A 111947-nucleotide genomic window follows, 5' to 3' on the forward strand; every position below is an offset into this window, starting at 1 on the left:
CGAGGGTGTCGTTGTCGTTGCCGAGGTGGTGGACCCGGTTGCCGGCGAGCGACACGTGCGCGGACGCGCCATGGACGTAGATGCCGATCGGCATCGCTCGCGTCGAGGTCGTGCGATAGCCGCGGATGTCCAGCCCACGCACCGCGACCCGTGAGCTGTCGACGACCGTGACCATCGCCGACCGGCCTGGAGACGGCGTGAGCGGGCGGCCGTCCAAGACCACGCGCTCGTCGCGGAACGGCCGCACGGTGACGCCGTGCACGTCACGGAGCGTGACGCGCTGGGCGTAGGTGCCGCCGCGCAGCAGCACGGTGCCGGGGCCGGCAAGGCTCGCGACGGCCTGGTCCACGGAGGCCAGGGGATCCTCGCGGGTGCCGGCCGCGCCCGCGTGTCCGGCCGGGCTGACGAACACCCGGTGGGGAGCCGCGGCGTCGGCGCCGGGCGTACTCGCCTGCGCCGGCGGGCCCGTCGCCAGGCAGGTCGCCGCGATCGACGCCGCCGCCACGATCAGCGTCCGAGCCGCACCCGACCAGCCAGCCATGCTCCGGAGCCTGCCACCACCTTGTGCGCACGTCAATCACGATCGCTCATCTTCGACGCGCGAACGCGCAAGACCCGCGACCTGTCATCCTCGACGGGTGCCGCGGACCGCCTCCCCCCTCGCCGCCGTCCTCGCCCTGCTGGCGGTCGTCGCGGCGGGGTGCTCTGACGACGGGTCATCGGAGCCGGTCGCACCGCCGTCGTCCTCCAGCGCCGGAGCCGCACCCTCGGCAGCCGCCCCGCCGTCGGACGCCCCAGACGGTCCGGACCACGCCGGCGCGCCGCGGCCGTTCGCGGCGGCGGCGCAGACCGCGCCGTCCGGCTACACCGGAGCTCGCTGCTCAGACCTGCGCGGCCGGGGCAACAGCGGGCTGGCGGTCGGCCTGGCGGTGCCGCCCGACTACCAGGCCGTGAGCCGCGACGACACCAGCTGCGGCTTCGCCGCGGGCTTCGGGCGCGAGTTCTCCGTGTCGTTCGGAGTGCGCGGGACGCTGCTGCGCGAGAAGGAGCGCGACGTCGACCCGTTCGTGGACACCGGGGGCGACGACTCGGTGAGCGACGTCCGGTACGCCGCCGACGTCCCGGTGTTCGGCGCGCACCACGGCGAGCTGCTGGAGTACTACTGCTTCTGCGACGGCCAGGACCTCGACCTGCGGATCGTGCAGGCGCGCGGGGTTCGCCTGAGCTGGACCACGCCGCACGACCGCAGCCGGCACGAGACGGCGTACCGTGCGGTCACCGCGAGCACGGCGCTGGTCCGCAGCCGCACCAGCACCTGCACCTCGCACGGCCGGACGCTGGCGTTCCGGCCCCCGCTGCCGCAGACCGAGTCGATCGACTTCGGCGGCGGCGTCTGCCACCTCTACCTGCGACCCGGGCGCGCCTCGCTGCTGCGCTACGCCGAGATCGCCGTACGGTCCCGAGCGACGCTGCCCGAGCTCGCCGCACGGCTGCGCGACCGCGCCGGCGTGACCTCGGTGCGGCTCCAGCCCGGTGCGGCCACCTTGGTCGGGCACGTCGCCGACCGGCTCGCCTGGACGGTGACCCGGCGGCACCCCACGCAGGACTACCAGCCCGCCGGCACCTGGCGCTCGGTCGCGCTCGACGCCGGCGGGGTGCGGGTCACGTGGTCGGCGACGCCACGGCAGTGGCGCACCGAGCGGAAGGTCGCGGCGGCGTTCTTCCGCTCGGTGCACTGACCTCGCACGGCGAGGTCAGGCGGTCCGGACCGCGGCCATCGACGGGATCACCGTGGCACCGGAGGCCGGCGTGACCCAGACCCGGGCGCCGGACTCCAGGCCCAGCTGGCGCGCATGGGTGCGGGTCAGCACGACCGTGACCTCGTCGCCGTCGTCGGTCAGCACCGTGGCCCGCACCTCGAACCCGACCCGCAGCAGCCGCGACACCGAGCCCTCGGCCGCGCCGGAGAGCTGCGGGGTGAGCGAGATGTGGACGTCGTGCGGGCGCAGCATCACGCCGTTGAGCTTGGTGATGTCGCCGAGGAAGCCCATCACGAAGTCGTTGGCGGGCTCGTCGTAAAGCTGGTCGGGGGTGCCGACCTGCTCGACGCGGCCCTCGTTGATCACCACGATCTCGTCGGCGACCTCCATGGCCTCCTCCTGGTCGTGGGTGACGAAGACCGTCGTCACGTGCACCTCGTCGTGCAGCCGGCGCAGCCACTCGCGCAGCTCCTTGCGGACCTTGGCGTCGAGCGCGCCGAACGGCTCGTCGAGGAGCAGCACGGACGGCTCCACCGCCAGCGCCCGTGCCAGCGCCATCCGCTGCCGCTGGCCTCCCGAGAGCTGGGACGGCAGCCGGTGCGCGAACTGCGAGAGGTGCACCAGACGGAGCAGCTCGTCGACCTTGGCGGCGATCTCCTCCTTGGGGCGGTGCCGGATCTCGAGGCCGAACGCGACGTTCTTGGCGACCGTCATGTGCTTGAAGACGGCGTAGTGCTGGAAGACGAAGCCGACGTTGCGCTTCTGCGGGGGCAGCCTGGTGGCGTCCACCCCCTCGATGCTGACCGTGCCGGCGTCGGCGGAGTCGAGTCCCGCGATGATCCGCAGCAGCGTGGACTTGCCGCCGCCGGATGGGCCGAGCAGTGCGGTCAGCTGCCCGGTGGGCAGCGAGACGTTGACGTCGTCGAGCGCGACGAAGTCACCGAACCGCTTGGTGACTCCTGAGACTTCGATGCTCATGGGTTGCTGTTCTCCTTCAGGGCAAGGGGTCAGTGGTCGCGCTCGGGGCGCAGAACGGCCACCACGACCAGGCAGGCGATGCAGACCAGGGCCAGCAGGAACGCGATGGAGTAGGCCTCCGGCTGCTGGAAGTTCTGGTACTTCGCCTCGACGGCGAGCGTCGCGGTCTGGGTGCGGCCGGTGATGTTGCCGGACACGATCTTCACGGCGCCGAACTCGCCGATCGACCGGGCCAGCGCGAGGACGACGCCGTACACGACGGCCCACTTGATGCTCGGCAGGGTGATCCGCAGGAACGTCTGGCGACCGCTGGCACCGAGGCTGCGCGCCGCCTGCTCCTGGTCGTCGCCGATCTCGGTCAGCACGGGGACCACCTCGCGGATCACCAGCGGCAGCGCGACGAAGCAGGTCGCCATGATCATGCCGGGGCTGTTGAAGATCACCTGGAGCCCGTTGTCCTCCAGAGTGGGTCCGAACCAGCCGTCCCGGCCGTTGTAGACCAGCACCAGCGCGAGGCCGACGACCACCGGGGAGACCGACAGCGGCAGGTCGATCAGCGCCGAGAGCAGGCGCTTGCCCGGGAACTGGTAGCGGACCAGCAGGATCGAGATCGTCACCCCGAAGACCAGGTTGATCACGACCGCCCACAGCGCCACCACCGCGGTCAGCTGGAGGGCCGCCACCGCACGGTCGTCGGCGAGCGTGTCGCTCAGGTTCGTCAGACCCCCGTCGAAGGTACGACGGACCAGCAGGCCGACCGGCCAGGCCACGAGGAAGAACACGTAGCCGACGGCCAGCAGGCGGAAGGCCCAGCGCGTGGGCACGGAGACGTCAACCACGGCGTGACACCCTCCGCTGGACGAGGTCGAGGGCCACGATCACGACCAACGCAACGGCCAGCATCACCGAGGCGACCGCGGCCGCCGAGGTGTTGCTGCCGTTCTCGATGAACGTGAGCACCCGGACCGACACGACCTCGGTCTGGAACGGACGGTTGCCGCTGAGCAGCACCAGGGAGCCGTACTCCGAGATGGCGCGCGCGAACGACAGGGCCGCGCCGGCCGCGATCGCGGGCGCCAGGCTGGGCAGGATGATCCGCCGGATGATCGTGGCCCGGGTGGCACCGAGGGAGGCCGCGGCCTCCTCGACGTCCGCGTCCAACTCCTCGAGCACCGGCTGCACGGTCCGCACGATGAACGGCAGCGTGACGAACGCGAGCGCCAGCGTCACCGCCCGCTCGGTGTTGGCCCAGTGCAGACCGATCGGGCTGCTCGGCCCGTACAGCGAGAGCAGCAGCAGGCCGGCCACGACGGTCGGCATGGCGAACGGGACGTCGATGATGACATTGAGCACCGACTTGCCCCAGAACCGGTCGCGGACCAGCACCCAGGCGATCACCGTGCCCATCACGATGTTGATCGCCGTGACGACCAGCGACTGGGTCACGGTCAGGCGGATCGCGGCCCAGGTCTGGTCGTTCTGCAGGACGCGGAGGTAGCCGTCCCAGCCGCCGGAGGACGCCGCGGCGACCACCGCGGAGAGGGGGATCAGGACCAGCAGGCTGAACCAGATCATGGAGATGCCGAGGCCGAGGCCGGCGCCGGGCGTCAGGGTGTTGCGCGGGGTCGAGCGACGTGCGCGCCGACGCCGGCGTCCCTCCGGGGACGCCGGCTCGGCGGTGTCGCTCGACCCTACGAGGAGGGCAGCGGTCATGACTCCTCGCCCACCTTGCCGGTCTGCTGCTGCAGCCCGGTGATGATGCCGAGGGGGTTGCCCTCCTCGCCGTCGCCGAAGTACTTGCCGGCGGCCTCGCCCCACCCGCCGAAGTCGCCGTCGACGGTGAACAGCTTGTCGGGCGCCGGGAACGGGTCGGCCGGGTCGTTGGCGCCCTCGACCTCGCCGACGTCGACGCCGTCGACGACCGGACGGAAGCCCGACTGCGCGTAGTCGGCCTGGGCATCCGGGGACGTCATGAAGTCCAGGAACGCCTGGGCGGTCTTGTCGGCGTCGACCGTCACCGCGGCCGGGTTCTCGATGAGCAGGGTGTCGGGCGGGAGGACGTAGTCGATGTCCGCACCACTCTGCTTGGCGAGGATCGCCTCGTTCTCGTAGGACAGCAGCACGTCGCCGGACCCGTCGGTGAACGCGGTGGTCGCCTCCCGCGCCGACCCGGGCAGCGCGATCGTGTTGCCCAGCAGCTCGGTGAGGAACGTCTTGGCCTCGGCCCCGCTGCCGCCGTTGCCGGTGATGTGCGCCCAGGCGGCCAGGATGTTCCACCGCGCCCCTCCCGAGGAGCCCGGGTTGGGCGTGACGATCTCCACGCCCGGCTTGACCAGGTCGTCCCAGGTCTGGATGTTCTCCGGGTTGCCCTTGCGGACGACGAAGACCACGACCGACGAGGTGGCGATGCCCTTGGTGGGGTTGTCCTTCCAGTCGTCTGCGACCAGGCCCTCGTCGACCAGGCGGGTCACGTCGGTCTCGAGGGAGAAGTGCACGACGTCCGCCGCGGCGCCGGCCACGACGGCCCGGCTCTGGTCGCCGGAGGCGCCGTACGACGTCTCGAACTGGACGCCCTTGCCGGCGTCGGTCTCCTGGAAGTCCGCGAAGACGGGCTCGTTGGCCGCCTCCATGACCGAGAACGCGTTGATGTTGAGGGTCTCGCCGTCGTCACCGCCCGCGGAGCTGGAGCAGGCGGTCAAGGCAAGCACCCCGGCGACCAGCGACGCCGCAGCCTTGATCGAAGTCTTCATCTCGTCTCTTTCCCGCCCCCGGAACGAGGCGTTTCTCTGTATTAACCATCAGCCTACTCGACTTAGGCGATCTGATGTACAAGGTGGTCCATAACGCCGGCTGTGCCACGACTCACAGACCGACCCGACGTCCATCGGCAGAGACGAGTCGGGCCCCGCGCGGCGCCGGACTATCGTGGGAAGCCGTGCCGGCAGGTCGATCCGCAAAACTGGAACGTGTTCCAGTTCTAGGCGTGTCGCGAGTAGGATCGGCAGGTGCCGGAGAGAGCCGGCTCTCGGGCACGCAGGCGTGACGCAACGACGGGAAGTGGGCGCAAGCCGTGTCTATGCAGCAGGGCAAGCAGGTCAAGCAGCTCGACCGGGTGATCATCCGGTTCGCAGGGGACTCCGGCGACGGCATGCAGCTCACCGGCGACCGGTTCACGCAGGAGTCCGCGGTCTTCGGCAACGACCTCGTGACGCTGCCGAACTTCCCCGCCGAGATCCGCGCTCCCCAGGGCACGCTGCCCGGGGTCTCGTCGTTCCAGGTCCACTTCGCCGACCACGACATCCTCACCGCGGGTGATGCACCCGACGTCCTGGTCGCGATGAACCCCGCGGCGCTGCGAGCCAACCTCGGCGACCTGCCCAAGGGCGCCACGATCATCGTGGACACCCACGACTTCACGGCCCGCAACCTGGCCAAGGCCGGCTACGACGCCAACCCGCTCGACGCCCTCGGCGACGCCGCCCCCGGCGCTCCCGGCGGCCTCTCCGAGTTCGCGGTGCACCCGGTCGACCTGACCGGCATGACCGTCGAGGCGGTCAAGGAGTTCGGCCTCTCCCGCAAGGACGCCGCCCGTGCCAAGAACATGTTCGCGCTCGGGCTCCTCTCCTGGCTCTACGGCCGGCCGACCGAGTCGACGATCGCGTTCCTCGAGAAGCGGTTCGCGAAGGTCGCCGACATCCGCGACGCCAACATCGCCGCCTTCAAGGCCGGCTGGAACTTCGGCGAGACGACCGAGACCTTCGCGGTCCAGTACGAGGTGAAGCCCGCGCCGATGGCGCCGGGCACCTACCGCAACATCACCGGCAACCTGGCGCTGGCCTACGGCCTGATCGCGGGCGGGGTGCAGTCGGGGCTCCCGGTGTTCCTGGGCTCCTACCCGATCACCCCCGCCTCCGACATCCTCCACGAACTCTCGAAGCACAAGTCGTTCGGCGTGACGACGTTCCAGGCCGAGGACGAGATCGCCGGCGTCGGCGCCGCGATCGGCGCCTCGTTCGCCGGCGCCCTGGGCGTCACCACCACCTCCGGGCCCGGCATCGCCCTGAAGTCCGAGGCGATCGGCCTGGCCGTGATGACCGAGCTGCCGCTGTTGGTCGTCGACGTGCAGCGCGGCGGCCCGTCGACCGGGCTGCCGACCAAGACCGAGCAGGCGGACCTGCTCCAGGCGATGTTCGGCCGCAACGGCGAGGCGCCCGTGCCGATCGTGGCGCCGCAGTCCCCCGGTGACTGCTTCGACGCGGCGCTCGAGGCGGCCCGGATCGCGGTCACGTACCGGACCCCGGTCATGCTGCTCTCGGACGGCTACCTCGCCAACGGCTCCGAGCCGTGGCGGATCCCCGAGCTCGCCGACCTGCCGACGATCGACCCGGCGTTCGCGACCGAGCTCAACCATCGCCCCGAAACTGGGGACAGCGGTGACGACGCCGAGTTCTGGCCCTACCTCCGCGACGAGGAGACGCTGGCCCGGCCGTGGGCGGTCCCCGGCACCCCCGGGCTCGAGCACCGCATCGGCGGGCTCGAGAAGGCCGACGGCCACGGCAACATCTCCTATGACCCGGCCAACCACGACCTGATGGTCCGCACCCGCCAGGCGAAGGTGGACCGGATCGCCGAGTCGCTCCCGCCGCTGGTGGTCGACGACCCCTCGGGCGAGGCCCGGGTGCTCGTGATCGGCTGGGGTTCGACGTACGGCCCGATCGGCGCCGGCGTACGCCGGGTCCGCAAGGCCGGCTACCACGTGGCCCAGGTCCACCTGCGCCACCTCAACCCGTTCCCGAAGGACCTCGGCGACATCCTGGCCCGCTACGACAAGGTGCTGGTGCCCGAGATGAACCTCGGCCAGCTGTCGATGCTGCTGCGAGCGAGGTACCTCGTCGACGCGATCGGCTACAACCAGGTGCGCGGCCTGCCCCTCAAGGCCGTCGAGGTCGCCGAGGCGATCGGCGAGCTCGTCTCCCAGGCCGAGGGCATCCAGGTCGACCTGAGCACCGAGAGCACCCCGAGCACGGAGAAGGCACTCTGATGACCACCGACCTCAACTTCCCCGGCCTGCGCTCCGGCGTGGAGCTCGTGCCGGCCACCGACCAGCCGCAGACCGGCAAGGACTTCACGTCCGACCAGGAGGTCCGCTGGTGCCCCGGCTGCGGCGACTACGCCGTGCTCAAGGCCGTGCAGGGGTTCCTTCCCGACCTCGGCCTGCGCCGCGAGAACATCGTGTTCGTCTCCGGCATCGGCTGCTCGTCGCGCTTCCCCTACTACCTCGACACCTACGGCATGCACTCGATCCACGGCCGCGCGCCGTCGATCGCGACCGGCATCGCCACGGCGCGTGAGGACCTGTCGGTGTGGGTCGTCACCGGCGACGGCGACGCGCTCTCGATCGGGGGCAACCACCTGATCCACGCGCTGCGCCGCAACGTCAACATGACGATCCTGCTGTTCAACAACCGCATCTACGGCCTCACCAAGGGGCAGTACTCCCCCACGTCCGAGACCGGCAAGATCACCAAGTCGACGCCGATGGGCTCACTCGACCACCCGTTCAACCCGGTCTCGCTCGCGCTCGGTGCCGAGGGGTCCTTCGTGGCCCGCACGATCGACTCCGACCGCAAGCACCTCACCTCGGTGCTCTCCGCGGCCGCCGCGCACCGCGGCACGTCGTTCGTCGAGATCTACCAGAACTGCCCGATCTTCAACGACGGCGCGTTCGACGCGATCAAGAACAACGACACCAAGGCCGACGCGATCATCCCGCTGGTCCAGGGCGAGCCGATCCGGTTCGGTGTCGAGGGCGCCAAGGGCCTGGTCCGCGACACCGAGGGTGGCGGGGTCAAGATCGTCGAGGTCGGCACCGGACCGGGCCAGGTGGCCGAGGACGCGCTGCTCGTGCACGACGCCCGCAACCCCGACCCCAGCACCGCGTTCGCGATCTCCCGGCTGACCGACTCCGGCTACCTCAACCAGTCGCCGATCGGGATCTTCCGGCAGGTCGACCGGCCGACGTACGACGACCAGGCCCGCGGCCAGGTCGCCGAGGCCCGCGAGGCGGCTCCGGGCGACCGCTCCGAGCGGCTCGCCGCGCTCATCGGCGGCGGCGACACCTGGACGATCATCTGAGAGACCGCTCTCGCGACCGCGCCTCGGCGTACGCCCTCCTATGCTGAGCGCGTGCCGGAACCACGACGTGGCCTGTTGTTCGGGTTCGCGGCCTACGGCATGTGGGGTGCGTTCCCGCTCTACTGGCCCTTGCTCGAGCCCGCCGGGGCGACCGAGATCCTGGCGCACCGGGTGCTCTGGTCGAGCATCACCATGGGGTTGCTCATGGTGCTGCTGCGGCGGACGACGCAGCTGCGGGCCGTCGCCCGCGACCGCAGGGTGCGGCTGCTGCTGACGGTCGCGGCCGCGGTGATCAGCGTCAACTGGGTGACCTACATCTGGGGCGTCACCAACGACCGGGTGGTCGAGACCTCGCTCGGCTACTTCATCAACCCGCTCGTAACGGTGCTGATGGGCGTGGTCGTCCTCGGGGAGCGGCTGCGCCCGCTGCAGTGGCTGGCGCTCGGGCTGGCGTGCGGTGCGGTCGTGGTGCTCGCCGTCGACTACGGCCACGCGCCGTGGGTGGCCCTGATCCTGGCGTTCTCGTTCGGCAGCTACGGCCTGTGCAAGAAGACCGCCAACGTCGGCGCCACCGAGAGCCTCGCCTTCGAGACCGCCGTGATCACGCCGTTCGCCGCCGGCTACCTGGTCTGGCTCGGGCTCACCGGCGGGTCCAACTTCGCCAGCCATGGAGTCGGGCACGCGCTGCTCTTCACGACCACGGGTGTGGTCACCGCGGTGCCGCTGATCTGCTTCGGCGCGGCCGCTACCCGGGTCTCGATGGTGAGCCTGGGCCTGCTGCAGTACCTCGCCCCGATCCTCCAGTTCGCCCTCGGCGTCCTGTGGTTCCACGAGGACATGCCCGCCGGCCGCTGGGTCGGCTTCGTGCTCGTCTGGATCGCGCTCGCGGTGTTCACCGCCGAGGCCGTGAACCACCGCCGGCGCCAGCTCCGCCTCACCGTCGAGGCCACCACGGCGAGCTAGCAGCGACGCCCGAGGGACGAGGGCGGCACGTGGGCTGGCGAAGGTCGAGCAAGCCGCGCGGCTGAGGAACGAAGCCGCGACCGGCGGGTCGAGACCCAGTAGCTAAGAGGATCGAACAGCCACCAGGTCGGCGAACGCCTCGAGAGCGTCGCGGACCGGCCCGGGAGGTACGACGGCCAGGTGGGCCTTGGCCTCGTGCGCCCGGGCGACCACGTAGTCGCGGGCCTCGCCCAGGGCGGGGTGTGCGCGCAGCAGCCGGAGCGCCTCCGCGTGCCGGTCGTCGTCGGTCAGGTCGCCGGCGAGCAGCTCGTGCAGGCGCGCGTCGGAGGCGTCGCCGGATGCGAGCGCCATCAGCACCGGTAGCGTGGGCACGCCCTCGCGCAGGTCGGTGCCGGGGATCTTGCCGGACTCGCCCGAGTCGGACGCGATGTCGAGGATGTCGTCGGATAGCTGGAACGCCGAGCCGACGATCTCGCCGTACGCCGTGAGCGCCTCCTCGACCTCGGCCGGGGCACCTCCGAAGCGCGCGCCGTAGCGCGCGGAGGTCGCGATCAGCGAGCCGGTCTTGCCGGCGACCACGTCGAGGTAGTGGGCCAGCGGGTCCTCGCCCGGGCCCGGCTGCACGGTCTCGAGGATCTGTCCCTCGACCAGCCGGGTGAAGGTCTGCGCCTGGATCCGCACGGCGTCGGGGCCGAGGTCGGCGGTCAGCTCGGAGGACTTCGAGAACAGGAAGTCGCCGGTGAGGATCGCGACGTGGTTGTCCCAGCGGGCGTTCGCGGAGACCGCGCCGCGGCGCAGCTCGGCCTCGTCCATGACGTCGTCGTGGTAGAGCGAGGCCAGGTGGGTCAGCTCCACGACGCAGGCCGCGGTGATGACCTCGTCGGACTCGGGACGGTCACCCGTCTCGGCGGCCAACAGCACCAGCAGCGGCCGGAACCGCTTGCCGCCCGCGGACATCAGGTGGCTGGCGGTCTCGCTGACGAAGCCGGCCCTGCTGACCACGTGGCCGGCCAGGGCGACCTCGACCGCGGCCATGCGGTCGCGGAGCCGGGAGGCGAGGGCCTCGTCGGTGACGGGGAGCGCCAGGCCGGAGGGAGCGGGGGTCACCTGACGAATTGTCCCGCATTGGCCGCGAGATCGAGCACCGGCCCGGGTACGACGCCCAGCACGAGCGTCGCGGCCACGCCGACGAGGATCGTCGCCGAGGTCAGCACCGACGGCTTCGTGACGCTGGCGACCTCCCCCGGAGCGGTCACGTCGTCGTCATCGAAGAACATCAGCAGGATCACGCGGACGTAGAAGAACACGGCGATGATGCTGCAGAGGACCGCCGCGATCACCACCGGCCAGGCCCCCGCGGCCAGCGCGACCGTGAAGACCGCCCACTTGCCCACGAACCCGGCGGTCAGCGGGATGCCGGCCATCGAGAGCAGGAAGAAGGCGAACAGGCCCGCGACCAGCGGGGACCGTCGTCCCAGTCCTCGCCAGCTCCGGAACTGGGTGGCCTCGCCACCGGCGTCGCGCACCAGCGTGACGATCGCGAACGCGCCGATGATCGAGAAGCCGTACGTCGTCAGGTAGAACAGCACCGCCTGCAGCGAGGTGACCTCGCCGTCGGCGAGCTCGGACGCCGCCTGGACCCCGAGGACGCCGGTGAGCAGGAAGCCGGTGTGCGCCACCGAGGAGTAGGCGAGCATCCGCTTCATGTCGGTCTGCACGATCGCGAGGACCGCGCCGACGAGCATGGTGAGGATCGCGATGATCCAGAGCATCGGCTGCCAGGTCCATCGGTCCGAGCCGAAGGCCACGTAGAAGATGCGCAGCATCGCGCCGAACGCCGCGATCTTGGTGCCGGCCGCCATGAACGCGGTGACCGGGGTCGGAGCGCCCTGGTAGACGTCGGGCGTCCAGGAGTGGAACGGCGCGGCGCCGACCTTGAACAGCAGCCCGACGGAGATCATGCCGATGCCCATGAGCAGCAGGGTCTGGTTGCCGATGTCGTTGCGGACCGCCTCGTTGATCTCGGCGAAGCCCATCGCGCCGGAGAAGCCGTAGACGAGCGCGACGCCGTAGAGGAAGAACGCCGAGGAGAACGCGCCGAGGAGGAAGTACTTCAGCGCCGCCTCCTGGCTCAGCAGCCGGCGGCGACGCGCGAGCCCGCAGAGCAGGTAGAGCGGCAGCGACAGCACCTCGAGCGCGACGAACAGCGTCAGGAGGTCGTTGGCGGCCGAGAACAGCATCATGCCGCCCAGCGCGAACATCATCAGCGGGTAGACCTCGGTGTGCTCGAGGCCCCGGGTCGACGCCTGACGCTCGGCCTCGGTGCCCGGGAGCGCGGCGGCCTGGCCGGCGAACGCCGAGACGCCGCCCTCGAGCCGGCGCTCCGCGAACAGCAGCGCACCGCCGAGGGCGAAGACGAGCAGGATCCCCCAGAAGAACAACGCGGGGCCGTCGACCGCGATCGTGCCCTCGGCGTCGATGGCGCCGCGGGCGACGCCGTCTCCCAGCACGTCGAGGTCACGCGCGACGATCACGGTGCCGGCCAGGGCGACCAGGATGCCGGCGACCGCGAGCGCGGTCTGGATGATGAAGCGCAGGGCCCGCGGCACGAACGCCTCGACGACGACGCCGGCGCAGGCCACGCCGAAGACCACGAGGAGCGGCCACAGGTCGGCGTACTCGATCGTGGGCTTGGTGAAGTCCATCAGTGAGCACCTTCCTCGGCGTGGTCGGCGACCGTCGGAGCCTCGTCGGACACACCGACGTGCTGCAGCAGGGAGTCGACCGTGGGGTTGCTGACGTCGAGCAGCGGCGTCGGGTAGAAGCCGAACAGCACCAGCGCGAGCATCAGGGGGACGACCGCGACCAGCTCACGCCGGTTCAGGTCGACCAGGGCCTCGTCGCCGGGCGCCGAGGGGCCGGTCATCGTGCGCTGGTAGAGCCAGAGCACGTAGACCGCGGCGAGCACGATGCCCGTCACTGCGATGGCACCCACCCACCAGTGGTAGTCGAACGCCGAGATCAGCACCAGGATCTCCGAGACGAACTGGCTCAGGCCCGGCAGGCCGAGCGTGGCCAGTCCGGCCACCAGGAACAGCCCGGCGAGCACCGGGGCCTTGGCCTCGACGCCGGTGATCTGGCTGATCAGCGAGGTGCCCTTGCGCTTGATCAGGTACCCGGCGATGAGGAACAGGGCGGCGGTGCCGACCCCGTGGTTGACCATGTAGAGGATCGAGCCCGACCCGCCCTGGCTGCTGAAGGCGAAGATGCCCAGGGTGATGAACCCGAAGTGGCTCAGCGAGGTGAGACCGATCAGCCGCAGGATGTCGTCCTGGCCGATCGCGACCAGCGCGCCGTACACGATGGAGACGAGCGCGATCGCGACGACGACCGGGGTGGCCCACTGCGAGGCCTCCGGGAACAGACCGAGGCAGAACCGGAGCATCCCGAACGTGCCGATCTTGTCGAGGATGCAGACCAGCAGCACGCTCGTGCCCGGCGTGGCCTTCTCGGTGGTGTCGGCCAGCCAGGTGTGCAGCGGGAACAGCGGCGCCTTGATCGCGAACGCGATCATGAAGCCGACGAACAGCCACCGCTCGGTGTTGGTGCCGATGTCGAGCTTCGCGAGGTCGCCGAGGAGGTACGACGGGGTCCCGGCGTCGGCCGAGACGACGTAGAGCCCGATCACGGCGGCGAGCAGGATCAGCCCGCCACCGAGCTGGTACATGAGGAACTTCAGCGCGGCGGAGCCGCGACCCGCGCGGCCGAAGCGGCCGATGAGGAAGTACGCCGGGATCAGCGTGGCCTCGAACACGACGTAGAACAGGAACACGTCGGTCGCGGCGAACACCACCAGCGCGAACGACTCGAGCGCGAGCGCCCAGGCGAAGAACGCGGCCGGGGACCGGTCGTCGGCCTCGTGCCAGGACGCGACCAGCACGATCGGCACGAGCGCGGCGGTCATCAAGATGAGCAGCAGCCCGAGCCCGTCGACGCCGAGCGCGTAGTGGACGCCGAACGCCTCGATCCAGGTGTGCGTCTCGGTGAGCTGCATCCCGTCGCCGGTGTCGTACTGGGCGGCGATCGCGATGCCGACGGCGAGCGTCAGCAGCGAGAAGACCAGACCCACCTGCTTGGGCAGGGCCGAGCCCGGGGCCTTGGGCACGAACGCCGTGACCAGGGCGCCGACCAGTGGCACCGCCCAGAGGAGGGTCAGCCAGGGGAGGTCGCTCATGCGAGATTCACCGCCAGGAGTGCGAGGACGACGAGGAGCGCGCCGCCGAGGAGGGAGAGGGCGTAGGTGCGGACGAAGCCGTTCTGCGCGCGGCGGGCGAGCCCACCGAGCGCACCGACTCCGGTCGCGCCTCCGGTCAGGGTGCCGTCGACACCACGCTTGTCGAGCACCAGGAGGCCACCGACCAGGTGCCGGGTCGGGGTCACCACGAGACCGTCGTTGATCTGGTTGCCGTAGAGCTCGGCGCGGGCGGCCCGGGTCGCGAACGACACGTCCTGGGGCGCGGTGCGCGGGACGGCTTGCCTGCCGAAGAGCATCCAGGCGAGCGCGACGCCGGCGGCGACCACGAGGACGGCGATCGTGGTGACTGCGAGGGCGGGCAGCGGCGGGTCGTCGTGCGCCTCGCTGCCGACCACCGGTGCCAGGAAGTCCTGGATCCAGTCGCCGGCGAGCATGATGCCGCCGAGCACGGACAGCGCCGCGAGCGCGACCAGCGGTCCGGTCATCACCGACGGCGACTCGTGCGGGTGCACGTCCTTCTCCCAGCGCTTCTCGCCGAAGAAGGTCATCAGCATCATCCGGGTCATGTAGAAGCCGGTCACGCCCGCGCCGAGCAGCGCACAGATGCCGACCAGCCAGCTGTCGGCCAGCGCGGTCTCGATGATCTTGTCCTTAGACCAGAAGCCCGAGAAGCCCGGGAACCCGATGATCGCGAGGTAGCCCATCGCGAACGTCAGGAACGTCACCGGCATCATCTTGCGCAGCGCGCCGTAGTGGCGCATGTCGACGTCGTCGTCCATGCCGTGCATGACCGAGCCGGCGCCGAGGAACATGTTCGCCTTGAAGAAGCCGTGCGTCATCAGGTGGAAGATCGCGAACGCGTAGCCGGCCGCACCGAGCCCGGCCCCGAGCATCATGTAGCCGATCTGGCTCATCGTGGAGCCGGCCAGGCCCTTCTTGATGTCGTCCTTCGCGCAACCGATCGCGGCACCCCAGAAGATCGAGATCAGTGCGACGACCACGACCGCGGTCTGCGCGTGGGGCGCGAGCTCGAAGATGAAGTTGGAGCGGACGATCAGGTAGACGCCCGCGGTCACCATGGTCGCGGCGTGGATGAGCGCCGACACCGGGGTCGGGCCCTCCATCGCGTCCAGCAGCCAGGCCTGCAGGGGGAACTGGGCGGACTTCGCGCAGGCGCCGAGCAGGAGCAGCAGTCCGAGGATCGTGAGCTGGGTGTCGGAGGCGTCGCCGGCCTTCTCGCTGATCACGGTGAAGCTCGTGGACCCGAAGGTCACGAAGAGCATCATGATCGCGGTCGACATGCCCATGTCGCCGACGCGGTTGATCACGAATGCCTTCTTCGCGGCGGCCGCGGCCGAGGGCTTGTGCTGCCAGAAGCCGATGAGCAGGTACGACGCCAGGCCGACGCCCTCCCAGCCGAGGAACAGCCCGAGGTAGTTCTCGGCCAGCACCAGCGTGAGCATCGCGGCCACGAACAGGTTGAGGTAGCCGAAGAACCGGCGGCGCCGGGGGTCGTGAGCCATGTAGCCGATCGAGTAGACGTGGATCAGCGACCCGACGCCCGTGATCAGCAGCAGGAACAGCGCCGACAGCGGGTCGTAGAGCAGGTCCGCGCCGACGTCGAGGCCGCCGACCTGGATCCAGGTGTAGAGATGCTGGCTGACCTGCCGGTCGGCCTCGTCACGCCCGACCAGGTCCAGGAACAGGGCCAGCGAGAGCCCGAAGGACCCGATCGGCAGCAGCGTGCCGAGCAGGTGGCCCCACTTGTCGGTGAACCTCCCGCCCACCAGCAGGATCGCGGCGCCGGCGAGCGGCAGCGCGATGATCAGCCACAGCAGCGAGTAGATCCCGTCCGCGCTCGTCGGGTCGACGACCGGGATGGCTCCCTCGTTGAATGCGTACATAGACCCAGTCACCTCAGTACTTCAGCAGGCTGGCGTCGTCGACCGAGGCCGAGCGACGGGTCCGGAAGATGGTCATGATGATCGCCAGGCCGACGACCACCTCGGCGGCCGCGACGACCATCACGAAGAACGCGGCGATCTGGCCGTCGAGGTTGCCGTGCTGGCGGGCGAAGGCGACCAGGGCGAGGTTCGATGCGTTGAGCATCAGCTCGACGCACATGAACACCACGATCGCGTTGCGTCGGGTCAGCACGCCGACGCACCCGATCGTGAACAGGATCCCCGAGAGGACCACGTAGGCGGTCACGTTCACTTGGGGCCCCCGACGAAGGGCGATCGGAGGGAGCGGAGCGACCGGAGTGAGCCGTTCGGTGGGGTGTAGTTCACTTGGGGTCCTCCTCACCGGTGGCGGGGGCCACCTCGGTGGTGGTGGCCGGCGCGACGGCGTCGCGCCCGGCGTGCGGTGCGCCACCGATCTGGCCCTGGATCGGCTCGATGTCCTCGGCGCGGGCGGGCGCGGAGCGCACGGTGCCGCGAGCGGCGAGCACCCGGGAGACCGAGGACTCGGCCGCGGTCCCGTCCGGCAGCAGCGCCGGGGTGTCGACGGCGTTGTGCCGCGCGTAGACGCCCGGTGGCGGCAGCGGCCCGAGGTGGGTGCCGTGCTCGGCGTAGTCCTTCATCCGCTGGGCGGTGAGCGTGGCCTGCGTCGACCTCGGGGTGAGGCGCTCGCGGTGGGCGAGCACCATCGCACCGACGGCGGCCGTGATCAGCAGCGCGCTGGTGGTCTCGAAGGCGAACACGTAGCGGGAGAACAGGATGTTCGCGAGCGCCTCGATGTTGCCGCCCTTGTTGGCGCCGTCGAGGCCCACGGCCGTGCCGAGCGAGATCTGGCTGAGACCGAGCACCATCACCAGGCCGAGCGCCAGGCCCGCGACCACCGCGAGCACGCGCTGCCCGCGGATCGTCTCCACGACCGAGTCGGAGGCGTCGACGCCGACGAGCATGACGACGAACAAGAACAGCATCAGGATCGCGCCGGTGTAGACGATGATCTGCACGGCGAACAGGAACGGCGCCTCGAGGGCGGCGTAGAGCACCGCGAGCGACATCATCACGATCGCCAGGAGCATGGCGGCGTGGACGGCCTTGCGGACGAACAGGATGCCGAGGGCTGCGATCACCATGACCGGGGCCAGGATCCAGAACGCGATCATGCTCCCGCCTCCGTGCTGCTCTGGGTGGAGCCCGAGGTGCCGGCCGGTGTGCTGGACGGCGCCGGCGCCGCGAACTCGCCGCGGTAGTAGGCGCCCTCATCCGATCCCAGGCGCATCGGGTGCGGCGGCTGCTCCATGCCGGGCAGCAGCGGGGCCAGCAGGTCGGACTTCTCGTAGATCAGGTCGGCGCGGTTGTCGTCGGCCAGCTCGTACTCGTTGGTCATCGTCAGCGCGCGCGTCGGGCAGGCCTCGATGCACAGGCCGCACAGGATGCAGCGCAGGTAGTTGATCTGGTAGACGCGGCCGTAGCGCTCACCGGGACTGAAGCGGCCCTCGCCGTCGGGGTCGTCGCTGTTGGACGCACCCTCGACGTAGATCGCGTCGGCCGGGCAGGCCCACGCGCACAGCTCGCAGCCGACGCACTTCTCGAGACCGTCGGGCCAGCGGTTGAGCTGGTGACGACCGTGGAAGCGCGGCGCGGTCGGGACCTTCTCGAAGGGGTACTGCTCGGTGACGACCTTCTTGAACATCGTCCGGAACGTCACCCCGAACCCCGCGATGGGGTCCCAGAACTGCTCTCGCATGCTCTTGGACTCGGATGGGCCGGCCATCAGATCTCCTCCCCCGCGCCGCTGGTGGCAGCGCTGGGCTGTGACGTGGACGCTGAAGGTGACGCCGACGCGGTGACGGGTGAGCGACGGTCGAACGTCAGGGGCTGGGCCGCGCCGCGGACCGGGCCGCCGGTCGGCATCGGCGGCACCGGGTAGCCGCCCGCCGGAGCGGCCACCGGGGCCGGAGTCTCCTCCTCCTCGGTCCCGCCGACGAAGAACAGGACCAGGAAGAGAGCGGCGAGGACGCCGATGCCGATCAGGAGGTACTGCCGGTCGATGCCGCCGTCGAGCGAGATCGCGCGGATCGTGGCGACCGCGACGATCCACACCAGGGAGATGGGGATCAACCGCTTCCAGCCGAATGCCATGAACTGGTCGTAGCGCAGGCGGGGCAGGGTGCCGCGCAGCCAGATGAAGATGAAGACGAAGAACAGGACCTTGCCGAGGAACCACAGCACCGGCCAGTAGCCCTCGTTGGCGCCGGCCCACGCGTGGTCGAGCCAGAACGGCGCGTGCCAACCACCGAGGAAGAGCGTGGTGGCAACCGCGGAGACCGTGGCCATGTTGATGTACTCGGCGAGGAAGAACAGGGCGAACGTCATCGAGGAGTACTCGGTGTGGAAGCCGCCGACCAGCTCGCCCTCGGCCTCGGGAAGGTCGAACGGCGCGCGGTTGGTCTCACCGACCATCGAGATCATGTAGATCACGAACGACGGCATCAGGACCAGGCCGAACCACAGGTTGTCCTGGGCAGCCACGATCTCCGAGGTCGACATCGAGCCGGCGTACAGGAACACCGCGACCAGCGCGAGGCCCATCGCGACCTCGTAGGAGATCATCTGGGCGCTTGAGCGGAGACCGCCGAGCAGGGAGTACGTCGAGCCGCTCGACCAACCGCCGAGCACGATGCCGTAGATGCCGATCGAGGCGATCGCCATGATGAACAGCACCGCGACCGGCATGTCCGTGAGCTGCAGCGGGGTGCGGGTGTCGGTGAACGGGATCTTGACCTCGGGCCCGAAGGGGATCACCGAGAACGTCACGAACGACGGGATCACCGCGATCACCGGCGCCACCAGGTAGACGACCTTGTCGGCCGCCTTGGGGATGATGCCCTCCTTGAAGATCAGCTTGAGGGCATCGGCCAGCGACTGGAGCAGGCCGAAGGGGCCGTTGACGTTGGGGCCGGGGCGGTGCTGCATGCGTCCGACCACCCGGCGCTCGAACCAGATGTTGAACAGCGTCAGCAGCAGGAGGAGCACCAGGATCGTCACGGCCTTGAGCCCGATCACCCACCAGGCGTCGTGGCCGAACATCGAGAGGTCGTCGGCCTCCATCGGGAGGACGGTCAAGGGGTTCACGAGTCAGATCCCTTCGCGACGGTCACACGGCTGCCGGGTGAGGCCAGGTCGGCCAGCACGCCGTTGCCGAAGGAGTTGGCCGGCACCCAGACCACGCCGTCGTCGAGGTCGGCCGGCTCGGCCGGCAGCGTCACCGAGCCGCGGTCGCCGGTCAGCGTGACGGTCGGGCCCACGGCGTCGTACGTCGCTCGGCTCAGCCGCGCGACGGGCGCTCGGCCGGTGGCGCGGTAGGCCTTGTCGCCGTCCTGCATCGAGCCGTTGTCGACCAGCAGCTTCCAGGTCGCCAGCGCGAGCCCCTCGGTCGAGCCGGCAGCCGGGGCAGCGACCGCGTCGAGCGCGGCGCGCTCGCCGTCCCAGGGCCCCATCTCCTCCATCTGGGAGCGGGCCTCCTCGACGGTGCGGAACCCGAGCGGGCTGCCCATCTCCTCGGCGATCCCGGAGAGGATCCGCAGGTCGGGCAGCGAGGTCGGCTTGGCGAACACCGCCGGGAACGGCCGCGGGCGACCCTCCCAGGTGACGAACGTGCCGGCCTTGTCGGAGGCCGGCGCCACCGGGAACACGACGTCCGCGAGCCGGGTCACCTCGGTCTCGCGCAGCTCGAGTGCGACCACGAACGATGCGGCCTCGAGGGCGGCGCGGGTCGCGGCCGGGTCGGCCGTGTCGTCGGGGTCGACGCCGCCGACGACCAGGCCGCCGAGCTCACCGGAGCGCAGCGCGGCGACGATCGCGTCGGCGTCGCGGCCGGGTGCCTCGGGCAGCCCCTCGACGCCCCAGGTGGCAGCGGCGTCGACGCGGGCGGCCGGGTCGGCGACCGGGCGGCCACCGGGCAGCAGGTTGGGCAGGCAGCCGGTCTCGACCGCGCCCCGGTCGCCGGCTCGGCGCGGCACCCAGGCGAGCCGGGCGCCGGTGCGGGCGGCGAGGGCGGCCGCGGCGCTCAGGGCGCCCGGCGACGTGGCGAGGCGCTCGCCGACCAGGATCACCGCGGTGGCATCGATCTCGACGGTTCCTGAGGAGGCGAGGGACGAGCCGTCTCGAAGGGCGGCGTGCGAGGTCAGGCCCTCGAGGGCCGCGGCCTCGGCGCCGGGGGCGGTGCGCACCAGCTGGCCGCTCATCTTGGTGAGCCCGCGCGAGGCGTACGGCGCGATCGAGACGACCCGCGTGCCCTTCGTGGACGCCTTGCGCAGGCGCAGGAAGATCATGCCGGCCTCGTCCTCGGGCTCGAGGCCCGCGAGCACCACGGTCTTGGCGGCCTCGAGGTCGGCGTACGTCACGGTGCTGCGGAGCACGACCTCGGAGGCGAGGAACGACGTCTCCTCCGCGGAGAGCGGACGGGACCGGAAGTCGACGTCGTTGGTGCCGAGCGCGACCCGGGCGAACTTGCTGTAGGCGAACGCGTCCTCGGCCGTCACCCGGCCGCCGGTGAGCACCGCGCTGCTGCCTGCGGCGCGCAGGCCGCGGGCCGCGACCGCGAAGGCCTCGGTCCACGAGGCGGGGCGGAGCGAGCCGTCCTCATCGCGGACCTGGGGGTAGGTCAGCCGGTCCGGCTCGGTGGCGTAGTGGAACCCGAAGCGGTCCTTGTCGGTGATCCACTCCTCGTTGACCTCGGGGTCGTTGCCGGCGAGGCGGCGCATGACCTTGCCGCGCCTGTGGTCGACGCGGATCGCCGAGCCGCACGCATCGTGCTCGGCCACGCTCGGCGTCGACACGAGGTCGAAGGGGCGCGAGCGGAACCGGTAGTCGGCGCTGGTGAGCGCGCCGACCGGGCAGATCTGGATGGTGTTGCCCGAGAAGTACGACTCGAAGGGCTCGCGCTCGTAGATGCCGACCTGCTGGAGGGCGCCGCGCTCGATCAGCGCGATGAACGGGTCGCCGGCGATCTGCTCGGAGAAGCGGGTGCACCGCGCGCAGAGGATGCACCGCTCGCGGTCGAGCAGCACCTGCGCCGAGATGTTGATCGGCTTGGGGTAGGTGCGCTTGTAGCCGGTGAACCGCGACTCGCCGCGGCCGTTGGACATCGCCTGGTTCTGCAGGGGGCACTCGCCGCCCTTGTCGCACACCGGGCAGTCCAGCGGGTGGTTGATCAGCAGGAACTCCATGATCCCCTGCTGGGCCTTGTCCGCGACCGGGCTGGTGGCCTGGGTGTTGACGACCATGCCCTCGGCGACCGGCAGCGTGCAGGAGGCCTGGGGCTTGGGGAAGCCGCGGCCGTTGCCGGCGTCGGGGATGTCGACCAGGCATTGGCGGCAGGCGCCGACCGGGGCGAGCAGCGGGTGGTCGCAGAAGCGCGGGATCTGGACCCCGACCTGCTCGGCGGCCCGGATCACCAGCATCCCCTTGGGGACGCTGGTCTGGATGCCGTCGATGGTGACGGTGACCAGGTCGTCGGTCTTCTCGGGTGTGGTGCTCATGCGGGGTCCTCGCGAAGTTGTTCGATGGAGGAGCGGAGCGGGGGAATCGAAGAACTTCGTGGGGTGTTCATGCTGTGGCTCCGGCAGGTGCGAAGACGGTGGCCGCCGCCGGGTCGAACGGACAGCCGCCATGGGTGAGGTGGGCGACGTACTCGTCGCGGAAGAACTGGATCGAGCTCGCGACCGGGCTGACGGCGCCGTCGGCCAGGGCGCAGAACGACCGGCCGAGGATGTTGTCGCACTGGTCGAGAAGCAGGTCGAGGTCGGCCTCGGTGCCCTGGCCCTTCTCGAGCGCGGCGAGCACCTGGACCAGCCACCACGTGCCCTCGCGGCACGGCGTGCACTTGCCGCAGGACTCGTGCTTGTAGAACTCCGTCCACCGCAGCGTCGCCCGCACCACGCACGTGGTGTCGTCGAAGATCTGCAGCGCGCGGGTGCCGAGCATGGAGCCGGCCGCGCCGACGCCCTCGAAGTCGAGGGGTACGTCGAGGTGCTCGGCGGTCAGCAGCGGCGTGCTGGAACCGCCGGGGGTCCAGAACTTCAGCTCGTGGCCCTCGCGGATGCCGCCCGCAAGGTCGATGAGCGTGCGCAGCGTGATGCCGAGGGGGGCTTCGTACTGGCCGGGCCGCTTGACGTGCCCGGAGAGCGAGAAGATGCCGACGCCCTTGGACTTCTCGGTGCCCATGGAGGCGAACCAGGAGTGCCCGTTGGCGATGATGCTCGGCACGGACGCGATCGACTCGACGTTGTTGATGACCGTCGGGCTGGCGTAGAGGCCGGCGACCGCGGGGAACGGCGGGCGCAGCCGCGGCTGGCCGCGACGGCCCTCGAGGCCCTCGAGCAGCGCGGTCTCCTCGCCGCAGATGTAGGCGCCGGCACCGGCGTGCACCACGATGTCGAGGTCGTAGCCGGAGCCGTGGATGTTCGTGCCGAGGTGGCCGGCAAGGTAGGCCTCCTGGACCGCGCGCTGCACGCGCCGGATCACGTGGAGGACCTCACCGCGGATGTAGATGAACGCCTTGGTCGCGCGGATGGCGTAGGAGCTGATGATCACGCCCTCGACGAGGGTGTGCGGGCTGGCCATCATCAGCGGGATGTCCTTGCAGGTGCCCGGCTCGGACTCGTCCGCGTTGACCACGAGGTACTTCGGCTTGGGGTTGTCCTGCGGGATGAAGCCCCACTTCATGCCCGTCGGGAAGCCCGCACCGCCACGGCCGCGAAGGCCGGACTCCTTGACCGCGTCGATGATCGCGTCGGGCGCCATGCCGAACGCCTTGTCGAGGGCGGCGTAGCCGCCGCGGGACTCGTAGGAGGCCAGCGTCCAGCTGCGCTCGGCGTCCCAGTTGTCGGTGAGGACGGGCGTCAGTACGTCGGTCACTTGTCGCTCCCGGTTCCGTCGTCCACTTGCTTGGTCTCGCTCTCCGCGCGCGAGGTGTCCGCCTGCTCGACGGCCTCCTCCTTGGTGTCCGCCGTGCGGCCACTGCCACCCGACTGCTCCGACGCGGGCGCCGTCCAGCCGCGTTCGCGGGCGATGCCGAGGCCGACGAGCGACGCCGGGCCGGCGCTCGGGCCCTCGTCGGCGAGGTCGTCGGGGAAGCCGGCCAGCACCCGCTCGGCCTCGCGCCAGGTCACGACCCGCGGGCCGCGCGTGGAGCGGACCTCCTTGCCGGTGCGGAGGTCGTCGATGATCTGCATGGCGGTCTCAGGGGTCATGTTGTCCATGAACTCCCAGTTGACCATCATCACCGGCGCGTAGTCGCAGGCCGCGTTGCACTCGACGTGCTCGAGGGTGATCTTGCCGTCCTCGGTGGTCTCGTCGTTGCCGACGCCGAGGTGGTCCTTGAGCCGCTCGAAGATCGCGTCGCCGCCCATGACCGCGCACAGCGTGTTGGTGCAGACGCCGACGTGGTAGTCGCCGACCGGGCGGCGCTTGTACATCGTGTAGAACGTCGCGACCCCGCTGACCTCGGCCGCGGTGATGCCGAGCAGCTCGGCGCAGGCCTCGATGCCCTCGGGCGTGATCCGGCCCTCGACCGACTGCACGAGGTGGAGCATCGGCAGCAGCCCGCTGCGCGGCTCCGGGTAGCGCGCGGCGATCTCCTGGAGCTCGCCGTACGTCTCGGTGGACAGCGTCATCTGTCGACGCCTCCCATCACAGGGTCGATGGACGCGATCGCGACGATGACGTCGGCGACCATGCCGCCCTCCGCCATCACGCTGGTCGCCTGCAGGTTGGTGAACGACGGGTCGCGGAAGTGCGCCCGGAACGGGCGGGTGCCGCCGTCGGACACCACGTGCGCGCCGAGCTCGCCACGCGGGGACTCCACCGGCACGTAGGCCTGGCCGGCCGGGACCCGGAAGCCCTCCGTCACCAGCTTGAAGTGGTGGATCAGCGCCTCCATCGACTCGCCCATGATGTGGCGGATGTGGTCGAGGCTGTTGCCCATGCCGTCGCTGCCGATCGCGAGCTGGCTGGGCCAGCCGATCTTCTTGTCGTCGATCATCACCGGTGCGCCGTCGAGGTCGGCCAGCCGGTCGGCCGCCTGCTCGATGATGCGCAGCGACTCCCACATCTCGTTGAGGCGGACCCGGAACCTGCCGTAGGAGTCGGAGGTGTCCCAGGTCTGGACGTCGAAGTCGTAGGTCTCGTATCCGCAGTACGGCTGGGTCTTGCGCAGGTCCCACGGGTAGCCGGTGCTGCGCAGCACCGGGCCGGTGATGCCGAGCGCCAGGCAGCCCTCGAGGTCGAGGTGGCCGATGCCCTCCAGGCGGCCCTTGAAGATCGGGTTGGCGTTGCAGAACGCGGCGTACTCCGGCAGCCGCTTCTTCATCAGGGCCACGAAGCCGCGGATCTCGTCCAGGGCGCCCGGGGGCAGGTCCTGGGCGACGCCGCCGGGCCGGAAGAACGCGTGGTTCATCCGCAGGCCGGTGATCAGCTCGAACAGGTCCAGGCAGAGCTCGCGCTCGCGGAACCCGATCGTCATCACGGTCAGGGCGCCGAGCTCCATGCCGCCGGTCGCGATGGCCACCAGGTGGGAGGAGATCCGGTTGATCTCCATGAGCAGGACCCGCATCACCGAGGCCTTCTCGGGGATGCGGTCCTCGATGTCGAGGAGCCGCTCGACGCCGAGCACGTACGTCGCCTCGTTGAAGAAGGGGCTGAGGTAGTCCATCCGGGTGCAGAACGTGACGCCCTGCGTCCAGGTGCGGTACTCCATGTTCTTCTCGATGCCGGTGTGCAGGTAGCCGATGCCCGCGCGGGCCTCGGTGACCGTCTCGCCGTCGAGCTCGAGGATCAGCCGCAGCACGCCGTGGGTCGAGGGGTGCTGGGGGCCCATGTTGACGACGATGCGCTCCTGGCCCTCCTCCTCGGCGAGGCCGTCGGCGATCTGGTCCCAGTCCTGCCCGGTGACCGTGAAGACCCGGCCCTCGCTGGTGTCGCTGGAGCCGGAGTAGAGGTCCTGATCAGTCATCAGTTGTAGCTCCTGCGCTGGTCGGGCGGCGGGATGGTGCCGCCCTTGTACTCCACGGGGATGCCGCCCAACGGGTAGTCCTTGCGCTGGGGGTGGCCCGGCCAGTCGTCGGGCATCAGGATGCGGGTGAGGGCCGGGTGGCCGTCGAAGACGATGCCGAACATGTCGAACGTCTCCCGCTCGTGCCAGTCGGCCGTGGGGTAGACCGCGACGACCGACGGGACGTGCGGGTCGCCGTCGGGGGCGGTGACCTCGAGCCGGATCCGGCGGTTGTGGGTCATCGAGAGCAGGTGGTAGACCGCGTGCAGCTCGCGCCCGGCGTCGTCGGGGTAGTTGACGCCGCTGACGCCCACGAGCAGCTCGAAGCGCAGCCGCTCGTCGTCACGCAGCACCTGCGCCACGGGGAGCAGGTCCTCGCGGCGCAGGTGGAAGGTGATCTCACCGCGGTGGATCACCACCCGCGGGGCCGCGATCTCGAGTCCGGCGTCGCGGGTCGCCGCCGCCAACCCGTCCGCGACCTCGTCGAACCAACCGCCGTAGGGGCGCTGTGCGTCGCCGGGGAGCACGATGGCCTGCTGGAGGCCGCCGTACCCGCTGGTGTCGCCGGTGCCGCGCACGCCGAACATGCCGTGCCGCTCACCGACCTGGTGCACCTCGCCCGCCGGGGCGGGGACGTTCTCGGGCGACTGCTCGGTCGCCGGCTGCTCGGGGCCCTTCGGCTCCGGCTTGACGTCGCTGGAGTCCTCGCTCACCGCAGCTGGCCCTTCATCTCGGAGGTCGGGAGCGCCCGCAGCGCCGCGGTCTCGAGCTCCTCGATCTCGGCGACGCGGTGGGCACCGAGCTTGGTGTGCTGGACCTTGTCGTGGAGCTTGAGGATCGCGTCGATGAGCATCTGCGGCCGCGGCGGACAGCCGGGGAGGTACATGTCGACGGGGACGATGTGGTCGACGCCCTGCACGATCGCGTAGTTGTTGAACATTCCGCCGCTGCTGGCGCACACACCCATGGCGAGCACCCACTTGGGCTCGGGCATCTGGTCGTAGATCTGGCGGACCACGGGGGCCATCTTCTGGCTCACCCGGCCGGCGACGATCATCACGTCGGCCTGGCGCGGGCTGGCGCGGAAGACCTCCATGCCGAAGCGGCCGAGGTCGTGCTTGGGGCCACCGCTGGTCATCATCTCGATCGCGCAGCAGGCGAGGCCGAACGAGGCCGGCCAGAACGACGCCTTGCGCATGTAGCCGGCGAGGCCCTCGACGGTCGAGAGCAGCACTCCCGCCGGGAGCTTTTCTTCAATTCCCATGGACAACTCCTCCAGCTGAGGGTCGTGAGGTTCGTGCCATGCCAAGGCGGACGAGGGAAGGCGGCCTGGGTGCGGAGCGGCGCTGCGCGGCCACCGACCTCGGCAGGAGCAGGCAGGGTGCGGACATCGCGAGCCTCAGTCCCAGTCCAGGCCGCCGCGGCGCCAAACGTAGGCGTAGGCGACGAAGACGGTGGCGATGAACAGGACCATCTCGACCAGCCCGAAGAACTTCAGCTCGTCGAACTGCACGGCCCACGGGTAAAGGAAGACGATCTCGATGTCGAACACGATGAAGAGCATCGCGGTGATGTAGTACTTCACCGGGAACCGCCCGCCGCCCACCGGCTGCGGCGTCGGCTCGATGCCGCACTCGTAGGAGTCGAGCTTGACCCGGTTGTACCGGGACGGACCGACCACGAACGCCATCGCCGCCCCGCCGAGCCCGAAGAGCGTCGCGAGGACGACCAGGACGACCACAGGCGTGTAGAGATCCATGCCGCGCCTTTCTAGAGCTGTGCCGCTGCGCCGGTTCGGCCCTCATCGGCGGGCCGGTTTGTGACTTTGTGAATGCGATCACGAGGAGGCGCGCCACACAGTTAACCATCCCGTTCGACGGACCGCACGCGAGGGTCGGCAAAGCAGGAGGCGGTCTCCGATATGGCCGCTGACCTGGTCATTTTGCCAACGCGCACGTGCGCTAATTGCCTCGACAATGGCCGAAAATGCTACCCGCCGGTACCCCTCGGCGGCACCCACCGAGGGGCTCGGCCAGGACCGGCGACTACCGGGTCGCGCGGTGCAGGGCGACGATCCCGCCGGACAGGTTGCGCCACTGCGGAGCCCGCCAGCCGGCGTCGCCGATCATCGCCGCGAGGCCCTCCTGGTCGGGCCAGGCCCGGATCGACTCGGCGAGGTAGACGTAGGCGTCCGGCGCCGAGGAGACGGCCCGCGCGATCGGTGGCAGCGCCCGCATCAGATACTCGAGGTAGACGGTGCGGAACGGCCCGAACGTCGGGTGGCTGAACTCGCACACGACGAGCCGCCCGCCCGGCCGGGTGACCCGCCGCAGCTCGCGCAGCCCCGCGACGGGGTCGACGATGTTGCGCAGCCCGAATGAGATCGTGGCGGCGTCGAACGTGCCGTCGGCGAACGGCAGCCTGGTCCCGTCCCCGGCCGTGAACGGCAGGTGCGGCAGCGCCTGCTTGCCGACGCGGAGCATGCCGAGGGAGAAGTCGCAGGGGACCACGGTCGCGCCGCGGTCGGCGAACGGCTGGCTCGACGTACCGGTCCCGGCCGCGAGGTCGAGGACCCGCTCCCCGGGCTGTGGGTCGACCGCCGCGATGACCTCCTTGCGCCACCGCCGGTCCTGGCCGAGCGACAGGACGTCGTTGGTGACGTCGTAGCGCCGGGCGACCGCGTCGAACATGCGGCGGACGTCTGACGGCTGCTTGTCTAGCTCTGCGCGGACCACGCGCAGAGACTACGGCCCCCGCGGCGACGCCCGCCCGGCGCCCGGCCGGCCGCGCCGCGGGTCACAGGTTGGTCACGTCCGCCGGAACTCGCCGTTCGGGTGCAACCGAACGGCCCCGCCGGGAGTCACCCTCATGTCGGACTCGTTCTACTTCCCCAGGAGAGCTCCATGCTTCTCGCGCGTCGTCTGTTCCTCGTGGTCGCGGTCGCGGCACTGCTGTGCGCAGCCGCCTTCGTGGCCGGCTACGCCCTCGACGACCAGCCCTCCGCCCGGCCCTCCGCGTCCGGCACCGGGACGGTGGCCACGACCGACCCGACTCCGACTCCCACGGCGTCCCCGACGGCGACCCCCACGGGGACCCCGACCGCGACCCCGACCACGGACGCCCCGACCCCGACGTCCGCGCCGACGCCGACGCGGACGCCGAAGCCCGAGCCTGAGCCGACCCTCGAGCCCGGCCCGCGCCTGCTCGGCCCCGGCGACCAGGGCGACGAGGTGCGTGACCTCCAGGCACGGCTCAAGCAGATCTACTGGTTCAACGCCGATGTCACCGGCGTCTACGGCGACATCACCACCACGGCGGTCCGCGGGTTCCAGGCCAAGCGCGAGATCCCGGTGACCGGCGAGGTCGACCGGCGCACGCTGGACCGCCTGTACTCGATGACCGCCACCCCGACGGACGCGGAGCTGCACAACCGCGGCACTCTGCCCCACAACGGCCCCGGCGCTCTCGACCCGCGCTGCCGCACCGGACGCGTGCTCTGCATCGACAAGACCAGCTCGACGCTGCGGTGGGTGGTCGACGGCGCCGTGCAGCAGACGCTCGACGTGCGGTTCGGGGCGTCGAGCACCCCGACGCGCGAGGGGCTGTTCCACGTCTACCTCAAGGACGCCGACCACGTGTCCCGCCTCTACGGCAGCTCGATGCCATACTCGATGTTCTTCTCCGGAGGCCAGGCCGTGCACTACTCCTCGGACTTCGCGACGGTCGGGTACGCCGGGGCGTCCCACGGCTGCGTCAACGTCCGCGACTACGACGGGCTGGCCCACCTGTTCGCGCAGGTGCGCGAGGGCGACGCGGTCGTCGTGTACCGGTCCTGAGGCACGGTCCGGGCCCGGCGGGTCAGGCGGGTCAGGCGGCGAGGTCGTCGAGCAGGCCGTCGGCCGTGTCGACCAGGTCCTGCGCGTCCACCTCGGACGCGCCGATCTGGACGGTGAGGCCCTCGCGGGTCACCTGGCACTGGCTGAACACCGGCTCCGCCGGCTCGTCGCCGGTGGAGCCCTGGCCGTAGCTGAGGATGCAGACCCCGTCGCCCACGCCGGTGATCTCGGTCGGGGGCGCGCCGCCGGAGGCCTTGGGGTCGGGCACGCTGTTGGGTGCGAACGCGCCGCCCTCGGCGGCGAAGGCCTGGACGAACACGGCCTTCGTGCCGTCGAGCACGTAGGTGCGCGTGGCCGCGGCGTGGCCGAGCACGTCGGGCAGCACGCGGTTGCCGTAGTCGGTGTTGGACCGCTCCTGCTCGGCGATCGAGTCGGCCTGGTCGGCGTAGTCGCCGTCCGCGAACGAGCCCGGGTCGTCGGCCGCGGCGTACCCGCCCGGCAGGGTGTCCGGCAGCGACAGCTCCGCCGGCTGCTCGTCGCCATCGCCCACGGCCTCGGGCAGGCCGATGGCGAAGGCGGCGACGACGCCGAGGAGGAGGGCGCCGAGCGCGAGGCCCACCCAGGTCGGGGTCCGGTCGGAGGACGTGCGGCTGCTCACGTCCGGCGACGCTACCCGGGCCGTGGGTGCGGGCGGTCGCGGGGTCCGTGAGTACCCTCGCAGGGTGACGAGCAGCCCCACGCCCGGCCCCACGCCCGACCAGGCGTCGCCGGCCCCGGCGGACGCGCTCGTCGTCCGCACCGTCGCCCTCGACCTCGACCGGGCCGCGAGCCTGCTGGCACTGGTGCCCGCCGACCGCCCGGTCACCTGGCTGCGCCGCGGCGACGGCCTCGTGGGCTGGGGCGCGGCGGCCGAGGTCCGCACCCGCGGCGCGACCCGGTTCGCCGATGCCGGGAAGTGGTGGAGCGAGACCATCGCACGCGCCTCCGTCGTGGACGAGGTCGGCGAGCCCGGCACCGGCCTGGTCTCCTTCGGCACGTTCGCCTTCGCCGACGAGCCGGGCGACTCGATCCTGGTCGTCCCCCGGGTGGTCGTGGGCCGGCGCGGTGACGTGGCGTGGCTGACGACCGTCGGCGAGGTCGCCGACCCGGCCCGACTGCTCGTCGCGGCCCCGCCCGCCTCCGCCCCGGAGGAGGTCAGCTTCGCCGACGGCGCCCTGAACGGCGAGCAGTGGATGTCGGTCGTCGCCGACGCCGTCGCCCGGATCAGCGCCGGCGACCTGGAGAAGGTCGTGCTCGCACGCGACCTGGTCGCCACCGCGACCGAGCCGATCGACGTGCGCGCCCCGCTGGGCCGGCTCGCCGAGACCTACCCGATGTGCTGGACGTTCCACGTCGACGGCATGTTCGGCGCCACCCCCGAGATGCTCGTGCGCCGCGAGCGCGGCCTGGTCACCTCCCGGGTGCTGGCCGGCACCATCCGGCGGACCGGCGACGACGACCGCGACCTCGCGCTCGCCGCGACGCTGGCCCGCTCGTCGAAGGACCTCGAGGAGCACGAGTACGCCGTGCGCTCGGTCGCCGACGCCCTCGAGCCGCACTGCTCGTCGATGAACGTCCCCGAGGCGCCGTTCGTGCTGCACCTGCCCAACGTCATGCACCTGGCCACCGACGTCGCGGGTGTCGTCCACGACGCCGCCACGGTCTCCTCGCTCCAGCTCGCGGAGGCGCTGCACCCCTCGGCCGCGGTCGGCGGGACGCCCACGACGGTCGCGACCGCGCTGATCGCCGAGATCGAGGGCATGGACCGCGACCGCTACGCCGGCCCGGTGGGCTGGATGGACTCCTCCGGCGACGGCGAGTGGGGCATCGCGCTGCGCTCGGCCCGCGTCGAGGGCAACACCGTGCGGCTCTTCGCCGGCTGCGGCATCGTCGCCGACTCCGACCCCGAGGCGGAGCTCGCCGAGGCACAGGCCAAGTTCGTCCCAGTCCGGGACGCGCTCACTGCCGACTGAGCCGGGTGATGACTTCCCCGGTTCACCGGGGAAGTCGTGGCTTCCCCGGCCGAAACTTCCCCCGAGAAGCTCCCCGGCGCTTGCCCACGTGACCGCTCCCGGCGGGCGACGGGTCCCGCACCGCTCCGGGGTCAGAGGTCCTCGCCGTCAGCCCGGCGGACGTACTCGAGGCCGTCCTTCGGCAGGAACGCGTTCATGTGCGTGTCGACGATCCCCAGGCCGGCGTCGCTGTAGACCCGGTCGTGGATCGCCAGGTTGCGCGGCGCCTTCACGGCCCGGGCGAACTCGATGGCCTCGGACGCGCGCATCCACGGCGCCGACACCGGCACGAGCAGCACGTCGACGTCCTCGCCGGGCTCGGTGAGCGCGTCGCCGGGGTGGTAGACCTTCTGTCCCCCCAGCGTGAGGACATAGCCGCTGTTGGTGATCCGCGGGTACTCCGGGTGGATCACGGCGTGCAGCTCCCCGACCGCGCGCACGGGCAGGCCCACGTCGAAGCGATCCCCCGGCGCCACGACGGTCAGCCGCTCGGCGACAGCCGGGGCGTCCGCGCGGATCAACGCCGCGACGGCCTCGATGGTGAACACCGGAGCCTCGGTCGCCAGCAGGTGGTCGGGCAGGTAGTGGTCGGGGTGCTCGTGGGTGATCAGCACCGCATCGGCGCCGTCGAGCGCCGCGACGTCCGTGAAGACGCCCGGGTCGAGGACGACCGCCGTACCGTCGTGCTCCACCCGGACGCAGGCGTGTCCGAACTTGGTAATCCGCATGCGCTGCACGGTAGCCCGCTGGGACGATCGGCCGCGTGTTCGAGGTGGTCCTGTCCGGTCTCGTCACCGGCTGGGCGATCGCGATCCCGATCGGCGCGGTCGGGGCGTTCCTCGTCACGCTCTCGGCGCGTACGTCGTTCGCGGTCGGCGCCGCCGGGGCGCTGGGCGTCGCCACCGTCGACGGCGGCTACGCGCTGCTGGCCGTGGTCGCCGGCGCCGCGGTCGCGGACGCGCTCGAGCCCGTGGCCGAGGGACTGCAGGTGGCGTCGGGCCTCGTCCTGCTCGTGATCGCGGTCCTCACCGCGGCGCACGCGGTCGCCAGGACCGGTCGCGTCCGGCAGGCGTCGACGATGCGGCCGGCGGCGGCGTACGCACTGTTCCTCGGCATCACGGCGGTGAACCCGACGACCGTGGTCTACTTCGCGGCCGTGGTGCTCGGCAACCAGCACCTGACGTCGGGAGCCGCCCAGGGTGCGGTGTTCGTGACCGCGGCGTTCGCCGCCAGCGCGTCCTGGCAGCTGGTGCTCGCCGGCGGCGGGGCCGCGCTCGGCCGCATCGCGACCGGGCACCGCGCCCACCTGGTCACCGGCCTGGTCTCGGCCGTGGTCGTCGCCGGCCTCGCCCTCCATACGATGCTCGGGTGACTCCCCTGCTCCGGACGGCGGTGGCCGCCGACGCCGAGGCCGGTGCCGCCATGCACCGGGAGTGCTGGCGCGAGGCCTACGGCCCGTACGCAGACCCCACGCGGCTGGCGGAGCGGCTGGCCGACGTGCGGCGCTGGTCGGACGCGTGGGCACGGCAGCTCGTCGCGGGCCCGCCGCGCGTGCTGGCCGAGGCCGACGGCGAGCTGGTCGGGTTCGCGGTGGCCGGACCGAGCCGCGACGAGGAGCCGGTCACACCGTCGGAGCTGTACGCGATCTACGTGCGCGCGGCGTGGTGGGGCACCGGTCTCGCCCAGCGGCTCTGGGAGTCGGTGCGTCCGGACGAGCCGTGCTCGCTGTGGGTGCTGGAGGCCAACGCCCGGGCGCAGTCGTTCTACGCGCGCCAGGGCTTCGTCGCCGACGGCACCCGCGAGCTCTACACGGACCTGGGCGCCTGGGAGATCCGGATGGTCCGCCGAGAGGGCTTCCCAGAAAAGCACGATCGTTCTATCGTGGTCCCGTGAGCAAGGGCCAGGAGACCAAGACCGCGATCCTCGACGAGGCGCTCGCGGTCGCGTCCCAGGTCGGCTTCACGGGCCTGTCCATCGGCCACCTGGCCGAGCGGACCGGCATGAGCAAGAGCGGGCTGTTCGCCCACTTCCAGTCCAAGGAGCAGCTCCAGCTCCAGACGCTCGACCACGCCAAGCGCCGGTTCATCGACACCACGGTGCGGCCGGCCCTGATCGTCCCGCGCGGCGAGGAGCGGGTCCGCGAGCTCTTCGAGCGCTGGCTCGTCTGGGAGGCCGAGCTGCCGGGCGGCTGCATCTTCGTCACCGGGTCCATCGAGTTCGACGACCAGCCCGGGCCGATGCACGACGCCCTGGTCGCCGACCAGCGGGACTGGCTGGACACGATCGCGACCGTCGTCGAGGCGGCCGTGTCCGAGGGCGACTTCCACGACGGGGTCGACCCGCGCCAGGTCGCCTTCGAGCTCCAGGCCCTCACGCTCGGCTTCCACCACGTCGCCCGCCTGCTCGGCGACGAGCACGCCGTCGACCACGTCCGGGCGGCGTTCGAGGCGATCCTCGAGCGCGCCCGCGCGCACTGACCCCTCCCCCGAAAGGCAGACCCATGGCATCTCTATCCCCTCAGAAAAGCACGATCGTTCGTCTTAAGAATGGCGCCTTTCGCACCGGCTTCCGGCTCGGCGACCTGGTCGCGCCGGGGTTCACCGGACGGCGGGCCTGCGACCTGTGGTTCACGGTGCCGGCCACGATGGCGGCCACCCCGCTGCCGCTCGGGGGCGAGCCCTTCACCGTGACCGCCCAGGGTGCCGCCGTCCGCGGCCACGTGTGGGGCTCGGGGCCCGTGGTCTACCTCGTGCACGGCTGGGGCGGGCGCGGCAGCCAGCTCGCCGGTTTCGTCGAGCCGCTCGTGGCGACCGGGCACCGCGTGGTGCTGTTCGACGGTCCCGCGCACGGCGACTCCGACCCCGGTCCGGCCGGCGCCCGCCGGACCCACGGCGTCGAGCTCGGCAAGGCTCTGGACGCGGTCGCGGCGCGCTTCGGCCCGGCCGAGGCCGTGGTCGCCCATTCGCTGGGCACCATCGCGACCTACCTGGCGCTGCGCTTCGGCTGGCTCGGCACCCGACGCCTGGTCCTGCTCGCGCCGATGGTGGAGGCGGCCAGCCTGTTCGACGGGTTCCAGGCCGCGCTCGGCTTCGGCGATCGCACCCGGCGCGCCTTCGACCGCGCGGTCGACGAGCTCGTCGGGGTGCCGGTGGCGGACTTCGACGCCCGCGTGCAGGCGACGTACGCCGGCCCGCTGCCGACCCTGGTCGTGCACGACGTGGGCGACCGGCAGACGCCGTACGCCGACGCCCGTGGGCTGGCCGAGAGCCTGCCCGACGCCCGGCTCGTGACCACCGAGGGGCTCGGTCACCGCCGCATCCTGCGCGACCCGGACGTGGTCGCGAGGGTCACGGCGTTCATCCGCGGCGAGGACCGCGTCGAGGCGGCCTGAGCTGAGCTTTGACCGTCCGCGCCACGAGGCTCAGGCGGTGAGGTGGTGCACGTAGCACCAGCGCCAGTCCTCGCCGGGCTCGGCGGACTGCATCACTGGGTGCTGCGAGTCGTGGAAGTGGCGGGTGGCGTGCTGGCGCGGCGAGGAGTCGCAGCAGGCGACGTTGCCGCACTCCAGGCAGCGGCGCAGCGCCACCCAGCGCGTGCCCTCGTCGAGGCACGCCTGGCAGGAGGTCGCCGGCTCGGCGTCGACGACCGGGAAGCGGGCGAGGTCGTCACACGTGTCGCCGGTCGTCCACCGCCGGCGCGCGTAGTGCTGGGCCTCGTCGCGGTCCTGCTCGGCCCTGTCGAGCATCGACTCCTCGACGTCGAGCATCGCGAGCACCTCGGCGATCACCTCCGACGCGATCGTCCCCGAGCGGCGGATCTCGAGGATCCGCCGGCGCTCGGCGTCGATCATCGCCATCCGCACCCGGTAGTAGAGCGCGGCCGGCGACTCCTCGTCGGCGGTCGTGCCCAGGCGCTCCCAGGCGGCGAAGTTGCGCTGGTCCAGCCGCTGCCGGATCAGGTCGCAGACGCCCGTCTGGTCGTCGTACTCGATCCGCTCGAGCTCCTCGACCGCGGCCTTCGAAGCCTGCTGGAGCAGGGTCGCCCGGGCCAGGGCGTCGTCCAGCGGGTCGGGGGCGGGGACCCGCAGCCGGCGGGTCATCCACGGCAGGGTGAGCCCCTGGATGAGCAGGGTGCCGGCCACCACCGTGAACGCGATGACGAGCAGCACCTCGCGATGCTCGGTCGTGCCCGGGATGAGGAACGCGGCCGCGAGCGTCACCACGCCGCGCATCCCGGCCCAGCCCAGCAGCAGCGTGAACGACCAGGGCGGCACCTGCCCGGTGACCGGGTCGGCGCGCGGCCGGACCAGCACGTAGCGGGCGACGAAGACCCAGACGACCCGGAGCACGATGACCGCGACGAGGGTGGCCACCGAGACGCTGGCGATGCGCGCCACCGAGAGCGAGCTGTCGCCGAGGTCCTGGAACAGCCACTGGGCCTGCAGGCCGATCAGCGCGAACACGGTGTTCTCGAGGAGGAACGCGATCGTGCGCCAGTTGATCCGCTCCGCGATCCGCGACTGGGCGGTCTGCAGGATCGGCGCCTTGTGCCCGAGCAGCAGGCCCGCGGTCACGACCGCGACCACCCCGGACGCGTGGATCTCCTCGGCGGCCAGGAACGCCGCGAACGGGATCACGAACGACATGCCGACGTCGAGGACGGGGTCGGTGGTGCGCCTGCGAAGCGCCGCGACGATCAGGTAGGCGAGCAGGCCGAGCAGGATCCCGCCCCCGGCCGCGACCACGAAGTCGTAGCCCACGCGCCACATCTCGACGCCCACGCCGGTGGCGGCGAGGGCTGTCTGCAGGGAGACGAGGGCGGTCGCGTCGTTGAAGAGCGACTCGCCCTCGAGGATCGTGACGACTCTCCGCGGGAGGCCGATGTGCCGGCCTATCGAGGTGGCGGCGACGGCGTCCGGCGGCGCGACCACCGCGCCGAGGGCGAACGCAATCGGCCAGGACAGCCCCGGCACCAGCGCGTGGACCAGCCACCCCACCCCGAGCGTCGTGAAGACCACCAGGCCGACCGACAGGAGCAGGATCGCGCGCCGGTTGGCGTTGAAGTCCACCAGCGACGAGGTGATCGCGGTCGAGTAGAGCAGCGGTGGCAGCAGCCCGAACAGCACCACGTCCGGCTCGAGGTGCACCTGCGGCACGAACGGGAGGAACGACGCGGCGACGCCGGCGACCACCAGCAGCAGCGGGGCCGGGATGCCCATCCGGCCGGCGACGACGACGCCGGCGAGCACACCGACGGCCAGGGCGACCAGGAAGAGGGCGATGTCCACGCGGACATTGTCCCGGACCGGTGTGTCAGGCGGGTTGCGCCACCCAGAGCATGGGGTCGCCCCAGCCCAGCTCGGTCACGCCGTGCCGGCCGAGCGCGAGCGCCACGAGCGTGCGGCGGTGCGCGGCGAACGTCAGCACGTGGGCGATCATCCCGCCGTACGTGAAGACCTCCGCGGGCTCGCAGAGCGCGTCGACGAAGGTGTCGTCGAGGCGGCCGGCCTCGACCACCTCACGGACGTGGGCGAGGTACGTCGGGGCCTCGACGGCGAGCCGCTCCCTCATGGAGGCGAGCGGCTCGTGCTCCTCGACCGACCAGTCGTAGTCGCGGGTGGCGAGCGCGGCGTTCCACATCCCCAGCTGGCCGACCAGCCGGGAGAGCAGCGACCGGATCGTCTGCCGGTCGTCGTCGACGTCGAGCTCGATCACCTGGTCGAGCTGCTCGTCGGTCAGGCGGCCGGCGACGCGGATCATCTCGCCGGTCAGCCACACGTGGTGCTCGACCATCTTCGTCAGCAGGTCCATCGAGGTCACCGTCTCTCGTGCGGGCAGCCGGAGGCTGCCGGGTGGGTGGAAGTGAACACCGCTGGGCGCGGCGATCCGGATCTGACCGGGCCGGCGGCGCCAGGTCGCCGGCGGGACGCCGTACGCCCGCGCGAACGCCCGGGTGAACGCCTCGTGCGAGCCGTAGCCGGCCTCGACGGCGATGTCGATCAGCGGCGCGGTGGTCGTGACCATCCGGTAGGCCGCCCGCTCGAGCAGCACCCGCCGCCGCAGCGCCTGGGGCGGCTCGCCCGCCACCGACCGGATCATCCGGTCGAGGTGGTAGCGCGAGAAGTGCAGCCGGGCGGCCCGCTCGTCGGCGGTCAGCTCGTGGTCGTCGAGCGCCTCGGCGAGCTGGTCGACGAAGCCCGCGAAGGTGTCGGCTGCGGCCATGTCCCGATCATGTCCGGTCCGCCGGGCGAGGCGCTTGATCCGGCTTGCGCGCCGTTCGGTCGTGGCATCCCGTTCGGCTGCCTCCGCGCCCACCGCGACCACCACGTCGGAACACCGACCCCCAGAGCGACCACCGTGGCCGGCGGGGCGGCGGAGCCGACACGCCAGACGCGGTCAGGGACGCAGGGCGCGGATCCGGGCGTCGAGGTCGCGGCGGTTGTCGCGGCGTACGACGGCCTCGACGACCTCGATGCCGCCAGCGGGCGAGGCGAGGGCGTGCTCGAGCTCGGGCAGCGAGTCGACCCGCCAGTGAGGGGTGCGGGTGGCGGCGCAGAGGCTGGCGAGGTCGACGTGGTGGGGCGTGCCGAAGAGCCGGTCGTACTGGTCGGCGTACTCCTCCGCGCCCTGCTCGAGCATGGCGAAGATCGAGCCCCCGTCGTCGTTGACGACCACGATCGTCAGGTCGGGGACGGCCTCGCCCGGACCGAGCACGAGGCCGCCGGAGTCGTGGAGGAACGTCACGTCGCCCATCAGCGCCAGCGCCCGGGAGCTGCGCGGCCGGCCGAGCGCGGCACCGATCGCCGTCGAGATCGTGCCGTCGATGCCGGAGAGGCCGCGGTTGGCGACCACCTTGCGGCGGGCTCCGACGTCGTAGCGCGGCACCATCAGGTCGAGGTCGCGGATCGGGCTCGAGGCCCCGACGACCAGCAGCCCCTCGGCGGGCACGGCCCGGGCGACCGCCCCGGCGACCTCGTGGGGGGTGAGCTCGGGCTCGGCCGCCAGCAGCGCGTCGAGCCGGGCTCCCACGGAGGCGTCGGCGGCACGCCACTCCTCCAGCCAGGCGGGGTCGTCGGCGGCGTCCACCCCGACCCCGCCGGAGACCCGCGAGGCGACCGGGAACGGTCGCTCGCTCCAGACCCCCCAGGCTCCGAGGTCGACGACCTCGACGTCGTCGCGGGACAGCAGCCGGGTCACCGGGCGGGACAGCGTCGGGTGGCCGCCGACCACGACCCGCTGCACCCGGCCGCCGAGCTCGCCGTCGAGCAGCAGCCGGTAGGTGCGGATCGCGTTGTCGCCGGTGCGCGAGCCGCTGGACGGCTCCGCCAGCAGCGGCCAGCCGGCCTGCTCGGCGAGCACCCGGACCCGAGGCCCGGCGTCGTCGCCGGCGACCACGACCGTGCGGGGACCCTGCGGCAGCACGGTGAGCGAGGCGGTGACCGCCCGGTGCACCGGCTCGCCGGGCACGGCGTCGGGGTGCCACCGCTCCGCGGGGACCAGCGGCTCCTCGAGCGGCACGTTGAGGTGCACCGGCCCGGCGACCAGGAGGTCGACCGGCGCGGTGGCGTCCTGGGTCGCGACCAGCGCGCCGAAGATGCCGACCTGGTCGGTGGTCTGGTTGGCGCCGGTGCCGCGCAGGCGGGCCGGCCGGTCGGCGGTCACCACCACCAGGTCGAGCCCGGCGTGGGCGGCCTCGAGCACGGCCGGGTGCAGGTTGGCGACCGCCGTGCCGGACGTGCAGATCACCGCCGCGCGGCGGTGGCACTTGGTGAGGCCGAGGGCGAGGAAGCCGGCGGTGCGCTCGTCGATGCGGGTGTGGAGGCGGACCAGTCCGGCGGTGGCGGCGTCGTAGGCCGCGAACGAGAGCGGGGCGTTGCGCGACCCCGGGGCGACCACGACCTCGGTGACCCCGGCCTCGACCAGTGCGGTGAGGACCCGGCGGGCGGTGTCCGTGGCGGAGCCGGCGGGTTCGGTGGCGGTCACGACCGACGATCCTCTCGCAGCGCGCGCACCTCGGCCAGCCGAGCCTCCCAGTGGGCGACCCGGTCGGGGCCGGCGTGCAGCAGCGTCTCGTCGACCCGCGGGACGCGCACCGGCAGCTCGCCGTCGACCGGCAGCAGCGGCTCGGTCACGACGTCAGCGCCCAGCAGCTGGACGGTCGCGAGGCCGCACGCGTAGGGCAGCTCGGGGAGCGCCGCGGCCAGCGCGACCCCGGCCGCGATGCCGACGCTGGTCTCGAGCGCCGAGGAGACCACGACCGGCAGACCGATGTCCTCGGCGATCCTCAGGCAGGCCCGCACGCCGCCGAGGGGCTGCACCTTGAGCACGGCGACGTCGGCGGCCTCGAGGTCGCGGACCCGGTAGGGGTCGGCCGCCCGCCGGATCGACTCGTCGGCCGCGATCGGCACGCCGACGCGGCGGCGTACGGCGGCCAGGTCCTCGACGCTCGCGCAGGGCTGCTCGACGTACTCGAGGCCGCCGGCCGCCCGGTCGAGCACCGGGATCGAGGCGACCGCGGTGTCGAGGTCCCACAGGCCGTTGACGTCGATCCGCACCCGGCCGTCCGGCCCGAGGGCGTCGCGCACCGCCTCGAGCCGGGCCTGGTCGTCGGCCTGGGTCTGCCCCGGCTCGGCGACCTTGACCTTCGCGGTGCGGCAGCCGCCCGCGCGCACGATCGCGTGGGCCTGCTCGGGCCCGACCGCCGGGACCGTGACGTTGACCGGCACCCGGTCACGCAGCGGCGCCGGCCAGTCGCCGGCCGCGGCCTCCTCGGCGCAGCGCAACCAGGGCTCGGCGACGGCGGCGTCGTACTCCAGGAACGGGCTCCACTCACCCCACCCGGACTCGCCGCGCACCAGCACGCCCTCGCGGGCGGTGATGCCGCGGAAGCGGGTGCGCATCGGCACCGACCACACCCTCATGGCCTCTCCTCGGCGGCAGCGTCCCGGAGCGCGAGCCGGTCGGGCTTGCCGTTGGCCAGCAGCGGGATCGCATCGAGTGTGACGAGCTGCCGCGGCGCCCACGAGCGTGGGTGGACCTCCGCGACCCAGGCCCGCGCCGCGTCGAGCGAGAGCGGACCGACGACGAACGCCACCAGCCGGTGGCCCCACTCCTCGTCGGGCACGCCGAGCACCTCGACCTCGGCGACGTCCGGGTGCGCGCGGAGACGGGTGGCGACCGCGGGGGCCGGGACGTTGACGCCGCCGCTCACCACCACGTCGTCGAGCCGCCCCAGCACCTGGAGCCGGCCGTCGTCATCGAGCCGCCCGGCGTCGGCGGTGCGGAACCACCCGTCGACCAGCACCTCCGCGGTCAGGCCCGGGTCGCCGTCGTACCCCTCGAACAGCGTGGGGCCCGCGATGCGGATCCGCCCGTCGGCGTCGATCGCGATCGCGACGCCGTCCAGCGCGTAGCCGTCGTAGACGCAGCCGCCGGCGGTCTCCGCGGAGCCGTACGTCGCGACTACGTGGACGCCCGCGTCCGCGGCCCGGCGGCGCAGGGCGGGGTCGATCGGGCCGCCGCCCAGCAGCACGGTGTGGAAGGTGCGCAGGCTCGGCGCGTCGGTGTCGAGCAACCGGTGCAGCTGGGTGGGGACCAGCGACACGAAGCGGTCGCCGTCGGCCATGGCCGCGGTGGCCGCCGCGAACGACACGTGGTCGTCGAGCAGCACCGGCTCGTGCCCGGCGACCAGCGAGCGGCACACCACCTGCAGGCCGGCGACGTACGCCGCGGGCAGCGCGAGCAGCCACTGGCCGGTGGCGCCCAGGCGGCGGGCGGAGGCGCGCACCGAGGCGAGCACGGCGGCCCGGGAGAGCAGCACCCGCTTGGGCGCCCCGGTCGAGCCCGAGGTCTCCACGACCCACGGCGCCGGGTCGTCCGCCGCCAGCCACCCGGCGAGCCCACCGGCCGCTTCGTCCACCTGGCTGAGGGTAGACGGTCCGGTTGATGCTTGAATCTCCGGTCGTGGCAACTCCCGATCAGTGGCTCGCCGGGGCACGGCCCCGCACCCTGCCCGCGGCCGTCTCCCCTGTCCTCGCGGGGACCGGCGTCGCGGCGTACGCCGACGGCTTCGTGTGGTGGAAGGCGCTGCTCGCCCTCGTGGTCGCCCTCGCGCTGCAGGTCGCGGTCAACTACGCCAACGACTACTCCGACGGCATCCGCGGCACCGACGCCGACCGGGTCGGCCCGATGCGGCTGGTCGGGTCGGGGGCGGCTGCCGCTGCCGCGGTGAAGCGGGCGGCGTTCCTGGCCTTCGGGGTCGCCGCGGTCGCGGGGCTGGTGCTCGCGGCGACGACCGCCTGGTGGCTGGTGGCCGTCGGGCTGGTCTCGGTGCTCGCCGCGTGGTTCTACACCGGCGGGTCGAAGCCGTACGGCTACCTCGGCCTCGGCGAGGTGATGGTGTTCGTGTTCTTCGGGCTGGTCGCGGTGGTGGGGACGACGTACGTGCAGACCGAGACGTGGGAGTGGGCGGCGCTGGACGCGGCCGTCGGCGTCGGCGCACTCGCCTGCGCGATCCTGGTGGCCAACAACCTGCGCGACATCCCCACCGACACGGTCGCCGGCAAGCGCACGCTGGCCGTGGTGCTGGGCGACCGGCGCACCCGGCTGCTCTACCTGCTGCTGGTCGTCCTGGCGGCCGCCGCGGTGGTCGCGGTCGCCGCCGTCACGTCGTGGTGGGTGCTGGTCGGCCTGGGCTTCCTGGCGCTCGGTGTCCCCGCGACCCGCACGGTCCTCGGTGGTGCCACCGGGCCGGGGCTGATCCCGGTGCTGCAGCGCACCGGGCTGGCCGAGCTGGCCTGGGCGGCGCTGGTCGCGGCCGCGCTCGTCGTCGCGGGCTGACCCGACCGGGCCCGGCGTACGCTCAAGGCATGATCTGGATCATCCTGCTGCTCGTGGTGGTGGCCGTCGTGGCCTACCGCTACCGGGTGCCGCTGCTCGCCAAGATCCTCGGCCAGCCCCAGAGTCGCATCGAGCGCCGGCTCGAGCGCCGCAAGGACTGACGGCGGCTCTCAGGCGTCGTCCGCGTCCTCCTTGGCGCGCAGCTCCTCGATCTTCGCCGACATCCGCTCCGCCCGCGTCTCGACCCGGCGGGCGAACGCGTCGCGCGGTCCGTTGAGCAGGAAGTAGGAGCCGACCCCGCTGAGGACGAACGCGAGCACGATCGCCCAGAGGATCGGCACCGAGTCGTCGAGCAGGAACCACACGCCGATGATCAGGGCGAGCGAGCCGACGAACAGCAGGAACCGCAGGCCGGTGTAGATCCAGAACTCCTTCACGCATCCCAGACTAGGCGTCACCAGCGACCGCCTACCCTGGTGGGGTGAAGCTCCTGCTGGTGGTGATCCTGATCGCGATCGCCGTGTACTACACCGTGCGGGTGATCCAGAGCCGCGGCATCGCACCCGCCCCGCGTCCCCGCCGCCAGCAGCAGCCGCCGCGGGTGCTGGGCCCCGACGACGACCCGGACTTCCTGCGCGACCTCGACCGGCGTCGCAAGCACCCGGAGGACCCGGAGGACCTGTAGCGCCTCACGTTGAGTCGTGAGTTCTGACGGTTGAGTCGTGAGAACCCGTACACGGCGGCGCCGCTCGGCGTACCGAAGTCCCGATTCGACTCGCAGAACTCCCGACTCGACGAGCAGAAGTCCCTACTCGACCGTCAGAACTCCCGAATCAACGTCGGGGGTCTCGAAGGCAGGAGCGCCGGCATACGAGTGCTGGCTGGTGGTCGAGAAGTAGTTGATGCCGATGAAGTTGAACCACAGGGTGGCGACCCCGACCAGGGCGAGGATCGCCGCGTTGCGGCCCTTCCAGCCGGCGGTGGTGCGCGCGTGGAGGTACGCCGCGTAGACGACCCAGGTGATGAACGCCCACACCTCCTTGGGGTCCCAGTTCCAGTACGACGACCAGGCCTGGTGCGCCCAGATCGGGCCGGTGATCAGCACCGCGAACGTCCACACCGGGAAGCCGAACGCGTGCAGCCGGTAGGACACCCGGTCGAGCACCTCGAGCTTCGGCAGCCGGGCGACGTAGCCGGACTCCCGTGCGGGGGCCCGCTCCTTGACGAGGTAGAGCGCGGACGTGATCCCGCCGAGCGTGAACGCTCCGGTGGCGATGATCGCGGAGACCACGTGGATCACCAGCCAGTACGACGAGAGCGCCTCGGTCAGCGGGGCGACCGGGGAGTAGAGCCAGATCACGGCCACCATCAGCACGCTGAGCACGAACGCGACCACGATGGGCGCCATCCAGGCCAGCCGCAGCCGGTGGTAGAGCCCGACGTACAGCGCCGCGACCACGAACGTGCCGGTCAGCGTGAACTCGTACATGTTGCCCCACGGCACCCGGTCGGGGTCCGCGGCCATGCCGCGCCCGACGAGCCCGACCAGGTGGATGCCGACGGCCAGCCCCGTGAGCAGGTAGCCCAGCCGCCCGAGGAACTCGGTACGGCGGACCTGCCCGTCGTCCTCGCCCCCGGGGCCGGTGGCGACGGCCACGCCGCCCGGGATGTCGACCGACGCCACGGAGGCGGCGCCGGCGGCGACCGGGACCTTGCGCAGCGACGCCCACTCGGCGAGGTGCACCAGCAGTGCGAGGAAGTAGACGATGCCGCAGGCGGCGACCGCCCAGTTGCTCAGGCTCTCCCACTGAACGTCGGTCACTGCTTCTTCTCCTCCGGTTGCTGCTGCAGGGCCTTCACGAGCTCGTCCACGACGACCGCGACGTCACCGCCGCCGGACCGGTCGAGCGCGGCGACCTCGACCAGTGTGCCGTCACCCTCGCGACGGGCGCGAACCCAGACGCGTCGTGGCCGGATGAACAGCGAGCCCAGCAGGCCGATCAGGGCGAGCACCACGCCCCCGAGGGCGAGGAACTTGCCGGGCGTCTGGCTGATCTGGATCTTGTTCCACTCCTCGAGCCGGTCGAAGCTGACCGTCCCGATGCCGCCGGGCAGGGCGACCTTCTCGCCGGGGCGCAGGTCGATGCGGTACGGCGCCCCGTTCTTCTTGGTCAGCATCGTCGTCTTGGTCTTGTCCAGGGCGTAGACGGACTGGGGCGCGCCGTCGTCCATGCCGAGGTCGCCGGTGTAGACGAGCATCGAGACCAGCGGGTCCGCGGGCTTGCTCAGCACCGAGAAGTAGCTGCCGGTCTGCTTCGAGAACGCCACCGTCGGGTAGAACTCGCCCTCGAGCCCGATCTGGGTCGGCTTCGCGTCCGGGGCCTTGACCACGCCGATCGACTGCATGGTCTGGTCGGTGGGCAGGAAGATCGTCGGGCCGCTGTAGACGACCTCGCCCTTGCCGTCGCGGATCGTGATCACCGGTGCGAACCCGTGGCCGATGAGGAACACCTCGGTGCTCCCGATGCTCAGCGGGTGGTTGACCTTGAGCTCGTAGCTCTTCTCCTCGCCGCCGATCGACTCCTGGTAGCGCAGCCGCGACTCGAACCCGCGGGACATCCCGGCGCGGGGCCCGGTGGGGTAGACGTCCCAGGAGAAGTCGTCGATGGAGAACGTGAACGGCTCCATCCGGTCGGCGTCGAACAGGCTGCCGGGGTCGAAGTCGTCGTACTGGTCGGGGGTGTTGGAGAAGCCGTACTGGTCGCCGACCAGCAGGATCACGCCGCCCTTGTAGCCCAGCAGCCCGCCCATCGCGAAGCCGACCAGCACCACGACGACCGCGAGGTGGAAGACGAGGTTGCCGGCCTCGCGGAGGTAGCCGCGCTCGGCGGAGACCGCGTCGCCGTCCACCGAGAGCCGGTAGCGGCGCTTGCGCAGGGCCGCCTGGGCTCGTTCGAGGACCGCGTCCGGCTCCCCGGCCGCGACGTACGACGCGTGGTCGGGCAGCCGGGTGAGGTTGCGCGGGGCCGCCGGGGGCTTGGCCCACATCCCACGCCAGTAGTGCCACGTGCGCGGGAGGATGCAGCCGACCAGCGAGACCATCAGCAGCAGGTAGATCGCCGAGAACCACGGCGAGTCGTAGACCGAGAACAGCCCGAGCCGGTCGTAGACCGGGGTGAGCTTCGGGTGGTCGGCCTGCCAGTTGGAGGTCTTGAGGGAGTCGACGCCCTCCTGCGGGATGATCGAGCCGGGCACCGCGGCCAGCGCCAGGAGCAGCAGCAGGATCAGCGCGGTGCGCATCGAGGTGAGCTGGCGCCAGATCCAGCGCAGCAGCTCGCGGAACGTCAGCTCGCCGGGGCGCCGGTCGTCGTCGGCCGGGCGGGTGCTCAGCGAGGTCCGGGTCGGGGTCGGGGTGCTCATATCGCGGTCTCCGAGGAGCTGACGAGGTGCAGCTGCAGCCAGGTGACGGCCTGGTCCCACCAGCCGGTGACGAGCATGACCCCGACCGCGACCAGCATCAGCCCGCCGGCCCGCATCACCCACGCCTGGTGGCGGCGTACCCAGCCGACGGCCGAGAGGGCCCGCTCGTAGGCCAGCCCGGCCAGGATGAACGGCAGCCCGAGGCCGAGGGCGTAGACCGCCGAGAGCAGGGCGCCGCGGCCGGCCGTGGACTCGCTGAACGACAGCGTGGTGATCGCGCTCAGCGTGGGGCCGATGCAGGGGGTCCAGCCGAGGCCGAACAGGAACCCCAGCAGCGGCGCCGCGGCCAGCCCGACCGCCGGCACCGAGTGCACCCGCCAGTCGCGCTGGAAGAACGGCAGCCAGCCGGCGAACGCCAGGCCCAGCACGATCGTCAGCAGCCCCAGCACGAACGTCATCTGGTCGCGCCACGTCACCAGCCACGAGCCGAGCGCCCCGGACAGCGTGCCGAGGATGACGAACACGGTGGAGAAGCCGAGCACGAACAGCACCGAGCCCAGCAGCATCCGGCCCCGCCGGGTCCCGGCCTCACCGCTCGCGAGGTCGGCGCCGGACAGGCCGGTGGCGTAGGAGAGGTAGCCGGGCAGCAGCGGGATCACGCACGGGGAGAAGAACGACACCAGTCCCGCGAGCAGGGCCACGGGGACGGCGAGCACCAGAGAGCCGGAGAACGCGGTCTCCTGGAACCAGTCACCCATCGGCGGTCTCCCCCGCGACCTCGTCGACCACGTCGACGAGCGTCTGCTTCGAGGGGATCTCACCCGAGATCACGGCGGCCGCGCGGCCTTCCGCGTCGAGCACGACCGTGGCGGGGATCGCGACCATCGGCACCTCCTGCGAGAACGCGAGGATCGCGGTGCCCTTGACGTCCCAGAGCGAGGGATAGTCCGCGCCCGCGCCGCGCATGAACGCGAGGCCCTGGTCGGCGCTGGCGTCACGGATGTTGATGCCCAGGAACGCCGCCTCCGACGACAGCTCGTCCGCGGCCTCGGCCAGCAGCGGCATCTCGGAGCGGCACGGGCCGCAGCCCGACCACCACTTGTTCACCACGAGCACCTTGCCGCGGTAGTCGTCGGCGGAGACCTCGTCGCCGGTGAGGGTGCGCCCCTCGAAGTCGATCGGGTCGCCCCGGTCGGCGGGCTCGATGATCCGGACCGAGCCCCCGCCGTCGATGAACTGCTTGTCCCCGGTGCCACCGAGGGACGTGCATCCGGTCAGGGCGAGGAGGCAGACGGCGACGCCCACCGATCCGCGGCGCAACAGGGACATCAGGGCCTGCGCTGCTCGGGTGCTCCGCCGGCCGAGAACGGCGCCTTCTTGTCCTTCACGGGGATCAGGTCGCCCGCGGGCTCGGAGTAGCTCACCTGCGCGAGGCGGTCGCCGACGAAGTGGAACGACGTGAGCGAGCACAGCGTGCACTGGCGCTTGCGCGGGTCGTGGAGGAACGAGCGCTTCTCGGCGGCCAGCCGGGTGATCCAGATCGGCAGCTGGTGGGAGACCACCACGGCCTCGTGGCCGCGGGCCGCGTCGCGGGCGTCGTGGACCGCCGCCATCATCCGGGCGACGACCTGCTTGTAGGGCTCGCCCCAGGACGGGCGGAGCGGGTTCCACAGCAGCGCCCAGGTGCGCGGGTCGCGCAGCGCGTTCTCGCCGCCGGCGAACCGCCTGCCCTCGAACTTGTTGGTCGACTCGATGACCCGCTCGTCGATCAGCACATCGAGCCCGCGCGCGGTCGCGAGCGGCCCGGCGGTCTCCTGTGCGCGCTCCAGCGGCGAGGACCGCAGGTGCACGATGTCGCGGTCCTGGATCGTGGCGGCGACCTTCTCGGCCATCTGGACGCCGAGGTCGGAGAGGTGGAACCCGTCGCGGCGACCGTAGAGGACGCCCTCGGGGTTGTGGACCTCGCCGTGGCGCAGCAGGTGGACGATCGTGTCGGGGGTCTGGGTCGCTGGGCTCGCTGGGCTCACCTGAGGCTCCTACTGCTGCGCGGCCGCGGCCGCACGGGCGGCGGCGGGCAGCGCGTCGAGCACGGTCTGGACCGCGCGGTCGTCATGGGCGGAGGAGAGGAACCACGCCTCGTACGCCGACGGCGGGAGGTAGACCCCCTGGTCGAGCATCGCGTGGAAGAAGGCGGCGTACGCCGTGCCGTCGGTGCGGGAGGCGTCGTCGAAGTCGCGGACCGGCCCGCCGGCGAGGAACACCGAGAACATCGTGCCCGCGGCCTGGACGACGTGCTCGACGCCGGCCCTGCTCAAGGCGTCGGAGGCCGCGGTCTTGATCGTGTCGGCGGCGGCGCCGATGTGGGCGTAGACGTCGTCGGTGGCCAGCCGCAGCGTGGCCAGGCCCGCGGTGGTGGCGATCGGGTTGCCCGAGAGCGTCCCGGCCTGGTAGACGGGGCCCTCCGGCGCGAGCCGGCTCATCACGTCGGCGCGACCGCCGAACGCTGCGGCCGGGAAGCCGCCGCCCATCACCTTGCCGAACGTCATCAGGTCGGGGCGCCAGCCCTCGACGGCGCCGTCGAGGCCCCAGTGCCCCTGCGCGGACGCGCGGAACCCGGTCATCACCTCGTCGCTGACGAACAGCGCGCCGTGCCGGGTGCAGGTCTCGGCGAGGAAGGCGTTGAACCCCGGCTCGGGCGGGACGACGCCCATGTTGCCGGGCGCGGCCTCGGTGATCAGGCAGGCGATCCGGTCGCCGTGCTCGGCGAAGGCCTTGTCGACCGCGGCGCGGTCGTTGTAGGGCAGCACGAGCGTGAGGGCCGTCGAGGACTCGGGAACGCCCGGGGTGCCCGGCACGGCGAAGGTGGCCAGGCCGGAGCCCGCCGAGGCGAGCAGGGAGTCGACGTGGCCGTGGTAGCAGCCGGCGAACTTCACCACGACGTCGCGGCCGGTGAACCCGCGGGCGAGCCGGATCGCCGACATCGTGGCCTCGGTGCCCGAGGAGACGAACCGCACCCGGTCGACCGGGGTGCGCGCGACGATCTCCTCCGCCAGCTCGACCTCCGGCTCCGTGGGGGCGCCGTACGACGTGCCGCGGGCGACCGCGGCCGCGACCGCGGCCTGCACCTCGGGGTGGGCGTGGCCGAGCAGCATCGGGCCCCACGAGCAGATCAGGTCGACGTACTCGTTGCCGTCCGCGTCGGTCAGCCACGCTCCGCGCGCCGAGCGGATGAACCGGGGCGTGCCGCCGACCGCGTTGAACGCCCGCACCGGGGAGTTGACCCCGCCCGGCGTCACCGCCCGGGCGCGCTCGAACAGGGCACTCGACGCGGCGGTGGGGCGCGGCTCGGGAACGGTCACCGGGTCATTGTCCCCGAGGCCGCCAACCGCGGGGCGCCGCGGTCCGCCTCCCGGAGCGGCAGCGTGTGACCGACGTCACGGAATCGGGGCGGGAACGTGTTTCAGCGTCATGACCTGCGGGAATGACCGTTTCGACGAGGACGAGCGCCGATCCGGGGGGACGACGTACCGTAACTGTGTGTGACGCCACTCGTTGGATCGGTCACCGCGGGAGCTTGAGGGAGCACCCGGGCGAGGGAGACAGGGAGAGCCACGATGCCGACTGACAGGTCGACTGCCAGGTCAACAGCACGCTTCGGCCGCGGCCAGAAGGCCATGGCCCTGGTGCCGCTGGCGCTGCTCTCGGCCGCCTGGACGGCGAGCATCGCCGGCGTCGGCGCGAGCACCGCGACCGCGAGCGCCGAGATCCAGCCGGACGCCACCCTGCCCGACGGCTCGACCCTCCCCACCCAGGTCATCGAGGCCCCCGCCAGCGTCTCGACCGCCGGCGGCGTGGCCCCCGGGGTGCGCGGCGACGGCGCCCAGATCGTCTCCACGGCCTCCACCTCCGGCATCCCGTCGGCCGCGCTCGCCGCCTACCAGCGCGCCGAGACCGTGATCAACGCCGCCGACAAGAGCTGCCACCTGTCCTGGCAGCTGATCGCCGCGATCGGCCGGGTCGAGTCCGACCACGGCCGCACGAACGGCAACACGCTGGACAGCAAGGGCGTCGCCCGGCCCGGCATCTACGGCGTCGCCCTCGACGGCAGCGACGGCACCAGCCGGATCACCGACACCGACGCGGGCCAGTACGACTCCGACGCCCGCTTCGACCGGGCCATCGGCCCGATGCAGTTCATCCCCTCGACCTGGTCGGTCGTCGGCGTGGACGCCGACGGCGACGGCGAGCGCAACCCGCAGGACATCGACGACGCGGCGCTCGCGACCGCGGTCTACCTGTGCTCCGGCGACGACGACCTCTCCACCACCGCCGGGCAGCGCAGCGCCGTCTACCGCTACAACCACAACGCGTCGTACGTCGACCTGGTGCTCTCGATCGCCGCGGCCTACCTCGACGGCGAGTTCACCTCGGTGCCCAACGGCACCACGTCGGCCGGCTACCTCGTGCCGGCCCCGGCCCCGGCCCAGCCCGCCAAGGGCAAGGGCGGCAAGAAGCACCACCAGCCGCAGCACTCGGGTCAGAACAGCAGCCCCGAGCAGCCCGCGGAGCAGCCCACCGAGCAGCCCACCGCGCAGCCGACCGAGCCGGCTCTTCCCGGTGGCGGTGGAGGAGGTGGTGGCGGCGGCGGCGGTGTCCACCTGCCGACCCCGAGCCTGCCCCCGCTCCCGTCCACCTCGATCCCGCCCGTCGACGCGCTGCTGTCCCACGCGGAGGCGATCGTCCAGTGCACGCTCGACGGCTATGTCGACAACATCCTCAAGGACGACGACCCGTTCGACCAGTGCGTGTACGACTACACGCACTGAGGTCGTTCTGATCGCTCGGAGGATCCGGCCGAAGTCTGCGACCCGCAGCCAACGCGCCGACCGCAGCCACACCGTCTGGCGACCAACCCAAGAGCGATCCGGTGAGACGAAAGCCGGCCTGGATCGCACGGCCGACCCGCGCGAGTTTCGTCGGTCAACCGATAGAACTAGACCCTGGACGACCAAGCTTCATCGTCCAGGCACGAGTTTCGTCGGCCGACCGACGAAACTGGCGAACCGGCTCAGCGCGCCAGCAGCCGCGCGGCCTCGGCCGCCCAGTAGGTCAGCACCACGTCGGCGCCGGCCCGGCGGATCGAGGTGAGGGTCTCGAGGATCGCGGCCTCGCGGTCGATCCAGCCGTTGGCGGCGGCCGCCTCGACCATGGCGTACTCGCCGGAGACGTTGTACGCCGCGACCGGCACGTCGACCGCGTCCCGGACCTGGCGGAGCACGTCGAGGTAGGGCAGCGCGGGCTTGACCATCACCAGGTCGGCGCCCTGCTCGACGTCGAGCAGCGCCTCGCGCACGCCCTCACGGGCGTTGCCGGGGTCCTGCTGGTAGGTCCGCCGGTCGCCCTGCAGCGAGGAGTCCACGGCCTCGCGGAACGGGCCGAAGAACGCGGAGGCGTACTTGGCGGAGTAGGCCAGGATCGAGACGTCGGTGTGCCCGGCGGTGTCCAGCGCCCGGCGGATGACCGCGACCTGGCCGTCCATCATGCCGCTGGGTCCGACCATGTCGACGCCGGCGTGGGCCTGGGCGAGCGCCATCTCGGCGTACAGCCGCAGCGTCCGGTCGTTGTCGACCCGGCCGTCGGGGGTCAGCACCCCGCAGTGACCGTGGTCGGTGAACTCGTCGAGGCACAGGTCGCTCATCACGCTCAGCGCGTCGCCGACCTCGGCGACCACGTCGGTGATCGCGAGGTTGAGGATGCCGGCCGGGTCCAGCGCCCCCGAGCCGGTCGCGTCCTTGGTGGCCGGCACGCCGAAGAGCATCACGCCGCCCAGCCCGAGCTCCGCCGCCTCGCTGACGGCCGCGAGCAGCGACGAGCGCGAGTGCTGGACGACGCCCGGCATCGAGGAGATCGGGCGCGGCTCGTCGATGCCCTCCCGGACGAACACCGGCAGCACCAGCTGGCGCGCCTCGAGGGAGGTCTCCGAGACCATCCGGCGCAGTGCGGCAGTGGTCCGCAGCCGGCGGGGCCGGACGGTCGGACCCACGACGGGCGGCACCGGAGACTGGCTCATCGTCGCCCCGTCATCGAGCAGACGTGGTCTTCCGCCGGCCCGAGGGCTTGCGGTCGGACGGCTTGGTGACCGGCTGGCCGGCCTCCACCATCGCGATCCGGCGCGAGGCGCCGAAGTCCGCGAGCGCGTCGACCAGCGCGTCGACGTCGGGCTTGGCGGCCAGCACGTCGACCCGGAGGCCGTGCTCCTCGGCGGTCTTGGCGGTCGCGGGCCCGATCACGGCGATGATCGTCGACGGGTGCGGCTTGCCGGCGATGCCGACCAGGTTGCGCACCGTGGACGAGGAGGTGAAGACCACCGCGTCGAACTTGCCGGTCTTGATGGCGTCGCGGGTGGGCGCCGGCGGCGGGGCCGCGCGGACGGTGCGGTACGCGGTCACGTCGTCGCACTCCCAGCCCAGGTCGACGAGCCCGGCGACGAGGTTCTCGGTGGCGATGTCGGCGCGGGGCAGGAACACCCGGTTGATCGGGTCGAGGAGCTCGTCGTACTCCGGCCAGTCGGCCAGCAGGCCCGCGGCGGACTGCTCACCGGACGGGACGAGGTCGGCCCGCAGGCCCCAGGCCGCGATCGCCTGGGCGGTCTTGTCGCCGACCGCGGCGATCTTGAGGCCCGAGAACGCTCGGGCGTCGAGGCCGTACTCCTCGAACTTCTCGCGCACGGCGCGCACCGCGTTGACCGAGGTGAAGGCGATCCACTCGTAGCGGCCCTCGACGAGGCCGCGCACGGCCTTGTCCATCTGCAGGGGGTTGCGGGGCGGCTCCACGGAGATCGTCGGCACCTCGTCGGGCACGGCGCCGTAGCCGCGCAGCCGCGAGGACAGCGAGCCGGCCTGGTCCTTGGTGCGGGGCACCAGGACCCGCCAGCCGAACAGCGGCTTGGTCTCGAACCACGACAGCGTCTCGCGCAGATCGACGACGTTGCCGACCACGGTGATCGCCGGCGGGGTCATCCGGGCGGCGCGCGCGTCGGCGCCGATCCGCTCGAGCGTCGAGGTGACGGTCGACTGCTCGGTGGTGGTGCCGACCCGCGTCATCGCGACCGGGGTGGTGGCCGGGCGGCCGGCGGCGACCAGCGCCTTGGCGATGTCGCCGATCTGGCCGACGGCCGAGAGCAGGACGAGCGTGCGGGTGTCGGCGTACTGGCTCCAGTCGACGCGCTCACCGCAGGTGACGACCGCGACCTCGCGGCTGTCCTTGGTGGTGAGCGGGATGCCGGCGTACGCCGGGACCGCGCTGACCGAGGAGACCCCGGGAACGATCTCGAAGCCCAGACCGGCCTTGACGCAGGCCTGCGCCTCCTCGGGGCCGGAGGCGTACAGGAACGGGTCGCCGGCCATCAGCCGCACCACCCGCAGGCCGCGCTTGGCGTAGCGCACCACGACCTTGGCGCGGGCCGCGTGGGTCAGCGGCTGGCCGTCCTCGCCGAAGCCGCCGTCGACCAGCTCGGGACCGGTCGTCTCGACGCCCTCGGTCTCGGCGCCCACGGGCGGGAGCCCGAGCACCGTGCGCACCAGGGCAGCGTGGTCGGGCACCTCGGTGATCACGACGTCGGCCTGCTGGAGCAGGTCCACAGCGCGCACGGTCAGCAGGCCCGGGTCGCCCGGGCCGCTGCCGACGAACGACACCCAGCCTCGGGTGGTTCCCGAGCCGGTGGCGGTGGTGGTCTTGCCTCGCGTCATGCGTTCTGCACCTTGTCTGCTGTGTTCATGTCTGGATCCGCCAGTCGTGCGGCCCCGTCGGCGAGCATCTCCTCGGCCAGCCGGGTCCCGACGCCGACGGCATCGGTGGGGTCTCCCGCCGCGGACTTCCGCACCGCGAGCGCCCCGTCGGGTGAGAGCGCCACTGATCTCACCCAGATCTCTTCCTCGTCCTCACCCTCCACGATCTCCGCGAGCGCCCCGATCGGCGCGGAGCACCCACCCTCGAGCGTCGCGAGCACCGCCCGCTCGGCCGACACCGCGGCCCGGGACCGCGGGTCGTCCAGGACGGCCGCTACGTCGGCGACGAGGTCGTCACCCGCACGGCACTCCACCGCCAGGGCTCCCTGCCCGGGGGCGGGGAGCATCTGGAGCGGGTCGAGCACCTCGGTCGCCTCGTCGAGACGTCCGATGCGGGCCAGGCCGGCCCGCGCGAGGATCACGGCGTCGTACTCCCCGGTGCGGACCTTCCCGATCCGGGTGTCGACGTTCCCACGGATGCCGACCACGTCCAAACCGAGGCCGAGTGCGTGCAGCTGCGCGGCGCGGCGCGGGGAGCCGGTGCCGACCCGGCTGCCGACCGGCAGCTCGCCCAGCGTGAGGCCGTCGCGGGCCACCACGGCGTCGCGGGGGTCCTCGCGGGTGGGTACGGCGGCCAGCGTGATGCCGTCGGCCGGATAGGTGGGCAGGTCCTTGAGGGAGTGCACGGCCACGTCGACCTCGCCGCGCAGCAGGGCCTCGCGCACCGCGGCCACGAAGACCCCGGTGCTGGCCGAGCCCTGCAGGGGGGTGCCGGCGGCCTGGCTGCGGTCGCCCTCGGTGGAGACCTCGACGAGCTCGACCTCGAGGCCCAGGGCCTCGCGGAGCTTGTCGGCGACCAGGCGGGACTGGGTGGTGGCGAGCACGGACGCGCGCGTGCCGACGCGCAGCACTCGGGTCACCGGCGGGGTGCTCATGCGAGCCCCTCGGGCCGGGTGACCGCTTCGACGTGGTCGGCGTCGAGGGCGAAGAGCTCGGCCAGAGCGGCGGCGTAGGACACCGCACCGGTCTCGTTGGCCAGCTCACGCACCCGGACGGTCGGCTGGTGCAGCAGCTTGTCGGCGACCCGGCGGACGGTGTGCAGGACCTCGGCGCGGGCGGCGTCGTCGAGGTCGGGCAGGCGGCCCATCAGGCGCTCCATCTCGGCCTCGACCACCGAGGTCGCCATCGAGCGCAGCGCGACCACGGTGGGGGTGACCCCGGCCTGGCGACGCGCGGAGAGGAACGCCGCGACCTCCTGGGTGACGATCTGGCGGACCGCCTCGACCTCCTGGCCGGCCTCGGAGTCGCGCAGCTCCTCGGCGAGCTCGGAGAGGTTGACCAGGGTCACGCCCGGCAGCCCGGCGACGTCGGGGTCGACGTCGTGCGGCAGCGCCAGGTCGAGGATCGCGAGCTCGCGCCCGTCGGCGGTCGCCGCGGTGACCATGTCGCGGGTGATGAGGATGCCGGCGGCTCCGGTGCAGGACACGACGACGTCGGCCACCGATAGCTCGGCGGTCAGGTCGGCGAGCGCCGCGGCCCGCGCACCGTACTCCTGGGCGAGGCGGTCGGCGCTGGCGGCGGTGCGGTTGACGACCGTGACCCCGGCGGCGCCGCGGCCGGCCACGGTCGCGGTCGCGAGCCCGGCCATCGAGCCGGCTCCGACGACGAGCACCCGCTTGCCCGACAGGTCGCCGACCGCGGCGTGGCTGCGGTCGAGAGCGGCCGTGACCAGCGACGGGGCGGCGCGGTCGATGCCGGTCTCGGCCCGGGCCCGCTTGCCGACCCGCAGGGCCTGCTGGAAGAGCAGGTTGAGCGAGGGGCCGACGGTGCCGATCTCCTGCCCGGTGCTGAGCGCGGCCCGGGTCTGGCCGAGGATCTGGCCCTCGCCGATGGCCATCGAGTCCAGGCCCGCGACGACCTGGAAGAGGTGGGAGACCGCGCCGTCGTCGTAGTGCACGTACAGGTGGCGCAGCATCGCCTCGGTGCTCTCGCCGGCCCGGTCGATGACCAGCCGCGAGACCTCCTCGACGCTGCCGTGGAAGCGGTCGACCTCGGCGTAGATCTCCAGCCGGTTGCAGGTCGCGATGACCGTCGCCTCGGTGACGTGCTCGATGGCGGTGACGGCGTCGATCAGCTTGTGCAGCTCGGTGCCGTCGAGGGCGAGCTGCTCGAGCAACGCGACGGGCGCGGACTTGTGGGAGATCCCCACGACGAGGACGCTCACGCTGTCGCCGCCCCCTGGGTCTTGCGCTGCTCGTGGTAGGCGAGGATCTGCAGCTCGATGGAGAGGTCGACCTTGCGCACGTCGACCTCGGCGGGGACGTTGAGCACGGTCGGGGCGAAGTTGAGGATGCTGGTGATGCCGCAGGCGACCATCCGGTCGGCGACGTCCTGGGCGGCGACCGCCGGGGTCGCGATCACGCCGATGGCGACCGAGTGGTCGTGCGCGATCCGCTCGAGCTCGTCGAAGGGGCGTACGTCGATGCCGGCGACCACGGCCTCGTGGCGGGCCGGGTCGGCGTCCAGCAGCGCGACCACCCGGAACCCCCGGCTGCGGAACCCGGAGTAGTTGGCGAGGGCCTGGCCGAGGTTGCCGATGCCGACGATCACGACCGGCCAGTCCTGGGTGACGCCGATCTCGCGGGCGATCTGGTAGCGCAGGTAGTCGACGTCGTAGCCGACCCCGCGGGTGCCGTAGCTGCCGAGGTAGGAGAGGTCCTTGCGCAGCTTGGCGCTGTTGACGCCGGCGGCGACCGCGAGCTCCTCGCTCGAGCAGGTGCCGGTGCCCTGCTCGGACAGCGTCACCAGGGCCCGGAGGTAGACGGGGAGTCGCGCGACGGTCGCCTCGGGGATGTCCCGGGCACTCTCGGGGGAGGTCCGTGCGGTCACTGCTCTCGTCTCCAACGCCATGGGGCAGGGCCGTCGTCGGGCACTGCTGGACGACCCCGTCCACGCACCCGGCGGCTCGTTCACTGTAGGAGTTTGTGAACGCGAGAACAAACCGGAGGACGTCCGTCCCACCGGCGGCGCGGCCGCCTTGTGACATCGGCCACGTCCGAGCCGGGGCCCCCGTCCCCGGCGTCAGCTCGAGGTGAGCGCGGCCCGCAGCCGGGTCTCGTCGACCCGCCAGAAGTCGTGCTGGCGGCCGTCGACGAACGTCACCGGCACCTCGTCGGTGAACCGCTCGCGAAGCTGCGGGTCGGCGTCGATGTCGACCTCGTCGTACCGCTCCCCCAGGTCGGCGCACACCCGCTCGATCACCTCGCGGGCGACGTCGCACAGGTGACAGCCGGGGCGCGAGTAGAGCGTGACCCGCGGGCCGGTCACTCGAGCAGCCCCAGCGTCCGGCGGCGCTCGATGACCCGGAGCCGCCCCTTCTGCACCTTGCCGGTGCCGGTCTTGGGCAGCGTGTCGACGACCTCGACCCGCGAGGGCCGCTTGAACCGGGCGAGCCGCTCGTCGCAGTGGGCGCGCACGGCCGCCTCGATCTCGGCCGGGTCGGCGCCGGGCGCGCGGACGTAGGCGACCACGGCCTCGCCGGTGACCGGGTCGTCGACCCCGATCACCGCGGCCTCGGCGACGCCCGGGACCTCGGTCAGCACCTCCTCGACCTCGACCGGGTAGACGTTGAAGCCGGAGACGATGACCAGGTCCTTGATCCGGTCGACGAGGAACAGGTCGCCCGCGGGGTCGAGGAAGCCGACGTCGCCGGTCGACCACCAGCCGTCGGCGTCGGGACCGCCGGAGCCGTCGGGCCAGTAGCCGCTGAACAGGTTGGCACCCCGGACCTGGATCTCGCCGGGGTCGTCGCCCTCGGGGGGCCGGCCCGCGTCGTCCACCAGCCGCACCTCCACCCCGGGCAGCGCGGCGCCGACCGAGCCCGGTTGGGGGGCGACGCTGCACAGGGTGCTGGTCACCACCGGCGACGCCTCGGTCAGGCCGTAGCCCTGGTGGACCGGGATCCCGGTGCGCTCGGTGAACCGCTCGACGAGCTCGGGGGCCAGCGGCGCCGAGCCGGAGAGCACGAGCCGGACCGGGCCGAGGTGCTCGGCGAGGTGCTCCTCGTCCTGCCAGTAGGCGAAGACCGGCGGCGCGACCGGCACCACGCTGCACGCCTCGTCGTCGATCAGCGTCAGCGTCTCGTGCGGGTCGAAGCGCTCCACCAGCACCAGCTTGGCGCGGTGGCGCAGCACCCCGCCCAGCACCGCGTTGAGGCCGTACACGTGGAACAGCGGCAGCACCCCGAGCACGACGTCGTCGCCGTGGATCATCGGCGGCTCGACCCGGGCGACCTGGTCGAGGTTGGCCAGCAGCGCCCGGTGGGTCAGCATCGCCGCGCGGGGCAGCCCCGACGTACCGCTGGTGTAGAGCAGCACCGCGAGCTTCTCGGGGTCCTGCAGGGGCGGCACCGGCCGGGCCGGGGGCTCGCGGAGCTGGTCGTGGCCGCGCTCGCCCGGCAGTGGTTGCGTCCCGATGACCACCAGGAGGGGCGGGGCGTCCAGGGTCGCGGCGGCCTCGCGGACGGCGGCGGCGGTGTCGGCGTCGGCGACGGCCATCCGGGCGCCCGAGTCGGCCAGCATCCGCGCCAGCTCACCGGGCGTCGAGCGCGGGTTGACCGGTACGGCGACCGCCTGGGCGCGCAGCACACCGAGGTAGGTCGTCACGAACTCGATGCGGTTGCCCACCGCGAGCAGCACCCGGTGGCCACCGACGATGCCGACGGCACCCAGGCCGGTGGCGATCCGGCCCACCTCGTCCTCGAGACGCCCCCAGGTGAGGCTGCGGCCGCCTGCCTCGACGACCGCGAGGCGATCGGGTTGCTCGGCGGCGGCGACGCTCACCAGCTCAGCGATGTCGCGGATGCCAGACATGGGGGGATACTTCCACACCGCGTCGAGCGGTGATGCCCGCCCCGCGCCCGGTCTACGCTGCCCGGGTGACCCCGCCGCCCGACAAGAGAGCCCGCCCGCGGAACCTCCAGGTGCGGTCCGTGCTCGCCGGCGAGGCGGCGGCCGCCGCGGCCGAGGTGGAGTCCGCGCTGACGCCGCCGCAGGACCAGTCGGCAGCCGCCTTCTTCGACGTCGACAACACGGTCATGCAGGGCGCGAGCATCTTCCACTTCGCCCGCGGCCTGCACCGCCGCAAGTTCTTCACCACCCGGGAGATCCTCGGCGCCGCCTGGAAGCAGGCCTACTTCCGGATGGTCGGCGTCGAGGACCCCGCCCACGTCGCCGACGCGCGCGCCTCGGCGCTGGGGTTCATCGCCGGGCACACCGTCACCGAGCTGCAGGAGCTCGGCGAGGAGATCTTCGAGGAGGCGATGGCGGACCGGATCTGGCCCGGCACCCGGGCGCTCGCGCAGCTGCACCTCGACGAGGGGCAGCGGGTCTGGCTGGTCACCGCCGCCCCGATCGAGATCGCCCAGATCATCGCGCGCCGGCTCGGCCTCACCGGGGCGCTCGGCACGGTGGCCGAGCACGTCGACGGTGTCTACACCGGCCGGCTGGTCGGCGACCTTCTGCACGGGCCCGCCAAGGGCGAGGCCGTCCGGGCGCTCGCCGCTCGCGAGGGGCTCGACCTGCACCGCTGCTCGGCGTACTCCGACTCCTACAACGACCTGCCCATGCTGACCATGGTCGGCGACCCGTGCGCGATCAACCCCGACGCCCGGCTGCGCGCCTACGCCCGGGAGCAGGGGTGGCGCATCCGCGACTACCGCACCGGCCGCAAGGCGCTGCGTGCCGGGCTGGTGGCCGGCGGGCTCGCCGGCGCCGCGAGCGGCACCGTGGCCGCCGGGCTCGCGCTGCGCGGCCGGCGCCGCTGACCGCCGCCGGCGGAGGATCCCCGGTTCACCGGGGAAACCTCCGCTTGTCGGCTGTTGCAACGGCCGAGAAGCGGAGGAAGAGGCCGACCAGTCGGACGGGGCGCCCGAATTCTGGTCAATGGTGTCCTTTACCCGGACAACGGTTCCCAGGGGCGTAACTCGCGTTTACGATGGCCGCCAGGCTTCGGGGGAAGCTTCCGGGAGGATCGATCTCATGTCGTGGGAGGACAACGACGTCGCGCGCGGTCTCGACGCGCTCCGACGTCTCGTGGTCCACACGCTGCTCGCCGACGCCCCCCTGCTCGCGGGCGGCCCGGGGATGCTCGCGACGGAGGCGGCCACCAGCGGTCGCACCCAGGCCGGGCCCGCGGGCGACCCGGCACCCGAGACGGACACCGGCACGGGAGACCAGGACGGGTACGACGACGCCGAGCTCGCGACCTCCTCCGAGGAGGACGAGGCCGAGCGGACCCGCCTGATCGCGCTCGTCGAGCTGGCCCGCAAGGGCGACTCCGACGCGTTCGGCCTGCTCTACGACCACTACCAGCCGTCGGTCTACCGCTTCCTCTTCTACCGCACCCGGTCCGGGACGCTGGCCGAGGACCTGACCTCGGAGACGTTCTTCCGGGCGCTGCGCAGCATGAACAACTTCCGCTGGCAGGGCAAGGACTTCGGCGCCTGGCTGATGACGATCGCCCGCAACCTCGCCACCGACCACTTCAAGGCCGGCCGCACGCGCCTCGAGCTCACCACCGAGGACATGGGCCTGCACGACGACGCGACCGAGGGTCCGGAGTCGACGGTGCTGGCCGGCCTCACCAACGAGATCCTGCTGCGGGCCCTGACCGAGCTGCCGCCGGAGCAGCGCGACTGCCTGGTGATGCGCTTCCTCCAGGGCATGAGCATCGCGGAGACCGCGGCCGTCCTGGGCCGCAGCGACGGCGCGGTGAAGCAGCTCCAGCTGCGCGGGGTGCGCAACCTCGCCAAGCTGATGCCGGAGGGGATCCGGGACTGATGGCGCACCCCGTGGAAATCGTTTACGCAAGCCGCTTTGGCGGCGTAACCTCGCCCGCCCGCGCCTCGTTGGGCTCAGTGTCGACGTCCCCGGCCGGGGATCGACCGCACGGCTGGATGGGGCAGAGGACATGACGTGGGGGTTCGCGGCGCAGCGCCGCGCCGAGCAGTTCGACTCGTGGGTCGAGGGGACCTCGTCGTACGACCCCTCGGATGCGCGCACCGCCGAGATGCTCGAGCTCGTGGGTGCCCTCCGCGCCACTCCCGAGGTCTCCGCCCGACCGGAGTTCGTCGCCGCCCTGCGGGAGCGGCTGATGGCCGAGGCCGCCACCGCGCTCGTCCCCGACGACGTCTCCCGGCTGACGCTGCCGCCGCGCCGCCCCGTCCGCGAGCGCCGGCTCGCCGCCGCCGTCGGCAGCCTCGCGATCGTCGGCGCGACCACGTCGCTGGCGGTCGCCTCCCAGTCCGCCCTGCCCGGCGACTCGCTCTACCCGATCAAGCGCGCCATCGAGCAGGCCCACACCGGCCTCAGCGTCGGCGAGGGCAGCAAGGGAGCGACGATCCTCGCCAGCGCGTCCGGCCGGCTCGACGAGGTCGACGCCCTCACCCGCCAGGACGGTCTCGGCGACCGGGCCCGCATCGCCGGCACCCTCAACACGTTCACCGACCAGGCGACCGAGGCGTCCGACCTGCTGCTGGCCGACTACGCCCACACCGGCAAGCAGTCGTCGATCGCCCGCCTGCGCGACTTCGCCGCGACCAGCCTCGACCAGCTCGCGAGCCTCGAACCGCTGGTGCCCGCCGACGCCCGCGACGAGCTGATCCGCGCGGCCGGCGTGCTCACCACGATCGACGCCGAGGCCGCGCTGCGCTGCCCCGACTGCGGTGGGGCCGGGATCGACTCGCTGCCGGCCGTGCTGACGGCGGGCGAGCCGATCTTCGTCCCCCGGCAGCCGGCCAGCACCCCCCAGGCCGAGCCGACCGACCGCGGCGGCAAGCACGGCGGCAAGCACGGGCACGGCACCAAGCTCCCCGACGTCGACCCCGAGGACGTGGGCCCCGGCAGCGTCCTGGACCCCGACGGCGGCCTCCAGCCCGGCACCTCCTCCAGCGATGGCTCCAACCCGCTGCAGGACCTCGCCAACGGCCTGACCGGCGGAGGCCCCTCGGGCACCCCGTCGATCCCCGTGGTCAGCGACGTCGTCAACGGCGTGACCGGCATCCTCGAGGGCGTCGTCGAGGGCGTCACCGGTCAGCAGCTGCCCAAGGCCCCCTGACCTCGCACCTCTCCGTCTCGCTGGGGTAGTCCCTGACGATCGGGCCCCGTGGGAGCGCTCCCAAGGGCCCGATCGTCAGGGACTACCGCAGATCAGCCCTACTTGAAGACCGACTGGCGCTGCATCAGCAGCGTGTAGAGCGTCTGCTGGATGGTCTCGCGGACCTGGTCGGTGACGTTGAACACCAGCATCGGGTCGTCGGCGGCGCCCTCGTCGAGCTCGTCGGTGCGGATCGGCTCGCCGAACTCCAGGAGCCACTTCGAGGGCAGCGGCACCAGCCCGAGCGGGCCGAGCGCGGGGAAGAACGGCGTGATGGGGAGGTACGGCAGGCCGAGCAGGCGGGCCAGCGCCGGGACGTTGCCGACCAGCGGGTAGATCTCCTCGGCACCCACCACCGAGAGCGGGATGATCGGGACGCCGGTGCGCAGCGCGGCGGCCACGAACCCGCCCCGGCCGAACCGCTGGAGCTTGTAGCGCTCGCCGTACGGCTTGCCGATCCCCTTGAAGCCCTCGGGCCACACCCCGACGAGCTCGCCGGCATTGAGCATCCGCTCGGCGTCCTCGCTGCAGGCGAGCGTGGCACCGCTCTTGCGGGCCAGCGAGCTCACGAACGGCAGCCGGAACACCAGGTCGGCGCCGAGGGGCCGCAGGAACCGGCCGGTGTGGTCGTGGATGGACACCAGCGTCATCAGCCCGTCGACCGGGATCGTGCCGGAGTGGTTGGAGACGACCAGCGCGCCGCCCTCGGCGGGGATGTTCTCAGCCCCCCGCACCTCGATGCGGAACCACTTCTCCGCGATCGGGCGCAGGGTCGCCATCAGGAACCGCTCGGTGATCTCCTGGTCGAAGCCGTACTCGTCGACGACGTAGTCGCCGGTGACGCGCCGCCGCAGGAACGCCAGGAACCGCGCCAGCTGGGGCTCCCACTGCTCACCGAACACCTCGCGGGCGCCGTGCTGGATCGCCGCGAGCCAGTCGCTGGCCGGGATGCCGCTCATCGGGCCGCGGTCGCGGGTGGTGGCGGCGGGACGGGGCGCGGGGGCCACGGCCGCGGTCTCCGGCTCCGGCTCGGGCGTGGGGCCGGCGGCGGCGCGGGCCGGCTTCGTCGGGGCCTTGGCGGCGGGCGCCAGCCGGCCGCCGTTGGCCAGGCCGCGCGCCGCGGAGGACGGCTGCTTGCCGGTGCCGCGGCCGGGCCGGCCGCGGGTGCCGATCGGGATGATCTCGGCGTCACCCACGGTCGACTCCTCGGGCGTACGACGGCTCCGGTCGCTCGAGCGTGACGGCGGCCGGAGCGGCGGGCTCGGGCAGGCTCTGCGCCATCCGGCCGAGCAGCCGGTCGGCGTACCCGCCCGTCGGCGGCAGGGGTGCCGCGAAGTCGGCGAACGCCTCGGCGGTCGTGAAGGCCGGCTCGAAGCCGAGCTCGGTGCGCATCCGCGACGTGTCGACGCCGCGGCCGTAGGTCAGCAGTGCGAGGAGCTCGGGCGAGATGTCCGCGATCCGGGCCGAGCGCAGCGTCGAGCGGACCCGGCCGAGCGCGAAGGACGGCAGCGGGACCGTGGGTCGCTGCAGGCGGCGCACGGCCTGGGAGAGCATCAGCATGCCGTCGCCCGCGACGTTGAAGGTGCCGGCGACCTCGGCGGTGATCGCGTGGCGCAGGACGTCGAGGAGGTCCCGCTCGTGGAGGAGCTGCAGGCGCGGGTCGTAGCCGAGGACCGTGGGGACCACCGGCAGCCGGAAATAGGAGGTGAGCGGGCTGGTGACCTCGGGCCCCACGACGTTGGCCGCGCGGATCGTGGTCACTCGGACGTCGGGGCGACGGCGCGCGAACCCGCGGACGTAGCCCTCGACCTCGATGACGTCCTTGGCGTAGCCGGCGCGCGGCGTCCGGCGCGGCTCCATGTCCTCGGTGAACATCGCCGGGTCGCGGTGGCTCGCGCCGTAGACCGTGGTCGACGACTTCACGACCAGCGCCCGCAGCCCGGGCGCCTTCTGGCAGGCGGCGAGCAGCTGCATCGTCCCGATGACGTTGAGCTCCTTCATCGTGTTCCGCCCGCCGGCGCTGCCGGGAGTGGAGATGACGCTCATGTGGACGACGGTGTCGACGTCCTCCTTGACGATGACCTTCGCGATCACCGGGTTGCGGATGTCGGCCCGGACGAACGAGACGTCGCCGATGTCGCCGCGGGGCGGGACCGCGTCCACGCCGACGACGCGGTCGACCGACGGGTCAGCCGCGATGGCGCGCGCGAACCGGCGGCCGAGGTCGCGTGAGACCCCGGTGACCAGGACGACCCTGCCGGCGCTGCCCATGCGGCGTGCTGTGATCGCGCCCGGCGCTTACTTGCCGAGCTTGCGACGCTGGACGCGCGTCTTCTTCAGCAGCTTGCGGTGCTTCTTCTTGGCCATGCGCTTGCGCCGCTTCTTGATGACAGAACCCACGGGATACCTTTCAACAGCCGTACCGTCCACCGGGATCTGCCCGGAGGACCGGGCTAGCCTAGCCGCCGTGCCCCTGCGGGCAGAATCGGTCCGCGGGGGCCGTAGGCGTGAGGTCGGTTGCAGTCGGCGGGCCCGGCCCGGTCGAGGCGATCAGCCGGCGCTGTAGAAGCTCTTGCGGAGGTACTCGTCGACGTCCGTCTCCAGGACGCGGAAGGAACGGCCGACCCGGACGGCAGGGAGCTCGCCGTTGTGGACGAGGCGGTAGACGGTCATCTTCGAGACGCGCATCATCGCCGCGACCTCGGCGACGGTCAGGAACTTCGAGGAGGACGTGTCCCCGGGGTTGGTAGCCATCGTGCACCGATCTTTCTGTCTGACGCGCCACCGGCTTCCCCGCCGGTGAGTGCACGCGTCGCGCACGGTGAGAATAGGGCCTGATGTGACTCGTGGGGAAGGGGTTCACCAAAGTAGCTCACGAGGCATCGGCGTGTCGGCTTGCACCGCCCCTCGTCAGGCGTGCGCCCGCGGCCCTGGCCACGCTCAGGGAAACGGGTCGAGGCCGTGCAGCGGGAAGACCTCCATGCGGGTCGAGTGGATCGACCGGTCCAGCCAGGTCTCGGGGTCGTAGCCGTCGATCCAGTCCCGGTACGCCGGGGTGCGCCCGTCGGTCATCCGGTGCGGCGCCACCTGGTCGAGGAGGGTCTGCACGTGCTGGCGCCAGCCCGGCGGGGTGGGCGTGGCCGGGTCGAGCGGCGTACCCCCGACGATCGCCAGCAGGTGGGTCCACGCCCGGGGCACCACCTCCACGACGGCGTACCCGCCGCCACCGGTCGCGACCCAGCGGCCGCCGGCGACCTCGTGGGCGAGCTCGTGCAGGGCGAGGTACGCCGCACGCTGGCCGTCGACCGAGAGCATCATGTGCGCGAGCGGGTCCTCGATGTGCGAGTCGCAGCCGTGCTGGGTGACCAGGACGTCGGGGGCGAACTCCCGGACCAGCGGCGGGACGACGGCGTGGTAGGCGCGCAGCCAGCCGCCGTCACCCGTGCCCGGGGGAAGCGCGACGTTGACGGCCGAGCCGCGCGCGTCGGGTCCGCCCAGGTCGGTCGGGAAGCCGGTGCCCGGGAACAGCATCTGCCCGGTCTCGTGCAGCGAGATCGTCAGCACCCGCGGGTCGTTCCAGAAGATCTTCTCCACGCCGTCGCCGTGGTGGACGTCGACGTCGACGTAGGCCACCCGCTGCACGCCGTTGTCGAGCAGGTGCTGGATCCCGACGGCCACGTCGTTGTAGATGCAGAAGCCGCTGGCCCGGTCGGGCATCGCGTGGTGCAGCCCGCCGCTGATGTTCACCGCGTGCAGGGACTCCCCCGTCCACACCTGGCGGCACGCCTCGACGGTGGCGCCCACGATGTGCGCCGCCGCGTGGTGCATGCCCGGGAACGTCGGGTTGTCGTCGGTGCCCAGTCCGTGTGCCTCGTCGAGCGTGCCCGGCGTGGTGCCGGCGCGCTCCACCGCGGCGATCAGCGAGCGGCGGTGGACGGTCGCGATCACGTCGTCGGTGGCCACGGGGGCGTCGACCCGGCGCAGCGGGGCGAGGACACCGAGCTCCTCGGCCAGCCGCATCGTGAGGTCGACGCGCAGCGGCGACATGGGGTGCGTCGGGCCGAAGTCGTAGTCGGTGAGGCTGGGGTCGAAGACGACGGTCGCCGGTCCCTCACACGCCTGCATGTGACGGACGCTACCGGTAGTCTGGTCCGGTGCTGACGTTCCGTTCCACACAGTGGTGGCCCGCCTGACGGCGGACCGCACCCGAAGCACACCCACTTCACCCATCGGCCGCCCGCGGGCGGCCGTCGTCATGTCCGGCCCTGCCGGACCAGGTCCGACCCGTGGGCTCACCTCACCAGGAGCACCCATGGACCGCAGGCTCTCCCTGATCACCCCCAGTGGCCACCTCACCCTCGGCAACCTGCTCGGCGCACTGCGCCCGATGGCCGCCGGCCGGCAGGATGCCCAGAATTCGGCAGACTGCTTCTACGGCGTCGCCGACCTGCACGCGATGACCACGCCGCACGACCCCGCCCGGCTGCGCTCGCTCTCGCTCGAGACCGCGACCCTGATGCTCGCCGCCGGGCTCGACCACGCCACGCTGTTCGTGCAGAGCCGGGTCGCCGCGCACGCCCAGCTGGCCTACCTGCTCGAGTGCACCGCCTCCACCGGCGAGCTGGCCCGGATGATCCAGTTCAAGGAGAAGGGCAGGGAGCGACCCTCGACGCGGGTCTCCCTCTACACCTATCCGGCGCTGATGGCCGCGGACATCCTGCTCTACCGCCCGCGGCAGGTGCCGGTGGGCGCCGACCAGCGCCAGCACGTCGAGCTGGCCCGCGACCTCGCGATCCGGTTCAACAGCACCTACGGGCCGGTGTTCACGGTCCCCGAGATCACGGTGCCGGCGGCCGGCGCCCGGGTCATGCGGCTCGACGAGCCCACCCGCAAGATGGGGAAGTCGGGCGACGGGCCGGGCGTCGTCCGGCTGCTCGACCCGCCCGACGTCGTACGCCGCAAGGTCGCCCGCGCGGTCACCGACTCCGACACGGGTCCCGACGCGGTGCGGCGCGACCCGGCCAAGCCGGGTGTCACCAACCTGCTGGACATCCTCGCGGCCTGCGGTGGGTCCGCCGACGCGATCACGACGTACGGCGCCCTGAAGAAGGCGGTGACCGACGCGGTGGTCGCCGAGCTGGAGCCGCTGCAGAAGCGGTACGCCGACCTCTCGGCCGACCCGACGTACGTCACCGGGGTCTACGAGGCGGGCGCCGAGCGGTGCCGGGAGGTGGCCGCGCCCGTGCTCGCCGCAGCGCAGGCCGCGATGGGGCTGTGACGGCACCGCCTCGGCGACGCCGTCGACTCTGGCACCTGCCGCAGCTGTCGCGAGACCCGCCGATCCGCGACCGGAACGTCAGGTGCGTGCCGTCAGGGCGCCGCCGCGTCGCGCTCGGCCAGCGCCCGGAGGGTGTGCAGCTGCTTGCGCATCATCACCAGGTCGCCCCAGGCGAGCAAGTGGCCGCGCACCCGGTCGAGCCGACCCCGCCGGGCGACGGCGATCCGGCAGACGATCCGTCCGGGCTCCGCGGCGTACGTCATCGCGACCGGCCCGAACAGCCGCTCGCCGCGGGGTGTGGTGACCGCGGTCCAGTGGTGCGGCACCTCGAAGGACACCAGCCGGAACACCATCGCCATCGTCTGGCCGAGCTCGAGGCGGTCGGCGCCGGGGGTCAGCTCGCGGGGGCTGCGGCGGCCCCGGTTGTCGATCCAGTCGTAGGAGTACGGCGCGACCGCGACCTGGCACAGCCAGCGCCAGACGAGCTCGACCGGCGCGGCCACGTCGACCGCGCGGGTGAGCAGCAGCGGGCCGGGCCCCACGGCCGCGTCGGCGGGGTAGGCGCGCGCGACCTCGGCGCCGGTGGCGCCCCAGACGGTGGGAAGCCCGGTCACGATCCCTCGGCGAGCGCCCGCGACCGGTCGCGGGCGGCCTCCATGGCGGCCAGGAACGCCGCGCGGACCTTGTGGATCTCCAGCTCGCGCAGGGCGGCGGCGGTGGTGCCGGCCGGCGAGGTCACCTGCTCGCGCAGCACCGCCGGGTGAGTGCCGGTCTCGCGAAGCATCTTGGCCGACCCGACGAGGGTCTGGATCACCAGGTCGGTGGCCGTGGCGCGCGGCAGGCCGAGGTGCACGCCGGCCTCGATCATCGACTCGACCACGAAGAAGATGTAGGCCGGCCCGGACCCGGAGATCGCGGTCACCGCGTCCTGCTGGCGCTCGGGGATCCGCAGCACCTTGCCGACCGACGCCATCAGCGCCTCGGCCTCCGCAAGGTGCTCCTCACTGCAGTGCGAGCCCGGCGAGATCGCGGCCATGCCCTCGTCGACCAGCGCGGGGGTGTTGGGCATGACGCGTACGACGGCGACGCCGTCCGGCACCCGGGCCTCGATGAACGCGGTGGTGATGCCGGCGGCCAGCGAGACCACCAGCTGGCCGGGGCGCAGCACGCCCGCGATCTCGTCGAGCAGGTCGCCCATGTCCTGGGGCTTGACGACCAGCGCCAGCGTGTCGGCCTTGCGGGCCGCCTCGACGTTGCCGACCACGGCCACGCCGTACCGCTCCTCGAGCTCGTGCGCGCGCTCGGGCCGCTTCTCGCCCACGAGCAGGTTGTCGACGCGGCGGCCGGCGCGGACCAGTCCGGAGAGCAGGGTCTCGCCCATCACGCCGGCGCCGAGGATGGCTGTCTGGGACATGGGACGACCTAGCTCTCGGGGATCAGTTCTTGGAGATCAGGGACCGCAGGAAGAATGTCAGGTTCTGCGGGCGCTCCGCGAGCCTTCTCATCAGGTAGCCGTACCACTCGGTGCCGTAGGGGACGTAGACCCGCACGTGCTCACCGTTCGCGACCAGCCGGCGCTGCTCCTCGGGGCGGATGCCGTAGAGCATCTGGAACTCGTAACTGCCGGGCGTCCGGCCGAAGCGGCTGGCGAGCGAGGACGCGATCTCGACCATCCGCGGGTCGTGGGTGGCGATCATCGGGTAGCCGTCGCCGGCGAGCAGCACCTTGAGGCAGCGCACGTAGGACTTGTCGATGTCGAGCTTGTCCTGGAACGCCACCGACTCGGGCTCGAGGTAGGCACCCTTGCACAGCCGCACCCGCGAGCCCTCGTACGCCAGCGCCCGGCAGTCGGACTCCGTGCGGTGCAGCGCGGCCTGCAGGACCGCCCCGGTCTCGGGGAAGTCCTTGCGCAGCTCGCGCAGGATCATCAGCGTCGAGTCGGTGGTGGTGTGGTCCTCCATGTCGAGCGTGACCGTCGTGCCCGCGTTGCGTGCGGCGCGGCAGACCGTGCGGGCGTTCTCGAGGGCGACCTTGTGCCCGACGTCGGGGAGGGACTGGCCGATCGCGCTGAGCTTGACCGACACCTCGGCGTGGCGGGTCAGGCCGCGCGCCGCGAGCTGCTGGAGGAGGTCGAGGTACGCCGCGACCGTCGCGTCGGCCTGCTCCGCGTCGGTGGTGTCCTCCCCGAGGAAGTCCAGCGTCACCCGCAGACCGTCCTCGCTGAGTGCTGCGGTCGCGCCGACCGCGGACTCCGTGGTCTCGCCGGGGACATAGCTGCGCACGATGCCGGCCGACACCGGCATCCCACTGACCGCCCTCTTCACCAGCGCGCTGCGGGAGAGGAGGAGGAGCGGTTGGCGGAGGAGCGACATGCCCACCAGGCTACGACCCGGCGTCCGGCATCCGGACTCCGCCTCGCGTCACCCCGGCGTCACGGCGGCACCACCCGGCGTCACGGGGTCCGGCGGCGCAGGGTGGCCGCCCCGAGCGCGAGGCCGGCGGCCGCGAACACCGCGACCACCGCGATGTCCCGCCAGACCTGCCCGGTCGCGGAGCTCGTGGTCAGGTGCTGCATCGCGTCCACGGCGTACGACAGCGGCAGCACGTCGCTGATCGCCCCGAGCACGTCCGGCAGCAGCGGCCGCGGCACCAGCAGCCCGCAGAGCAGCAGCTGCGGGATCACCAGCGCGGGCATGAACTGCACCGCCTGGAACTCCGTCTGGGCGAACGCCGACACGAACAGCCCGAGGGCGCTGCCGAGGACCGCGTCGACCACGGCCACGACCGTCAGCAGCCAGAGCGGCCCGGCCAGGTCGAGGCCGAGCAGGCCGACGCTGACCGCGACCGCGAGCACCGACTGGACCGCCGCGACCAGCCCGAAGGCGATCGCGTAGCCGACGAGGAAGTCGAGCTTGCCCATCGGCATCGCGAGCAGCCGCTCGAGGGTGCCGCTGGAGCGTTCGCGCAGGGTCGTCACGCTGGTCACGAGGAACATCACGATCACCGGGAAGATCGCGAGCAGGGCCGGGCCGATCCGGTCGAACAGCAGCGGGTTGGCGTCGTCGTACATCCACCACATGAGCGTGATCAGGATGCACGGCAGGACCAGCAGCATCGCGAGCGTGCGCCGGTCCCGCCGCAGCTGGATCAGCACGCGGTGCGCCACGGCGAGCGTCGTCCTGGGGTTCATCGGGCGTCCTTCCTGACGATCGCGAGGAACGCCTCCTCGACGTCCCCGACACCGGCTCCCTGCTTGATCTCGGCCGGGCTGCCGTCCGCGAGGATCCGGCCCTCGCGCATCAGCAGCAGCCGGTCGCAGCGCTCGGCCTCGTCCATGACGTGGCTGGAGACGAACACCGCCACCCCGGTGTCGGCGAGGCGGTGGAAGAGCTGCCACAGGTCCTCGCGGAGCACCGGGTCGAGCCCGACGGTCGGCTCGTCGAGCACGAGCAGGTCCGGCTGGCCGAGCAGCGCGACCGCGAGGCTCGCGCGGGACTGCTGGCCGCCGCTGAGCCGGCCGACGACGTCGTCGCGGTAGGCCCGCAGGTCGACTGACTCGACCGCGCGGTCCACCGCCTCGTGGTCGGCGGCCAGGACGCGGGCGAAGAACCGCAGGTTCTCCGCGACGGTCAGGTCGTTGTAGACGCTGACGGCCTGGGTCACGTAGCCGACCCTTGCGCGCAGCGCCGGGCTGCCGGCCGGCTCGCCGAACACCGTCACGGTCCCGCCGGCGACCTGCTGGACCCCCACCAGGCACCGCATCAGCGTCGACTTGCCGCAGCCCGAGGGCCCGAGCAGGCCGGTCACCCCGCCGCCGATGGTCAGGTCGAGGTGCTCCAGGACCGTGTGCCGGCCACGGACGACGTGGAGGTCGCGCACCTCCACCGCGTTATTCACCATGCGTTGAATTATGCTCACACGGGCTCGTGTCGGCAAGGCACAAGGGCCCTGCTTGTCAGGGACTTCTCCCGCTTCTCGGCCGTTGCAACCGCCGACAAGCGGGAGGATCCCCGGTGAACCGGGGATCCTCCGGCCGGACGCGCCAGCGGTCAGGGCAGCGGGACGGTCAGGTACCGCTGGACGGTGGGGGCGTAGATCGTCACGACGTCGTCGGCGGGCATCGACGCGAGCGGCTCGACCTCGAGCAGGTAGCGCAGCATGATCAGCCCGATGATCTGGCTGGCGACCAGCGGCATCCGCGTCTCCGGCCGGTCCACGCCCAACGCCACCCCGATCGGCTGCAGGATCGCCGGGAGGAAGCCGTCGCTCAGCAGCCGCTGGCCGGAGGGGTCGAGCATGTTGCGGGCCAGGCCGAGCAGCGGGAGCTTGAGCTCGGGGTCGTCCCACACCGAGAGGAACACCCGCAGCATCCGCTCGCCCGCGCCGTCGGGGCCCTGCGCGATGACGCCCGCCAGCCGTGACCGCGGGTCCACCGGCAGCTCGAGGGCGGCGATGAACAGCTCGTCCTTGGTGCCGAAGTAGTGGTGCACGAGCGAGGCATCCACCCCGGCCGCGGCGGCGACCGAGCGCACCGATGTGCCGGCGTACCCCTGCGCGGCGAACAGCCCACGGGCGGCGGCGAGGATCGCCGCACGGGTGTCCGGGGCCCCGGGACGCCGGCCCCGGCGCGGAGCCGTCTCGGTCACGGCGCGCCCACCGCCGAGTGCTCGCGCGCGAACTCCAGCGACTCGCGCAGGTCGGTCTCGCGCTCGGCGGTGTCGCGGCACTTGCGGGTGTTGATCTCCACGACGATCTCGCCGGCGAACCCGACCCGGGCCAGGTGCCGGAGGAACTCCTCGGCGCCGATCGACCCGCGACCGGGCACGAGGTGCTCGTCCTTGGCCGACCCGGTGCCGTCGGTGAGGTGGATGTGCCGCAGCCGGTCGCCCAGGCGCTCGGCCATCGCGACCGGGTCCGAGCGCGCGATCGCGGCGTGGGAGAGGTCGATGGTCGTGTTGGCGTACGGCTCGTCCGAGGGGTCCCAGCCGGGCAGGTACATCTCCATGCCGCGGCTCGACGAGGCCCGCCAGGGGTACATGTTCTCCACCGCGAACGCGATGCCGCTGGACTCCTCGAGCGCGGCGATGCCGTCGACGAAGTCGCGGGCGTAGGTCTTCTGCCAGCGGAACGGCGGGTGCACCACGACCACCTCGGCGCCCAGGGCCGCAGCCATCTCCGCGGAGCGCTCGAGCTTGCCCCAGGGCTCGGTGCCCCACACCCGTTGGGTGAACAGCAGGCAGGGCGCGTGCACCGCGGACACCGGGACGCCGTGGTGACGGGAGAGCTGCTGGATCGCGGAGGACTGCTGGCTGAGGGCGTCGATGCCGACCATCACCTCGACGGTGTCGTAGCCCAGCGACGCGGCGTACGCGAAGGCGTGCGCCGAGGACTCGGGGTAGACCGAGACCGTGGAGAGTCCGATGCGCGGAGCCATGGCTACCCCAGCACGCTGATCTGGTCGAGCCGCTCGAGGATCACGCCCTCGCGCAGTGCCCACGGGCAGATCTCCAGCTCCTCGAGCCCGAAGATGTCCATCGCCGCCTCCGCGACCAGCGCGCCCGGCACGATCTGGTGGGTGCGGCTCGGCGAGACGCCGGGCAGGTGGGCCAGGTCGTCGGAGCTCATCGCGACGAGCTTGGGGATCCACTGGCGCAGCGCGTCGCGGCCGAGGGCGCGCGGCACGAGCGGCCCGTCGGCGGACGGCGCGGCGCCGCAGATCCGGGCCAGCGACCGGAAGGTCTTGGAGGTCGCCGCGGCGTGGTCGGGGGTGCCGGCGCGCAGCAGCTGGCCGGCGTTGCGTGCGATCTCGGCGCGGATCTGCTTGCGCAGCAGGCGGATCGCCTCGTCGTCGGGGGCCCCGCCGCCGAAGAACTGTCGGGCCAGGCGCCCGGCTCCGAGCGGGAGCGACCACGCGACGTCGGGTGCCTCGTCGGCGCCGCCGGCGATCTCCAGCGACCCGCCGCCGATGTCGAAGACCGCGAGCCGCCCGGCCGACCAGCCGAACCAGCGGCGTACGGCGAGGAACGTCAGCCGCGCCTCGTCCTCCCCCGACAGGACCGCGATCCGCAGGCCGGTGGCCGCGTGCACGTGGTCGAGCACCGCGTCGGAGTTGACGGCGTCGCGCACGGCGGAGGTGGCGAACGCGAGCATGTCCTCGCAGCCTTTGTCCTCCGCGACGACGAGCGCCTGGGCGGTGAAGGCGGTGAGCGCGTCGATGCCCTGCTGCGCGACGGCACCGTCCGCATCGAGGTGCTCGGCGAGCCGCAGCGGCTCCTTATAGGAGAACGCCGGGAGCGGCGCCGCGCCGCCGTGGGCGTCGACCACGAGCAGGTGCCCGGTGTTGGACCCGATGTCGAGGACGCCCAAGCGCATGGGTCCAACGTACTAGGGCCGACACATCGGCCACGTAGGGTTGACGGGTGCCCGAAGTCGACCTGGTCTTCCCCCGTGCGTTCGTGGAGTTCGTCAACCCGGCCGACCAGACCGAGGTGATGCGCTGCGACCTCACCTGGCTGACCTCGAGCTACACCTGCATCTTCGGCCAGGGCTGCCCGGGCATCTACGCCGACGCCCCCGACGTCGGCTGCTGCACGCTCGGCGCGCACTTCGCGGACAAGGACGACGAGAAGCGGGTTGCGGCGTACGTCGAGATGCTCGACGAGGAGCTGTGGCAGCACAAGCCGGGCGGCAACAAGGGCAAGGTGCGCAAGCAGGACTGGATCGAGCTCGACGACGACGGCGAGCGCAAGACCCGCACGATCACCGTCGACGGCCAGCAGGCGTGCGTGTTCCACAACCGCCCGGACTTCAAGAACGGCGCCGGCTGCGCCCTGCACGCCCTGGCGTTCGTGCTCGGCAAGAACCCGCTCGAGACCAAGCCCGACGTGTGCTGGCAGCTGCCGATCCGCCGTACGTTCCGCGAGGTCACGCGCCAGGACGGCTCCACCTACACGGAGGTCTCGATCGGCGAGTACGACCGCCGGGGCTGGGGTGCGGGCGGCCACGACCTCGACTGGTACTGCTCGGGCAACACCGAGGCGCACGTCGCCGTCGACCCCGTCTACGTCTCGAACGAGGCCGAGCTGACCGCACTGATGGGCAAGCCGGCATACGACGAGCTGGTCCGCCACTGCGAGGCGCACGTGCGCTCCCGCTCCGCGCTCGCGCTGCACCCGGCCGACCCGCACTGACCACTGCGCTGACCACCGCACTGACCACTGCGCTAGACATCTCGACGTCAAGAGACTCCGACCCCGGCGTGCGAGGTTCCTGAGAGGACGCCGAGAATCTCTGTATGCGCCTGGACCATCTCTCTTTCGCAGCCGGACCTGATGGCCTCGCCAGCACTGCCCAGCGCATCGGGGGTCTGCTCGGCAAGGACTTCGTCGACGGTGGTGTGCACCCCCGTTTCGGGACCCGCAACATGATCCTGCCGCTCGCCGGCAACACCTACCTCGAGATCGTCGAGGTCCTCGACCACCCCGCCTCCGACAAGGCCCCGTTCGGCCAGGCCGTCCGCGCCCGCTCCGCGCTCGGCGGCGGCTGGCTCGGCTGGGTCGTCGCGGTCGACGACATCACCGTCGTCGAGCAGCGGCTCGGCCGCGAGGCCGTGATCGGCAGCCGGCACCGGCCCGACGGCACCGAGCTGCGCTGGAAGCAGATCGGCGTCCACGGCCTGATCGCCGACCCGCAGCTGCCGTTCTTCATCCAGTGGGACACCCCGGCCGAGCTGCACCCGAGCGCCGAAGCCGACCCGTCGTTCTCCCTGGCCTGTCTGGAGATCGCCGGCGACCCGCACCGGGTTAGCGAGTGGCTGGGCGAGACCGTCGAGGCACCGCTCGAGGACGTCAAGGTCGACTGGGCCGCGCCCAACGGGACGCCCGGCATCGTCGCCGCCCAGTTCCAGACCCCGAGCGGGCTCGTCAGACTCTGACGGTGGCCGCGGACGTCACGCCCGGGGCTCGGCCGAGCCCCAACATCTGGCACCACCCGGCGACGTACGAGATCGAGAACCGGGCAGTCGACCCCGACGGCGCGCTGGGCGCGGCGATGCTCGCCGTCGACGACTGGGCCGGACGCACCGTGCTCGACGTCGGCTGCGGCACCGGCTTCCACCTGCCGTGGTTCGCGGAGACCGCCGCCTCGGTGGTCGGCGTCGAGCCGCACGCCGACCTGGTCGCCCTGGCCCGCCGTCGCGCCCGCCGGCTGCCGAACGTGACCGTGCACCAGGGCGCGGCCCAGTCGCTGCCGCTGCCGGACGTCTCGGTCGACGTCGTCCACGCCCGGTGGGCGTACTTCTTCGGCCCCGGCTGCGAGCCCGGGCTCGCCGAGCTCGACCGGGTCGTGCGCCGTGGCGGTACGGCGTACGTGATCGACAACGACCCGACCCGGTCGACGTTCGGGGCGTGGTTCCGGCGGGGCTACCCCGAGGTCGACCCGGCCGCGGTCGAGCGGTTCTGGTCCACGCGCGGCTGGACCCGGGTGCCGGTCGACCTGCGCTGGTCGTTCTCCTCCCGCGCCGACCTGGAGGCCGTCGTCGGCATCGAGTTCACCCCCGCCGTCGCCGACGAGGTGCTGGCCGAGCACGCCGGCACCGAGGTCGACTACGCGGTCAACCTGTGGTGGCGGCGGTTCTAGGCGGCCGGGACGCTTTCGCCGGGCGGGTCCAGGGAGACTGCCGGCAGCCCGTCCGCCCGCCTAGCTCGTCCCACGCAGGGCGAGCGTGGGGGTCAGCATCACGCCCGGCCCGACCGTGGGCGGGTGGGCGAGCAGACCCTCGAGCGCCTTGACGATCTCGACGGCCGCGTCCTCGAGCGGCTGGCGGACCGACGTCAGCCCCGGTGAGACCACCTGGGCGACCTGGGAGTCGTCGAAGCCGATCACCGCGACGTCATGGCCGGGGACCAGGCCGCGGTCGGCGAGGGTGCGCAGCACCCCCATGGCGAGGGTGTCGGAGGCGCAGACGAACGCGGTCGGGCGGGCCTCGTCGAGCAGCACCGCGCTGGCCTCGCTGCCACTGCCCACCGTGTCCTCGACCCGCGAGGCCAGGCCGGTGGTCGGCAGGCCGCGCGCGTGCAGGGCGCGGCTCCAGCCGGAGCGACGGTCCTCGCCGATGAAGGAGTCCTTGCGCCACCCGATCCAGGCGATCCGCTGGTGCCCCTTGTCGAGGAGGTACGACGTCGCCAGGTCGGTCCCGGACGCCCCGTCGACGTCGACCCAGGGGTGCTCGGCGGCCGGGTTGTCCCACGGGCGCCCGAACGCCACGAACGGTGCGCGGCGCTCCTCGAGCCAGGCGGCCTGGGGGTTGCCGAGGTAGGTGTCGGTGACCACGAACGCGTCGACCGCGGTCGAGCGGAGCAGGTCGTCGTACCCGGTCACCGGGTCCTCGGGGTCACCGGCGAACAGCAGCACGTGGTAGCCGGCGTCGCGGGAGGTCTCGACGAGGGAGTGCACGAACCGGTCCATGGTCGCGTTGGCGGTGCCCTCCTGGGCCGGGCCGATCCGCATCCCGATCAGGTGCGAGGACCGGGTGCGCAGGTTGCGGGCGGCGCGGTTGGGGGAGTACCCCAGGTCGTCGATCGCCTGGAGCACCCGGGCGAGGGTGTCCGCGCGCAGGAGGTCGGGGTTGTTGACCGCGTTGGAGACCGTCTGCCGCGAGACGCCGGCACGCTCGGCGACGTCGGCGAGGGTCGGCGGGGTCGTCGGGACCCGGGCCGCACGCCCCGTTCCGGCCGGTGTCCTGGACAATCCCACCTCCTCGACTGACGGGGATCGCCTTGATCGTTCCAAGGTCAGCATAACGACGTCCGGCGTCCGAACCGACCGGACGCCGCGATCCGTGCCGGACCGCTGCTGCGCGCCGTACGACGGGGTGTCGGCGCGGCCGCCTAGGTTCATCCCCATGGCGAAGTCCTCCCACCCCGCGTTCCGTTGCTCCGAGTGCGGCTGGGAGACCGCCAAGTGGGTCGGCCGGTGCGGCGAGTGCCAGGCCTGGGGGTCGGTCGCCGAGGCGGCCACCGCTCCGGCGGGCCGCACGACGGCGAGCCCGGTGACCCGCCCGGCCGTGCCGATCGGCCAGGTCTCGGTGGAGGACTCCCGGTTCCGCAGCAGCGGCGTCCCCGAGCTCGACCGGGTGCTGGGCGGCGGCCTGGTGCCGGGCGCCGCGATCCTGCTCGCCGGCGAGCCGGGGGTCGGCAAGAGCACGCTCCTGCTCGAGGTCGCCGCCCAGACCGCCCGCTACCAGCGCCGCACCCTCTACGTCACCGGCGAGGAGTCCGCCTCCCAGGTGCGGCTGCGCGCCGACCGCACCGGCGGCGTCCACGACGAGCTCTACCTCGCCGCCGAGACCGACCTGGGCGCCGTCCTCACCCACATCGAGCAGGTCCGGCCCACGCTGCTTGTCGTCGACTCGATCCAGACCATCGGGGCGTCCGGGGTCGACGGGGTCCCCGGGGGCGTCACCCAGGTCAAGGAGGTCGCCGCGGCGCTGATCCGGGTCGCCAAGACCCGCAACATCACCACGGTGATCGTCGGCCACGTGACCAAGGACGGGACGATCGCCGGACCACGGGTGCTCGAGCACGTCGTCGACGTCGTGCTGCACTTCGAGGGCGACCGGGAGTCCCGGTTCCGGATGGTCCGGGCGATGAAGAACCGCTTCGGCCCGATCGACGAGGTCGGCTGCTTCGACCTCGGCGCCGACGGCATCACCGCGGTCACCGACCCGACCGGTCTCTTCGTCGAGAGCCACCACGCCCCGGTCCCGGGCACCTGCGTCGCCGTGTCGATGGAGGGCCGGCGGCCGCTGCTCGCCGAGGTGCAGGCGCTTGTGACGCACAGCTCTGCGGAGCGCCCGCGGCGTACGACGTCGGGTCTCGACTCCAGCCGGGTCGCGATGGTGATGGCGGTGCTGCAGCAGCACTGCGGTGTCCACCTGCACACCCGCGACGTGTTCGCCTCGACGGTCGGTGGCGCCCGGATCGTCGAGCCGGCCAGCGACCTCGCGGTCGCGGTGGCGCTGACCTCGGCCAGCCGCGGACTGGCGGCGCCGCGGGGCGTGGTCGCGATGGGCGAGATCGGCCTGTCGGGTGAGCTGCGCCGGGTCCGCGACCTGCCGCTGCGGCTGGCCGAGGCCGCCCGCCTCGGGTTCCAGCTCGCGGTGGTGCCCACCGAGCCCGGCCGGCCGCCCGCCCGGTCGCCGGAGTCGTGGACGGTCGACGGCATGCGCGTGCTCGACGTGTCCGACGTCCACGGCGCGCTGCGCCTGCTCCAGCTGGTCGGCTCCGAGACCAGCAGGCCGCGTTCGGTCGAGGGACTCTGAGACGCTCCCCTAGACTCAGCGCAGCGGCCGGACTGGGCCGCCCACACAGGGAGGACCACCGAGGTGGCCACGGATCGCTCGGACGAGACGCTGCGGCTGCGCGCGACGCTCGCGACCATCGCGCCCGGCACGCCGCTGCGCGACGGCCTGGAGCGGATCCTCCGCGGCCGCACCGGCGCACTGATCGTCATGGGCCACGACAAGGTCGTCGAGTCGATCGCGACCGGCGGCTTCACGCTCGACGTCCCGTTCACCGCCACCGGGTTGCGCGAGCTGGCCAAGATGGACGGCGCGATCATCGTCGACAAGGACGTCACCCGGATCCTCCGCGCGGCCGTGCACCTGATGCCCGACCACACGATCCCGTCCGAGGAGACCGGCACCCGGCACCGGACCGCCGACCGGGTGGCCCGCCAGACCGGCTTCCCGGTCATCTCGGTGTCCCAGTCGATGCAGATCATCGCGGCGTACGTCGGCGAGACCCGCCACGTGCTCGAGGACTCCGGCCAGATCCTGTCCCGCGCCAACCAGGCGCTCGCCACGCTCGAGCGCTACAAACTGCGCCTCGACGAGGTGTCGAGCACGCTCTCGGCGCTGGAGATCGAGGACCTCGTGACGGTCCGCGACGTCGCTGTGGTCGCCCAGCGGCTGGAGATGGTGACCCGGATCGCCAGCGAGATCGAGGACTACGTGCTCGAGCTCGGCACCGACGGCCGGCTGCTCTCCCTGCAGCTCGAGGAGCTGATCACCGGCGTCGACACCGAGCGCGAGCTCGTGATCCGCGACTACCTCCCGGCCGGCAGGCGCACCAAGAGCCCCGAGGCGCTCCTCAACCGGCTCGAGTCGCTCTCGTCCACCGAGCTGGTCGACCCCGCGGCCGCCGCCCGGGCGCTCGGCCTCGGCAACGGCGAGCACCTCGACGGCGCGGTCGCGCCCCGCGGCTACCGGCTGCTGGCCAAGGTGCCGAGGCTGCCCACGACCGTCGTCGACCGGCTCGTCGACCACTTCGGCACTCTGCAGAAGCTGCTGTCCGCCGGGGTCGACGACCTCCAGGCGGTCGAGGGTGTCGGCGAGCTGCGCGCCCGCAGCGTCCGCGAGGGCCTGTCCCGCCTCGCCGAGTCGACGATCCTCGAGCGGTACGTCTAGCCCACCGTCCGCCGTCGAGGCACCCGAAATGGCTGCGATCCGCCTCGGGACCCAGCCACTTCTGGTGTCTCGACGGTGAACAGCCGCCTCAGTCGGGCTCGACGGCTCCGGACGGCGACTTGCTGGCCGAGTGGCTCGGCGTGACCGGGCGTCCGGAGGGCGAGCTGGACGGGGAGTTCTTCGGCGTCACGGTCTTGGTGATCGTGCCGGCCACGGGTGTGGTCAGCTCGAACTGGACGTCCGAGGGCTCGCCGCCGAGGGCGGCGGCGGTGACGTGGTACCAGCCGGGGTCGGCCCATCCGGTGAGCTTGGTGCAGCCGTCGCTGTCGGACCGCTTCGCCTGCGTCCAGACCAGGTCGACGTCGGTGGTCTCCGCGCTGCGGACGATGACGTCGCGGCTCAGGATCGCGCGAGGGCAGTCGCGGCTGGTCCAGATCCGGTCCTTGCCGGACGTGATGTTGACCGTGAGGGAGTCGGTGGACACCCGCCAGGTGCAGGCGTCCGAGGTGACCGTGCGCAGCTGCAGCACGATCTTGACGTCGTTGCCGGCGACGGCGTCCTCGACCAGCGGCGTGACCGCGATGTCCTCGTTGGCGCACGGCCCGTCGGGCTCGGCGAGCACGGGCTCCTGGCTCCGGCTCGCCTTCTTGCCCGGCTTGCGGCTGCTCTCGGCCGCGGTGGGCAGGTCGCCGACCGTGGTCGACTCCGACGGCGAGGCCCCCGCGGCGACCGGGGCGGCGCGGTCGGGGTCCGAGCTGGCGTCACTGCCGCCGCCGAGCAGGCGGGCGATCGCGACGACGAGCAGGACGGCGGTCCCCAGCACCAGCGTCCGACGCACCCAGTAGACGCGCGCCGGCAACGGGCCACGGGTCAAGGCGGGCATGACGTCACGCTAGTCAGGGGCGAGCCCCTGATCGCGGTGCCACACCGGCCACAATGGCGTCGACATGAGCAATCTCCACGAACCCCTGCTGCGGTGGTACGACGAGCACGCCCGCGACCTGCCGTGGCGGCGTCCCGAGGCGGGTGCGTGGTCGGTCATGGTGTCGGAGTTCATGCTCCAGCAGACCCCCGTCGCGCGGGTGCTGCCGGTCCACGAGCAGTGGCTGGCCCGGTGGCCGGCGCCTGCCGACCTCGCGGCCGAGCCCAGCGGCGAGGCGGTCCGGGCCTGGGGCCGCCTGGGCTACCCGCGCCGGGCGCTGCGCCTGCACGCGGCGGCCACCGCCATCGTCGAGCGGCACGGCGGCACCGTGCCCGCGTCGTACGACGACCTGGTCGCGCTGCCCGGCATCGGCGACTACACCGCGGCCGCGATCGCGACCTTCGCCTACGGTCGGCGCCACGTCGTGCTCGACACCAACGTTCGGCGGGTGTTCGCGCGGATCCTCCAGGGCGTCGAGCTGCCGGGCACGTCGGTGACCCGGGCCGAGCGCGAGGTGGCCCTCGAGGTGCTGCCGGACGACGAGCCGACGGCGTCGACCTGGTCGGTCGCGGTCATGGAGCTCGGCGCACTGGTCTGCACGGCCGCCAACCCGCGCTGCGGCGGCTGCCCGGTCGCCGACCTCTGCGCGTGGCGGGCGGCGGGCCATCCGGCGTACGACGGGCCCCCGCGCAAGGCGCAGACCTGGGCCGGCACCGACCGGCAGTGCCGGGGCCGGCTGCTCTCGGTGCTCCGCGACAGCGACGCCCCCGTGCACCGCAGCCGGCTCGACGCGACCTGGACCGAGGAGGCCCAGCGGGTCCGCTGCCTGGCCTCGCTGGTCGAGGACGGGCTGGTCGTCCACGCCGGCCCGGACACCTACGCCCTGCCCTGAAATGACGTTGACCCGCCCGAAAGTTTCGGGCGGGTCAACGTCTCAGGCGGTCAGTCGGTGGACTTCGGGACGTCCGCGCCGCTGTCGGAGTCGTCCGGACCGTCGGTCACGGCCTCGCCGGTCGCGACCTCGGCGGTCTCGAACGGCGGCAGGTCGGGCAGCTCGCCGACCTTCTGCCCGGAGAACGTGAAGGTGGCCGTCGGGCCCTCCCCCTCGACGTCCACGAGCACGATCTGGCCCGGGCCGACCTCGCCGTACAGCATCTTCTCGGCGAGCACGTCCTCGATCTCGCGCTGCACCGTGCGGCGCAGCGGCCGGGCGCCGAGCACCGGGTCGAAGCCGCGCTCGGCGAGCAGCTGCTTGGCGGGCTGGGTCAGCTCGATGCGCATGTCGCGGTCGCGCATCCGCAGCTCGACCGAGGCGATCATGTTGTCCACCATCGCCACGATCTGCTCCTGCGACAGCGGCGGGAACACGATGATCTCGTCGACACGGTTGAGGAACTCGGGACGGAAGTGCTGCTTGAGCTCCTCCGACACCTTCGCCTTCATCCGGTCGTACGAGCCGGCCGCGTCGCCGGACTGCTGGAAGCCGAGGTTGATGCCCTTGGCGATGTCGCGGGTGCCGAGGTTGGTGGTCATGATGATCACGGTGTTCTTGAAGTCGACCACCCGGCCCTGCGAGTCGGTCAGGCGACCCTCCTCGAGGATCTGCAGCAGGCTGTTGAAGATGTCCGGGTGGGCCTTCTCGACCTCGTCGAACAGCACCACCGAGAACGGCTTGCGCCGCACCTTCTCGGTGAGCTGGCCGCCCTCCTCGTAGCCGACGTAGCCCGGAGGCGAGCCGAACAGCCGCGAGACCGTGTGCTTCTCGCCGAACTCCGACATGTCGAGCTGGATCAGCGCGTCCTCGTCGCCGAAGAGGAACTCCGCGAGCGTCTTGGACAGCCACGTCTTGCCGACGCCGGAGGGACCGGCGAAGATGAACGACCCGCCGGGACGCTTGGGGTCCTTGAGGCCGGCACGGGTACGCCGGATCGCCCGGCTGAGCGCCTTGACGGCCTCCTCCTGGCCGATGACGCGCTTGTGCAGCTCGTCCTCCATCTTGAGCAGCCGGGTCGACTCCTCCTCGGAGAGCTTGACGATCGGGATGCCGGTCGCCACGGCGAGCACCTCGGCGATCAGCTCCTCGTCGACCTCGGCCACCTCGTCCATGTCGCCCGCGCGCCACTGCTTCTCGCGCTCGGACTTCTTGAGGATCAGCTGCTTCTCCTCGTCGCGCAGGCGCGCGGCGGCCTCGAAGTCCTGGCCGTCGATCGCGGCCTCCTTGCGCTGCCGGACCTCGCCGATCTTGTCGTCGTACTCGCGCAGGTCGGCGGGCGCCGTCATCCGACGGATCCGCAGCCGCGAGCCCGCCTCGTCGATCAGGTCGATGGCCTTGTCGGGCAGGAACCGGTCGGAGATGTAGCGGTCGGCCAGCGTCGCCGCCGAGACCAGCGCCTCGTCGGTGATCGTCACCCGGTGGTGGGCCTCGTAGCGGTCGCGCAGGCCCTTGAGCATCTCGATCGTGTGCGCGATCGAGGGCTCCGCGACCTGGATCGGCTGGAAGCGGCGCTCCAGCGCGGCGTCCTTCTCGAGGTACTTGCGGTACTCGTCGAGGGTGGTGGCGCCGATCGTCTGCAGCTCGCCGCGGGCCAGCATCGGCTTGAGGATGCTGGCGGCGTCGATCGCGCCCTCGGCCGCGCCGGCGCCGACGAGCGTGTGGATCTCGTCGATGAACAGCACGATGTCGCCGCGGGTGCGGATCTCCTTGAGCACCTTCTTCAGGCGCTCCTCGAAGTCACCGCGGTAGCGCGACCCGGCGACCAGGGCCCCGAGGTCGAGCGTGTAGATCTGCTTGTCCTTGAGCGTCTCGGGCACGTTGCCCTTGACGATGTCCTGGGCGAGACCCTCGACGATGGTGGTCTTGCCGACGCCGGGCTCTCCGATGAGCACCGGGTTGTTCTTCGTACGGCGGGACAGGATCTGCATGACCCGCTCGATCTCCTGCTCCCGGCCGATGACCGGGTCGAGCTTGCCCTCGCGGGCGTCCTGGGTGAGGTTGCGGCCGAACTGGTCGAGCACCAGCGACGAGGACGGCGCGTCCCCGCCGGAGGCGCCGGTGGCCGCGGCCGAGCCGGCCGACTCCTTGCCCTGGAAGCCCGAGAGCAGCTGGATGACCTGCTGGCGCACCCGGTTGAGGTCGGCGCCGAGCTTCTGCAGCACCTGGGCGGCGACGCCCTCGCCCTCGCGGATCAGGCCGAGCAGGATGTGCTCGGTGCCGATGTAGGAGTGGCCGAGCTGCAACGCCTCGCGCAGGGACAGCTCGAGCACCTTCTTGGCGCGCGGGGTGAAGGGGATGTGGCCGCTCGGGGCCTGCTGGCCCTGGCCGATGATCTCCTCGACCTGGGCACGCACCGCCTCGAGCGAGATGTCGAGGCTCTCCAGCGCCTTGGCGGCCACGCCCTCGCCCTCGTGGATGAGGCCGAGCAGGATGTGCTCCGTGCCGATGTAGTTGTGGGAGAGCATGCGGGCCTCTTCCTGGGCCAGCACGACCACCCGGCGGGCTCGGTCAGTGAACCGCTCGAACATGCGCATCGCTCCTACAAGCTTGTGGGGCCCTCCCCCCGTCGTCGTGGAGGGGAGGTACGAGACAACTAACCCCGCTGACAGCCTACGCGTTCCCACCTCAGGCCCTAGCCAGTCCGCTGAGAGCGAACAACTCCCTCGCAGCGACGCGTGAGGCACGAACGCGGCGCGTGGGCGTCACCAGATCGAACAAGCCCCGCGGCTGAGGAACGAAGCCGCGACGGGCGCGTCGAGATCCGGTGAGACGAACAGGGCGGTGACCACGAAGGTCACCGCCCTGCTGCTACCTACGGGGTCTCGACAAGCTCGACCAGCGAACGGTGGTCTCGACAAGCTCGACCAACGAACCCCGACGTCAGTGGGCCTTCTCGTACGCCTCGCGGACCTCGGCGGACACCCGGCCGCGGTCGGGGACGTCGTGGCCGTTGGCCCGGGCCCAGTCGCGGATCTCCTTGGCGCTGGCACCACCGGTGGCCGCGGCGGCGGAGCGGCGTCCGCGGCGCGGGGCGGCGCCGACCTTGCGGCCGTGCCCGATGTAGCCGGCCAGCGCGTCGCGCAGCGCCGCGGCATTCGTGTCGTTCAGGTCGATCTCGTAGGTCGTCCCGTCCAGGCCGAAGGAGACCGTCTGGGTCGCCTCACTGCCGTCCAGATCGTCTACGAGAACGATGTTGACCTTCTGGGCCATTTGTCGACCTCACTCGCTTTAATTCGGGGGTGAATACAGCATTGTTCATCATGCCACGCCCGAATTGAATTCCGCTAACCCCTAATCGGGGGTATCACGAGTTGCGCTGGAAGACCAGCTCTAGCCCGCGCAGTGTCAACCACGGCGCGTGCTGGGTGAAGCAGTGGCATTCATCGAGCACGACCGGCGCGAGATAACCGGTCGCAATCACGTGCACGTCCGCGGATTCGGCGCCGAGCTCGGCGATCATCCGCTCGACAATTCCCTCGACCTGGGCGGCCACACCGAAAACCATTCCCGACTGCAGAGCCTCGACGGTGTTCTTCGCAATCACCGAACGCGGGCGCAGCAATTCGACTTTCCGCAGCTGCGCACCACGGCGCCCGAGCGCCTCGAGGGAGAGCTCGATCCCGGGCGAGATCGCGCCCCCGACGTACTGGCCCTGGGCGCTGACCACGTCGAAGGTCGTCGCCGTGCCGCCGAAGTCGACGACGATCGCGGGTCCGCCGTACTCGTGGACCGCGGCGAGCGCGTTGATGATCCGGTCGGTGCCGACCTCGCGCGGGTTGTCCATCAGCACCGGGACGCCGGTGCGCACCCCGGGCTCGACGACCACCCGGGCCACGTCGGCGAAGTGACGGGTGAGCATCTCGCGCCACTCGTGCAGGACGGCCGGGACGGTCGCGCAGACGGCGATCCCGTCGACCTCGTCGAGCGCGGCCCCGAGCAGGCCACGCAGCAGCACCGCCCACTCGTCGGCGGTGTTGCGCTCGTCGGTGGCCACCCGCCAGTCGGCGAGCACCGTGCCGTCGGCGACCAGACCGAGGACCGTGTGGCTGTTGCCGATGTCGGCACAGAGCAGCGGCACGGCTCAGCCCTCGGTTCCCGGGGTCCCCGGCGCGACGGGAGCGGAGCGAGCGCCGTGTCGGGGTAGGAGATCGAGTCCGAGGTCGAACACCTTGACCGAGTGGGTGAGCGCCCCGACCGAGATGAAGTCGACCCCGGTCTCGGCCACCTCGCGCGCCCGTTCGAGGGTCAGCCCGCCGGACGCCTCGAGCGTGGCACGCCCCTCGGTGATCCGGACCGCCTCGGCCATCGTCGCGGTGTCCATGTTGTCGAGCAGGATCTCGGTGCACCCGGCCGCGAGCAGGTCGCGCAGCTGGTCGAGGTCGGTGACCTCCACCTCCACCCGCAGGTCGGGGTAGGCCGCGCGGACGGCGTCGTACGCCGGCACCACGCCGCCGGCGGCGACCACGTGGTTGTCCTTGACCATGGCCCGGTCGCTGAGGCTGAAGCGGTGGTTGACGCCGCCACCGCAGCGCACGGCGTACTTCTGCAGGGCCCGGAAGGTCGGCAGCGTCTTGCGGGTGTCGAGCACCCGGGCGCGGGTGCCGGCCAGGGCGTCGACCCAGTGAGCGGTGGCGGTGGCGACCCCGGAGAGGTGGCTGGCGTAGTTGAGGGCGATGCGCTCGGCGGTCAGGAGCCCGCGCGTGGGCCCGGACACCCGCATCACGACGTCCCCGGGGGCGACGCGCGTGCCGTCGGGGACCCGGTCGGTGACCGCGACCGTGTCGCCCATGACCTCGTGGAACACCAGGGCGGCGACGCCGAGTCCGGCGACGACGCCGGCCTCGCGGGCGGCGAAGACCCCGGTGCCCAGCGCGTCGGGGGCGATCGTCGCGATCGAGGTGACGTCCCCGGCGGGGAGGTCCTCCGCGAGCGCCTCGGCGATCTGGGCCCGCACCGCGTCCGGGTCGAGCCCGGCGGCGCGCAGCTCGCCGTCGTACGGCGTGCTCACGCCGCGCCCCGGTCGGTCGGGGGCGCGGGCACGAACTCGAGCGTGCTCGCGCCGTCGGACATCAGCACGTCGAAGTGGCCCGCGAAGTCCGCGTCGTCGCGCTCGGGGAAGTCCTCGCGCCAGTGGGAGCCGCGGGTCTCCTCGCGTAGCGCCGCGGCGTCGGCGAGCGCCACCGCGATCGTCAGCAGGTTGGTGGTCTCCCACGACTCCTGGTCGATCGCGTCCGCGGTCTCGCCGGCGAGCTTGTCGAGCAGGCCGGCGGCGTCGGCGAGGCCGTCGGCGGTGCGCAGCACGCCGACCCGGCTGGTCATCACATCCTGGAGCTCACGACGCACGCTGCCCGGCACGAGACCCGCGGTGCGGGTGTCGGTCACCGGCGGCTGCAAGGGACGGAGCTCGCCGGGCAGCACCTGCGCGATCCGGCGTGAGAAGACCAGCCCCTCGAGCAGCGAGTTGGAGGCCAGCCGGTTGGCGCCGTGGACGCCGGAGCAGGCGGCCTCGCCGGTCGCGTAGAGCCCCGGGACGGTCGAGCGGCCCCAGAGGTCGGTGCGGACGCCGCCGGAGGCGTAGTGGCAGGCGGGCGCGACCGGGATGAGCTCGGTGACCGGGTCGACGCCGTGGCTGCGGGTGGTGGCCAGGATCGTCGGGAACCGCCGCTCCCACTCGTCGGCGCCGAGGTGGCGGGCGTCGAGCCACATGTGCGGCCGGCCGGTCTCGTTCATCCGGCGGGTGATCGCCTTGGCGACGACGTCGCGCGGGGCGAGGTCGGCGAGCTCGTGGACGCCCTGCATGAACCGGTTGCCCTCGAAGTCGACCAGGAAGGCGCCCTCGCCGCGGACCGCCTCGGAGATCAAAGGCTGCTGGCCCAGCGAGTCGGGCCCGAGGTACATCACCGTGGGGTGGAACTGCACGAACTCGAGGTCGCGCAGCACCGCCCCGGCACGCAGGGCGACGGCCATCCCGTCGCCGGTGGACACCGCCGGGTTGGTGGTCTGGGAGAACACCTGGCCGAGCCCGCCGCTGGCCAGTACCACCGCGCGGCAGTGGACCGCACCGACACCGTCGCGCTGCCCCTCCCCCATCACGTGCAGCGTGACCCCGGCGACGCCGCCGTCCTCGGCGAGCAGCAGGTCGACCGCGAGCGCGTGCTGGATGACCTCGATATCGGGTGCCTGCTCGACCGCCGCGATCAGGGCGCGCTGGATCTCGGCGCCGGTCGCGTCGCCGCCCGCGTGGGCGATGCGGTCGCGGTGGTGCCCGCCCTCGCGGCCGAGCGAGAGTTCGCCGTCGGGGTCGTGGTCGAAGTTCGCGCCCAACGCGATCAGCTCACGCACGGCCTCGGGGCCCTCGGTGACCAGGGCGTGCACGGCCGCGCGGTCGCAGGCGCCGGCGCCCGCCACCAGCGTGTCGAGCTCGTGCTCCGCCGGGGTGTCGCCCGGGCCGAGCGCCGCGGCGATGCCGCCCTGGGCCCACTGGGTGGAGCCGGCGGCGAGCACGTCCTTGGTCACGACGAGGACCTTGCCGACCTGCTCGCGCAGGCGCAGGGCGGCGGTCAGCCCGGCGATGCCCGAGCCGATGACGACCACGTCGGCCGTGGTCGTCCAGCCGGGGTCGGGCGCGACCAGGCGTCCGGGGACCCGGCGTACGGGAGCATCGATCCCGCGGGCGGGCACGTCGGGGACTGGCTCGTCGGGCACGTGGGCAGGCTAGCGCTCTGCCGGTCGGTCGCCGCGCAGCAGCCCGGATCCGGCGGGCGCCTCGGCCGGGTCGCTGCCGGTGGTCACCACCTTGTTGCCCGCGTCGACGAACACCACGTGCGGCTCGAAGCCCTTGGCCTCGACGTCCTCCATCTGCCCGTAGGCGATGAGAATGACCAGGTCACCGGGGTGCACCAGCCGGGCGGCGGCGCCGTTGATGCCGATCACCCCCGAGCCACGCTCGCCGGCGATCGTGTACGTCTCCAGCCGGGCGCCGTTGGTGATGTCCACGATGTGCACGAGCTCGCCCGGCAGCAGGTCGGCCGCGTCGAGGAGGTCCTCGTCGACGGTGACCGACCCGACGTAGTGCAGGTCGGCCTGCGTCACCGTGGCCCGGTGGATCTTGCTCTTCATCATCGTGCGCAGCACTTGCTACTCGCTTCGCTCGTAGGGAACGGCGTCGTCCCGCGTCGCGGGACTGTCCTTCTGTTCCGTCAAGCCAGGCTCGCTTCGCTCGCGGCTTGACGGGCTGGCTTCGCCAGCGGGTATCGGGACGCCGAGGGTCAGCGGCATGTTGTCGATCAGACGGGTGCCGCCGACACGGGCGGCGACCAGCATCCGCGCCGCGGTGCGCGGCGGTACGTCGTCGGGCAGCTCGCCCAGGTCGGGATCGGTGATCACGAGGTAGTCGAGGTCGACCCCCGGCGCCGCCCGCAGCTCGGCGCGCGCCTCGGTGAGGGCGACCCGGGCGCCGTACCCGGCGTTGGCCTGCGCGGCGCGCAGCGCGTGGCTCAGCGCCACCGCGTCGTGGCGCTGCTCGGCGTCGAGATACCGGTTGCGGCTGGACAGGGCCAGGCCGTCGGGCTCGCGGACGGTCTCGGCGCCGACGACCTCGACCCCGAGGTTGAGGTCGAGGACCATCCTGCGGATCAGCGTGAGCTGCTGGTAGTCCTTCTCGCCGAAGACCGCGACGTCGGGCCGGACCAGGCCGAAGAGCTTGGCGACGACCGTCAGCACCCCACGGAAGTGGCCGGGGCGGGTCTTGCCCTCGAGGACCTTGCCGAGCGGTCCTGGACGGACGGTGACCTGCGGCGGCCCGCCGGGGTAGACGTCCTCGACGCTCGGGGCGAACACGATGTCGACCCCCTCGCGGGCGCAGACCTCGAGGTCCGCCTCGAGGGTGCGCGGGTAGCGGTCGAGGTCCTCGTTCGGCCCGAACTGCAGAGGGTTGACGAAGATCGAGACCACCACCGGGCCGTCGTCGCCGACCCGCTCCCGGGCCGTGCGCACCAGGCTCGCGTGGCCCTCGTGCAAGGCACCCATGGTCGGCACGAAGCCGACCGGGCGGCCCGCGGCGCGGGCGGGCGCGAGCAGGGTGGCGAGCTCCTCGCGCGTGTGCGCGAGGACGGGCGTGGCGCTCATCGGCGGCGAGCGGAGGTCCCGGGGGCGGTCCGCACGGACTGCACGGCCTGGTCGAGCACGCGCTGGATCGCGGCCGCGCGGATCGGCAGCACCCGGCCGTCGGTCACCACCCGGTCGAGGGTGTCGCGTGCGAGCGCGACGTACGACGGCAGCGTGTGGGGCGCGTTCGCCTCGATGTCGGCCAGGTGGGCGCGGACGGTGTTGACGTCGCCGCGCACGATCGGGCCGGTCAGCGCGGAGTCCCCCTGCTCGAGCGCGTTGTCGAGGGCGGCGGTCAGCAGCGGGCGCAGGGTGCCGGCCGGGTCGGCCGAACCGGCCGCGGCGAGCAGCTCCATCGCCTGGCTGACCAGGGTGACCAGGTGGTTGGCGCCGTGGGCGAGACCCGAGTGGTAGAGGGTGCGCATCTCCTCGGGCACCCACGTCGGGCGGCCGCGGAGGTCCGCGACCAGACCCTCGACGAACCCGCGCTCCGACGGCGCGGCCGTCAGGCCGTACACGCAGCCTGGCAGGCGGTCGAGGTCGAGCGCGGTGCCGGTGAACGTCATCGCCGGGTGCAGGGCGACCACCCGGGCCCCGACCCGCGCGGCGGGCTCGAGGACGGCCAGGCCGTGCCGGCCCGACGTGTGCACGACGTACTGACCCGGGCGGATCGCGCCGCTGTCGCTGAGCACCGTGACGACGTTCGCGAGCATGTCGTCGGGGACCGTCAGCAGCAGCAGGTCGCAGGAGCGCGCCACGTCGGTCGGCTTGGCGGTGCGGGTGCCGGGCAGCAGGTCGGCGATGCGGGTCCGCGAGGCGTCCGACTCGCCCGCGGCGGCCACGACGTGGTGGCCGGCGGCCTCGAGGGCGGCACCCAGGACCGCGCCGACCCGTCCGGCGCCGACGACGCCGACCCGGAGCCCGGTGGGCGGGCCGGCGGGCAGTGGGCCGCGCTGATCGGCGCGCACGGCAGGGTCCCGGGGAGGGTGGGTCATGAGTCGAACCTTTCGTTCCAGTCCCTCCGACCACCCGTCTGCCGCGATCGGCGGCGTGACGGGCCGGTGTGGGTACCGGACGGTGTGCTCGTCTGGATGGAACCTGTCAGGAGAGGTGTTCCCCGGACGCGACGAATCTACGCCTCGCGTCACGGGCGTGAAACCGCGCCGACACGTGACCTACCTGACACCGTCCGCACGCGGCCCGCGTCCAGGAGGACCCGCTCAGGGTCGCGGTACGACGAGCACGGGGACGTCGCTGAACTCCAGGATGTGCCGCGTCACGTGCCCGACGTAGGGCCGCCCGACCGCGCCGGACTGCGCTCGGCCGATCACCACCACGTCCGCGGCCCAGGACCGCGCCTCCGCCATCACCTCGACCTCGGGCTCGCCGAGCAGCGACTCGACGGTGTACCGGACGCCGGCCCGGCGCGCCCGGGCGGCGACATGGTCGAGGAGCGCGCCCACGCCGCGGCCGACCCGGTCCTGCAGCTCGCCCTGGCCGCCGCCCGGCGCCAGCGCCCGCCGGAGCGTGCCGTCGACGGTGACGTGCACGAACCGCACGTCGGCGTCGTTCGCCGTGGCCAGCCGGAGCGCGATGTCGACCGCCCGCAGCGCGGCCGCCGAGTCGTCGACCGCCACCAGCAGCCGTCCCAGATCCGCGTTCATCCGTCCACCCTCCTCCGGTCGTTCCCACTCGGCGCGGCTCCTCGCCCCGCCGCCCAGCGCAGCCGGAGGAGGTCCGACCGCTCGTCCTCCTCGAGCGACACCTCGACGTCACGCCGCGTCGCCTGGAGCAGGGGGAGGTAGCGGGTCCGGATCGAGCGCAGCCGCCGACGCGTCGCGGCCTCCTGGGCCTCCAGCGTCCGCAGGGCCGCCAGGGCAGCGGCCTGCTGGGCCGCCGCGGCCAGCGCCACCTCCATCCGCCGCCGCGTCTCGAGGAGTACGGCGCTGCCACCCGGCTCGTCGCCCCCCGACGACTCGGAGGCCGCCCCGCGGACCACGGCGAAGGCCGGGTAGCGCACGCCGACCACCTGCTCCCACCGCACCTCGACGTCGACCGGGTCGCGCCGGCCCAGCCGCAGCGCCCGCTGCCCGCCGAGCTGGCCGAGCCGGAGCTGCCAGATGTCCGCGTCGCGGACGGCGGCCTCCCACGCGGCGCGGGTGCGCTCCTCGACGAGCGCGCGCCGCAGCCGCTCGCTCCGCAGGATCCGCAGCTTCTGGTCCAGGAGGTCCACGGCGCGGAGCGCGACCTCCTGCCGGTGCACGAGCCACAGCTGGCCGGCGCGACCGGGCGGGACGTGGAGCCTGCGCGGCACCGCTCACCCCCCGGTCCGAGCGACGTACCGGCGGGCGAGGGCGTCCTCGGCCAGCATCGTCAGCTCCCGGCGGGGCAGCAGCGAGAGCGCCCGCCAGCACAGGTCGAGGGTCTCGTCGATCTGGCGGGTCTCGTCGGGCCGCTGGCTCAGCACCCGACGCTCGACGTCCTCGGCGAACGCGAGGTAGGCGCGGTCCGTGCCGCTCAGGGCCTCCTCGCCGATCAGGTCGGCGAGCTCCCGGACGTGCCGGGCCCGGGACAGGCAGGACATCACCTGGGCGGCCACGTCGAGGTGGTCCTCGCGGGTCCGCCCCGACCCGGCCCCCTTGCGCATCAGGCGCGAGAGAGAGCCGAGCGGATCCACCGGCGGGTAGATCCCGCTGCCGTGCGCGGCCGTCGACAGCACGACCTGGCCCTCGGTGATGTAGCCGGTGAGGTCCGGGACCGGGTGGGTGATGTCGCCGCCGGGCATCGTGAGCACCGGGACCAGGGTGACCGAGCCGGCCACGCCCCGGATCCGGCCGCAGCGCTCGTACAGCGAGGCGAGGTCGCTGTAGAGGTAGCCGGGGTAGGCGCGCCGCCCCGGGATCTCCTCGCGGTCGGCGGACACCTCGCGGACGGCCTCGGCGTACGACGTCATGTCCGCCATCACGACCAGCACGTGCCGGCCGCACTCGAAGGCCAGGTGCTCGGCGACGGTCAGCGCGATCCGCGGGGTCAGGATGCGCTCGACGACGGGGTCGTCGGCGGTGTTGAGGAGCATCACCAGCTCGCCGCGCGCCGACCGCTCCGCCAGGGCGTCGCGGACCGCGGCCACGTCGGGGTGGGTGAGGCCCATCCCGGCGAACACGACGGCGAACGGCGCGTCGCGCACCGTCGACTGGGCGGCGATCTGCGTGGCGAGCTCGAGGTGGGGCAGCCCGGCGACCGAGAACACCGGCAGCTTCTGGCCGCGCACCAGGGTCGTCAGCGCGTCGATCGCCGAGACACCGGTCAGGACGGGCTCGGAGGGCGGCTCGCGACGGGTCGGGTTGAGCGGGCGGCCGGAGACGGGTGCGCGGCGTACGCCGGCGACCGGCGGACCGCCGTCGATGGGCGCCCCGCGGCCGTTGCAGACGCGGCCGAGCCAGCCCTCCCCCACCGGGACGTGCGTCGACTCGCCGGCGAACACGACCGAGGTGCCCTCGACGCCGACGCCGTCGGTGCCCTCGAACACCTGCACCACCGCCAGGTCCCGGTCCACGCTCAGCACCAGCCCGTTGCGGACCCGACCGTCGGGGGTGCGGACGGTCGCCGACTCGTCCCAGCCGACCCCGTGGACGTCACGCACCACGAGCAGCGGGCCCCGCAGCCGGGTGATCCCGAGGTGCTCGACGGTGCCGATCCAGCGCGTCATGACAGCGTCTCCAGCTCGGCCAGGACGGTGTCGCGGCGGGCGGCCACGCCCTCGGCGTCGGCGGGGCCGGTCGCCTCGGCGGCCCGCACCAGCGCCCCCAGGTCGGCCTCCTCGATGCGGGTCGCGGGGACGCCGGCCTCGATCAGGCTCTGGCAGCGGTCGACGACGGCGAGCACCGCGTCCACGAGCGCCGCCCCCTTGGCCGCGGAGCAGAACCCGTCGTTCGGGCTCAGCGCGCTCTGGCGCAGCACGCAGTCGCGCAGCAGCCGGCCGGCCAGCAGCACGACGCGCTCGGAGCCGGGCATCGCGCCCTCCCCGACCAGCTCGGCGAGGGACGCGAGCCGGTCGGACTCGGCCAGCAGGCTGCCCATCCGCGCCCGCCGCCGCCCCCACGTGGGGTCGCCGTTGCGGGCGTACCACCCGGCCAGCGCGCCGGCGTCGCGGGAGAACGACCCCTCCCACGCGACCGCGGGGTAGTGGCGTGCGTAGGCCAGGTCGCGGTCGAGCATCCAGGTCGCGCGGACGAAGCGCTGGGTGTGCGCGGTCACCGGCTCGGTCATGTCCCCACCGGGCGGCGAGACCGCGCCGATGATCGTCACCGAGCCGCGCCCGCCGCCGAGGGTGCGGACGTCGCCGGCTCGTTCGTAGAACGCCGCGAGCGCGGACGCCAGGCCGGCCGGGTAGCCCTCCTCGGCGGGCAGGGCACCGCGACGGGACGCGAACTCGCGCAGGGCCTCGGCCCAGCGTGACGTGGAGTCGGCGATGACGACCGCGTGCAGCCCCATGTCCCGGAAGTACTCGGCGACGGTCACGCCCGTGTAGATGCTCGCCTCGCGCGCCATCATCGGCATGTTCGACGTGTTGGCGATGACGACCGTCCGCAGCCGCAGGGGCCGTCCGCTCCGCGGGTCGACGAGCGACTGGAGCTCCTCGACGATGTCGGCCATCTCGTTGCCGCGCTCGCCGCAGCCGACGTAGACGATGACGTCGGCGTCGCACCATTTGGCGATCTGCTGCAGCAGCATGGTCTTCCCGGTCCCGAAGCCGCCCGGGACCGACGCGGTGCTGCCGCGCGCGATCGGCTGGACCAGGTCGAGGACCCGCTGCCCGGTGTGCAGCGCGGCGACCTCGTCGACCCGGGCCCGGAAGGGCCGCGGGCGGCGCACCGGCCAGGAGGTCGCCATCGTGACGGGCCGGCCGCCGATCACCGCGAGGGTCTCGTCGGCGGCGTACTCACCGGCGGGCACAACGCTCTCGACGGCCAGGGGTACGCCGGGCGGCAGGTCCGGCGGGACGGTCACGAGGAGCGCGAACGGTCCGTCGCCGTCGAGGGTGCCGACCGCCTCCCCCGCCGCGAGGTCGGCGCCGGGCGCCGCGGTGGGCGTGAAGCGCCAGCGGAGCGTGTCGCCAGGGCCCGCTCCGGCCCCGGGCTCCAACCACTCACCGGCCTCGGAGAGCGGCCGGAGCAGCCCGTCGAACACCCCGCCGAGCAGGTGCGGGCCGAGGGCCGCCGACAGGGGCCGGCCGAGGGCCGCGACGGTCGCTCCGGGGGCGAGGCCGCCGGTGTCCTCGTACGCCTGGACGGTGAACACCCCGTCGGCGACGGCGACGATCTCGCCGAGCAGCCCGACGCGGCCGAGCGCGACGACCTCGGAGATCACGGCGCCGGGGAGCCCCTCGACCTCCACGAGAGAGCCGGAGACCTTCACGACCCGGCCCTCGATGGCCGTTCCGGCCGTCACGGCGACCACAGCCCGGTCAGCTCGGTCCCGAGGTCCTCGAGCGCGCGGTCGACGAGGTGCTCGGGCTCGAGGCTCAGCCGCCGCTGCCCCGCGAGCGCCACCGGACCGTGCGCCCCGGCGTGCACGGCTGCGCCGACACCGAGGCGCTCGGCGGCCTCGCGCTCCAGCTGCGAGCCCACCTGCGGTCCCAGCCCGTCCAGCAGCGCGGTCACGTCCGCCACGCTCCGCCTGCGCAGCTCGTCGTAGGCGTCCCGCTGGGCCTGGAGCACCCGGGTGCGGGCCTCGCGCAGGGTCCGTGCCCGCTCACCGCTCAGGGCGCCGGCCGCGTCGGCGGCTCCCTGCGTGCGAGCGGCGGCCACCAGCTCGTCGGCCTGTGCCTGCGCCGCGTCCAGGGTCGCCCGGGCCCGCTCCTCGGCGTCGGCGGCCTCGGCCTCGGCCTCACGGCGAGCACGCGCGAGGAGGGCGTCGCGGACGACGAGCAGGTCGTCGGGGCCGCCGGGGCCGCCGCGGCCGCGCGGACGGGCCCTCCGGCCGGGCGCGGTGCCGCTCACGGGTCCATCACCACCGTGAGCGGGCGGTCGCGGTCGGCGAGCCCGGCCGGGAGCGCGTCGGCTGCTCGGCGGGTGAGCACGACGACGTCGACGTCCGGGGTCCGGTCGCCGACGAGGTCGGCCCACGCGGCGCGGACCGCGGGCTCGTCGTCGGCGACGACCACGAGCGCGCCGGCGAGCGCGTAGCCGGCGACCCGGCCACGCTCGCCGAGCACGGCGACGTGGGCCATCAGGCCCGCCCGATGAGGATCACCGCGATGATCAGGCCGTAGATCGCGATCCCCTCGGCGAGCCCGACGATCACCATGGCGCGGCCGAACAGCTCGGGACGCTCGCTCATCGCCGCCAGGGCGGCCGCACCGGTGTAGGCGACGGCGATGGCCGCCCCGATCGACGAGCCGGCCACGGCGATCGCGGCGCCCAGCAGGGCGGCCCAGCTCGACGAGCCCGAGTCGGTCTGGGCCGCGACGAGCGTGGCGTCGGCCGCCGGCTCGCCCCCGGACGAGGCCGCCGCGATGATCACGACGGTCGCGACGGCGAGGACGGCGGCGTTGAGGCCGACCACCGCCTTGAGCACGAGCTCGCGCCGGCGTCGCAGCAGCGTCGCGAGGCCGGCGGACACCGCCACCAGCACAGGTAGGCCGAGCAGCCAGATGATCATGGTCCTCTCCCTTGGACGGACGGTTGGTCGGACGGTGTGGGCGCGGGCAGGCACCACGGCCGGAACGGCCTGCCCTCGCCCTCGAAGAGTCGTGAGAAGAGCTCGTAGTACTCCAGCCGGAGGGCCTGGATCCCGGCGACCAGCGCCTCGAGGCCGAACGTCAGCACGTTGCCGAGCACGAACAGGACGACGGCTGCGGCGACCAGCACGGGACCCGACCCGGCGAGCGCCGAGGTCCCGTCCCACACGACCAGGCCGAGCGCGGCGTGGGTGAGCCCGAAGGCCGCGAGCCGCGCGAACGAGATGAGGTTGGTGCCGACCCGCAGGACGGCGTCGAAGACCTCGACCACGGCCTGGGTGACCCCGGAGCCACCGCCGCCGGAGGTGGCGAGGAACCCGGCGAACGCGAGGACGACGCCCGCCACGGCGACGCCGCCGCCGAGGACGGTCAGCCAGGGCAGGTCGCGCCACACGCCACCGGCGACCAGGCCGGTCCCGGCCAGCAGGGCCGCCCCGGCCACCCCGGACGGCGCGCTCACCGCGCGGGGCCAGCCGCCCTCCCGCCAGCGGTTGACCGTGGCCAGTGCCTGGGCGGCGGCGAGCAGCACCCCACCGACGGCCACCCCCGCGACGAGCAGCGTCACCGGGTGGTCCAGCGGCGCCAGCCACAGCACGGGCACCAGGCCGGTCGGCCCGAAGCACTCGCCGTACAGCAGCCCGAACGCCATGGCCGCCAGGCCCGCGCCCGTGACGAACGGCCACAGCCGGCGGATCGGGGCGAGCCGGGGCACCCGCTCCGAGCGCACCAGCAGCCCGAGGGCCGCGAGCAGCGCGCCGTGGCCGACGTCGCCGAACATCATCCCGAACATCACGATGTACGCGAGCCCGGCCGCGACGCTCGGGTCGACGTCCTCGTAGGGGACGGTGCCGTAGGTCTGCACGAGCGGGGTGAACGCCCGGCGCAGGCCGCCGCCCTCGCGCAGCAGGGTCGGCGGGTCGGTCCCCCGCGGCGCCGCGAGGGGGACCGCGGCCCCGCCCGAGTCCCGCAGCCGCTGCGCGAGCGGCGCCAGCTCGGCGACCGGGACCCACCCGGTCAGCGCGGCGACCTCGCCGCGCACCACGGTGCGTCCGGCGACCGCGTCGAGGCTCGTGTCCTCGGTCGTGCCCGGCTGGGTCGGGGCGTCGAGCTCGAGCACGCCCGCCTCGGCGACGAGGCCGAGCACCTCGCGCAGCGAGTCCGACGGCGCGACCAGCGCCACTCGCTGCATCCGCACCGGCTCCGCGAGCTCGCGCCATCTGCTCTCACGAGGAGACCGCATCGAAGACCTCCCGTGCCGCCGGCCCGCCCTGGGCAGCGGCCTCGAGCGCCGCCCGGACCCGCCGCGCGTCCGCGGCCAGGACCGCGACGGCGCCCACCACCGGCGGCCGGCCGAACCCGGTGCCGCCCAGCAGACCGAAGCCGTCGCGCTCGACCCGCCGCCACCACAGCTGCTCACCGCGCCACAGCCCCGCCGGGGTGTCGATGCCGTCGAGGACCCACCCGGCCTCCCGCGGCAGCGCCGCCCGCGCCCGGTCGAGGTCGGTGGTCCCGGGCGGCACCGCGGCCAGGAAGTGCGGGCCGAGGAGACGCGCGACCCGGGCGGCGCTCGTCGGGGCCGGCGGTCGTCCGGCCGCGACCAGCTCCGCGAGGAGCAGCAGGGCCGCACCGCCACGCGCCCAGGCGCCGGCCTCGGGGACCGCGGCGAGCGTGGCGTCCGCCCAGCCGAGCCGGGCGCCCACCCGCAGGTCGCTCCGGGTGCCGGCCTCCCGCACCCGCCACGGCGGCCGCGCCAGCACGTCCGTCACCGCCGCCGGGGAGCCCGCGGACGCGATCCGGGTGGCGGCGGTCGCCAGTGCCCCGAGGACGTACGCCGGCTCCGCGGGGTCGTCACCCTCGAGCTCGGCCAGCCGGTCGTCGACGTTCGCCAGCTCGAACCAGCCGGCCAGCACACGCAGCACCGCCGACCCCTCCCGGGGCAGCCAGCCGGCGAGCACCCGCAGGTTCCACAGCAGGGCCGCACCGACGGCGTGCTCGGCCTCGGCGAGGTCCTGGCCGGGCCGGACGTCGTGGCCGTACGGCGTGTCCGCGAGCGCCACGACCGCGTCGGTGAGGGTCGGCCGGGCCGCGAGCGCACGCGCCCCTCCCGCCCCCAGCCGGCGGCGGGCCAAGGCCCGGGCGCGTACCGTCCCTGCGACCCACGAGGCGCTCATGGCACGGGCGCCCCCGGTTGGTCGTGGCCGTCGAGCAGGAGCCGCGCCTGCTCCACGACCCGGTCGACGTACCGCGGCATCGCCTCGGCGGCGTGCCGGCGTACCCGCTCGGCCTGCTCGTCGGCGGCCGTGAGGGCCTGCTCCCGCTCGTCGTCGACCCGTCGGCCGGCCGCGAGGGACGCGGCGACCCGCTCGGCCTCGGCGTTGGCGCGGGCGGCGGCGAGGACGGCCGCAGCCCGCTCGTCGGCGCGCCGGCGGGTGAGCTCCGCGTCCTGGCGCGCCCGGGCCCGGATGGCCTCGCACTCGGCCTGGACCGGCGCCAGCCGGTCGAACACCGGCTCGAGCTCGGCGGCGGTCTCGGCGACCCGGTCCGCGGGCACGCCGACGGCCGACGCGGCGCCCGGGGCGCCGGCCCCACGGAAGCGCTGGAGGAAGCTCCTGGTCCGTGGCATCCGGCCTCCTCTCCCACCCAACCCGAACCTAGGGCGGAGGGAGCCGGCAGCGGCAGAGCCAAAGGTCCAGCGCCCGGGCCATTGGTCCGGGCAGGATCACCCGACGTCGAGGGGCCGGGCGGCGTGCGGCAGCCAGTCGTGGGTGACGTGGTCGACGATGTGAACGCCGGCGGGGGCGGTGATCTCGTGGACGCCCGCGGGCACCCGGCCCTCCTTGAGCGCGTGGAAGACCTCCCACTCGCGGCGCTTGCGCCGGTTGCGGAAGCTGGTGGCGAACGACGCGGGGTCGGTCCAGTGCGCGAACTCCTCGCCGTCGAGGTACTTCAGCTCCACGCAGAGGCCCTGCGGCAGGGCGATCGAGCGCACGCCGACCGGGGTGGTGCGGATCTCCCACTCGAAGGCCTTGGTGTAGACGAAGTCCGGCCCGATCGGGAAGCCCCACTCCTCGGCGTTGCGGAAGCCGAGGTCGAGGTAGCCCTTCGACTCGCTCTCGACGTACAGGCCGTGTCGCGGCACCCGGACGATCGACTGCACGTTGCCGACCTGCCACCCGAGGTCCGCGATCGACACCTCGCCCTCGGTGGTCAGCACCATGTCGCCGTCCCACTTCCACGAGTAGCGCGTGGTGACCTGCGCGAAGCACCAGTTGTAGAAGTAGGACAGGGAGTGCACGGACAGCTCGTGCTGGGCCAGGTGCTCGGCGCCCGCGCGGGCCACCGAGAAGGGGTACGACGTCACCGTCAGCCGGTCGGACCGGCCGGCGCGGGCGGCGGCCTCGCGCGCGACCTCCGGGGTGCCGTCGTCCGAGCCGTTGTCGACCAGCAGCACGTGGTCGCAGGCCCGCAGCAGCGGCGGCAGCACGAACGGCAGCGAGGACGCCTCGTTCTTGACCCGGAGCACCGCGGTCGAGCCGGGGCGGAGGCCCCCCGGCCGCAGCCACGGCCAGGTGATGTCGAACTCCGTGTGGCCCTCGAGGTTGGACAGGCCCGTGGAGCCCCGGTGGAGCGTCACCGGGTGCGGCCCCACGCCTTGCGCAGACCGCGCCGCACCGGGGCCGGGATCGCGGCGCGCACGCGGTGCGGGACCTTGTGCGCAGGGTCGGCCGGGGCCGCCTGCTTGCCGGCACCGCCGCCACCCTTGACCTGCTTGCGGACGCGCTGCTCGGCCGCGATCACCGAGGACCGGGAGATCCCCTCGGACGCCTCGTACAGCTCGACGTAGGCCTCGCGCAGCTGGTCGAGGGCCTGGTGCACCTCGGCGGTGTCGCCGCCGGGGTCGGCCAGCTTGTTCAGCTCGGTCCACGTCTCCGCGGTCAGCTCGTGCAGCCGCGGCGGGAGCGCGAGGTCCTCGAGGGTCTGGGTCACCCGGCGCAGGCTCGGGTCGACGAAGCGGTGCCCGTCGCGGATCTGCTCGCTCTTCGCGTGCATCACGTGCTGGAGGCCGAGCTGCTCCCCGGCCCGCATCACGATCCGGGTCCAGTCGTCGAGGAGGTCGGCGTACCGGACGAAGATGCGCCCGCCGTCGGCGACGGACTCACGGGTGGCGCGCTCGGTGTGCAGCAGCATGTTCAGCCAGGACGCCGCGAGGTGCGCCGAGCCCGCGCGGTTGTTGTAGTAGGTCTGCTTGCTGCCGACCACCTCGGCGGGCGGACGGAGCATGGTCGCGAAGACCGGGGTGGCGCCGGTGCGGACGGCCGCGACCCGCCACAGCGCGAGGAACCAGCTCAGCCGCGGGTCCTTGACGACCAGCTCGGTGCTCACCGCGAAGTGCTCCTCGAGCCAGGCCGCGGTGGCGATCCGCTCGTGCTCACGGGTGGAGATGCGGCCGGTCTCGAACCACGCGTCGGGCCGCGCGTCGCTCACCTGGACGCCGGCCTCCTTGAGCAGGCGGTCGTGGTGCGCGACGACCCAGGCCGGCTCCCCGAAGCCCTTGGGGTTGGTCTCGTCGGCCACGACCTCGGGCTGCGGGACGTGCAGGCCCATGATCTGCATCAGCCCGGCCATGGTGCTGGTGCCGCTGCGGCCGGCGCCGGCCACGAAGAGCACCTTGCGGGGGTAGTCGGCAGGATCGATGTCGCTGGGGTCGGCGGGACGGTCACTCACGAGGGACGAGCCTAACGGTCAGTACCGTGAGGCCATGAAGTTCGGGCGGCGCGCACCACTGATCAGCGTCGTCGTCCCCGTCTACGACGTCGAGGCCTACCTGCCCGAGGCCCTCGACAGCGTGCTGGCGCAGACCCACCGCGAGCTCGAGGTCGTGGTCGTCGACGACGGGTCGACCGACGACTCGGGCCGGATCGCCGACGCGTACGCCGCCCGCGACCCGCGGGTGCGCGTCGTGCACACCGACAACCACGGGCTGGGCGCCGCGCGCAACGAGGGGATCCGGCACGCGACCGGTGCGCTGCTGACCTTCGCCGACTCCGACGACGTGGTGCCGCCGGACTCCTACCGGGTGCTGCTGCACCAGCTGCGTCGCACCGGCGGCGACTTCGTCACCGGGTCCGTGGCCCGGTGGGAGGGCGGGCAGCTGGTGGAGCCGCCGTGGATGCGCCGGCTGCACCGGCCGCGCGCGGCGTACTTCATCGAGCAGCACCCCGAGATCCTCGGCGACGTGTTCGCGTGGAACAAGCTGTTCCGGCGCTCCTTCTGGGACGACGCCGGATTGGCCTGGCCGGAGGGGATCCGTTACGAGGACCAGCCGACCACGACCCGCGCGTACATCGCCTCGCGGCGCTTCGGGGTCGTTCCCGACGTCGTCTACCACTGGCGCATCCGCCACGACGGCACGTCGATCACCCAGCAGCGCTCGTCGCTCGCGGACCTACGCGACCGGTGGCAGACGAAGCGGATGTCGCTGGCGACCGTGCGCGACTTCGGGTCGGACAAGGTCACGCGGGTGTTCGTCGACAAGGTGCTCGCCGGCGACCTGCCGCGCTACTTCACCGAGATCCCCGGCTGCTCCGACGAGTGGTGGGGCCTGCTCGTCGCGGGCGTCCGCGAGTTCTGGGGCGAGCGCACGCTCGCCGGCTCGGGCCTGCCGCCGGTGCAGCGGCTCACCGGGTGGCTGGTCGGGCAGGACCGGCGTGCGGACGCCGAGCTCGTGATGCGGTACGTCGCCGAGCACGGCGGCCCGGTCCCGCGGGTGCCGTCCCCGCAGGGGCCGCGGATCGACGTGCCGGGTCTCGACCCGAGCTCCGTCGACCCCGCGGCCCTCGCGCTGCGCGACCACGAGCTGCGCGGTTAGCCAGCCGCCGGGTGGGGGTCGCTCGGGGTAGCGTCACCGGCGTGATGGCTCTCGTGGACGGCGTGCCCCAGTGCTACGTCGACAACGACTGGATCTGTACGCGGTACTGGACCGACTACCGTCCTGAGCTGGTCGACGCCTCCGTCGAGCACCTGTGGATCACCGTCATCTCGGTGCTCGCTGGGCTCGTCGTCGCCGTACCTCTGGCGCTGGTCGCGCGTCGCAACGCCGCCGTCGAGTCCGTCGTCGTCGGAGCCACGACGATCATCTACACGATCCCGTCGCTCGCACTCTTCTCGCTGCTCCTGCCGTTCACCGGCCTCTCCCCCACCACGGTGATCATCGGCTTGGCCCTCTACTCGCTGACGATCCTGGTGCGCAACGTGCTCGCGGGGCTGCAGGGAGTGCCGGAGGAGATCCGTGAGGCGGCCCGCGGGGTCGGCTACTCCGACACCCGGATGTTGCTCAAGGTCGAGCTGCCGCTCGCCGTCCCCGTCATCGTCGCCGGACTCCGGGTGGCCACCGTGTCGACCGTCGCGCTGGCGACCGTCGGCTCGATCGTGTCGTACGGCGGCCTCGGCAACCTGCTGCTGCTCGCGGTCGGCAACCAGTTCAAGGCCCAGATCTTCGCGGCCAGTGTGCTGTGCGTCGCCCTCGCCGGCATCCTCGACCTCGGCCTGCTCCTCGTGCAGCGGCTGGTCACCCCCTGGACACGCCATGCTCGGTGACGTCTTCTCCTACCTGACGGACGGGTCGAACTGGTCCGGCTCCACGGGCATCGCGGCCTTCGCGATCCAGCAGCTGCTGCTGACCGTGACCTCGCTGGTCATCGCGGTCGTCGTCGGCCTCCCACCCGCGCTCTACCTCGGGCACCGAAGGTGGGGCGGCTTCCTCGCCGTGAACGTGTCCAACGTCGGTCGCGCCGTCCCGGTGTTCGCCGTCCTGCTGGTGCTCGCGCTCGGACCGATCGGCTCGGAGAAGTTCGGCCCCTTCGGCCGGGCCGGCCTCGCCACCCTCGTCGCGCTGGTGCTGTTCGCGCTCCCGCCGATCATCACCAACGCCTACGTCGCCGTCGTCGAGGTCGACCGCGGTGTCGTCGAGGCCGCCCGAGGGATGGGGATGGGTGAGGCAAAGGTCTTCAGCTCGGTCGAGCTGCCGCTGGCGATGCGGGTGGTGCTGACCGGTGTCCGGCTCGCGCTGGTGCAGGTCTGGGCGACCGCCACCATCGCCGCCCTGGTGGCCGGACCGGGCCTCGGGCGGGTGATCACGAGGGGTTTCGCCAACCACCGCACCTACGAGGTCGTCGCCGGAGCGATGATCGTCGCGGTCGGTGCGCTCCTGCTGGAAGGCGTCGCGATGCTCGTCGAGCGGTACGCCGACCCGATGCGGCGGGCCCGCCGCGAGATCGCCCGCGCGTCAGCCTGACCCCTGCGGGCGGCACGACGTCACGAAAACGCCATCGGCCCTTGTCGGTGGGCCGGGCTACTGTGGCGACGCGGGTACCGTCGGGTGCCCATCGGACACGCGCGGGGAATGTCTCGCGGGACACAGAAGGTGGTTGTACCCATGCAGATCAGTCGCGCATTCGCACTCGCCGCCGCAGGTGCCGTCCTGCTCACCACGGCCGCCTGCGGCGGCAGCGACCTCGAGGACGACGCGAGCGACCCCGCCTCGAGCGGCGCCGCCGGCGACAAGGGGACGGTCGTCGTCGGCGGTCAGGACTTCACGGAGAGCCAGATCCTGGCCGCGATCTACCAGTCGCTGCTCGAGGACGCCGGCTACCAGGTGCAGACCAAGCTGGTCACCACGCGGGATGTCTACCTGCCCGAGCTGAGCAAGGGCAATGTCGACATCGTCCCCGACTACCTCGCCGGGCTGACGGACTTCCTCAACACACAGAAGAACGGTCCCGACGCCGAGGCGGTCTCCAGCAACGACCCCGCCGCCACGCTGGCCGCGCTGGAGCCTCTCGCCGAGGAGCAGGGCATCTCGATCCTGCCGCCGTCGGACGCCACCGACCAGAACGCCTTCTTCGTCAGCCAGGACTTCGCCGAGCAGAACGATCTGAGCACGCTTTCCGACCTGGCCGCGCTCGGCGAGCCGGTCAAGCTGGGCGCTCCCCCGGACTGCGAGGGCCGGTCCGACTGCGAGGGTGGTCTGACCAAGGTCTACGGCCTGGACATCTCCGAGATCGTCCCGCTCGACTTTGCGAGCGCCCAGGTCAAGGACGCCGTCAAGAACGGCGAGGTGCAGCTCGGCGAGACGGGCACCACGGACGGCACGCTCGAGGACCTCGGGCTGGTGCTGCTCGAGGACGACAAGGGCATCCAGCCTGCCCAGAACCTCACGCCCGCGGTCAACTCCGACTTCCTGGCCGACAACCCCGATCTCGAGGACACCTTCAACAAGCTGTCCGAGGCCCTGACCACCGATGACCTCGCAGCGATGAACGTCCAGGTCGACCTCGAGCGCAAGAAGCCGGCCGACGTCGCGGCGCAGTTCCTCGAGGACAAGGGCATCCTCTGAGGCCGACTATGAGCGCCGAGGTGATGATCCGACTCTCGGGAGTCGGCAAGACGTACGACGACGGCACCGTCGCGGTCCACGAGCTGGATCTCGAGGTCCAGCGAGGCGAGCTGGTCTGCCTCGTGGGCCCCTCCGGGTGCGGCAAGTCGACGACCTTGAAGATGATCAACCGGCTGATCGAGCCGACGACCGGGACCATCGAGATCGACGGCCAGGACGTCACCCGCCAGGACCCGGTGCAGCTGCGCCGCGGGATCGGCTACGTCATCCAGCAGGTGGGGCTGTTCCCCCACCAGAAGATCATCGCCAACGTGATGACGGTGCCACTCCTGTACGGCGAGTCACGGACCACCGCCCGTGCGCGCGCCCGGGAGCTGCTCGAGCTGGTGGGGCTCGACCCGGCGACGTACGCCGACCGCTACCCCAGCCAGCTCTCCGGCGGGCAGCAGCAGCGCGTGGGCGTCGCCCGGGCGCTGGCGGCCAAGCCGCCGGTGCTGCTGATGGACGAGCCGTTCGGCGCGGTCGACCCCCTGGTCCGGCTGCGGCTGCAGGACGAGTTCCTGCGGCTGCAGCGCGAGCTCGGGGTGACCGTGGTGTTCGTGACCCACGACATCGACGAGGCGGTGCGGCTCGGCGACCGGGTGGCGGTGTTCGCCACCGGTGGCCGGCTCGCGCAGTACGACACCCCGGCGCGGCTGCTCGGCCGGCCGGCCGACGACTTCGTCGCGGAGTTCGTCGGGTCGACGTCGGGGCTGCGACGCCTCGACGTGACCCCGCTCGACCCGGCCCACCTCGAGCCGCTCGACGGCGTCCGCACCGGCGACATCGGGGCGGCGATCGACGTCGACAGCACGCTCGGCCACGCGATGGCCGTGCTGCTGCGCGACGACGCCGGCATGGTCGGCGTACGCGACGGCGCGCAGTTCGTCGGCGTGCTCACCCCCAACGGCATCCACCGGGCGCTGCGGGCAGCGCTGGCCGAGATGACCGAGGCGTCCGCCTGAGGACCTCTAATCGACCGGCACGTCGCGGTGCCAGGACTCGGTGACGTACTTCGTCTTCCAGCCCATCGACGTGTAGAGCCCGGCCGCACCGGTGGGCGAGTCGGCGTCGACCTCGAGGCCGACCCGGTCCCGCCCGCGGGCGGCGGCGTCGGCGATGATCGTGCGCAGCAGGCCCTTGGCCACGCCGCGGCCGCGCGCGGCCTCGAGCACGCCCAGGTAGGACACGTACGAGCCGTCGGGCCCGGTGGCACTCTCCGAGACCGTGCCGATCAGGGCGCCGACCGGCCGCGGGGTGCCGTCGTCGTCGATCAGCTCCGCGAGCCACCAGTGGTCCCAGCGGTGCCCGGGGTCCTCACGCAGCCGGTGCAGGAACTCCTCGAACGTCTCCTCGCTCGAGTTGAAGTGGTCCACGAACGCGCCCTCGAGGACCTCGTGCACCTCGCGGAGGTCGCCCTCGTCGGGCATCCCCGCGCCGGTACGGCGCACCAGCCGGAACACCACTCCGCCGTCCTCCCAGTGGTCCGGGGTGGCGACCAGCCCCTCCTCGTCGGGAGCGACCGGCCGGGTCATCTGCCACCACGTGCGGACCTTCTCGAACCCGTTGGCGCCCAGCCACCTGGCCTGGCGCTCGTCGCCCGCGAAGGAGCCGGTGTCGATCTGCTGGACCGACAGCCCGCGGGCCCGCCCGACCGAGTGGGCCTGGGCCTCGGCCCACTCCACGAGCAGGTCGGAGCAGCAGTCGGCGATGTCGTCGGGCAGGTCGCGCTCGACGATGTGCACGAACAGCATCCGGCCGACCGAGCGGTCGTGCACGCTGCCCCAGGCCTGGATGTCGCCGTCGGCGTCGCGGACCACGACGTTCTCCCGCATCCGCAGCCCGTGCTCGGAGACCTCCACGAGCACGTCGTCCACCCCGGAGCCCGCCCAGCCGCGGCCGTGCCGCTCGTGGGCGCGCAGCAGGTGGGTCAGCCGGGCGACCTCGAAGCGGTCGGCCGGGTCGGGGGTGCCGACCGTCCAGCCGTGCGGCAGCCCGGGCAGGTCGCCCAGCAGCGCGTCGGGGTCGCTCTCGAACCGGTTCTCATGGGGGATCACGACCAAGCAGTCTGCCGCACGCCGGGCACAGGGAAACGTGGGCAAGGACTCATCGGGATCCTCACCAGCCCCACAGACGCGAGGGAACTCGCTCCTGTGGTGTGAAGCGTCACGACACAGGAGCGAGATCCACCGCCTGGGCGGTGAATCTCACGCGTGCCTGCGCTGACCCGCCTCGGCCGCGTGCCAAGCCTGGGTGACGACGTCGAGCTCGGCGCGGACCACGTCGAGCTCCTGCTCCAGCTCGGCGACCCGGACGATCGCCTCGGCGGCGCGCTGCTCGGCGGCTGCCAGGCTCTCCTCGACCTGCCGGCCGGTGCGCTCGGCGGCGTCGGCGCGCCGGGCCTCGGTGTTGAGCTTGCGGGTGGCGTCGGCGGCGCGGCCCTGGGCCGCGGTCAGGGCGTCCTCGAGCTCGTGGATCGCCTGCTCCTGGCCCGCGACGCGGGCGCGCATGGTCTCGGCGAACGCGGCGTTCTCGGCGGTGCGGGCCTCGGTGAGGGCGCGGTAGGCCTGCGCCTGCTCCGCCCGGTCACGAGCCGCCTCACGGCGGGTGGCGACGAGCTCGGAGTGGGTGATGCGGGTGGCGGCCGCGCCCAGCACCACGGCGACGACGGCGGCGAGCGTGACCAGGACGGCCGAGTCGGTGGCGGCGGCAGCCGCGACGACGAGGGCGGCGAGGACGAGGAGGACGACGGCGACGGTCAGGCGGGTGCTGCGCTGGCGGCGGCGGGAGGCCGGAGCTGGGGAAGAGGCCATGCAAGCAGGTTAGACATCATCGTCGTCGGAACGGACGCGACACGCGCGCTCGAGCAGGAGCGAGGTGACCACGATCCCGACGCCGCCGGCGGCCGCGACGGCCGAGCGCCACGCCCGCTGGTTGGCGAGCTCGGTGTCGACGCCGAGCCAACTGACGGCGTACCCCAGGTAGCCGCCGGCCACCAGCGCGCCGACGAGCGCGCACGACCGGGCGAGCACGAGGCGGTTGACCGCCCGGTGCGGCTCGAGGCGCTGCTGGTGGACCTGCACGGTGCGCCAGGTGAGGTACGCCGTGGCGCCCAGGATCGCGGCGACCAGCAGCAGCGCGAGTGGCTGGGCCCAGGTCACGATCGGGGCGGTGTCGCGGAACCGCTCGGCGGCCGGGTGCAGCAGCCAGCCCCCGATGAGGCCCACGACGGCCCAGATGGTGAGCGCAGCGCCGGACGTCGGCCGGAGGTGTCCGGTCGGCTGCGGCTCCTCGCCGGGCTCGTCACCCGGGGGCCTGGCGCTCACCGAGCGGTCACTGGATCTCGAGCACGAGGTCGTCGCGCAGCTTGAGGCCGCTCTGGTCGGTCTGCTCGAGCAGCTCGGCGACCGGGCCGCGCTCGGGGAGCTCGGCGGTCGGGTCGACGTCGAGCCAGGGCCGCAGCACGAACGCCCGGTCGGCGGCGCGCGGGTGGGGCAGCCGCAGCGACTCGTCGTCGCTGCGCCGGTCGCCCACCACGATCAGGTCGACGTCGAGGGTCCGCGGCGCGTTGCGCTGCTCGCCGCGCTCGCGGTCGAACGCGTCCTCGATCGCGAGCGCCCGGTCCATCAGCCGCGTCGCCGCGAGGGTGGTGTCGATCAGCACGACGGCGTTGAGGTAGGTCTTGGCCTCGGGCGGGCTGTCCACCGGGTCGGTCTCGTAGACCGGCGACACCGCCGTGATCCACACGTCCGGGGTGTCCGCGAGCGCGTTGATCGCGCCCTGGAGGCTCGTGAACCGCTCCCCGAGGTTGGACCCCAGGGCGAGCACGGCGCGACGGATCGGGCGCATCTCCCCGGTCAGCGTGTCGGCGTCGATGATGTTGGGGTTGGGGGTCTCAGTCACGGGGGCCCTCACGTTTCCGGGTGATCGTCAGCGTGACGTCCGAGAACGTCGCGTCGATGGGTGCATCTGGCTTGTGGACCGTCACCCTCGCCCATTCAACACGGCCGTCCAAGAGGCAGACGTCCGCGATCCGCTGGGCTAGAGCCTCGATCAGGTCGACCGGATCCTTCTCCACGGCGGCTAACACCGAGGCCACGAGACTCCCGTAGTCGACGGTGTCACGCAAGTCGTCGGATGCCGCCGCGGGGGCGGTGTCGACCCCGAGGACGAGGTCGATCACGAAGGTCTGGCCCTCGCGCCTCTCGAACTCGAAGACGCCGTGGTGGGCGAAGCACTCGATGCCGGTGACGGCCAGCTCGTCGGTCACTCCTGGTCCTCCCCGCCCAGCCGTGCGGCGACCCGCAGGGCGTCCGACGCGGCTCGTACGTCGTGCACCCGCACGCCCCACACCCCGGCCTGCGCCAGGTGGAGGGTGATCGCGGTGTTGGCGTGCTCGCGCATCCCGACCGGGCGCGGGGTGCCGCCCCGGTCGGCCAGGAGCCGGCCGAGGAACGTCTTGCGGCTCGCGCCCACCAGCAGCGGGTAGCCGAGCGCGGCCAGCTCGTCGAGGTGTCGCAGCAGCTCCCAGTTGTGCTCGGGCCGCTTGGCGAAGCCGAGGCCGGGGTCGAGGATGATCTGCTCGCGCGCGATCCCGGCCGCCCGCGCCACCCGGACCCGGGCGGACAGCTCCTCGCACACCGCGGCCACGACACCGCCCGGGCCGTCGTAGACCGCGAAGTCGCGCATGTGGTCGGCGTGCGCACGCCAGTGCATGGCGACGTACGGCGCCCCGGCCGCGGCCACCACCTCGAGGATCCGCGGGTCGGCCAGGCCGCCCGACACGTCGTTGACCACGGTGGCTCCGGCGGCCAGCGCCGCCTCCGCGACCTCGGCGCGCATGGTGTCGACCGACACCACCGCACCGTCGGCGGCCAGCGCGGTGATCACGGGGAGCACCCGGCCCAGCTCCTCCTCGACCAGGGGCCGGGTGGCGCCGGGCCGCGTGGACTCGCCGCCGATGTCGAGGATGTCGGCGCCGTCGGCGAGCAGCTCGCGCCCGTGGGCGATGGCGTCCCGGGGCTCCAGCCAGCGCCCGCCGTCCGAGAAGGAGTCGGGGGTGACGTTGACGACGCCCATCAGCCGCGGCCGGGACCGGGGGGCGAACAGGTCGGCGGTCATGCGCTGGTCACCGTCGGGTCGTCCATGGCTCACCGCCGGTGGATCAGGGCCATGGCCTCGGCCCGGGTGGTCGGGTTGGAGCGCATGACACCGCGCACCGCCGAGGTGATGGTCCGGGCTCCGGCCTTCTTGACCCCGCGCATCGTCATGCAGAGGTGCTCGGCCTCGATCACGACGATCACACCCCGCGCCTCGAGCAGCCGCATCAGCGCGTCGGCCACCTGGGTCGTGAGCCGCTCTTGGACCTGGGGCCGCTTGGCGTAGACGTCGACGAGCCGGGCGAGCTTGGACAGCCCGGTGATCTTGCCGCTCTCGGCCGGGATGTAGCCGACGTGGGCGACCCCGGTGAACGGCACCAGGTGGTGCTCGCACATCGACCACAGCTCGATGTCGCGCACCAGCACCATCTCGTCGTGGCCGATGTCGAAGGTGGTGGTGAGGACGTCCTCGGGCTCCATCCGCAGCCCGGCGGTGAGCTCGGCGTACGCCCGCGCCACCCGCGCCGGGGTCTCGTGCAGGCCCTCACGCTCGGGGTCCTCGCCGATGGCGATGAGGAGCTCACGGACGGCGGCCTCGGCACGCGCCAGGTCGAACGACGGCACGTCCTTCGCGGCGCGAGCGTCCGGTCGGATCGAGTCGGTCATGCCGTCGACCCTAGATGACCGGACGCGCCGCGCTCATCGCGGCGGCAGGCCCGGGCTCGAGCCCGGGGTGCCCTCGACCCCGGGGTCGCCGTGCACGTCGCCGCCGGAGCCGGGCGGGGTCAGCACCGGCCCGGCGCTGCTCTCGTCCTCCTTGGCCTGGCCGTTGGCGGCGGTGCGGTCGCGGATCCACTGCGGGATCTCCACCGGCGGCAGCGTCGACGGGTTGCGCTGGTCGGAGCCGGTCCACGCCGGCCGCTCGGGACGGCGGCGCAGCGGCTCGAAGACGCGGGCGACCTGCTCCTTGTCGAGGGTCTCCTTGTCGAACAGCTCGAGCACCAGCGCGTCGAGGACGTCGCGGTTCTCCTCGAGGATCTCGAAGGCCTCCTGGTGGGCGGTCGCGAGGAGCTTCTTGGTCTCCTCGTCGACGATCGCCGCGATCTCCTCGGAGTAGTTGCGCGCGTGGCCGAAGTCGCGGCCCAGGAACGGCTCGGAGTTGGACTCGCCCAGCTTGATCGCGCCCAGGCGCTCGGTCATGCCGTATTGCGTGACCATCGCGCGGGCCAGGTTGGTGGCCTTCTCGATGTCGTTGCCGGCGCCGGTGGTCGGGTCGTGGAACACCATCTCCTCGGCCGCCCGCCCGCCGAGCATGTAGGCGAGGGAGTCGAGCATCTGCGAGCGCGTCTGGGAGTACTTGTCCTCGTCGGGCAGCACCATCGTGTAGCCGAGCGCCCGGCCGCGCGGCAGGATCGTGATCTTGTGCACCGGGTCGGTGCCGGGGAGCGCCGCGGCCACCAGGGCGTGTCCGCCCTCGTGGTAGGCCGTGATCAGCTTCTCCTTCTCGCTCATCAGGCGGGTGCGCCGCTGCGGGCCGGCGATCACCCGGTCGATGGCCTCGTCGAGGCTCGCGTTGGTGATCAGCTTCTCGTTGCCGCGGGCGGTCAGCAGCGCCGCCTCGTTGAGCACGTTGGCGAGGTCGGCGCCGGTGAAGCCCGGCGTACGACGAGCCACGGACAGCAGGTCGATGTCCTGGGCCATCGGCTTGCCGCGGGAGTGGACCTTGAGGATCATGTGCCGGCCGTTGAGGTCGGGCGCGTCGACGGCGATCTGGCGGTCGAAGCGTCCCGGGCGAAGCAGCGCCGGGTCGAGCACGTCGGGCCGGTTGGTGGCCGCGATCAGGATCACGCCGCCGCGGACGTCGAAGCCGTCCATCTCGACCAGCAGCTGGTTGAGGGTCTGCTCGCGCTCGTCGTGGCCGCCGCCCATGCCGGCGCCGCGGTGCCGTCCGACGGCGTCGATCTCGTCGATGAACACGATCGCGGGGGCGTTCTCCTTGGCCTGCTCGAACAGGTCGCGCACGCGGGAGGCGCCGACACCGACGAACATCTCGACGAAGTCGGAGCCGGAGATCGAGTAGAACGGGACGCCGGCCTCGCCGGCGACGGCGCGGGCCAGCAGGGTCTTGCCGGTGCCGGGAGGCCCGTAGAGCAGCACGCCCTTGGGGATCTTGGCGCCGACGGCCTGGAACTTCGCCGGCTCCTGGAGGAACTCCTTGATCTCGCCGAGCTCCTCGATGGCCTCCTCGCAGCCGGCCACGTCGGAGAACGTGGTCTTCGGCATGTCCTTGGAGATCAGCTTGGCCTTGGACTTGGCGAACTGCATCACGCCGCGGCCACCGCCGCCCTGGACCTGGTTCATCAGGAACAGGAACAGCAGGATGATCAGCGCGAACGGCAGCAGCGTGGCGAGGATCGAGCCGAGCAGGCTGGGCTTGGGCACGTCGACGTTGAACGTGTCGATCTTGCCCGCGTCGACCTGGGTCTTCACCTCGGCCTCGATATCGGCCTGGGTGCCGTCGAGCCAGAAGGCCGTGACCTTGTTGTTGTCGTCGAGCGTGGCCTTGATCTGCTGCTCGCCGCCGTCGACGAAGGTGATCTCCTTCACCTGGCCGGAGGTGATGTACTCCTGCATCTTGGAGGCGTCGACCTCGTCGCCCCCGCGGTTGGGCGCGAGGTACTGCAGGGCGAGCAGCACGCCCACCACGGCGAGCACGATC

114 protein-coding genes (2 of these 114 running past the window's edge) are annotated in these 111947 nt (G+C 72.6%); 29 read left to right on the forward strand and 85 right to left on the reverse strand.

The features are described from left to right. Positions 1-541 carry the start of a right-handed parallel beta-helix repeat-containing protein gene (locus QQZ14_RS01420; RefSeq protein ID WP_284532373.1) on the reverse strand. Its footprint begins 1073 nt before the window's first position, so the window shows 541 of its 1614 coding nt (coding positions 1-541); it begins with the start codon at positions 539-541; the stop codon falls past the left edge of the window. Positions 542-638: 97 nt separating this feature from the next. Here QQZ14_RS01420 and QQZ14_RS01425 point away from each other — a divergent pair, with 97 nt between their 5' ends. Beyond that, positions 639-1739 carry a hypothetical protein gene (locus QQZ14_RS01425; RefSeq protein ID WP_284532374.1) on the forward strand — a complete coding sequence of 367 codons (1101 nt, stop codon included), beginning with the start codon at positions 639-641 and terminating at the stop codon, positions 1737-1739. A gap of 15 nt (positions 1740-1754) precedes the next feature. On the opposite strand, the gene QQZ14_RS01430 is transcribed toward QQZ14_RS01425, so the two are convergent. The 4 genes from QQZ14_RS01430 to QQZ14_RS01445 are packed head-to-tail and all read right to left on the reverse strand — an operon-like array spanning position 1755 to position 5488. Next, positions 1755-2738: a sulfate/molybdate ABC transporter ATP-binding protein gene (locus tag QQZ14_RS01430; RefSeq protein ID WP_284532375.1), complete on the reverse strand. Its 984-nt coding sequence runs from the start codon at positions 2736-2738 to the stop codon at positions 1755-1757. 29 nt (positions 2739-2767) lie between these two features. Beyond that, positions 2768-3577, reverse strand: a complete 810-nt coding sequence (locus tag QQZ14_RS01435) for a sulfate ABC transporter permease (protein WP_284532376.1) — start codon at positions 3575-3577, stop codon at positions 2768-2770. After that, positions 3570-4451 carry a sulfate ABC transporter permease subunit CysT gene (gene cysT, locus QQZ14_RS01440; protein ID WP_284532377.1) on the reverse strand — a complete coding sequence of 294 codons (882 nt, stop codon included), beginning with the start codon at positions 4449-4451 and terminating at the stop codon, positions 3570-3572. Before cysT ends, QQZ14_RS01435 begins: the two co-directional genes overlap by 8 nt. Beyond that, positions 4448-5488, reverse strand: coding sequence for a sulfate ABC transporter substrate-binding protein (locus tag QQZ14_RS01445; RefSeq protein WP_284532379.1), 1041 nt, complete (start codon positions 5486-5488; stop codon positions 4448-4450). The genes cysT and QQZ14_RS01445 overlap by 4 nt, the downstream gene beginning before the upstream one ends. A 326-nt stretch (positions 5489-5814) precedes the next feature. Between QQZ14_RS01445 and QQZ14_RS01450 the strand changes: the two genes are divergently transcribed. Genes QQZ14_RS01450 through rarD form a run of 3 tightly spaced genes read left to right on the forward strand, consistent with a single transcriptional unit; the run spans position 5815 to position 9836 of the window. After that, complete coding sequence (locus QQZ14_RS01450) at positions 5815-7779, forward strand: 2-oxoacid:acceptor oxidoreductase subunit alpha (protein ID WP_284533064.1); 1965 nt, start codon at positions 5815-5817, stop codon at positions 7777-7779. Continuing rightward, positions 7779-8873: a 2-oxoacid:ferredoxin oxidoreductase subunit beta gene (locus QQZ14_RS01455; protein WP_284532380.1), complete on the forward strand. Its 1095-nt coding sequence runs from the start codon at positions 7779-7781 to the stop codon at positions 8871-8873. The genes QQZ14_RS01450 and QQZ14_RS01455 overlap by 1 nt, the downstream gene beginning before the upstream one ends. A gap of 51 nt (positions 8874-8924) precedes the next feature. Then, complete coding sequence (gene rarD, locus QQZ14_RS01460; RefSeq protein WP_284532381.1) at positions 8925-9836, forward strand: EamA family transporter RarD; 912 nt, start codon at positions 8925-8927, stop codon at positions 9834-9836. A 102-nt stretch (positions 9837-9938) separates the two neighbouring features. On the opposite strand, the gene QQZ14_RS01465 is transcribed toward rarD, so the two are convergent. From QQZ14_RS01465 to QQZ14_RS01540, 16 genes are all read right to left on the reverse strand, one after another. Beyond that, entirely contained in the window at positions 9939-10943 is a 1005-nt protein-coding gene (locus tag QQZ14_RS01465) for a polyprenyl synthetase family protein (protein ID WP_284532382.1), read from the reverse strand. Further along, positions 10940-12541, reverse strand: coding sequence for an NADH-quinone oxidoreductase subunit NuoN (gene nuoN, locus QQZ14_RS01470; RefSeq protein ID WP_284532383.1), 1602 nt, complete (start codon positions 12539-12541; stop codon positions 10940-10942). Before nuoN ends, QQZ14_RS01465 begins: the two co-directional genes overlap by 4 nt. Continuing rightward, positions 12541-14070: an NADH-quinone oxidoreductase subunit M gene (locus QQZ14_RS01475; RefSeq protein WP_284532384.1), complete on the reverse strand. Its 1530-nt coding sequence runs from the start codon at positions 14068-14070 to the stop codon at positions 12541-12543. The genes nuoN and QQZ14_RS01475 overlap by 1 nt, the downstream gene beginning before the upstream one ends. After that, positions 14067-15995, reverse strand: a complete 1929-nt coding sequence (gene nuoL / locus QQZ14_RS01480; protein ID WP_284532385.1) for an NADH-quinone oxidoreductase subunit L — start codon at positions 15993-15995, stop codon at positions 14067-14069. The genes QQZ14_RS01475 and nuoL overlap by 4 nt, the downstream gene beginning before the upstream one ends. A gap of 13 nt (positions 15996-16008) precedes the next feature. Beyond that, the gene (nuoK, locus tag QQZ14_RS01485; protein WP_284532386.1) at positions 16009-16308 is read right to left on the reverse strand and encodes an NADH-quinone oxidoreductase subunit NuoK; all 300 of its coding nucleotides are present in this window, start codon (positions 16306-16308) and stop codon (positions 16009-16011) included. A 70-nt stretch (positions 16309-16378) separates the two neighbouring features. Next, positions 16379-17209, reverse strand: a complete 831-nt coding sequence (locus QQZ14_RS01490) for an NADH-quinone oxidoreductase subunit J (protein ID WP_284532388.1) — start codon at positions 17207-17209, stop codon at positions 16379-16381. Beyond that, positions 17206-17820 carry an NADH-quinone oxidoreductase subunit NuoI gene (nuoI, locus tag QQZ14_RS01495; RefSeq protein WP_284532389.1) on the reverse strand — a complete coding sequence of 205 codons (615 nt, stop codon included), beginning with the start codon at positions 17818-17820 and terminating at the stop codon, positions 17206-17208. The genes QQZ14_RS01490 and nuoI overlap by 4 nt, the downstream gene beginning before the upstream one ends. Continuing rightward, positions 17820-19181 (reverse strand): NADH-quinone oxidoreductase subunit NuoH, encoded by a 1362-nt coding sequence (nuoH, locus tag QQZ14_RS01500; RefSeq protein WP_284532390.1) that lies wholly within the window; start codon positions 19179-19181, stop codon positions 17820-17822. Before nuoH ends, nuoI begins: the two co-directional genes overlap by 1 nt. Continuing rightward, a complete protein-coding gene (locus tag QQZ14_RS01505) occupies positions 19178-21589 on the reverse strand; it encodes an NADH-quinone oxidoreductase subunit G (protein WP_284532391.1) in 2412 nt (803 codons plus the stop codon). The genes nuoH and QQZ14_RS01505 overlap by 4 nt, the downstream gene beginning before the upstream one ends. Before the next feature lie 67 nt (positions 21590-21656). Then, positions 21657-22967 carry an NADH-quinone oxidoreductase subunit NuoF gene (gene nuoF / locus QQZ14_RS01510; protein WP_284532392.1) on the reverse strand — a complete coding sequence of 437 codons (1311 nt, stop codon included), beginning with the start codon at positions 22965-22967 and terminating at the stop codon, positions 21657-21659. Next, a complete protein-coding gene (gene nuoE, locus QQZ14_RS01515) occupies positions 22964-23725 on the reverse strand; it encodes an NADH-quinone oxidoreductase subunit NuoE (RefSeq protein WP_284532393.1) in 762 nt (253 codons plus the stop codon). Before nuoE ends, nuoF begins: the two co-directional genes overlap by 4 nt. Next, positions 23722-25062, reverse strand: coding sequence for an NADH-quinone oxidoreductase subunit D (locus QQZ14_RS01520; RefSeq protein ID WP_284532394.1), 1341 nt, complete (start codon positions 25060-25062; stop codon positions 23722-23724). Before QQZ14_RS01520 ends, nuoE begins: the two co-directional genes overlap by 4 nt. Beyond that, positions 25062-25814: an NADH-quinone oxidoreductase subunit C gene (locus tag QQZ14_RS01525; protein ID WP_284532395.1), complete on the reverse strand. Its 753-nt coding sequence runs from the start codon at positions 25812-25814 to the stop codon at positions 25062-25064. Before QQZ14_RS01525 ends, QQZ14_RS01520 begins: the two co-directional genes overlap by 1 nt. Further along, positions 25811-26365, reverse strand: coding sequence for a NuoB/complex I 20 kDa subunit family protein (locus QQZ14_RS01530; protein ID WP_284532396.1), 555 nt, complete (start codon positions 26363-26365; stop codon positions 25811-25813). The genes QQZ14_RS01525 and QQZ14_RS01530 overlap by 4 nt, the downstream gene beginning before the upstream one ends. 135 nt (positions 26366-26500) lie before the next feature. Next, positions 26501-26860 carry an NADH-quinone oxidoreductase subunit A gene (locus tag QQZ14_RS01535; protein WP_284532397.1) on the reverse strand — a complete coding sequence of 120 codons (360 nt, stop codon included), beginning with the start codon at positions 26858-26860 and terminating at the stop codon, positions 26501-26503. A gap of 286 nt (positions 26861-27146) precedes the next feature. Beyond that, positions 27147-27836 carry a demethylmenaquinone methyltransferase gene (locus tag QQZ14_RS01540; protein ID WP_284532398.1) on the reverse strand — a complete coding sequence of 230 codons (690 nt, stop codon included), beginning with the start codon at positions 27834-27836 and terminating at the stop codon, positions 27147-27149. 168 nt (positions 27837-28004) lie between these two features. Here QQZ14_RS01540 and QQZ14_RS01545 point away from each other — a divergent pair, with 168 nt between their 5' ends. Next, a complete protein-coding gene (locus tag QQZ14_RS01545; RefSeq protein ID WP_284532399.1) occupies positions 28005-28937 on the forward strand; it encodes a L,D-transpeptidase family protein in 933 nt (310 codons plus the stop codon). Positions 28938-28968: 31 nt separating this feature from the next. On the opposite strand, the gene QQZ14_RS01550 is transcribed toward QQZ14_RS01545, so the two are convergent. After that, positions 28969-29595: a hypothetical protein gene (locus tag QQZ14_RS01550; RefSeq protein ID WP_284532400.1), complete on the reverse strand. Its 627-nt coding sequence runs from the start codon at positions 29593-29595 to the stop codon at positions 28969-28971. Positions 29596-29659: 64 nt separating this feature from the next. Between QQZ14_RS01550 and QQZ14_RS01555 the strand changes: the two genes are divergently transcribed. Then, positions 29660-30949: an isochorismate synthase gene (locus QQZ14_RS01555; RefSeq protein ID WP_284532401.1), complete on the forward strand. Its 1290-nt coding sequence runs from the start codon at positions 29660-29662 to the stop codon at positions 30947-30949. 131 nt (positions 30950-31080) lie between these two features. Here the strand turns inward: QQZ14_RS01555 and QQZ14_RS01560 are convergent, their stop codons facing one another. Then, entirely contained in the window at positions 31081-31716 is a 636-nt protein-coding gene (locus QQZ14_RS01560; protein WP_284532402.1) for an MBL fold metallo-hydrolase, read from the reverse strand. A 35-nt stretch (positions 31717-31751) separates the two neighbouring features. Here QQZ14_RS01560 and QQZ14_RS01565 point away from each other — a divergent pair, with 35 nt between their 5' ends. Genes QQZ14_RS01565 through QQZ14_RS01580 form a run of 4 tightly spaced genes read left to right on the forward strand, consistent with a single transcriptional unit; the run spans position 31752 to position 34379 of the window. Further along, positions 31752-32360, forward strand: coding sequence for a LysE family transporter (locus tag QQZ14_RS01565; protein WP_284532403.1), 609 nt, complete (start codon positions 31752-31754; stop codon positions 32358-32360). After that, positions 32357-32881, forward strand: coding sequence for a GNAT family N-acetyltransferase (locus tag QQZ14_RS01570; protein WP_284532404.1), 525 nt, complete (start codon positions 32357-32359; stop codon positions 32879-32881). The genes QQZ14_RS01565 and QQZ14_RS01570 overlap by 4 nt, the downstream gene beginning before the upstream one ends. Beyond that, entirely contained in the window at positions 32878-33465 is a 588-nt protein-coding gene (locus tag QQZ14_RS01575) for a TetR/AcrR family transcriptional regulator (RefSeq protein ID WP_284532405.1), read from the forward strand. Before QQZ14_RS01570 ends, QQZ14_RS01575 begins: the two co-directional genes overlap by 4 nt. 23 nt (positions 33466-33488) lie before the next feature. Beyond that, positions 33489-34379 carry an alpha/beta fold hydrolase gene (locus QQZ14_RS01580; protein ID WP_284532406.1) on the forward strand — a complete coding sequence of 297 codons (891 nt, stop codon included), beginning with the start codon at positions 33489-33491 and terminating at the stop codon, positions 34377-34379. 30 nt (positions 34380-34409) lie between these two features. Here QQZ14_RS01580 and QQZ14_RS01585 read toward each other — a convergent pair whose 3' ends face one another. From QQZ14_RS01585 to QQZ14_RS01605, 5 genes are all read right to left on the reverse strand, one after another. Then, on the reverse strand, positions 34410-36275 hold the full coding sequence (locus tag QQZ14_RS01585; RefSeq protein WP_284532407.1) for a cation:proton antiporter domain-containing protein: 1866 nt from the start codon (positions 36273-36275) through the stop codon (positions 34410-34412). A 25-nt stretch (positions 36276-36300) separates the two neighbouring features. Next, positions 36301-37209, reverse strand: coding sequence for a helix-turn-helix transcriptional regulator (locus tag QQZ14_RS01590; protein ID WP_284532408.1), 909 nt, complete (start codon positions 37207-37209; stop codon positions 36301-36303). A gap of 174 nt (positions 37210-37383) precedes the next feature. Then, a complete protein-coding gene (gene menD, locus QQZ14_RS01595) occupies positions 37384-38970 on the reverse strand; it encodes a 2-succinyl-5-enolpyruvyl-6-hydroxy-3-cyclohexene-1-carboxylic-acid synthase (protein ID WP_284532409.1) in 1587 nt (528 codons plus the stop codon). Further along, positions 38967-39908, reverse strand: a complete 942-nt coding sequence (locus QQZ14_RS01600) for an o-succinylbenzoate synthase (protein ID WP_284532410.1) — start codon at positions 39906-39908, stop codon at positions 38967-38969. The genes menD and QQZ14_RS01600 overlap by 4 nt, the downstream gene beginning before the upstream one ends. Further along, positions 39905-40906, reverse strand: a complete 1002-nt coding sequence (locus QQZ14_RS01605) for an AMP-binding protein (protein ID WP_284532411.1) — start codon at positions 40904-40906, stop codon at positions 39905-39907. Before QQZ14_RS01605 ends, QQZ14_RS01600 begins: the two co-directional genes overlap by 4 nt. Positions 40907-40950: 44 nt before the next feature. Between QQZ14_RS01605 and QQZ14_RS01610 the strand changes: the two genes are divergently transcribed. Beyond that, positions 40951-41826, forward strand: a complete 876-nt coding sequence (locus tag QQZ14_RS01610) for a 1,4-dihydroxy-2-naphthoate polyprenyltransferase (RefSeq protein WP_284532412.1) — start codon at positions 40951-40953, stop codon at positions 41824-41826. Positions 41827-41855: 29 nt separating this feature from the next. Beyond that, positions 41856-41987, forward strand: coding sequence for a hypothetical protein (locus tag QQZ14_RS01615; protein WP_284532413.1), 132 nt, complete (start codon positions 41856-41858; stop codon positions 41985-41987). 9 nt (positions 41988-41996) lie between these two features. On the opposite strand, the gene QQZ14_RS01620 is transcribed toward QQZ14_RS01615, so the two are convergent. After that, positions 41997-42263, reverse strand: coding sequence for a DUF4229 domain-containing protein (locus QQZ14_RS01620; RefSeq protein WP_284532414.1), 267 nt, complete (start codon positions 42261-42263; stop codon positions 41997-41999). 44 nt (positions 42264-42307) lie between these two features. Between QQZ14_RS01620 and QQZ14_RS01625 the strand changes: the two genes are divergently transcribed. Beyond that, positions 42308-42511 carry a hypothetical protein gene (locus QQZ14_RS01625; protein ID WP_284532415.1) on the forward strand — a complete coding sequence of 68 codons (204 nt, stop codon included), beginning with the start codon at positions 42308-42310 and terminating at the stop codon, positions 42509-42511. Between the two features lie 123 nt (positions 42512-42634). On the opposite strand, the gene ccsB is transcribed toward QQZ14_RS01625, so the two are convergent. Genes ccsB through hemL form a run of 6 tightly spaced genes read right to left on the reverse strand, consistent with a single transcriptional unit; the run spans position 42635 to position 48605 of the window. Then, complete coding sequence (gene ccsB, locus QQZ14_RS01630) at positions 42635-43648, reverse strand: c-type cytochrome biogenesis protein CcsB (RefSeq protein WP_284532416.1); 1014 nt, start codon at positions 43646-43648, stop codon at positions 42635-42637. Continuing rightward, complete coding sequence (resB, locus tag QQZ14_RS01635; protein WP_284532417.1) at positions 43645-45246, reverse strand: cytochrome c biogenesis protein ResB; 1602 nt, start codon at positions 45244-45246, stop codon at positions 43645-43647. Before resB ends, ccsB begins: the two co-directional genes overlap by 4 nt. Next, positions 45243-46004 carry a cytochrome c biogenesis CcdA family protein gene (locus QQZ14_RS01640; protein ID WP_284532418.1) on the reverse strand — a complete coding sequence of 254 codons (762 nt, stop codon included), beginning with the start codon at positions 46002-46004 and terminating at the stop codon, positions 45243-45245. Before QQZ14_RS01640 ends, resB begins: the two co-directional genes overlap by 4 nt. Continuing rightward, positions 45997-46575, reverse strand: a complete 579-nt coding sequence (locus QQZ14_RS01645; RefSeq protein ID WP_284532419.1) for a TlpA disulfide reductase family protein — start codon at positions 46573-46575, stop codon at positions 45997-45999. The genes QQZ14_RS01640 and QQZ14_RS01645 overlap by 8 nt, the downstream gene beginning before the upstream one ends. Beyond that, a complete protein-coding gene (locus QQZ14_RS01650) occupies positions 46575-47273 on the reverse strand; it encodes a histidine phosphatase family protein (protein WP_284532420.1) in 699 nt (232 codons plus the stop codon). The genes QQZ14_RS01645 and QQZ14_RS01650 overlap by 1 nt, the downstream gene beginning before the upstream one ends. A 9-nt stretch (positions 47274-47282) precedes the next feature. Beyond that, positions 47283-48605: a glutamate-1-semialdehyde 2,1-aminomutase gene (hemL, locus tag QQZ14_RS01655; protein ID WP_284532421.1), complete on the reverse strand. Its 1323-nt coding sequence runs from the start codon at positions 48603-48605 to the stop codon at positions 47283-47285. A gap of 255 nt (positions 48606-48860) precedes the next feature. Here hemL and QQZ14_RS01660 point away from each other — a divergent pair, with 255 nt between their 5' ends. Beyond that, positions 48861-50072, forward strand: a complete 1212-nt coding sequence (locus tag QQZ14_RS01660) for a lytic transglycosylase domain-containing protein (protein ID WP_284532422.1) — start codon at positions 48861-48863, stop codon at positions 50070-50072. A 242-nt stretch (positions 50073-50314) separates the two neighbouring features. Here the strand turns inward: QQZ14_RS01660 and hemB are convergent, their stop codons facing one another. From hemB to QQZ14_RS01695, 7 genes are all read right to left on the reverse strand, one after another. After that, entirely contained in the window at positions 50315-51316 is a 1002-nt protein-coding gene (gene hemB / locus QQZ14_RS01665) for a porphobilinogen synthase (protein WP_284532423.1), read from the reverse strand. A 10-nt stretch (positions 51317-51326) separates the two neighbouring features. After that, positions 51327-52994 carry a uroporphyrinogen-III synthase gene (locus tag QQZ14_RS01670; RefSeq protein WP_284532424.1) on the reverse strand — a complete coding sequence of 556 codons (1668 nt, stop codon included), beginning with the start codon at positions 52992-52994 and terminating at the stop codon, positions 51327-51329. Further along, positions 52991-53968 (reverse strand): hydroxymethylbilane synthase, encoded by a 978-nt coding sequence (gene hemC / locus QQZ14_RS01675; protein WP_284532425.1) that lies wholly within the window; start codon positions 53966-53968, stop codon positions 52991-52993. The genes QQZ14_RS01670 and hemC overlap by 4 nt, the downstream gene beginning before the upstream one ends. Further along, positions 53965-55257: a glutamyl-tRNA reductase gene (locus QQZ14_RS01680; RefSeq protein ID WP_284532426.1), complete on the reverse strand. Its 1293-nt coding sequence runs from the start codon at positions 55255-55257 to the stop codon at positions 53965-53967. Before QQZ14_RS01680 ends, hemC begins: the two co-directional genes overlap by 4 nt. Further along, positions 55254-55943 (reverse strand): redox-sensing transcriptional repressor Rex, encoded by a 690-nt coding sequence (locus QQZ14_RS01685; protein ID WP_284532427.1) that lies wholly within the window; start codon positions 55941-55943, stop codon positions 55254-55256. Before QQZ14_RS01685 ends, QQZ14_RS01680 begins: the two co-directional genes overlap by 4 nt. Positions 55944-56114: 171 nt before the next feature. Continuing rightward, complete coding sequence (locus QQZ14_RS01690) at positions 56115-56360, reverse strand: glutaredoxin family protein (RefSeq protein WP_284532428.1); 246 nt, start codon at positions 56358-56360, stop codon at positions 56115-56117. Further along, a complete protein-coding gene (locus tag QQZ14_RS01695) occupies positions 56357-57904 on the reverse strand; it encodes a class I adenylate-forming enzyme family protein (RefSeq protein ID WP_284532429.1) in 1548 nt (515 codons plus the stop codon). Before QQZ14_RS01695 ends, QQZ14_RS01690 begins: the two co-directional genes overlap by 4 nt. 65 nt (positions 57905-57969) lie before the next feature. On the opposite strand from QQZ14_RS01695, the gene QQZ14_RS01700 reads away from it, so the two are divergent. From QQZ14_RS01700 to QQZ14_RS01710, 3 genes are all read left to right on the forward strand, one after another. Then, positions 57970-58857, forward strand: coding sequence for an HAD family hydrolase (locus tag QQZ14_RS01700; RefSeq protein WP_284532430.1), 888 nt, complete (start codon positions 57970-57972; stop codon positions 58855-58857). A 214-nt stretch (positions 58858-59071) separates the two neighbouring features. Beyond that, positions 59072-59872 (forward strand): sigma-70 family RNA polymerase sigma factor, encoded by an 801-nt coding sequence (locus QQZ14_RS01705; protein ID WP_284532431.1) that lies wholly within the window; start codon positions 59072-59074, stop codon positions 59870-59872. Between the two features lie 130 nt (positions 59873-60002). After that, on the forward strand, positions 60003-61148 hold the full coding sequence (locus tag QQZ14_RS01710; RefSeq protein ID WP_284532432.1) for a DUF5667 domain-containing protein: 1146 nt from the start codon (positions 60003-60005) through the stop codon (positions 61146-61148). 98 nt (positions 61149-61246) lie between these two features. Here QQZ14_RS01710 and QQZ14_RS01715 read toward each other — a convergent pair whose 3' ends face one another. The 5 genes from QQZ14_RS01715 to QQZ14_RS01735 form a co-directional block, all read right to left on the reverse strand. Beyond that, on the reverse strand, positions 61247-62383 hold the full coding sequence (locus QQZ14_RS01715) for a lysophospholipid acyltransferase family protein (RefSeq protein ID WP_284532433.1): 1137 nt from the start codon (positions 62381-62383) through the stop codon (positions 61247-61249). Continuing rightward, positions 62376-63458: an NAD-dependent epimerase/dehydratase family protein gene (locus QQZ14_RS01720; RefSeq protein ID WP_284532434.1), complete on the reverse strand. Its 1083-nt coding sequence runs from the start codon at positions 63456-63458 to the stop codon at positions 62376-62378. Before QQZ14_RS01720 ends, QQZ14_RS01715 begins: the two co-directional genes overlap by 8 nt. Before the next feature lie 27 nt (positions 63459-63485). Further along, positions 63486-63587 (reverse strand): 30S ribosomal protein bS22, encoded by a 102-nt coding sequence (locus QQZ14_RS01725; RefSeq protein WP_008356322.1) that lies wholly within the window; start codon positions 63585-63587, stop codon positions 63486-63488. A 150-nt stretch (positions 63588-63737) separates the two neighbouring features. Further along, on the reverse strand, positions 63738-63941 hold the full coding sequence (locus tag QQZ14_RS01730; protein ID WP_284532435.1) for a helix-turn-helix domain-containing protein: 204 nt from the start codon (positions 63939-63941) through the stop codon (positions 63738-63740). 186 nt (positions 63942-64127) lie between these two features. Further along, positions 64128-65312, reverse strand: a complete 1185-nt coding sequence (locus QQZ14_RS01735; protein ID WP_284532437.1) for an acetoin utilization protein AcuC — start codon at positions 65310-65312, stop codon at positions 64128-64130. Positions 65313-65499: 187 nt separating this feature from the next. Here QQZ14_RS01735 and trpS point away from each other — a divergent pair, with 187 nt between their 5' ends. Beyond that, a complete protein-coding gene (trpS, locus tag QQZ14_RS01740; protein WP_284532438.1) occupies positions 65500-66465 on the forward strand; it encodes a tryptophan--tRNA ligase in 966 nt (321 codons plus the stop codon). A 92-nt stretch (positions 66466-66557) separates the two neighbouring features. Here the strand turns inward: trpS and QQZ14_RS01745 are convergent, their stop codons facing one another. The 8 genes from QQZ14_RS01745 to QQZ14_RS01780 form a co-directional block, all read right to left on the reverse strand. Next, positions 66558-67079, reverse strand: coding sequence for a hypothetical protein (locus tag QQZ14_RS01745; RefSeq protein WP_284532439.1), 522 nt, complete (start codon positions 67077-67079; stop codon positions 66558-66560). Further along, the gene (proC, locus tag QQZ14_RS01750) at positions 67076-67879 is read right to left on the reverse strand and encodes a pyrroline-5-carboxylate reductase (RefSeq protein ID WP_284532440.1); all 804 of its coding nucleotides are present in this window, start codon (positions 67877-67879) and stop codon (positions 67076-67078) included. The genes QQZ14_RS01745 and proC overlap by 4 nt, the downstream gene beginning before the upstream one ends. A 22-nt stretch (positions 67880-67901) precedes the next feature. Next, on the reverse strand, positions 67902-68837 hold the full coding sequence (locus QQZ14_RS01755) for a proline dehydrogenase family protein (protein ID WP_284532441.1): 936 nt from the start codon (positions 68835-68837) through the stop codon (positions 67902-67904). Positions 68838-68917: 80 nt separating this feature from the next. Further along, positions 68918-69655, reverse strand: coding sequence for an ABC transporter permease (locus QQZ14_RS01760; RefSeq protein ID WP_284532442.1), 738 nt, complete (start codon positions 69653-69655; stop codon positions 68918-68920). Next, on the reverse strand, positions 69652-70365 hold the full coding sequence (locus tag QQZ14_RS01765; protein WP_284532443.1) for an ABC transporter ATP-binding protein: 714 nt from the start codon (positions 70363-70365) through the stop codon (positions 69652-69654). Before QQZ14_RS01765 ends, QQZ14_RS01760 begins: the two co-directional genes overlap by 4 nt. 149 nt (positions 70366-70514) lie before the next feature. Next, positions 70515-71111, reverse strand: coding sequence for a TetR/AcrR family transcriptional regulator (locus QQZ14_RS01770; RefSeq protein ID WP_284532444.1), 597 nt, complete (start codon positions 71109-71111; stop codon positions 70515-70517). Continuing rightward, positions 71108-71899 (reverse strand): sugar phosphate isomerase/epimerase family protein, encoded by a 792-nt coding sequence (locus QQZ14_RS01775; RefSeq protein WP_284532445.1) that lies wholly within the window; start codon positions 71897-71899, stop codon positions 71108-71110. Before QQZ14_RS01775 ends, QQZ14_RS01770 begins: the two co-directional genes overlap by 4 nt. 2 nt (positions 71900-71901) lie before the next feature. After that, on the reverse strand, positions 71902-72837 hold the full coding sequence (locus QQZ14_RS01780; RefSeq protein WP_284532447.1) for a Ppx/GppA phosphatase family protein: 936 nt from the start codon (positions 72835-72837) through the stop codon (positions 71902-71904). Positions 72838-72884: 47 nt separating this feature from the next. Here QQZ14_RS01780 and QQZ14_RS01785 point away from each other — a divergent pair, with 47 nt between their 5' ends. The 3 genes from QQZ14_RS01785 to QQZ14_RS01795 all read left to right on the forward strand — a co-directional run bounded on the left by QQZ14_RS01785 (position 72885) and on the right by QQZ14_RS01795 (position 75102). Beyond that, positions 72885-73655 (forward strand): hypothetical protein, encoded by a 771-nt coding sequence (locus QQZ14_RS01785; RefSeq protein WP_284532448.1) that lies wholly within the window; start codon positions 72885-72887, stop codon positions 73653-73655. 104 nt (positions 73656-73759) lie between these two features. Then, on the forward strand, positions 73760-74398 hold the full coding sequence (locus QQZ14_RS01790; RefSeq protein WP_284532449.1) for a VOC family protein: 639 nt from the start codon (positions 73760-73762) through the stop codon (positions 74396-74398). 2 nt (positions 74399-74400) lie between these two features. Next, entirely contained in the window at positions 74401-75102 is a 702-nt protein-coding gene (locus QQZ14_RS01795) for a class I SAM-dependent methyltransferase (protein WP_284532450.1), read from the forward strand. A 60-nt stretch (positions 75103-75162) separates the two neighbouring features. On the opposite strand, the gene QQZ14_RS01800 is transcribed toward QQZ14_RS01795, so the two are convergent. After that, positions 75163-76212: a LacI family DNA-binding transcriptional regulator gene (locus QQZ14_RS01800; protein WP_284532451.1), complete on the reverse strand. Its 1050-nt coding sequence runs from the start codon at positions 76210-76212 to the stop codon at positions 75163-75165. Between the two features lie 154 nt (positions 76213-76366). On the opposite strand from QQZ14_RS01800, the gene radA reads away from it, so the two are divergent. Continuing rightward, positions 76367-77785, forward strand: a complete 1419-nt coding sequence (gene radA, locus QQZ14_RS01805) for a DNA repair protein RadA (RefSeq protein ID WP_284532452.1) — start codon at positions 76367-76369, stop codon at positions 77783-77785. A gap of 63 nt (positions 77786-77848) precedes the next feature. Continuing rightward, on the forward strand, positions 77849-78931 hold the full coding sequence (gene disA / locus QQZ14_RS01810; protein ID WP_284532453.1) for a DNA integrity scanning diadenylate cyclase DisA: 1083 nt from the start codon (positions 77849-77851) through the stop codon (positions 78929-78931). An 88-nt stretch (positions 78932-79019) separates the two neighbouring features. On the opposite strand, the gene QQZ14_RS01815 is transcribed toward disA, so the two are convergent. Beyond that, positions 79020-79814 (reverse strand): hypothetical protein, encoded by a 795-nt coding sequence (locus QQZ14_RS01815; RefSeq protein ID WP_284532454.1) that lies wholly within the window; start codon positions 79812-79814, stop codon positions 79020-79022. A 64-nt stretch (positions 79815-79878) separates the two neighbouring features. Between QQZ14_RS01815 and QQZ14_RS01820 the strand changes: the two genes are divergently transcribed. Beyond that, positions 79879-80745 (forward strand): A/G-specific adenine glycosylase, encoded by an 867-nt coding sequence (locus QQZ14_RS01820; RefSeq protein ID WP_284532455.1) that lies wholly within the window; start codon positions 79879-79881, stop codon positions 80743-80745. Positions 80746-80795: 50 nt separating this feature from the next. Here the strand turns inward: QQZ14_RS01820 and QQZ14_RS01825 are convergent, their stop codons facing one another. The 20 genes from QQZ14_RS01825 to QQZ14_RS01920 all read right to left on the reverse strand — a co-directional run bounded on the left by QQZ14_RS01825 (position 80796) and on the right by QQZ14_RS01920 (position 100420). Next, positions 80796-83375, reverse strand: a complete 2580-nt coding sequence (locus QQZ14_RS01825; RefSeq protein ID WP_284532456.1) for an ATP-dependent Clp protease ATP-binding subunit — start codon at positions 83373-83375, stop codon at positions 80796-80798. A gap of 352 nt (positions 83376-83727) precedes the next feature. Continuing rightward, the gene (locus QQZ14_RS01830) at positions 83728-84057 is read right to left on the reverse strand and encodes a histone-like nucleoid-structuring protein Lsr2 (protein ID WP_284532457.1); all 330 of its coding nucleotides are present in this window, start codon (positions 84055-84057) and stop codon (positions 83728-83730) included. 94 nt (positions 84058-84151) lie between these two features. After that, positions 84152-84925 (reverse strand): type III pantothenate kinase, encoded by a 774-nt coding sequence (locus QQZ14_RS01835; RefSeq protein WP_284532458.1) that lies wholly within the window; start codon positions 84923-84925, stop codon positions 84152-84154. 3 nt (positions 84926-84928) lie between these two features. Beyond that, on the reverse strand, positions 84929-85855 hold the full coding sequence (gene nadC / locus QQZ14_RS01840; protein ID WP_284532459.1) for a carboxylating nicotinate-nucleotide diphosphorylase: 927 nt from the start codon (positions 85853-85855) through the stop codon (positions 84929-84931). Beyond that, complete coding sequence (locus tag QQZ14_RS01845) at positions 85852-87552, reverse strand: L-aspartate oxidase (protein WP_284532460.1); 1701 nt, start codon at positions 87550-87552, stop codon at positions 85852-85854. The genes nadC and QQZ14_RS01845 overlap by 4 nt, the downstream gene beginning before the upstream one ends. A gap of 9 nt (positions 87553-87561) precedes the next feature. After that, positions 87562-87969: an aspartate 1-decarboxylase gene (panD, locus tag QQZ14_RS01850; RefSeq protein ID WP_446740463.1), complete on the reverse strand. Its 408-nt coding sequence runs from the start codon at positions 87967-87969 to the stop codon at positions 87562-87564. Positions 87970-87984: 15 nt separating this feature from the next. Further along, positions 87985-88974 carry a pantoate--beta-alanine ligase gene (gene panC / locus QQZ14_RS01855; protein WP_284532462.1) on the reverse strand — a complete coding sequence of 330 codons (990 nt, stop codon included), beginning with the start codon at positions 88972-88974 and terminating at the stop codon, positions 87985-87987. Next, positions 88971-89948, reverse strand: a complete 978-nt coding sequence (locus tag QQZ14_RS01860; RefSeq protein ID WP_284532463.1) for a Rossmann-like and DUF2520 domain-containing protein — start codon at positions 89946-89948, stop codon at positions 88971-88973. The genes panC and QQZ14_RS01860 overlap by 4 nt, the downstream gene beginning before the upstream one ends. Positions 89949-90173: 225 nt before the next feature. Then, positions 90174-90617 (reverse strand): universal stress protein, encoded by a 444-nt coding sequence (locus QQZ14_RS01865; protein ID WP_284532464.1) that lies wholly within the window; start codon positions 90615-90617, stop codon positions 90174-90176. Continuing rightward, positions 90614-91267, reverse strand: coding sequence for a V-type ATP synthase subunit D (locus tag QQZ14_RS01870; protein ID WP_284532465.1), 654 nt, complete (start codon positions 91265-91267; stop codon positions 90614-90616). Before QQZ14_RS01870 ends, QQZ14_RS01865 begins: the two co-directional genes overlap by 4 nt. A 3-nt stretch (positions 91268-91270) precedes the next feature. Further along, on the reverse strand, positions 91271-92662 hold the full coding sequence (locus QQZ14_RS01875) for a V-type ATP synthase subunit B (RefSeq protein ID WP_284532466.1): 1392 nt from the start codon (positions 92660-92662) through the stop codon (positions 91271-91273). Continuing rightward, positions 92659-94404 carry a V-type ATP synthase subunit A gene (locus tag QQZ14_RS01880; RefSeq protein ID WP_284532467.1) on the reverse strand — a complete coding sequence of 582 codons (1746 nt, stop codon included), beginning with the start codon at positions 94402-94404 and terminating at the stop codon, positions 92659-92661. The genes QQZ14_RS01875 and QQZ14_RS01880 overlap by 4 nt, the downstream gene beginning before the upstream one ends. Further along, entirely contained in the window at positions 94401-94955 is a 555-nt protein-coding gene (locus tag QQZ14_RS01885; protein ID WP_284532468.1) for a hypothetical protein, read from the reverse strand. Before QQZ14_RS01885 ends, QQZ14_RS01880 begins: the two co-directional genes overlap by 4 nt. Further along, positions 94952-95185 (reverse strand): V-type ATP synthase subunit F, encoded by a 234-nt coding sequence (locus QQZ14_RS01890; RefSeq protein ID WP_284532469.1) that lies wholly within the window; start codon positions 95183-95185, stop codon positions 94952-94954. The genes QQZ14_RS01885 and QQZ14_RS01890 overlap by 4 nt, the downstream gene beginning before the upstream one ends. Further along, complete coding sequence (locus tag QQZ14_RS01895) at positions 95185-95616, reverse strand: ATP synthase subunit C (protein WP_284532470.1); 432 nt, start codon at positions 95614-95616, stop codon at positions 95185-95187. Before QQZ14_RS01895 ends, QQZ14_RS01890 begins: the two co-directional genes overlap by 1 nt. Beyond that, positions 95613-96935, reverse strand: coding sequence for a V-type ATPase 116kDa subunit family protein (locus QQZ14_RS01900; protein WP_284532471.1), 1323 nt, complete (start codon positions 96933-96935; stop codon positions 95613-95615). Before QQZ14_RS01900 ends, QQZ14_RS01895 begins: the two co-directional genes overlap by 4 nt. Continuing rightward, the gene (locus QQZ14_RS01905) at positions 96919-97866 is read right to left on the reverse strand and encodes a hypothetical protein (protein WP_284532472.1); all 948 of its coding nucleotides are present in this window, start codon (positions 97864-97866) and stop codon (positions 96919-96921) included. The genes QQZ14_RS01900 and QQZ14_RS01905 overlap by 17 nt, the downstream gene beginning before the upstream one ends. Next, positions 97863-98318 carry a hypothetical protein gene (locus QQZ14_RS01910; protein ID WP_284532473.1) on the reverse strand — a complete coding sequence of 152 codons (456 nt, stop codon included), beginning with the start codon at positions 98316-98318 and terminating at the stop codon, positions 97863-97865. Before QQZ14_RS01910 ends, QQZ14_RS01905 begins: the two co-directional genes overlap by 4 nt. A gap of 96 nt (positions 98319-98414) precedes the next feature. Continuing rightward, the gene (locus QQZ14_RS01915; RefSeq protein ID WP_284532474.1) at positions 98415-99329 is read right to left on the reverse strand and encodes a hypothetical protein; all 915 of its coding nucleotides are present in this window, start codon (positions 99327-99329) and stop codon (positions 98415-98417) included. Beyond that, positions 99326-100420: a sulfotransferase family protein gene (locus tag QQZ14_RS01920; protein ID WP_284532475.1), complete on the reverse strand. Its 1095-nt coding sequence runs from the start codon at positions 100418-100420 to the stop codon at positions 99326-99328. The genes QQZ14_RS01915 and QQZ14_RS01920 overlap by 4 nt, the downstream gene beginning before the upstream one ends. A 34-nt stretch (positions 100421-100454) precedes the next feature. Between QQZ14_RS01920 and QQZ14_RS01925 the strand changes: the two genes are divergently transcribed. From QQZ14_RS01925 to QQZ14_RS01945, 5 genes are all read left to right on the forward strand, one after another. Further along, positions 100455-101564: a glycosyltransferase family 2 protein gene (locus QQZ14_RS01925; protein ID WP_284532476.1), complete on the forward strand. Its 1110-nt coding sequence runs from the start codon at positions 100455-100457 to the stop codon at positions 101562-101564. Between the two features lie 44 nt (positions 101565-101608). After that, entirely contained in the window at positions 101609-102292 is a 684-nt protein-coding gene (locus tag QQZ14_RS01930; RefSeq protein ID WP_284533065.1) for an ABC transporter permease, read from the forward strand. Further along, the gene (locus tag QQZ14_RS01935; protein ID WP_284532477.1) at positions 102282-102989 is read left to right on the forward strand and encodes an ABC transporter permease; all 708 of its coding nucleotides are present in this window, start codon (positions 102282-102284) and stop codon (positions 102987-102989) included. Before QQZ14_RS01930 ends, QQZ14_RS01935 begins: the two co-directional genes overlap by 11 nt. Before the next feature lie 141 nt (positions 102990-103130). Next, on the forward strand, positions 103131-104090 hold the full coding sequence (locus tag QQZ14_RS01940) for an ABC transporter substrate-binding protein (RefSeq protein WP_284532478.1): 960 nt from the start codon (positions 103131-103133) through the stop codon (positions 104088-104090). A gap of 8 nt (positions 104091-104098) precedes the next feature. Beyond that, entirely contained in the window at positions 104099-105094 is a 996-nt protein-coding gene (locus QQZ14_RS01945; protein WP_446740464.1) for an ABC transporter ATP-binding protein, read from the forward strand. Positions 105095-105100: 6 nt separating this feature from the next. Here the strand turns inward: QQZ14_RS01945 and QQZ14_RS01950 are convergent, their stop codons facing one another. From QQZ14_RS01950 to ftsH, 8 genes are all read right to left on the reverse strand, one after another. After that, positions 105101-106186, reverse strand: a complete 1086-nt coding sequence (locus QQZ14_RS01950; RefSeq protein WP_284532479.1) for a GNAT family N-acetyltransferase — start codon at positions 106184-106186, stop codon at positions 105101-105103. A 150-nt stretch (positions 106187-106336) separates the two neighbouring features. Further along, positions 106337-106942: a hypothetical protein gene (locus tag QQZ14_RS01955; protein WP_284532480.1), complete on the reverse strand. Its 606-nt coding sequence runs from the start codon at positions 106940-106942 to the stop codon at positions 106337-106339. Between the two features lie 9 nt (positions 106943-106951). Continuing rightward, complete coding sequence (locus QQZ14_RS01960; RefSeq protein WP_284532481.1) at positions 106952-107455, reverse strand: DUF3180 domain-containing protein; 504 nt, start codon at positions 107453-107455, stop codon at positions 106952-106954. Positions 107456-107462: 7 nt separating this feature from the next. Further along, positions 107463-108032, reverse strand: coding sequence for a 2-amino-4-hydroxy-6-hydroxymethyldihydropteridine diphosphokinase (gene folK, locus QQZ14_RS01965; RefSeq protein WP_284532482.1), 570 nt, complete (start codon positions 108030-108032; stop codon positions 107463-107465). Then, positions 108025-108399 carry a dihydroneopterin aldolase gene (folB, locus tag QQZ14_RS01970; RefSeq protein ID WP_284532483.1) on the reverse strand — a complete coding sequence of 125 codons (375 nt, stop codon included), beginning with the start codon at positions 108397-108399 and terminating at the stop codon, positions 108025-108027. The genes folK and folB overlap by 8 nt, the downstream gene beginning before the upstream one ends. After that, positions 108396-109250, reverse strand: coding sequence for a dihydropteroate synthase (gene folP, locus QQZ14_RS01975; protein WP_284532484.1), 855 nt, complete (start codon positions 109248-109250; stop codon positions 108396-108398). The genes folB and folP overlap by 4 nt, the downstream gene beginning before the upstream one ends. Positions 109251-109279: 29 nt before the next feature. Then, positions 109280-109894, reverse strand: coding sequence for a GTP cyclohydrolase I FolE (folE, locus tag QQZ14_RS01980; RefSeq protein WP_284532485.1), 615 nt, complete (start codon positions 109892-109894; stop codon positions 109280-109282). Positions 109895-109927: 33 nt separating this feature from the next. Continuing rightward, a protein-coding gene (ftsH, locus tag QQZ14_RS01985) for an ATP-dependent zinc metalloprotease FtsH (RefSeq protein WP_446740465.1) crosses the window boundary here: on the reverse strand, positions 109928-111947 show its 3' portion. The gene runs 32 nt beyond the window's last position; only the last 2020 of its 2052 coding nucleotides appear in the window; the start codon falls outside the window, past its right edge; it ends in the stop codon at positions 109928-109930.

This window comes from Nocardioides sp. T2.26MG-1, assembly GCF_950101795.1.
GTDB lineage: Bacteria > Actinomycetota > Actinomycetes > Propionibacteriales > Nocardioidaceae > Nocardioides.

Excerpts from the sequence above, each read along its gene's own strand:
- QQZ14_RS01705 (WP_284532431.1), top strand. The coding sequence starts at position 59,072 with ATGTCGTGGGAGGACAACGACGTCGCGCGCGGTCTCGACGCGCTCCGA.
- QQZ14_RS01450 (WP_284533064.1), top strand. The coding sequence starts at position 5,815 with ATGCAGCAGGGCAAGCAGGTCAAGCAGCTCGACCGGGTGATCATCCGG.
- QQZ14_RS01430 (WP_284532375.1), bottom strand. The coding sequence starts at position 2,738 with ATGAGCATCGAAGTCTCAGGAGTCACCAAGCGGTTCGGTGACTTCGTC.
- QQZ14_RS01685 (WP_284532427.1), bottom strand. The coding sequence starts at position 55,943 with ATGGCGTTGGAGACGAGAGCAGTGACCGCACGGACCTCCCCCGAGAGT.
- QQZ14_RS01490 (WP_284532388.1), bottom strand. The coding sequence starts at position 17,209 with ATGATCGCGTTCTGGATCCTGGCCCCGGTCATGGTGATCGCAGCCCTC.
- QQZ14_RS01545 (WP_284532399.1), top strand. The coding sequence starts at position 28,005 with ATGCTTCTCGCGCGTCGTCTGTTCCTCGTGGTCGCGGTCGCGGCACTG.
- QQZ14_RS01875 (WP_284532466.1), bottom strand. The coding sequence starts at position 92,662 with ATGACGCGCTGGATCGGCACCGTCGAGCACCTCGGGATCACCCGGCTG.
- QQZ14_RS01455 (WP_284532380.1), top strand. The coding sequence starts at position 7,779 with ATGACCACCGACCTCAACTTCCCCGGCCTGCGCTCCGGCGTGGAGCTC.
- QQZ14_RS01775 (WP_284532445.1), bottom strand. The coding sequence starts at position 71,899 with ATGGCTCCGCGCATCGGACTCTCCACGGTCTCGGTCTACCCCGAGTCC.
- nuoL (WP_284532385.1), bottom strand. The coding sequence starts at position 15,995 with ATGTACGCATTCAACGAGGGAGCCATCCCGGTCGTCGACCCGACGAGC.
- proC (WP_284532440.1), bottom strand. The coding sequence starts at position 67,879 with ATGTCCCAGACAGCCATCCTCGGCGCCGGCGTGATGGGCGAGACCCTG.
- hemB (WP_284532423.1), bottom strand. The coding sequence starts at position 51,316 with ATGAGCCAGTCTCCGGTGCCGCCCGTCGTGGGTCCGACCGTCCGGCCC.
- QQZ14_RS01695 (WP_284532429.1), bottom strand. The coding sequence starts at position 57,904 with ATGTCTGGCATCCGCGACATCGCTGAGCTGGTGAGCGTCGCCGCCGCC.
- QQZ14_RS01600 (WP_284532410.1), bottom strand. The coding sequence starts at position 39,908 with ATGAGGGTGTGGTCGGTGCCGATGCGCACCCGCTTCCGCGGCATCACC.
- QQZ14_RS01825 (WP_284532456.1), bottom strand. The coding sequence starts at position 83,375 with ATGTTCGAGCGGTTCACTGACCGAGCCCGCCGGGTGGTCGTGCTGGCC.
- panD (WP_446740463.1), bottom strand. The coding sequence starts at position 87,969 with ATGATGAAGAGCAAGATCCACCGGGCCACGGTGACGCAGGCCGACCTG.
- QQZ14_RS01720 (WP_284532434.1), bottom strand. The coding sequence starts at position 63,458 with ATGGGCAGCGCCGGCAGGGTCGTCCTGGTCACCGGGGTCTCACGCGAC.
- QQZ14_RS01590 (WP_284532408.1), bottom strand. The coding sequence starts at position 37,209 with ATGGCCGCAGCCGACACCTTCGCGGGCTTCGTCGACCAGCTCGCCGAG.
- QQZ14_RS01865 (WP_284532464.1), bottom strand. The coding sequence starts at position 90,617 with ATGAACGCGGATCTGGGACGGCTGCTGGTGGCGGTCGACGACTCGGCG.
- QQZ14_RS01735 (WP_284532437.1), bottom strand. The coding sequence starts at position 65,312 with ATGCAGGCGTGTGAGGGACCGGCGACCGTCGTCTTCGACCCCAGCCTC.
- QQZ14_RS01955 (WP_284532480.1), bottom strand. The coding sequence starts at position 106,942 with ATGGCCTCTTCCCCAGCTCCGGCCTCCCGCCGCCGCCAGCGCAGCACC.
- QQZ14_RS01710 (WP_284532432.1), top strand. The coding sequence starts at position 60,003 with ATGACGTGGGGGTTCGCGGCGCAGCGCCGCGCCGAGCAGTTCGACTCG.
- hemC (WP_284532425.1), bottom strand. The coding sequence starts at position 53,968 with ATGAGCACCCCGCCGGTGACCCGAGTGCTGCGCGTCGGCACGCGCGCG.
- QQZ14_RS01940 (WP_284532478.1), top strand. The coding sequence starts at position 103,131 with ATGCAGATCAGTCGCGCATTCGCACTCGCCGCCGCAGGTGCCGTCCTG.
- QQZ14_RS01445 (WP_284532379.1), bottom strand. The coding sequence starts at position 5,488 with ATGAAGACTTCGATCAAGGCTGCGGCGTCGCTGGTCGCCGGGGTGCTT.
- QQZ14_RS01815 (WP_284532454.1), bottom strand. The coding sequence starts at position 79,814 with ATGCCCGCCTTGACCCGTGGCCCGTTGCCGGCGCGCGTCTACTGGGTG.
- QQZ14_RS01890 (WP_284532469.1), bottom strand. The coding sequence starts at position 95,185 with ATGGCCCACGTCGCCGTGCTCGGCGAGCGTGGCCGGGTCGCCGGCTAC.
- cysT (WP_284532377.1), bottom strand. The coding sequence starts at position 4,451 with ATGACCGCTGCCCTCCTCGTAGGGTCGAGCGACACCGCCGAGCCGGCG.
- QQZ14_RS01760 (WP_284532442.1), bottom strand. The coding sequence starts at position 69,655 with ATGAACCCCAGGACGACGCTCGCCGTGGCGCACCGCGTGCTGATCCAG.
- QQZ14_RS01475 (WP_284532384.1), bottom strand. The coding sequence starts at position 14,070 with ATGAGCGACCTCCCCTGGCTGACCCTCCTCTGGGCGGTGCCACTGGTC.
- radA (WP_284532452.1), top strand. The coding sequence starts at position 76,367 with ATGGCGAAGTCCTCCCACCCCGCGTTCCGTTGCTCCGAGTGCGGCTGG.
- QQZ14_RS01520 (WP_284532394.1), bottom strand. The coding sequence starts at position 25,062 with ATGACTGATCAGGACCTCTACTCCGGCTCCAGCGACACCAGCGAGGGC.
- QQZ14_RS01910 (WP_284532473.1), bottom strand. The coding sequence starts at position 98,318 with ATGCCACGGACCAGGAGCTTCCTCCAGCGCTTCCGTGGGGCCGGCGCC.
- QQZ14_RS01765 (WP_284532443.1), bottom strand. The coding sequence starts at position 70,365 with ATGGTGAATAACGCGGTGGAGGTGCGCGACCTCCACGTCGTCCGTGGC.
- QQZ14_RS01900 (WP_284532471.1), bottom strand. The coding sequence starts at position 96,935 with ATGCGGTCTCCTCGTGAGAGCAGATGGCGCGAGCTCGCGGAGCCGGTG.
- QQZ14_RS01820 (WP_284532455.1), top strand. The coding sequence starts at position 79,879 with ATGAGCAATCTCCACGAACCCCTGCTGCGGTGGTACGACGAGCACGCC.
- QQZ14_RS01830 (WP_284532457.1), bottom strand. The coding sequence starts at position 84,057 with ATGGCCCAGAAGGTCAACATCGTTCTCGTAGACGATCTGGACGGCAGT.
- QQZ14_RS01660 (WP_284532422.1), top strand. The coding sequence starts at position 48,861 with ATGCCGACTGACAGGTCGACTGCCAGGTCAACAGCACGCTTCGGCCGC.
- QQZ14_RS01755 (WP_284532441.1), bottom strand. The coding sequence starts at position 68,837 with ATGTCGCTCCTCCGCCAACCGCTCCTCCTCCTCTCCCGCAGCGCGCTG.
- QQZ14_RS01905 (WP_284532472.1), bottom strand. The coding sequence starts at position 97,866 with ATGAGCGCCTCGTGGGTCGCAGGGACGGTACGCGCCCGGGCCTTGGCC.
- QQZ14_RS01895 (WP_284532470.1), bottom strand. The coding sequence starts at position 95,616 with ATGATCATCTGGCTGCTCGGCCTACCTGTGCTGGTGGCGGTGTCCGCC.
- QQZ14_RS01945 (WP_446740464.1), top strand. The coding sequence starts at position 104,099 with ATGAGCGCCGAGGTGATGATCCGACTCTCGGGAGTCGGCAAGACGTAC.
- QQZ14_RS01925 (WP_284532476.1), top strand. The coding sequence starts at position 100,455 with ATGAAGTTCGGGCGGCGCGCACCACTGATCAGCGTCGTCGTCCCCGTC.
- QQZ14_RS01615 (WP_284532413.1), top strand. The coding sequence starts at position 41,856 with ATGATCTGGATCATCCTGCTGCTCGTGGTGGTGGCCGTCGTGGCCTAC.
- QQZ14_RS01730 (WP_284532435.1), bottom strand. The coding sequence starts at position 63,941 with ATGGCTACCAACCCCGGGGACACGTCCTCCTCGAAGTTCCTGACCGTC.
- QQZ14_RS01860 (WP_284532463.1), bottom strand. The coding sequence starts at position 89,948 with ATGACCCACCCTCCCCGGGACCCTGCCGTGCGCGCCGATCAGCGCGGC.
- QQZ14_RS01790 (WP_284532449.1), top strand. The coding sequence starts at position 73,760 with ATGCGCCTGGACCATCTCTCTTTCGCAGCCGGACCTGATGGCCTCGCC.
- nuoN (WP_284532383.1), bottom strand. The coding sequence starts at position 12,541 with ATGGACTTCACCAAGCCCACGATCGAGTACGCCGACCTGTGGCCGCTC.
- nuoE (WP_284532393.1), bottom strand. The coding sequence starts at position 23,725 with ATGACGCTGTCCACCGAGACGTACGGCGAGCTCCAGGAGATCGCCGCG.
- QQZ14_RS01645 (WP_284532419.1), bottom strand. The coding sequence starts at position 46,575 with ATGTCCCTGTTGCGCCGCGGATCGGTGGGCGTCGCCGTCTGCCTCCTC.
- QQZ14_RS01640 (WP_284532418.1), bottom strand. The coding sequence starts at position 46,004 with ATGGGTGACTGGTTCCAGGAGACCGCGTTCTCCGGCTCTCTGGTGCTC.
- resB (WP_284532417.1), bottom strand. The coding sequence starts at position 45,246 with ATGAGCACCCCGACCCCGACCCGGACCTCGCTGAGCACCCGCCCGGCC.
- QQZ14_RS01780 (WP_284532447.1), bottom strand. The coding sequence starts at position 72,837 with ATGCGCTTGGGCGTCCTCGACATCGGGTCCAACACCGGGCACCTGCTC.
- QQZ14_RS01560 (WP_284532402.1), bottom strand. The coding sequence starts at position 31,716 with ATGCGGATTACCAAGTTCGGACACGCCTGCGTCCGGGTGGAGCACGAC.
- trpS (WP_284532438.1), top strand. The coding sequence starts at position 65,500 with ATGGACCGCAGGCTCTCCCTGATCACCCCCAGTGGCCACCTCACCCTC.
- QQZ14_RS01580 (WP_284532406.1), top strand. The coding sequence starts at position 33,489 with ATGGCATCTCTATCCCCTCAGAAAAGCACGATCGTTCGTCTTAAGAAT.
- panC (WP_284532462.1), bottom strand. The coding sequence starts at position 88,974 with ATGAGCGCCACGCCCGTCCTCGCGCACACGCGCGAGGAGCTCGCCACC.
- QQZ14_RS01670 (WP_284532424.1), bottom strand. The coding sequence starts at position 52,994 with ATGACGCGAGGCAAGACCACCACCGCCACCGGCTCGGGAACCACCCGA.
- nuoI (WP_284532389.1), bottom strand. The coding sequence starts at position 17,820 with ATGGCCGGCCCATCCGAGTCCAAGAGCATGCGAGAGCAGTTCTGGGAC.
- folE (WP_284532485.1), bottom strand. The coding sequence starts at position 109,894 with ATGACCGACTCGATCCGACCGGACGCTCGCGCCGCGAAGGACGTGCCG.
- QQZ14_RS01935 (WP_284532477.1), top strand. The coding sequence starts at position 102,282 with ATGCTCGGTGACGTCTTCTCCTACCTGACGGACGGGTCGAACTGGTCC.
- folP (WP_284532484.1), bottom strand. The coding sequence starts at position 109,250 with ATGACCGCCGACCTGTTCGCCCCCCGGTCCCGGCCGCGGCTGATGGGC.
- QQZ14_RS01530 (WP_284532396.1), bottom strand. The coding sequence starts at position 26,365 with ATGGGAATTGAAGAAAAGCTCCCGGCGGGAGTGCTGCTCTCGACCGTC.
- QQZ14_RS01535 (WP_284532397.1), bottom strand. The coding sequence starts at position 26,860 with ATGGATCTCTACACGCCTGTGGTCGTCCTGGTCGTCCTCGCGACGCTC.
- QQZ14_RS01930 (WP_284533065.1), top strand. The coding sequence starts at position 101,609 with ATGGCTCTCGTGGACGGCGTGCCCCAGTGCTACGTCGACAACGACTGG.
- QQZ14_RS01505 (WP_284532391.1), bottom strand. The coding sequence starts at position 21,589 with ATGAGCACCACACCCGAGAAGACCGACGACCTGGTCACCGTCACCATC.